Here is a 115051-nt window from a genome sequence, read left to right as displayed (position 1 = left end):
GTCGTCCGAAACCAGGAAGCCGAGCGCGTTGCCGAGATCCGCCGGGACGGACCGGCGCTTGATGGTCTGCATGGCCGTCACGCGGGCCAAGACCTCGTCGGCGGACGGGCCGCTCGTCCTGACGCGGCCCAGGAAACCCTCCGTCGCCACCAGGCCGGGCGCGATCGCGTTCACGGTGATGCCGCAGCCACCGAGCTCGTTGGCGAGCGCCCGGGTCAGCGCGTGTACGGTGCCCTTGCTGGTCAGGTACGCCAGGTCGCGGTTCTGCGTCAGGGTGATGCCCGAGCCGGTGTTGACGATGCGCCCCCACCCGGCGGCCCGCATCCCCGGCGCGAACGCCTGGGCGAAGAGCAGGGCGGCCTCGACGTTGACCGCCTGCACCTTGCGCCACAGCTCGATCGTCACGTGGTCGAGGTCGGTGAAGGGGAAGACACCGGCGTTGTTGACGAGGATGTCGCAGCGCCCGTACCGGTCGAGGACCGTCCCGGCCACGGCGTCGACCTGCGAGGGCTCGCTGATGTCGCACACCAGCCCCAGCTTGTCGCCCCCACCCGTCAGCTCCGCCACGGCGTCCGCCGGATCGTCGATGTCGACAGCGACGACATGGGCGCCGTCCGCGGCGAGCCGCCGGCAGTACGCGTACCCGATGCCCCGGGCCGCCCCGGTCACCACCGCCGTCTTTCCGTCAAGCCCCACGGCTGAACTCCAGGCCGATCTGGGTGGCGATCGCGAAGTAGTCCTCCAGGTGCCACGTTTGTACGATGCGGCCGTCGACCACCCGGTGGAAGTCGGCCGTCCGGAACTCGACCTCCCGGCCGGTGCCCTCGACGCCGAGGAGTTCCCCGGTCTGCCTCGCGCGGCTGACCGCCCGCACCGCGACCATGTCCCCGTCCGCGACGACGTCCTCGATCTCGATGGTCAGGTCGCTGAAGACACCGCGCAGGTGAGCGATGCTCGCCTTCCATCCCACCGGTCCGCTCCCGGTGCGCAACGGCGGGACGGCGTTCCAATCGGCAGCGAGTGCCTCGTCGACCAGCGCGGTGTCACCGGTGGCGAGGGCCTCGTAGAAGAGCCGGACAGCGATCTCATTGTCGGTTGGCATGGATCTCACGCTAGGGACGCGCACCCCCGATGATCAAAGACCTGTTCCGCACCACGTCATACGATCCAGGCATGACGGATCTCGACCTACGGCTGGTGCGCTACTTCGCCGCCGTCGCGTCACACCTGCATTACGGCCGAGCCGCGGCCGAGTTGCGCGTCGCGCAGCCGTCCCTGAGCCGGCAGATCAGCCAGCTCGAGGCTCAGGTGGGGGCGCGGCTGTTCGACCGTACGCGACAGGGCACGCGGCTCACGGAAGCCGGGGAGGCCTTCCTCCCCCACGCACACGCCTTGTTGCGCATCTCCGGGCAGGCCACGGCCGCCGCCCGGGCCGCCGCGCAGCCCACCCGGATCACCGTCGGCTACACCGCGGGCCTGATCGTCACCCCGGCGGTGCGGAACGTGCGGCACCGACACCCCGACGCCGACGTGCGCACGCTGCACCTGGAGTGGCACGAGCCGCGCGAGGCGCTCCTCGACCGGCGGGTCGACGCGGTGATCACCCGCCTGCCGCTGAGAACCGACGGCCTGCACGTGACGATCCTGCACGACGAGCCGAAGATGCTGCTCATGCCGGTCGGACACCGGCTGGCGGGGCAGGAGTCGGTGACGCTCGCCGACATCGAGGCGGAGCCGATCCCCCGCTTCCCGGACCGGGAGTGGGACGCGTACTGGCGCATCGACCCGCGGCCGGGAGGCCGCCCCGCCCCCGACGGACCCCCGGTCGAGACCATCGAGGACAAGCTCGAATGCATCGCCGCGGGGCAGGCCGTGGCCATCATCCCTGCCGCACTGCACACAGGCGGCCTGCGGCCCGACCTCACCGCCGTCCCGCTGCACGGCGTGGAGCCTGGCCAGGTCGTCGTGGCGACCCGGGCCGCGGACCGCAGCCGAGTGGTGGCGGCGTTCCGCACGGCGGCCCGTGACTGCCTCACCGGCTCTGGCAGACGCTGTTGATCACACGGCTGTTGGAGATCACCTGCCCCAGAAGCCGGGCAAGCCGGGTCGGGAACGGATTGCGGGCTGAACGACTTCGGCTCCGCTGAGAGGGGTGCGCGTGCAGGTGCGCCGGAGCCGACACCGTGCGCTGTGGTGTCATACACGATCCGCAGGGGGGCGATGAGGCCGGCCTCGGCGAGTTCCGCTGCGAGGTACGCCGACACCGGCTGTCAAGCAGTCACGGCCGTCGCCTCTGGGAGTCGACGTGTGCGGGGCGCCGGTGGTGCCGGTGGTGGCGCCGACTGGATGGCGGCGAGGGCGATGGCCAGGGCGGCGCGGGCGTCGTGGCCAGTGGCGTACGGGGTCCGGCCGGTCGGCCGCGTCGATCGACTCCCTTGCCGTGCGCAGGAGTTCGGCGACGCCGTCCGGATCCGTCAGGTGTCCGCCGGCACCGTTTAGCGGGGCGGCACGGCCGGTAGCGAACGAGGCCGGCCGGGCGTCTGCTGGTGAGGCGGGCCTGGCTCATTCCCCCGGGTCGGAGACGAGTTCGGTCAGGCGCTGCAGGAGTGTGACCAACTGGACGCGCTCGGCGGGGGTGAACGCCTCGTAGGCCAGGGTCTGGCGCTCCCGTAGCCGGGAGCGGAGCAGGGCGAGCCGCTCGGCTCCGTCGGCAGTGAGGCTGATCAGGACCCGCCGCTCGTCCTCGGGGGAGCGGCGGCGCACCACGATGCCCTTCGTCTCCAGTTGCTGCAGCATGCGCGTGGCGGTGGGGACGCTGACGTCCGCGCTGCTCGCCAGCCGGCCGACCGGGATGTCCGTCTCCGTGGCCAACGGTTCCAGGAGCGCGACCTGGGCCAGGGAGAGTCCGCCGAAGCGCTCGGCACCCGCCGACCGTGCCCGCCGCATGGCGACGAAGAGCGCGTCTGCCGCCTGCGCGATCTCCTCCGCCTCCACATCCCCCTCAGTCGTCATCCGCCCGCCATTGCCGCCGTTGCCCATGGGTGATAGCTTAACAGGACAATGATTAGCGTGCTAAATATTAGGAGGTAAGCGAACATGCCCTCTCCCCGTCGCATCGACGTCCACCAGCACCTCCTTCCGCCGGCCTACCGGGCCGTGATGGACCGGCACGGCGTCACGGCGGGCGGCTGGCCCATCCCCGCATGGGACGCCCGGAACGCGATCGCGATGATGGACCGGAGGTCGATCGCGACAGGCATCCTCTCGATCAGCTCGCCGGGCACCCACTTCGGCGACGACACCGAGGCCCGCGCGGTCGCCCGCGAGGCCAACGAGTACGCCGCCGAGCTGGCGAAGGACCGGCCCGACCGCTTCGGGTTCTTCGCCGCCCTCCCGCTGCCGGACGTCGACGGCGCGCTCGCCGAGGCCGCCTACGCGCTGGACGAACTGCACGCCGACGGGGTGGTGTTGTTGTCCAACGTCCGGGGTCGCTACCTCGGAGACAAGGAGTACGAGCCGTTGTGGGCCGAGCTCGACGCCCGTGGCACGGTGGTCTTCGTCCACCCCGACGCACCGCCGCTGCCCATGCTGGAGGGCATGCCCGCCCCGCTCCTGGACTTCCCCTTCGACACCACCCGCACCGCCGTGCACATGACGCTCAACGGCGTGATGAGCCGGCACACCCGGATGAAGGTCATCCTCTCCCACGCGGGCGGCTTCCTGCCGTACGCGGCCTGGCGGTTCACCGCCGGCACCCGGTTCAACCCCGGCACCACGCCGCTGGGCATTCTGACGGACCTCCAGCGGTTCTACTTCGACACAGCGCTGTCCTCCACGCCGTCCGCCCTGCCCTCACTCCTCGCCTTCGCCGCCCCCGGGCACATCCTCTACGGCAGCGACTTCCCGTTCGCCCCGGAGGAAACCGGCGTCCTCCTCGACTCCATGCTGGACGGTTACGACGGCTTCGAGCCCGGTCAGCTCGACACGATCAACCGCGGCAGCGCAGAGGCCCTCTTCCGCCGTCTCGCAGGCGCCTGATCAGGCAAGAGCTGACTCCGGCCTCCATCCGCGATCGGTGAGGGCACGGCCGTACGGTCATGCCCAGGCGCTTCTCTCTGACGAGGACGTCGTCGCCGTAAGGTAGGGCCGGGACCGGGGACCCGTCTGGCCGACGGCGGCGATGGCGTCGGCTGGACCGGGCGGGCACCGACCAGTCGAGGCCGGGCATGAGGACTCACACCCGCTCGGTTCGGGCCACGGCCTCGACGGTCCTGGCCGCGTCGCCGATAAGGAAGTGACACTCGGTCAGCCCGACGGGGCCGGGGACGTGACTGCGGCCCGCCTCCGGGCCATGCCGGTCCACGGCCTGCCGGACGGAGCGTGCGGCTGCCTCGGCGTGTTCCTCTTCACCCGACTTCCCCAGCCACACCCTGCTGTTCGGCATGACCGTGCTGCTCGCCTGGCTGATCTCCGGATCGGGCTGGCGTTCGGCTTGCGCCGCCCACGCCCCCGCCGGCGTCGTCTGCACGCTGCTGTGGCGGCGCGCCGCGGCCATGACGGCCCGCACGCCAGCCAACGCGCCTCGGCGCTGGTCCCGGTGGGCTCCGTGCCGTACCGGCGCGTTCTGTTGACCGGCACGGTCCTCGGCGGCATCGACAGCGCCTTCGCGGCGCAGTGGGCGCTGTCCCCCAGCCGGGCGTGGCCGCCCGCGTATCTCAGGACCCAACTGGGCATGTCGGCTACGTCGGCCGCGACGGCCGTCAGCGTCATCCCGGCTTCGGGGCCGGTGCTGCTGCTGGCCGTCTCCCCGTGCGCCGATGCGCTGAAGTCCCATGGGGCGAACCGGACGTTGCGCCAGCGGGACAGCGCGAATCGTTGCCGCCGCCGGCATCCTGCCCGGCCTTCTCGCGCGTTCCTGACCGGCCGCCTGGTCGATGCCGCCCGCAGTCCGGCCGCCGGCATGCCACGGCGTTCCTGGTCCCCGGTGTTCTCGCTCTGACAGCCAACCGGGCCGAGCACGCCGCAGTCCCGGGATTCGCTACTCATTTGGTAGCCCGGCGATGATAATTCGGTGAGGGTGCTTGTTGTCTACTCGCATGGGGGGATGGCGTGACCGCGCCTGCGGTGGAGAAGATCGAGATCGTGCGGGCAACCCGGGAGCATGTTCCAAGGATCCTCGAACTGGCGCAGTCCCGGAGCCTGGAGGGCACTGATCCGGCTGTCGCGAGCCGGGAAGGGTTCTTGGTGTCGGGATACACCGAGGAGGTGTACCTGGCGCGGTTGACCAGCGCCGAGCACTTCTACGTGGCGGTGAAGGGGACAGATGTCCTGGGATTCGTGTTGGCGTACAGCGACGAGCGGATCGAACCCGACGAGTGGCTGAACCACTGGATCAAGGCCAGGCTCGGCAGCTTTCTCGTGATCAAACAGGTATGCGTGGCCCGTGACGCTGCACGGCAGGGCGTTGCGACGCAGCTGTACGAACATGTGCTGCAGCAGTGGACGTCCAGCCCCGTGATCGCGGCGGTAGTGAGCGAGCCGCCGAACGAATCGTCGACGCGGTTTCATAGAAAGAAGGGATTCGAGGAACTCACGCGGCTGAGGCCACCGGACGGTCGACTGCGAGTCGTGTGGGTGTGGCGGAAGCCGCGCGAGGCGATGCTCCAGTTGCAGTACGGGATCGCTGTGGATCTGTACAAACATGAGGACAACCTCAACTGGAACAAGCTCAACAACTTCTTCTATGTAACGGCGGGCCTCGCGGCCACGCTGGCGTTCACGCTCGGCAAGGAAGGCGCGAAGTCGGAGGGGATGGCCCTGGGGATAGCGGTGATCATCGCGGTGATCGGCTTTGCGACGGCGCTGGCGTTCACGGTCATGCTGCGGTTCGGACGGCGGTACTTACAGGCTCGGAAGAGTGCGGTCGTGGACCTGGAGGAGTACATGGCCTGGGGCGGCGGACACCGGATCGTAGGACGGCAGGCGGCCGAGTCGGGGGCTGGATGGCTGCAGTCCTCACCGACAGGGCTCGTGATGGTGCTCCTTCCGGCTGTCGTCTCCCTGTGCTGGCTGGCGATGCTGGCCGTGCTGCTCGTCAACCACTGATTCCGGGCCCAGGAGGCGGACACCGGCGCCGCTGTCGCACAGGCACGGTCAGCGGCGTCGTCGTCGGCACGCGTCTGGGAAGCCGCCAACGGCCGTGGCGGCGCGGTGACTTGACTGCGATGGCCGCATGAATCTTCTGGTCTTCGGCGGTACGGCGTGGGTGGCGCGCGGGGCCGCCCGCCAGGGGGCTCGCCGGTGGCCATCACGTGGCCTGCCGGGCCCGTGGCGAGAGCGGTGACGTCGCCGCCGGGCCGAGCTGGTGCGTGCGACGAGGCCGGCGACCGGTACGGGACGCGGTGCTGGAGTTCTCCTGGCGGCCGGGCGCGGCACTGAGCCTGCGTTTCCTCGGTGAACGCCTATGCGGCCACGGACGTGCCGGGCGCCGACGATTCCGCTCCGCCGGCCGAGTCGACCGCCGCCGACGAGGTGGACGGGAGCAGTACGGGCCGGCGAAGGTGGCCTGCGAACAGGCGTCGGCGGCCGTCCTGCGGGGACCGGCTGCTGATCGTCCGACCGGGGCCGATCGGCGGCCCGGCCGACACGTCCGGCCGCTCCGCCTCCTGGGTCGCCCGGGCGGCGCGGGCGACCGAAGAGCCCTTGCCGGTGCCGGACACCCCTGACCTAAGTCAGTAGAGGGCTCGTGGCCTGCTCTGTTACGGTCCTGGGGCCGGCCGCGGGACTCCGGTGCGACTTCCGGAACCTGCCTCTGAAGCAATGATTCGCAGCTCGCGCCCCCATTCCCCGGCCGGCATCCGCACTCTGGGGGAAAGACTTCGATGGATTCGTACGGGGACCTCATCGCAGCCGACGATGTGCTGCTCTTCGTCAACGCGGCGATCACCTCCACCGGCCAGCGTGAATTCCACAGCGACTCAGGCGAGCAGCGGCTGTCCTTGGATTTTCTCCATGCATACATGCTGGGGAACTACCGTGACCTGTACGCCGGCGTCCTTGCACTCGACATCAACGACTACAACGCAGTCCTGATCATCCGACGGCTGCTGCAGACCAGCGGTGAGGCCACTGCCGAGCAGCGCCGCAGCGAGGGCCGTCTGATCGCGTCCCGTCTTGCGACGCTGCCGCCGCACCGCGTGTACGGGCTCTTCGATGCCCTGTGCCGGGCCAGGGTGAACAACCGCCGCAGCCGCGCGATCATGCGTGACTGGCTGTCCGCCCGGCCGCACCTGGCGTTCGATGCCGTGAAGTACCGCGGCAGCCTCAAGCGAGCCCTTCGCCACGCACACCTCGTCCCCGCCCAGGAAGAGCTCGGGCCGTTCTTGTTCGCACCGCTGGCCCGTCCGCGCTATGTGACACCCCTCTTGGAGACATGGCGCCGCGCGCACTACGAGCAAGCCGCCCTGTATGAGCTGCCCTTTACGGTCGCCGAGGGCTTCGCCGCCAAGTTCGGCATTGCCCGGGATGTCTTCCTGGAGCGCATCGCTCCTCGGATGACCCGCCTGGAGACCTTGCGGCTGCAGGAGTCCGCGCGCAGACGGGGGACCGCAGGGGTGCAAGCGGACCTGACGGACATGCCGCTGACCCGATTGGCGACCTATGTGCTTTCGCTGCCGGTCGAGGACCGTCGGCGCCGTCGTGCCGAGTTGACCCACGCCCTGGAATCGGTCGCCGACCGGGCGGCCGGCTTGCACCGGGGGAGCTGGGGCAAGGTCACCGCCGTCCTGGACGACAGCTTTTCCGCCTTTGGGTCGGTTCACAAGCGTCGTCGACCGCTGGCCGTAGCCCTGGCCTGCCATTACCTGCTCGGGGCCCTTGCCGGCGACTACACCGGGCTGTGGACGTCCGGGCGGGCTGACGCGCTGCTGACCTATCCGTACGGGCCGACGCCGGTGGGGCGGCGGATCCTCGACGCGCTGGACACCGCCCCGGCCAGGCTGGTGATCGTCTCCGACGGATGGGACAACGCGCCTGCTGGCCTGGCCGCCGAGGTGCTGCGCATCTGGCGGACCCGGCTCGACCCCGAGCGTTGCACCAGCATTGTGCATCTCAACCCCGTCTACGACGCGGCCGCGTTCGACGTACGTCGGCTGTCCGCGACGGTGCCCACCGCGGGTATCCGCGACGCCGAGGACCTTCCCGCACTGGTGGAACTCGCCCAGTTCGCGGAAGGCCGGACCGGCCTGACCGAACTGACCACTTACATGGACACCCGCGCGGCCCGGATGACGAGCGGACACCACCAGGAGCGGGCGCGATGAGCACACTGGACCTGACAGGCCTGGCCACACGCCCCTCCCAGGTCTGGAATGCCGTCCGACTGGTGCCGCTCGTGCGTGACGAACCTGTCGACGACCTCCGCCTGCACTCGCAGCTCTACGGTGATGTGGCCGGGATGGTCGAGGTCGGCCCGCGCCACGCCTATGTCTCCTACATCCCGCACGGATTCGTCGCCACCTGGACTGGTGACGGCACGCCGGCAGCCGCGTACGGCACGCAGCTTTCCGCCGACGGCACCTCGGCTCCCGCCGCCACGATGGGCTTGCGCTTCCACCGCAGGACGGCCCGCCGCCAGGCCAAGGACCGGCTGCGGTTCCTCCCCATGCACCTGGCGCTGCAAGGCTACCTGGCACTGCACTTCGGCGGTCCCTCCGTCGCCTGGGAGCAGTGGTCGCAGCGGGCGATCCGCCAAGGACTCTCCCCGCGCGTCGAGGAGGCCTATCTGGGTGCCGAAGTACGCGGACTCGCCGACGCACTGCGCATCTTCGAGATCCACCCCAACCAATGTGGCGTGATGGTCCACGTCGCCGACGCGCTCGCTGCCGCGTTCGTGGTCCCGCATCCCGACGACTACCGTGCACTCCACCCCACGCTCCTGCAGGACCTGTACGGCGAACTGATCCACCACCACGCCACGCTGATGCCACCGGTGCCGGACTTCCGGGCCCGCATACCTGACGCGCAGATCCGCTCTCTGGCCCACCTGCGCACGGCAGTTGCCGAACAGGAACACGCCTGGGCGCGTTTCCATGACACGACCATGGTGACCGGCCTGCTGGAACACGCGTACACCGGGCGGTCGGTGTACCGGATGGGCCGCTTCACGCTCTCCCGCTTTCTGCCGTCGTTCCGCCCCAAGCAGGAGAACCACATCGGTGAGGCGATCACCGACGACAGGGGCAGAATCGCCTACCTCAAGACGTTTCGCCTGTCGGAGAACCAGGTTCGTCGCGGCCACCTTCTCAGCAGGCTTGCCGCCAACGACTGGCACCTGGGGGACACCGCGGCCGATCTCGGCATCGGTGAGGCTCAGCTGGGGCTGCGGCTGGAGTCCGCCGGCTTCGGGTACCTGCTCCGCCAGGACGTCTTGGACGGATACCGCAGACAAGGACGAACCCGAACCGGATGAGTACGGCACGATGGGCTGTTGTGCCGCCGTACGGGTTTACCACGTCCCTGGCCGGCACCGAGGACAGCTCCGGCCGGTACTTCCTCCTGTCGTCGTGGACACCGAGCCGGACATCCCCTCCCCGGCGTGGAGGCCGAGGCCGGTCTCGACCTCGGCCTGTCCCGCAAGGCCAAGGGATCGAAGAACCGGGCCAAGGCCCGTAAGGTCCTCTTCGAAGGACGCCGAATCGTCGTTGCCGCACGGGCGGAGACGCCCAACGCCGGTGGAGTGCCGGTAAGACGGGCACGCGTGCCTGCACAGCGCGGTGAAGCGCCCGGATCGCGTGCAGGCCGAACAGCCCGTATCCGGACCGAGCAGCAGGGTGACGACCAGACGGGTGATGAGGGCCATGTCGTACTCGCTTCTGGCCCCCCGCCTGACGCCGCCACCCGTCACCACGCCGTCCGAGGTCACGCTCCTCGAGTGCGCCCACCGGCCGGGGCAACGCGAACTCGTTGAGCAAGGTGCGCGGGGGCGTACGGCCGACGATTGGGGCAACGGGACGGCGGCCGGGAGAACTCGCGCTCAATTCATGGCGGTAGGCAGTTGTTAGGGCAGCAACGCCACTCCGAAACGTCGGTGCAGGGCCGCCATGTCCTGCCGGTCTTCGTCGTCGAGGGGGTACCGCGTTTTCGGCCATACGGGGCGCGGAGTTCGGGACCGAGAGACCTGGTCGCCGCAGGAAGAGCGCGGTGGCTACGTCGCCGGTAGGCGCCCCGGACCACCTCGGCGGGCCGCCGACAGACGGCTGTGGCAGGTGACTTGGCCGGAGATCGACAGGTACCGTGACCACATCAAGAGCCTGCCGGGGACGGTGACCGCGGCCGAGTTGGTCAAGGACGGCAAGGGCCGCCACCTCGCGTTGTCCGAGGCCGGCGCGGGGACCATGTGGCGGGCGCACGCCGTGCATCCGATCGCCGCGCTGCAGAGCGGGTGGTCGCTGTGGACCCGCGACCTGGAGGCGGAGACCGCCCCCACCTGCCGCGACCTCGGCATCGGCCGCGGCCATCCTCCGAGCCCACAACCGACTGCGAGGAGAGGCAGGGGCATCCGCCGGGGCCGGGCCGCATACGCGCTGGACCGGCACGCCGCCGACCGGACGCGCCCGCCGAAGGGGAGGGTGGCGGCCGCTGTGCGAGCTGCGCGACGGCTGGCGCAACTCGGCGATCCGGGCGTTCGGCGCCTGCACCCTGTACCGGTTGGCGGCCGCGGCGGTGTGGGCGAGGGCGCGGTCGGTGGTCGACACTCTGGCCGCCGTCGCCGCCCGCCGTTCACCCCGCCTGAGGGCGAGTTATTTCGCAAGGAGGCGAGGAGGGCGGCGTTGACCGGCGTTGACCTCTTCCGCGTGAGTCCACAGCAGACCATGCGGGGCGCTCTCGATCTCGATGCAGTCGGCGGACGGCAGCGCCTCGTGAAAGGGCCGCGCGGTCCCCTCGACGGGAAGGATCCGGTCGCCCGTGCCGTGCAGATCAGCGCCGGTACGTCGATGGCCGGGATGTCGGCCCGGAAGTCGGTGTACCAGGTCGACGGCGCCGCCGCGGCGGCGAAGAAGCCGCCACCCGCGGCGACGTTCCAACTGTTGCGCACGGCCTCCTCGCTGATCCTGGTGCCGAGGTTCTCGTCCAGGTTGTAGAAGTCCTTGTAGAAGTCCGTGTAGTACGCGTAGCGGTCCGCCTTGACGGCCGCGACGACGCCGTCGAAGAACTCCTTCGGGGCGACCCCGTCGGGGTTGTCGTCGGTCTTGAGCAGGCAGGGCTCCAGCGAGGCCAGGAAAGCGACCTTGGAAACCCGGACGGTGCCGTAGGCGGACACGTAGCGGGCGACCTCGCCGGTGCCCATCGAGAAGCCGACCAGGACGGCGTCCCGCAGGTCGAGGGTCTCCATGACCGTGTTCAGGTCGGTCGCGAAGGTGTCGTAGTCGTAGCCGGTCGGGGGAGGGCCTTGGCGTGCGCGGCGCGGATGTCAGCAACGCTGCGCGCGTTTCTTCAGTAGGCGTGCCGGTCAGGCTTCGTCTCCCAGGCTGCGTACGCGCTCGCGCCCAGCTCCGGGTGCATCTGCTCGATGTGGATCCGGCGCCGGTCCAGCGGCTTCTGGAAGTCCTCGTACTGGAAGGCGTCATCGAAGCCGATCTTCCGCGTGGCTTCCAGGTCACAGCTGAAGTAGACGTTGTCGATGCGCGACCAGTAGATGGCGCTCATGCACATGGGGCACGGTGCGCCACTGATGTATATCGAACAGCCCTGGAGCATCCGGGCCCGCTCCGGGACCGGGTCGGGGGAATCGTCGGCGCGCGGCACGTATTCCAGGATGCCCTCGTTCTGGTGCTCTTCCGAGATGGTGGGCGCCGCCGGGTTGAGGAGTTGGGACGCCTTGCGGATGGTCTCTATCTCGGCATGAGCGGTCGGATCGCCGGTCAGCAGGACACGGTTCTGGCCACGGGCGATGATTTCGCCATCCCGGGTGAGCACGGCGCCGAACGGGCCGCCCCAGCCGTGCTCCACCGATTCCGTGGCCAGCCGTACTGCTTCAGCCAAGAATTCCTTGTGGCCCATAACGACCTCCACTTGGCACGGCTTAGGCATTCCACCCCGGTTACAAAGGGTTTGGTGGCTTCATTGTTTTTTGTTAATTTGTCTGATATGCCCATTCGTGGCTATGCTACTCGGTATGGGTGCCAGCGCAAACCGCGGCCGTGGTGCAGCCGGAGCAACCGTGGTGACCTCGCAGAAGGTCGTCCCCGGTCGCGAGGAGGACTACGAACGCTGGCAGGAACAGGTGAACCGGGCCGTGCGGAACTTCGACGGCTTCGAGGGAACGGAGCTGTACCCGCCCGACCCCGCCGAGGACAACCATTGGGTCGTGGTGTTCCGCTTCTCGGACGTCGACCGGTTGAGCGCCTGGCTCGGGTCCGCTACGCGCCGAGAGCTCCTCGACGACGGCCGCACCTTGTTCGAGGGGGAGCCCTCACAGGAGGTTCTGCGCGGAGGGCAACCGGCTCGGGAAGCCGTGACAGCCGTCGTCTCCCATGCGGTGCGACCGGGTTGCGAGCAGGGCTTCGAGCGCTGGCAGGAGAAGGTCCTGAGGGCACAGCAGAAGTGCCAGGGCTTCATGGGTTCCGAACTCTTCGCCCCCGTCGAGGGCATCCAGGACCGCTGGGTCGTCGTGTTCCGGTTCGACACCCGCGAACACCTGGACCAGTGGCTCACGTCGGATGTCCGCAGGAGACTGCTGGAAGAGGGGCGCGACTACTTCGCGGACTACGACGTGCGCAAGATCGCGTCGGCCTTCAGCGGATGGTTCCCCTTCGGCGAAGGGGAGCAGGCGGGTGTCCCGCCCAACTGGAAACAGGCCATGTCGGTTCTTCTCGCGCTCTACCCCACCGTCATGGTGCTCAACCTCACCGTAGGACGCCTCCTCACGCATGCCGGCGTTGCGGGATTCCTCGGTCTCTTCATCTCAAACGTGCTGAGTGTCGCGATCCTGACCTGGCTCCTGATGCCGCTGGTCGTCAACCGCACCCTGGCCTTCTGGCTGGCACCCGACCGACCGCGTTCGCGCCGCACCGACCTGGCGGGCGGGGCCGTGGTGGCGGTGTGCTACGTGGCGCTCCTCGTGATTTTCGGTCTCACAGTCTGAGGGTGTCACACGCCGTCAACCGCCAAAGTGCCTCAGTGGCTTGGTGACGCACCGGCATCGGAGGCGACCGGGATCGATCCAGTCGTCGTACGCAATCCCTGCATGCCACGAGTCGTTGCTCTGCGGGCTGCGCGGTAGGCTGTAAAGGTCCAAGCCGCCCTGACTCATCACTGAACAGCGACGTCCTTTCAGCGTCGTCTACGACGGCAGTCTCCGCGGCTCCTCTGCCCGAGGGTGTGCGGCGGAGTGCGGATGCCGGGGCAAGGAGTGCTGGATGAGCCGCTCCACGCCGATGCGCGGTCTCGGAGGACTATCGGTACGGCGGAACGACGCCGGTTACGAAGACGTCCGCAAGGCCGTCGTGTGGAACACGCTCACACCGGCGCGCTTCCCCGACGTCATCGTTCGCGCGGCGTCGGCCCATGACGTCGTAGAAGCAGTACGCCTGGCGCGGTCCCAGCGCCTCCAGGTCGCCATACGGTCGGGGGGACACAGCTGGTGCGGGTCGGCCCTGCGCGACGGGGGCATGCTCATCGACCTGTCCGGGCTCCGCAGCTGTGCTGTCGACCCGGCCTCCGCGACGGCAACGGTGCAGCCCGGCGTCACGGGCGTGCAGCTCACCTCGGAACTCGGCCGTCACGGGCTGGCTTTCCCCGCGGGCCACTGCGGGTCCGTTGCCGTCGGCGGATACCTTCTCAGCGGAGGGCTCGGCTGGAATCCCGGTGTCCGCGGCCCTGCGTGCGCCAGTGTCGAGCAGATAGAGGCCGTGACCGCGGACGGGGAACCGATCACCTGCAGCGAGAGCGAGCACAGCGATCTGTTCTGGGCGGCCAGGGGAGCGGGTCCCGGCTTCTTCGCCGCGGTCACTGCCTTCCGCCTCAGACTGCACCCTCACCCTGGCGCGATCACGAGCACCAGGTGGATCTTCCCCCTCGCGGACGTCACCGAGGTGACGCACTGGGCCACCGAGCTGGCCGTGGAACTCTCCCCGAGCGTCGAGTTGAGCTCCTCCCTCCAGACAGCGGGTTCCGGTGCCGAGCCGGGCCCCAAGGTGGTGACCGTCGCGGGTACCGCCTTCGCCGCGTCGCGGCAGGAAGCCGGCGAGTTGCTCCTGCCGCTGCGCCACTGTCCCCTGCGCCGAAGCGCCCTCTCCCGCCAACTGGACGAGCCGACGACGTTCGAGGCGCTGTACGCCTCCTCCGCTGCCATGTGGCCTCCGCAACTCCGCTATGCGGCTGACACGCTGTGGTCGGACGCCGGCTTCCCGACGCTGCTCAGCGAGCTGGCGGAGCTCATCGAATCGGCTCCTTCGAACAGATCGCTGGTCCTCGCCCCGTTCTCGCCGGCAGGCCGGCCGCCGCCGGACATGGCCTTCTCGGTGCTCGGAGAGAGCTATGTCGTCCCCTACGCCGTCTGGGACGACCCCCGCCAGGACGCCGCCAACATCGGCTGGCTGCGGGAAGCGATGCACAGGGTGGAACCTTTCGGGACGGGGCACTACATCGCCGAGACGGACCTCACCGCGGCATCGTCCCGTGCCCGTCGTTCCTTCACCGAGGACGACTGGCAGCGACTGCGCGAGCTGAGGACGCGGTACGACCCGGACGGCGTCTTCTGCTCATACCTGTCACCGCAGGAGGCCGGGCTGTAGCGCCACTCCTCCGTGCGGCTCGGGTGGGCGTCGACGTCGAAGTCGTCGAGCGCAACCCGGCCGAGACGGGATCCATGCCCCGGCGCAAGCGGTGGATTGTGGATCAGACGAACGGGATCTTGACGCTCCACCGCAGGCCGAGTCTCGGGGGTACTGGGCGAGAAGGGACCGGATGTCGAAGATGCTGAACCGGAACCTCCACGCCCACCTGGCGCGGCGCATGACCGGCGGGGGGCTGACGTTGGGGGTGCTGTCGGCGCGGCTGGAGGGGAGCGAGGGATTGTCAATCCCCTCGTAGCGCGGAGACGATCTATGCGGCCAGTCCCTCGACGAGGGCGGCTCGGTAGGCACGTTCGTAGTCGATCGGGTTCTTGAACCCGCACACGCTATGTAGCCGCCTGGCGTTGCAGAAGTCGGTGATCCAGGTGGCGATCTTGATGCGGGCCTCGGTGCGGGTGCGGAAGGTGTGCCGGTGGACGTACTCGACCCTTCAGCACGCTGTTGAACGCCTCGCTCACGGCATTGTCGAAACATGACCCAACCCGGCCCATGGACTGGATCACGCCGAGTTTGCGGCACGCCCGCTTGAACCGCCGCGAGTAGTACTCGCTGCCCCTGTCCGTGTGCCTGATCACGCCGCGCACGTCGCCGCCGCGGGTGGCCGCCGCCATGTTCAGGGACGCGACGACCAGGTCGGCGTCGTGCCGCTCGGCCATCGCGTAGCCGAGCAGGTGGCGGGAGAACAGGTCGATGATCGTCGCCAAGACGAACGCAGCGCGGCTCCCGTTGTGGACGGATGACCTTGACCAGTCACCGTCGGACTTCCGAACGGAGCCTCGATGTGCCGTGCGTCTGCCGCCGGCTGCCTCGTCAAGTTGCCTGCGCTGTCGGGGTGTTCGGGGAGGTCAACTGGCGGAGCGGCTGGTCAGGCTGCCGGACTCGCGCCATCGCCGGGGCCGACGGCATCCGTACGTGGCGGTTCTGCTGATCGTCGCGTCCGCTGTCATGGCGGGTGCTCGCTCGTACGCGGCTATCGGGCAGGGTAGCCCCGATGCCCGGGCCACCACCTTGCACCGTCTCGTCGTCGATGCGGGCGCCCAGCCGGTGCGGGACACCGCACCTTGCGACGACGCCTTCTGGCCCGCTCTACGCCTCGCCTGCGCCGGGCATGGAACGTCGTCCGTGGCGAGGTCGAGCGGGTGGTCCGGGCGCGGATCGGACATCACCTGAGGCGACGCGGGTAGATGAGCTGGGAACGCGACGAGAGCGAGCTTGAGAGGACGGTTCGATGAGCACTGCGGACAAGGCCGACAACGCGACCAACAAGATCAAGGGCAAGGCGAAGGAAGCGGTCGGCCGCGCGGTCGGCAACGAACGCCTGCAGGCAGAAGGCACGGCCGATCAGGTCGAAGGAGACGTCAAGCAGGCAGGGGAGAAGGCCAAGGACGCGGCGAAGGACATCTTCAGGGACTGACCCGCATCCTCACGAAGGCGGGCCCGGGCTCCTCGCGCTGCGGCCCGCCTTCCGCGCGGCCCCGGTCCGACAGCCGAAGCAGTGCGGCAGCGGGTCGACGCCGCTGCTGTGAATGGTGCCCGTCAGTCCAAGGGGGAGCACACGGCCATGGATCAAGCTGTCGCTCGTAAGCGTGTGTGGTGGGCGGCGCTGTGCCGCACACCGGTGGCTGTGTGGAACGACGACGTCACAGACTGGGCCGCAGCTCTGACCTACTACGCGGTCCTCGCCCTGTTCCCCGTCCTGCTGGTGATCCTCTCGGTTCTGGGACTGACCATGCCCACGACCACTCCTGAGGTGATCGACCGGGTGACGGGGGTCGTCCCGGTCACCTCTCGTGGGCTGCTACGCAGCGCTCTTCAGCAGATGGCCGGCCAGTCATCCGCAGCATGGATGCTGCTCTTCTTCGGCGCCGTAGGGGCGCTGTGGTCGGGCTGCAGCTACCTGAGCGTCTTCCGCAGGGCCCTGCATGCGATGCACCACACCAGCGCACACCGGCCGGTTTGGCGCACCGTCCCACGCATCGTCATCACCGCGATCGTACTGATCAGCCTGCTTCTCACCACCACCCTCACGCTGTTGCTGAGCGGCAGCCTGGCCAGACGCCTGGGCCGGGCACTCGACCTCGGCACCATGCCCCAGACCGCGTGGGACACGCTGCGCTGGCCCGTTCTGGCCGCGGGGGCGGTCGCGCTGGTCCTGGTGCTCTACCGCTCGGGCCCCGCTCCTTCGCGACCGGTGCGGAAAATGGCACCGGGCGGCGGTCTGGCGATCGTGCTTCTGCTGACTGTCTCCCTCGGCTTCACCGCCTACGCCTCGCACGTGAGCACCTATTACCGGCTGTACGGCTCGCTGGCGGGCGTGGTGGTCTTCCTCATCTGGCTGTGGTTGTCCAACTTGGCCCTCTTGATCGGCGCTCAGTTCAACGTCGAACTGACGAGGCCGGCGCCGCATCGCGCGTCGGCGACCGCCGCTCCCGTGTCTCCGCCGGCGCCGCCTCCCAGCTGATCCTCTCCATGACGGCGGCCGTCGGTGTCCGTACGCGCGTAGCGTGCCGGGCCGTCCGCCGGCGCGCTGCGACGACGACGCCTTGCGCGGTCGGAGTCGGCGGACCGGGTCACCCCTGGGGCTGGCCCTGCCGGGGTGCGCGTACGACAGCGACGAAGAACTCCTCGATCCGGCGTACGGCGGCGATGAGCAGGTAGGGGTCGACGGGCTTGGTGACATAGGCGTTGGCGTGCAGCTTGTAGCTCGTAGCTGCAACTGCGCGAACATCGGCGTGTGCGGGTCGAGGCTCTGCAGCTTGGCCATTGCCGGCACTTCCTCTCGCTGTCGGTGAGTGAGTGTCGCTGGCGCCCGGGTCCTGGGGATACCAGCGGAGTTCGAGGGTGTTGGTGTCCGGGTCCTGGATGGAGATGGAGGTGGGGGTGCCGCAGTTCGGGCACACGGCCGGGGGCTGGTGCCGACAACCGGGCGGGTGAGCCTGCGGGCTCAGGTGAGGGCGGCGACCAGTGAGGCGAAGGCGGCGATGAGGATGGCGACGCGGACGTAATGGAGGCGCTCCCAGCGGTTCAGCTGCTGCTTCCAGTCGGCGGGCCGGTTGTCAGGGGTCCACGTCTTGTTCCGGTTGTTGATCGGGACGAGCAACAGAACCGACATGGCCACGCTGAGGATCAGCAGCGCGCCGGCGGTGACGAGAAGGCCGGCGCCGTGGTGGTGCCATCCGGCTGTGGCCCAGATCGCGACGAGGACGAGCGAGCCGATGTACCGGACCGGCATGACGGCGCCGAGCATCCGGCCCCCGTGGGCGTGGCCGAGCTGGCCGGCGTCGCCGCGGAGTGCGTGGAGGATCCGGTTCATGATGAAGGCGACGGAGAATTCCACCTCACCATCACGCCGACGATCACACCGGTGACGACCTCGAGTGCGTTGAGCATGATGCCTCCTCCTGTGATCTAGCGTCGCTAGATGATAAGGCAACGCTAGTACTGCTGCCGCTCCCTTGTCTAGCGATGCTAGGATCGCATCATGTCGGTACAGGAACGCAAGGCACGCGAACGGGCGGAGCGCGAACGCCTCATCGTGGCGACGGCCCGCGAACTCGCCGAGCAGCAGGGCTGGGACGCGGTCACCACCCGCCGGCTCGCCGAGCGCATCGAATACAGCCAGCCCGTCCTCTACAGCCACTTCCGCGGCAAACGCGAGATCATCGGCGCCGTCGCCCTCGAAGGCGCCGCCGAGATGGCCGTCGCGGTACGCGCCGCGACCGCCGAGGCTGACGGCCCGCGCGCCCGGGTGTACGCCCTCGCCCGCGCCTACCTCGACTTCGCCGCGCGCAACCCGGCGGTCTACGACGCCCTCTTCCAACTCGACGGCGGTCTGGCGTACGCGCAGGAGGACACGCCGGAGCCGCTGAAGGATGCCTTCGCCGCGCTGCTGGAGAGCCTCGGCGAGGTCGCCGGGGACGGCATCGAACCGGGGCTGTTCACCGAGGTGTTCTGGGCGTCCCTGCACGGGATCGCGACCCTGACCCGGGCGGGACGACTGCCGCCGGAGTACACCGAGCAGAGAGTGGAACTGCTGGTGGACCGCCTCGCCGCGCTCTGACACACCGCCCCGGCGGACACACAGCCGGGGCCCTCCGACCCTGTCGCTGTCTGCCCAAGGCATCGCTTCCGGTCACGCGCGTCGGCACGACGCAGCCCCAGGTCGGGCTCCGTCAGGCCCGTCTTGATCTTGGTGTGGTCCTGCTGGGCAGGTGCTGTCGGCAGGTGGTGCAGATGCCGGTCCAGCAGCTCAGGGGATCCTGGAGGGCGTCGAGGATCTGGTTCGTCGTCGTCGGGCCGTCGGCCGGACCTCGGGCAGGACGCCGTCCCACCGGCCGTGCCCGGAGATCGCGGCCGCCTGGGCCAGTCGACGCGGGCGCACCCCGGCCGGCCGGACTTGCACCGTGAGGAGCCACGGGAACCTTCCCGTCAGGTCACATCGCGGAAGGCTTTTCGTCCGGCGTCCGCGCCCGGTTCCGCCACCGTCATCGGTGGCTGGTAGCGGGGAACCGGACGGCGGCTGTACCCGGACCAGGCGAGGGCGGTTGGCTGCCTCATGCGGCTGGACGGTCAGATCGCCGCGGATGCGGACCACGTACGCGGGTCCCCGCTCGGCGGGAGCGGCATGGAAGTCCGCGTTCTGGCCGTAGCCCGCATCGGCCACCACTGCCGGCGGCACCAGTTCCCATCCGGCCAGTTCGTCCAGGCCAGGCGCCACTTCTCCCGGTGCGCGACGTCTTCCGGTACGCCGGTCAGCCGACGCCGGGCGGTGTCCTCGGCCCATTCCCGCCGCAGGAACAGCCGCCGGTTCGGCGGGCAGGAGGCCGCACTCGGAGACCGCCTGCACGTTGATGGCGACCTGGCAGTTGGCCTGCGCCCAGCGCACCGCAGTACTGAGGGGCAACCCCGATTGCCTGCGGGAGGAGTTGAGTGATTCCGAGGTCGTCCGCGTCTGCATCCAGTCCAGGCGCAGCGTCTGAAGGGGCGCAGCCCACAGCGGCCGACCGCATGGGCCCCTTGCGCCCGCCGCCCGCCGGTCCGCTGACGTTCGCCGTGGCATACGGCCAAGGCCCTCCACGGTGTGGATGACCCGAATACGAGATCCGGATCGCTCGAGGTATGGCAGCGCGGGCCGCACTTTGCCCCTCACCGGCGAGCGCTGCGTCCACCGCATCATCACCGACCTCGGCGTCCTCGATGTCACCCCGCACGGCCTCGCGCTCGTCGAGACGGCCGCCGGTGTCACCGTCGAGGACATCGCCGCCCGCACCGAGGCACCGCTGCACATCGACGCCTCGCGGGCCGCTTGCTGAAGTCGGTCACTTCCGCCGGCCGGCGCGGTCGGCGGTGAGGCGGGCCTCGAGGCCGTCGAGGACGGACCGAAGGCCGAACTCGAAGGTACTGTCGGGGGCTGCGGTGTACTCCTTGGCGGCCGTTGTGTCGAGGCGCTCGCGTAGGTGGGGGAATTGCATGGCGGTCTCGGTGGCGCGTGCCATGGCGTCGGCCATCAACTGCTCGGCGTCTGCGCCGCTCTTGCTCAGCCGGCGGTTCAGCGAGACCTGTGCGGCGGGGCCGAGTGCGTTGCCGAGCACGAAGGTGAACACGGTGGCGGCCGCTCGGTCCGCGTCGTCGGCGGTGAAGCCCGCCTTTTCGTAGATGGCGAGGCTGAGGTCGTTGTGCCGGGCCTGGCCGGGGCCGTGCAGGAGGTGGCTGCCGATTGCCTGGACGAGCCACGGGTGACGGGTGAGCATCGCGTGCATGCTGCCGGCATGAGCGGTGGCGGCCGTGCGCCAGTCGGTGGCGTCGAGGTCGGGAAGCTCGACCTCCTGCCAGATCGCGTCGCTGGCGAGTCGGACCAGTTCGTCCTTGGTCTTGATGTGCCAGTAGACGGCCGTGGCGGCCGAGCCGAGCCGGGCCGCCAGGCTCCGCATGTTGAGGCCGTCCAGTCCCTCGTCATCGAGCAGCTCGACGGCCGCTCGGACGATCCGGTCTGCGGTCAGTGTGTCTCGCGGCATGGCCACCATCCTACTTGAACTTAGTTCTGGTCAGGCATTGCACTTTGTTCAAGCGCTGGCCTACGCTACGTCTCGTACTTAGTTCAAGTGCCCGAAGGGGGAGCAATGCTGCAGGACAGGCTCACGGAGTTCGTCAGGTCGCAGGCCACGGAACTCGGCGTTCCCGGTGTCGCCGTCGGGGTGCTCCTCGACGGCCAGGAGAGCTACGCCTCGCACGGCGTGACGAGCCTCGGCAACCCGCTGCCGGTCGACGAGGAGACACTGTTCCCGCTGGCCTCGGTGTCCAAGACCTTCACGGCGACCGCGCTGATGCGCCTGGTCGCCGAGGGGAAGGTGGACCTGGACGCGCCGGTGCGGCGCTATGTGCCCGAGCTGAGGCTCGCCGACGAGCAGGCCGCGGCGCGGATCACCGTCCTGAACCTGCTCAACCACACCGCGGGCCTGGACTGGAACCTGATGGACGACGGCGAGGGCGACCGCTCCCTGGCCGGACTCGTGGCGAAGCTGCCCCAGCTGCCGCTGATCGCACCGCCCGGGGCCCGCGCCTCGTACAGCCAGGCCGGTTACAACCTGGCCGGGCGGATCATCGAGAAGGTCACCGGCCTGCCCTTCGAGCAGGCCATGGCCTCGCTCGTCCTGGAGCCGGTGGGCCTCGCAGACACCGTGTACGGCCTGTCCGAGGTGATGGTCCGCAAGTTCGCCGTGGGCTACAACCGCGGCGACGACGGCGAACTGCGTCCCGCCCGCCCCTGGGCAGCGTTCAAGGAGGGCGCACGCGGCGACAACCCCGGCGGCGGCCTCGCCTCCACGGTGAGCGATCTGCTGCGCTGGGCACGCTTCCAACTCGGCGACGGCCAGGGCGTGCTGCCCGCCGCGGAGCTGCACCGCATGCGGGAGCGCACGGTCGGGCTGCGCGCCAGCACGCTCGGCGACGGCTTCGGCATCTGCTGGTTCCTGCACGACCTGGACGGCCTGCAGGCCATCGGCCACGGGGGCTCGGGCAACGGCCAGTTCGCCGAGCTGCTCATCGTGCCCGAGCGCAACTTCGCGGTGGTCTGCCTGGCCAACGCCGGCCCGGACGGCTACCCGTTCAACCAGTCCGTCGTGCGATGGGCGCTCGAGCACTACCTCGGCATCATCGAGAAGACGGCGGATCCGCTCCCCTACGACGAGGCAAAGGCCCAACAGGTCGTCGGGCGCTACGAGATCGACGCCATGAACCTCGACATCGCCACCGACGGCACCCGCCTCGCCCTGGCGGTCGGCATCAAGCCGGAGATCCGCGAGGCATCGGACGAGGAAATGCCTCCCGACTACCCGGCCGCGGACATCGGCTTCCTTCCCGGCGACGGCGACGAGTACGTCATCACCGAAGGCGGCCTCCAAGGCCAGCGCGGCTACTTCTCCCGCGGCGCCGACGGCACGGTCACGGGTGTCGACCTCGCCGGCCGCCTCTTCAACCGGGTCACCGAGGCCTTCTGATCCAACACCGGCACAGGGCCGGCCCGGCGGACCCCGCCACCGTTGCGGTGTCGATCCGCCGGGCGATCCCCGCCGCGGAGGCGCTGTTCCCACGGCCGAGGCGTATGGCCGCGCCAACAGCTCGCGATCGGCCGGCCGGCCCACGGAGGTCTTCGGTGGCCGGGGTCAGCGGTATGCGGCGAGGAAGGCCGGACGCCCGCGTCGTGGGCGAGGTCGGGCCGGTCCAGCGAGGCTCGGTGCCGTAGCTCGTCACTGGTACCGCGGGCGCCACTCGAAGAGCAGGATGGTCGAGCAGGAGGCTGCGGTGGGTCCGCCACGGGGGTCACCCCTTCCGCGGCGAGTCACGCGTCCGGCTGCCTGGAGATTCGGGAGCCGATAGCCGGACGGTCAGCAGGTCCGGTCAGGCCGACCAGGCGGACGCGGCCCATGGCGCCTTGTCGTCCCGGAGACGGACCTGCCGTTCCTCATGTGCTCCATCAGTGCCGGTGGGACGACGCCACTCGGAAAAGGCGGGGCCGGAGGAGCGGCTCAACAACCGCGGCTTCATGAACCGCATCCTCGGCCGCGTCATGAGGTCGATCACCAAGCCGTGGCAGATGTACCCGGTGGGTGTGCTCTTCGGCCTCGGTTTCGACACCGCGACCGAGGTCGCGTTCCTCGTACTGGCCGGCTCCGGCGCCGCCTCCGGCCTGCCCCGGTACGCGATCCTCTGCCTGCCCATCCTCTTCGCGGCCGGCATGTCGCTGCTGGACACGCTCGACGGCTCGTTCATGAACTTCGCCTACGGCTGGGCGTTCTCCACGCCGGTCCGCAAGGTCTACTACAACCTCACCATCACCGGCCTGTCCGTCGCCGTCGCGCTCATCGTCGGCACGGTCGAACTGCTCGGCCTGATCGCCGACAAGGCCGGTATGCACGGGCCGTTCTGGGACTGGATCTCCGGCCTGGACCTGAACATCATCGGCTACGTCATCGTCGGCCTGTTCTTCGCCACCTCGGCGATCGCCCTGCTGGTGTGGAAGGTCGGCCGCATCGAGGAGAAGTGGACGGCGGGCCTGGCCCAGCCGGCACCGGCACAACAGACCGCCGAATAGCACCACTTGGGGCGCCGCTCCACGGGGGAGCGGCGCCGCCCGCGTACTCACGCCTCCGGGTGGCGGCGAGGCGTCCAGACGATCTCCTCGCCGCCCCCGCGCCGTACGACCTGGGTCTGCGACGAGCCCACCAGCAGGATCGTGCGCATGCCCACCCCGCCCGGATCCAGCTGGGCCAACCGCACGATCCGCACGCGCTCACCGGCGCCGCACACATCCCGCGCCACCACCACCGGTGTGTCCGGCGCCCGGTGCTCCAGCAGCAGCTCACGCGCCTTGCCCACCTGCCAGGTACGGCTGCGTGAGCCGGGGTTGTACAGGGCCAGCACCAGATCCGCCGAGGCGGCCGCCCGCAGTCGCTCGGCGCTGACGTCCCAGGGCTTGAGCCGGTCGGAAAGGGAGAGGGTCGCCTAGTCGTGGCCGAGGGGAGCGCCGGCCCGTGCCGCGGCGGCATTGGCGGCGGTCACACCGGGCAGCACGCGCACCGGCACGTCCTTGTACTCGTCCTGCGAGGCGACCTCCAGCACGGCCGTGGCCATCGCGAAGATCCCCGGATCGCCCACCGACACCACGACCACCCGCCGCCCCCGCCGAGCGAGCTGCAGCGCGGACTCGGCGCGCTCGGCCTCGACCCGGTTGTCCGAGCCGTGGCGGCGCTGGCCCGGCCGTACGGGTACGCGGTCCAGGTCGACGCGGCCCGAGCGTCATGGGGTAGCCCACCGAGATGTCCGTCGCTACGGCTCTGGCCCCTCGTCGCGGGGTGCGGCTTCCCGATCGTGCCCAGTGGTCGAGCTTCTCCGGCGCATGGCCCGGCCGATCCGGGCATGGATGCCCCTCACCCCTTGCTGACCCCGGCAGTGATACCGGCGACGATGTGCCGTTGCAGGACGAGGAAGACGACGAGCAGCGGGACGGTGCCCAGGACGACCGTGGGCAGGAGCTGGGAGGTGCTGTAGGCGTGGGTGCCGATCGTGGAGTACACGTCCAGTGTCATCGTCTGCTTGCTGTCGGAGGTCAGCAGGACCAGGGGAATGACCAGGTCGTTCCAGATGGCCAGGGTGAGGGTGATGACGAGGGTGGCGGTCGCCGGGCGTAGGACGGGCAGGATGACATGCCAGTACGTGCGCAGCGGGCCGGCCCCGTCGATGGCGGCGGCCTCCTCCAGCTCGACCGGTACGGATCTCAGGAAGCTGGTGAAGAAGAGCACGGCGAAGGGGAGACTGATCGCGGCCTCCGCGAGGATCACCGAGGCGTAGGAGTCCAGCAGTTTCAGGTCCCGCATGAACATGTACAGCGGAGTGATCATGACGAAGACGGGGACCGTGAGGCCGGCCACGAAGAGCTGGTAGACCGTCCTGGTCCAGCGGCGGGAGATGCGGGACATCGGCCAGGCGGCCAGTGACCCGGTCAGGATGACCAGGACGGCGGCGCCGCCGGTGATCAGGACGGTGTTGTAGAGGCTGCGCCCGTAGTTCATGGCCTGCACCGCGGTCACGTAGTTGTGCAGGCTCCAGTGGTCGGGCCAGGACAGCGGGTGGGCGGCGACGTCGGCGTCGGACTGCAGCGAGACCTTCACCATGAGCAGGATCGGGGCGACGACGACCAGGGTGACCAGGAGCAGGCCGACGTGTGAGACGGCACCGCGCAGCCTGCGCCGGCGCAGGGGGGCGGTGTCCGCGGGGGCGGGGCTGACGGCTCTCGTGGTGCTGGGGGCGGTGAGGGTCATGCGGCGACCTCCCGGCGGCGCAGGACGGTCGTGAGGAGCACGCCGACGATGACGGTGATGACGAGCAGGAGGACGGCCACCGCGGTGCCGTAGGCGAAGCGGAAGTCCTTGAAGCTGTCCTCGAAGATGACGTAGCTCAGGGTCTGGGTCGAGTTGGCGGGGCCGCCGTCGGTCATGATGAAGGGCAGGTCGAACACGCGCAGAGAACCGATCGTCGACAGAGTCATGTTCACGGTGAGGGACGGGGCGAGCAACGGCCAGTCGATGCGGCGGAACCTGGTCCACCCGCGGGCACCGTCCAGGGATGCCGCCTCCATCAGATCGGCCGGGATGGAAAGGTAGTTGGAGAGGTAGATGGTGGCGGTGTACCCGAGGTACATCCACATGTAGGACACGGCGATCGCCATCAGGGCGGTGTGGGTGTCGCCCAGCCAGGAGGTCTCCAGCCCGTGCAGGCCGAGGGCGTTCATGACGGCGTCGAGCGGGCCGCCGACGGGTGAGTAGAGGAACGACCACAGGTACGAGACGGCGACCAGGGCCATCATCGCGGGCATGAGCAACCCGGTGCGGGCGATGGTGCGGACGGCGGGTGAGTTGTAGAGCCAGTAGGCGATGCCCAGCCCGAGCGCGTTCTGTACGACGACCACCACGACCGTGTAGACGAGGGTGTTCTTGAGCGCGGCGAGCACCTGCGGGTCCTGGAGGGCCGCGCGGTAGTTGTCCAGGCCGACGAACGAACCGCCGATGACGCCGTGGGCGTCGGTGAGGCTCAGCAGAACGGACCTGACGGTGGGGTAGATCACGAAGAGGGCGTACAGGGCGGTGGCCGGAAGCATGAGCAGCGCGGCGGAGCGGGTGGTGAGTCTCACGGCGACCTCATCGGGGGCGCGGACCGCAGGGCCTGCCGCATGGCAGACCCCGCACTGGTTCCGGGACGGCTGGGGTGCTACTTCTTCGAGGGGGTCTTCGGGATGTCCTTGTCGAGCTGCCTCAGCAGCGCGCCGGTGTCCATGGACGGATCGTTGAAGAGCGCGTTGAGCTGGGCGGTGAACTTGTCCTCGGCGTTCGGGTAGTTGGGCACCTCGACCTGGGAGGGGCTGGTGTCGCCGGCGGCGAAGGCGGCGGCTACCGGGGCGGACTGGGTGACCTTGGGGCTCGGCACGTCGGTCAGCGTCGTGAAGCAGCTCTCGGCCTTCAGGTAGGCGCTGTCCTGCTGCGGCTGCGCCATGAAGTCGACGTAGCTCTCGGCCGCATCCTTGTGCGAGGAGGCGCCGTTGACCGACCACCCGGAGCCGATGAAGGTGAACGTCTTGGGCTTGCTGCCCGCCGGGCCGCCGGGGAAGGGGTTGAGCGCGAAGTCGAACCTGGCGTTTTGCTGGTAGTGGCTCAGGTCCCAGGCGCCGTCGACGTAGAAGGCCCACTTGCCCGCGGTGAACTGCGAGACCCCCTGGCTGAACGGGTCCAGGCCGTTCATGGTCTTGCCGTCGACGAGTCCGCTGGTCAGCAGCTGCTTGAGGTGGTCGATCACCGGGCTCCACGCGGCCGCCCAGGTGGAGGTGCCCTTGTCGTAGCCGCTGCCCCAGGACGGGTCGACGAGGTTGGCGGCCAGGGCGAGGGAGACTTGTTCGGCGTCCCAGCCCTTGAGGTCGGGGATCTCCAGTCCGCCGATGTCCTTCGCCTTCAGCGTGCCCAGGTCGCTGATCAGTTCGGGCCAGGTCCGCGGCACCCGTGCGATGCCTGCCTTCTTCAGCAGGTCCAGGTTGGCGTACAGGCCGATCGGGATGTTCTGCTGGACGAAGTCGTACGTCTTGCCGTCGACCTGCGTGTACGCGGTGAGGCTGGGGAGCATCCGCTTGACCCAGGGCTGGTCGCTGAGGTCGGCGAGGAAGCCCTGCTGCTGCCAGGTGATCATGCGGCTCTTGTTGACCATGAGGACGTCCGCGGCGGTTCCCGCGGCGAGCCGGGTGTTGTTGTAGGCGTCGTACTCGGTGTTGGCGACGTACTTGTAGTCGACCTTGACAGTGGGGTGAGCCTTCTCGAAGGCCGCGTTGATGGCCGGGATGTCGGCGATCTCGTTGCCGCCGCCCTCGAACCCGACCACGGTGAGTATGGTCTTCCCGTCCGCCGTGGTGCCGGAGGAGGAGGAAGAACAGGAGGCCAGGGCGAGGGCGAAGGCCGAGGCGGCCGCCGCTGTGGCCAGCCGGCGAAGACGGGTTCTCAATGCGGGCTCCTTGGACGGTGGGTGGGGCGGGCGGGGGAGTGGTTTCGGCGCAGGGGCCCGCGTGCGCTCTGGCCCGTCAGGGCTGGTCGAGTTCGTAGGCGGCGGTCCGGGTCTGGATCTTCCGGATGCGTGCGACGTCGAGCTTCTCGGTCCGGTCGAACCGGTAGATGCCGTTCTGTTCCTGGAAGACGTCGGTGAGCTGGGTGTAGCAGTAACCGAACATCAGGGGGTTGTCGATCAGGGTGCCGACCAGGCCGGCGAAGCGCTCGTACCAGGCCTCCTGGCTGCGAGGCGTGGTGCCGTAGCCCCAGGAGCCGGTGTCGGGGGGCCCTGATCGGTCGGTGGGCCAGTGGATGCCGCCGAACTCACTGCAGAAGTAGGGCTGTCCGGCGTACGGCAGGGACCAGGCGCTGCCGTCCGGTGCCGCGTTCACGAACGGTTCGCCGTCGGCGAGGCCTGCCATGTCCCGGGCGAAGCGCTCGGGGTCCTGCTCGTAGTTGTGGGAGTCGTAGACGTCGGTCTCGGGCACGCGGTGGGAGTACCCCGAGCTGTCGATCACCGGCCGGGTCCGGTCGGCGGCCTTGGTGGCGAGGAACATGCCCCGGGTGACGTCGTCGAGTACGGTGATGCGGTCGGTGATCTTCTGGAAGGTCTCGTTGAGGGGGCACCAGCCGATGATCGAGGGGTGCGAGTAGTCCCGCTGGAGTACTTCGAGCCACTGGGTGATGAACGAGGCGGTGGGCGCCTGGCGTTCGGGCCGTGCTCCGGTCCTGGCACCCCAGTCGCCGAACTCACCCCACACGAGGTAGCCGAGACGGTCGGCGTGGTGCAGGAACCGCTCCTCGAAGACCTTCTGGTGCAGGCGTGCGCCGTTGAAGCCGGCGGCCATCGACAGTTCGATGTCGCGCACGAGGGACTCGTCGTCCGGCGCCGTCATCAGGCCGTCGGGGTACCAGCCCTGGTCAAGGACGAGACGCTGGAAGAGGCGCCGTCCGTTGAGCAGGACGGCGTTGCCGTCGATCGCCACGGACCGCAGGCCCGCGTAGCTCGCGACCGAGTCGACCAGTTCGCCCTTGGCGGTGCGGATGTCGACGGTGAGTGCGTACAGGTGCGGGTCGCCCGGCTGCCAGAGCCGGCGCCGTTCGGCGGGGATGTCCAGGACGAGGTGTGCCGTGCGGTCCGCATCGAGCGGAGCCGTGGCCTCGGTGATCGTTCCGTCGTCGTCGGCGAGTACGGCGCGGCAGCGGTGGCCGGGGGCGTTGGCGGAGACCGGGAGGTCGAGCAGGAACCGGCCGCCCGCCGTGTCCGGGGTGATGCGCGGCCGCAGCAGGTGGACCCGGGGGACGGGCTCCAGCCAGACGGTCTGCCAGATGCCCGTGGTCCGCGGGTAGAACGCCTCGTAGGTGTCGTACCGGGTGGACTGCTTGCCGCGCGCCTGGACGCCGGCTCGGCTGTCCCGCGCCCGCACCACGAGGTCCGGCGTGGTGCCCGGGGCGGCGAACTCGGTGATGTCGAGGGTGAAGCCGCTGAAGCCGCCCCGGTGGCGGCCCACCTCGTGACCGTCGATCCACACCGTCGCGTCGTGGTCGACGGCCTGGAAGTGCAGCAGGATTCGCTGCCCGGCCCACTCGTGCGGAATCGGAAGCGGCCGGCGGTACCAGACGGCCTCCAGGAAGTCCTGGCAGCCGATGCCCGACAGCGGGGCCTCGGGCGCGAAGGGGACGGTGATGGCGGAGGAGAGTTCCCGCCGCAGCAGGCCGCGCTCAAGACCGGTGTCGCCCTGGTCGATCTCGAACTGCCAGGTGCCGTTCAGGCAAAGCCAGTCCCGGCGCACGAACTGCGGTCGGGGGTGTTCCGGACGAGGCGGGGCCGCGGGGGCGGCCGCGGCGGGACCCGCGTCGTCCCGGGGACCGGGACCGTGTCGCGCCGGGAAGCCAGTGCTTTGCATCGATGCAAAATCGTTCACGCCCCGGAGTATGAGACGACTCTTTGCAACGATGCAATCCGCCGTTCGTAACGAAACGGCATCGGGGTCACACGGGACGGCCGACTTCCCCGCCGACTGTGCTCTCCCTGACCACGAGGCCATGGGAAGCCGTGATCTCCACCGGCGCGTCGTGCGCGCCGGACTCGATCCTGGCCAGGATCCGCTCCACCGCGGCCCGCGCCAACTGGTGCTTGTCGGGGGCGATGGTGGTCAGGGTGGGGGTGCTGTAGCGGCCGTCCTCGATGTCGTCGAAACCCGCCAGCGCCAGGTCCTCAGGGATGCGCAGGCCCCGGGACAGGGCCACGCGCATGGCACCCAGGGCCAGCAGATCGCTGAAGCAGAACACCGCGTCCGGCGGATCGGGATGGTCCAGGAGCTGCGCCATCGCCGCGGCTCCGTGCCGGCGTTCGTAGTGCGGCGTGGGCACCATCAGTGACTCGTCCACGGTGAGGCCGGCCTGCGCGAACGCCTGCCGGTAACCGCGGGTGCGCAGGACGGCGGTGCCGTCCGTGGGGTCCCGGTGGACGCCGATGGCGGCGATTCGGCGGCGCCCCAGACCGATCAGATGGGCCGTCATCTCGCGGGCGGCGGTGACGTTGTCGATGGCGACGTGGTCGGCGCTGGAGTCGAAGATCTTCTCACCGAGCAGGAGGATGGGCGACGAGCCGTGCCGGGATTCGAGGTCGGCGGCCGTCAGGGCGAGCGGGCTGGCGATCACGCCGTCGAAACTGACGGCGCGCGAGGCCTCCATGATCAGTTCCCGCTCCCGCTCGACGTCGCCGTCGGTCTGGTCGATGAGGACCGCGTATCCGCGGGCGCGCGCCTCGCCGATGATCAGGCGCACGAGCTCGGCGAAGTAGGGCACGTCGAGTGCCGGTACCACCAGCGCGATGATGCGGGTGCGCCCCTGTTTCAGGTTGCGGGCCATCAGGTTGGGGCGGTATCCGAGCTCGTCGATCGCCGCCTGGACCCGCACCTTGGTGGCGTCGGTCACCCGGGCGTAGCCGTTGACCACATTGGACACCGTGCGGATCGAGACGCCGGCACGCTCGGCGACGTCTCGGAGCGTGGGGGCCGTCATGACGTGTTGACCTCTCTGGCCGGGCGGTGCGCGGTGGGGATGCCGCGACACGGATACCGCCGTGCCAGCACCGCGGTGTCCCCACTGCGGTTCACGACACGGACGGTGCCGTGCGCGGTGCATACAGTCTAGGCGATTGCATCGATGCAAAAACCTGCTGCCGAAGCGTTGCGAAGGGCTGCTTCCCGGCCCCATACTCCCCGACTGCGGGCATTGCCATCGTTGCAAACGGTGCCCGTCGCGCCCGCCGTCCCCGCACGGACGGGCCGCGTCCATCCGTCGCCGCACAAGGGAGCCGCCATGGCCACGGCGCCACCGCACGACCGTCGCAGACGGCGTGCGCGCCTCCTGCTCAGCCTGCTCGCCTCGGTCCTCCTCTGCCTGTTCGCCCTGCCGACCAGCGCCTTCGCCAACACCCCGGGCACCGTCCTGTACAGCCCCGCCTCCAGCACGGAGGGCATGGCCTACACCCGCATGATCCGCCTGCAGTACAGCGGACCGGCCGACGGAACACTGCTCGCGAGCTTCGAGCACTGGAGCACGGACGGCAGCTCCAGCTCGTACGTGATCCGCCGCAGTACCGACGACGGTGCCTCGTGGTCGACCCTGTCGACGGTTCCCGGCGACACCTTCTCCTACCAGCCCTTTCTCTTCGAGTATCCGCGGACCCTCGGTGCCTACCCGGCCGGAACCCTGCTGTTGGTGGGCGCCACACTGCCCGCCGACCGGTCCGGAGTGACGTTCCGCGAATGGCGCAGCACCGACCACGGCGCCACGTGGACCTATGCGGGGGCCCCGCAGACCGCGCACGGTGCCGACGGCAGCGGAATCTGGGAACCCTTCATCGCCCTGGACTCCGCGGGCAAGATGCTCATGTACTTCTCCGACGAGCGCCAGCACACCACCTACAGCCAGTTCCTCGGGCACATCGTGTCCACCGACGGCGGCGACAGCTGGAGCGCCCATCCCGACGGCAGCACGCGTGTGGCTCCCGGTGAGGTCAAGGACGTCGCCAGCACCGCACAGGCCGACCGGCCCGGCATGATCACCGTGGCCCGGATACCGTCCACCGGAACCTATGTGGCCAGTTACGAGGTGTGCGGTCCACAGAACTGCCTGGTGCACACCAAGACGTCCTCCGACGGCGTCACCTGGGGCAGCGGCCCCTCCGACCTGGGCAGCGTCCCGAAGACGGACGACGGCCGGGAACTCTACGGCACCCCCGTCATCGCCTGGAGCCCGGCCGGCGGATCCAGCGGCGAGCTCATGCTCACCGGCCACACCGAGTCACGTCTGGCGGGCGGGGCCCCCGAGAACCAGCAGGTGGTCCTCCTCAACACCGCCAGCGGCAGCGGCTCCTGGTCCTGGACGCCCTCTCCCGTCGCGGTGCCCACCAGTGGAGCCCCGGCCGGTTGCGGCACCAACTACAGCCCCGACCTGCTCCCCTCGGCCGACGGTGCGAGCGTGCGCTACAGCGCGGCCGGCGCCGCCGGTCCGTACAACTGCGAGGAACTCACCGGCTCGGGCAACGCCGGTGTTCTCCCCTACACCGCCGACTTCTCCGCCAACGACGGTGGCTGGGTGCAGTACGGCGGCACCTGGTCGGCTTCCGGCGGCACCTACACCGAGTCCGCCGCGGGCACCGGTGGCAACAAGGCCGTCACCGGCTCCACCGGCTGGACCGACTACACCCTCCAGGGCGACGTCCGCCTCGGCGGCACCAGCGGCAACGGCAACGCCGGCTTCCTCGTCCGGGCCACCGACCCGACCACCGGAACCGACAACGTCGACGGCTACTACGTGGGCGTCACCGGCTCCAACCTCGTGATCGGACGCGAGAACTACGGCTGGACCCAGCTGGCCGGCACTCCCATCCCCGGCGGTCTGCCCGCCGGCACCTGGTACCACCTGACCGTCCAGGTCACCGGCTGCGTCATCTCCGTCCAAGGCGCGCCGTCCGGCTCCTGGAGCAACCCCGCCTACCTCAGCCTGAACGACTGCGCCTTCTCCCACGGATCGGTCGGAGTCCGCGACTACGACACCACCGCGTCCTGGCGCGGCATCACCGTCCGCCCGGCGGGAGCCGTCACGGGCCCCGGCACCACCGGCAAGTGCCTCGACGTCGACACCAACACGAACACCAACCAGAACGCGGCCCAACTCTGGGCCTGCAACCAGGTCCCCGGCCAGCAGTGGACGACCGCCGCCGACGGCACCCTGCGCGCCTTCGGAAAGTGCCTCGACATCGACAAGAACGCCACGGCGAACTTCAGCAAGGTCCAGCTCTACGACTGCAACGGCGTGGGCGGCCAGCAGTGGGTCCCGCGAGCCGACGGCAGCCTGTACAACCCCCAGTCGGGACGTTGTCTGGACGACCCCCAGGGCAACACGGCGAGCGGAACCCAACTGCAGATCTACGACTGCAACGGGCTGTCCACCCAGGTGTGGCACCTGCCCTGACGGTGAGGGCGCGACCGGGTTCCGCGGTTCAGGTCGTCACGGTGAAGGGCCGGTCGTAGACCTCCAGGTTGCGTATGACGCCCATGCCCCGGAAGGCAACCCGGTGACCGTGACACGCACGTACCGTGCCCGGGCCCGGAACGTGGCCACCTGGACCTGACTGGTGCTGGTCGTGGCCGTCTTGTCGACCAGCGTGCTCCACCTGCGGTTGTCGGCGGAACCCTCGATCGTGTAACGGTGGTCGGTCCCGTCCAGTTCCCAGGCGATGCGGGTGCCGGTCAGGGAGCGCGGCGAACCGAGGTCGACGTTGAGCCAGTGGCCGGTGCCGCCGTCGTTCGCGCACCACCGGGTCGAGGTGGAACCGTCGACGGCTCTGGCGGCGGTGTTGTCCTTCGAGGTCTCCTCGCTGTCGGCCGTCGCCGTCCGGCCGACGGCGATGTCGGCCGGTTGCGGGGACCGGTCCAGGGTGACGCCGACGACGCTGTCCTCGGGATGGGTGATGCGGTCGATGCCGGTGATCGTCACCCGGCCGTCTTCGCCGGTCACGTGCGGCAGGCGGGCACCGGTGCGCACATCGAAGGCCCGCACGATCCTGGCGTCACCGAGCGACGGGGTGGTGAACGAGGTTCCGCTGTAGCCGGGCAGCAGGTGCGCGTAGAAGGTGTCGTCCTTGCAGGTGAAGCCGTACTGGCCGTCTTCCGGGTCCCACGGGCCGCCGCGGGTCCCGTAGGCCGACCGGCCGCAGGACGCCATGAAGGTGCCGATCCGCCGCAACAGGCCGTCCTGGGCGTCGGACACCGTGCCGTGCCGGTCCGGTCCGACGTTGACCATGGCGGTCATGTTCCGCACCCAGCAGTTGACCAATGGCCGCCATGGATGTGAGTACCGATCTGCGTGACGTGGATTCCGGCAACGTACTTCCTCCTGTTCGGTCGCGCTCCCGATACATTGGATGAATTGAGGGACGCCAGTGTCGTGTCTGTTGAGAGGTGTGACACAAGTTCATGTGAATCCGGGGTGTTTAGGCGAGGAAGTGATTCGATGACGGGCCAACACATAGGATGTATAGCGTGCATAGATCACACGTGACGGAAGGGGTCCGAACGGCGACGGCGAGGGTGAGCCGGTCCCCGGAGACGGCGTGGTCCCGTCCCGCGGCGAGCGCGGCCAGGCAGTACTCGACGAGGGAAATCCTTGACGGGGGCGGTGAGTTCACGTACCGGTACGGCACGCCGTCGTCCACGCGCCCCCTGCGGATGAAGGCGCCGGACTTGCGCCGCGCCCCACGGCTAGTACTCCTGCGTCTCGTCGTTCCACCGGTGGCCGGCGCGCTTCGTCACGTCCTGGATGTCCTGGACGAACAACTGGAACAGCAACTGGGTGGCCTCGGTGTCCGAGCCGAGGCTGAGACTGAAGTCCCCGATGTCCTCCAGCTTCATGCCGACGTACCCGGTGAGGGCCCCCTCGTTGCCGGAACCCGTGGGGAAGTGGCGGTTCTGCGCCCCGAAGATCTTCCGGAGGGCCGCGGGCGCTCCCGTATCGCCGGACAGCGCCATGTGATCGGGGTTGAACAGCAGTTCGTGCGCGCCCTTCTTGAGCGTGAACTCCAGTACGCGGGTCGCCGGGCCGCCGACGACCCTGCCGTTGGCGGCCCTCGGCGCCGTCTCGAAATGCTGCTTGTGGTTGCGCGCGTAGTAGTCGTACGCCTGGTCCCAGTCGCCGAGGTGCTTCTTGACCGGCATGGCGCCGACGGCGGAGTCCGGTTCCCTCTTGGCCGCGTGGTACTTCTCCGTGATCCGCGGATCGCCCTGGTTCTCGCCCAGCCAGGTCTCGGTGCCCTCACGTTTGCCGGCAGCCCGCCACGCGAGGATCGCGTCGGCCTCCTCGTTGCTCATGGTGCGGAACATCCGCAGTTCCTTCTGCCCGGCCCTCGCGCCCTGCGCCGCCAGTTCCGTGAGGAGCTGGTTGGCCACGTCCCTGAGGATCACGGTGAGGTTCCGGCCGCCTCCCGGCGGGTTGGCGTTCACCGCGGGGCGGTCCGCGGCCTCCTGCTCCCAGTAACGGTTGGTCCACATGTCCTGGACGTTCTCGGGAGTCTGGACCCGCTGTACGGTCCCCTCGTGGACGCTGCACTGCGCCGACACCGCTTCCGTACCGGCCGCCGCCGAGGTCGCGCCCCGGCCGGACAACGCGCGGTGTGCGTTCGCCTCGGCCTCGCGCTCGAAGCGGTCGGCGGGATCGGAGATCCGCAGTCCGTCACCGTGGTCGGCGCCGGCCACGGGGCCCTGGCGCTGCTGGATGACGTGGGTGAGTTCATGGGCGAGGGTGTGCCGGTCGCCCCCGCCGTCGCCGATGACGACATGGTTGCCGGAAGTGTAGGCGCGGGCCCCGATCTCGGCGGCCGAACGCCGGGCGGCGGCGTCGTCGTGGACCCGGACGTCGGAGAAGTCCGCGCCCAGACGGGACTCCATGTCCGTACGGGTGGCCTCGTCCAGCGGCCGCCCGGCGGAACGCAGCACGCCGGGCACGGTGGAACGCTGCACCGGGGCCTGCGCGCCGGGGTGCCCCGCGCGGCGGAGCATCTGCACGGCGGCGGCGTTGCCCGCGCGGCTCTGCACGGCGAGCGGCGCCATGGGCGCGAGCGGGCCCGCGACGGGCGCGGCCGACGCCACGTCCGCCCGGCGCGCCGGAGGGCGGGCCTTCGCCTCGTCGGACGACGTGCCGGTCTCTCGCGTACGCATGCGGGGCGGGCCTCTCTGAGGGCGGATCGGGTGTCCGTTCCTGGATACCGCGCCCGGGGCGCCGCGGTGAAGGGCGATTCGGGCACAGTCACCTGGCCGTACGGGCAACCCAGCCGGCCCGCTGCGGTGGTCCGGCCGAATGAGGGCGGGTATGGCCCAGAGTTGGTGAGCGATCTCCTTGTCCCTCCTCAGATCGTCCAGTTCGGAATCCGACAGGGGTGTGGGCTGTCCAGCATGCGGTGGAGTGCGGCCCCGTGCCTCGTACTCCTCCCTCGCAGCGTGGCACCGGAGGCCGTCAGGTTCCGGGGCGGGCGTCAGGCCGGACTTGCCGTGGACCCCGCGCGGGTGGTTGTCTCGCTCGCGGACCGTCACCGACGCGGCGGCCGTGGGAGATGTCGTCCAGGTGGAGCGAGAGCACCTCGCCCGCCCGCGCCCCCCGTCCAGCGTCAGCAGGAATACCGCCAGTACCCGTAACCGCCTCAGACTGCCGACGAGCCGCTCCAGGCCCGCCTCGTCCACCGGACGCGGCAGCCGCCGCGGCTGCTGGACCGTCGCCGTGCCGCGCGACGGTGCCGGCCCCAGGAATGCCGGCAGCCGCAAGCCGTCCGGACCGGAACCGGGTCCGGCCGACCACGAAGGGCCTGTGTGACCGGGTCATGCCCCCTCTCGCTCCTGCCGGACGGGCTCGTCGCGTACCACCACGGCGTAGGAACCGAGACCGATGAGACGGTCTCCGGCGATGTCGCCAAGCGCCGTGTACAGCGTCCGTACGGCTCCGGTCGTTTCGTCGAAGGCGATGTCCTTGACAGTGCCGTGCGCTGTCCCGTGTTCCGTCAGGACGGAGCGGCCGAGGGCCTCTTGATGAGCGGGGTGCGCGCTCCGGCCGGGGCCGGCGACGGCACGGGAACGAACGATCACGGCGTCCCGTCCCATCCCCTCGATCACGTCCCAGACGATGACGCGGGCGTGTTCGGAGGCACCGGACAGCCGCAGGCAAGCGACGTTGCCGGTGCGCGCGTCGATGGTCACGCTCTCCACCCGCCCCAGGGACTCGGCTTCTTCGACGCTGATCACGGGAAGGCCTTTGACCTGGGACAAGAGCATCATGCCTGGCCCCCTTCCACGCTGGCGGTCGGATCGCCGTGCGGCTGCGCCCCGTGCGCGCGGAAAGCCTCGACCTGGGCAGCGAAGCTGGGCAGGTCGTCGGCGATGAAGCGGCGGGCGTGCGCCGGAACGACCAGGGCCCGGCCGGAGACGGCCAGTGTCTCTCCGCGCGGGATGAACACCTTCCGTTTCCGGTGGTCCAGATTCTCGTTGCCGGCGATCTCGAAGCCGATGACTCGTCCGCTCGTGCCGGCCTCCATCACGACGTCCAGAACCGTGCCCACCTCGGTCCCGTGGTCCGTGAGAACGGGAGCGCCGATGACCTGGCCTCGTTCGGCTTCCCCGGCGCCCACGACCACGTCTGGCTCCTCCAGGACGGCCTCACTGGGAATCATCACGGCGGACGGTCCGATGGCGTGCACCCCGGAGAACGGCAGGCTCTTCTTGAGCGGGCCGGCCAGCAGGCCACGCCCGCTCAAGGTGAAGCCGCTGATCCGGCCTGCCCGCGCGTCGAAGACGGTGTCCCGGATCTGGGCGACGGCGTCGCCGCTCAGCGTCACGACTACCCGCTTGCTCAGTTCCGACGCGAGAACGAGAGTGATCATCGCGGTCCCTCCCGGCGGGAATGGCGGGCCGAGCGCACCGCGATCACCGTTCCCCTGCGGCGTTTGGCCTGGACTGTCAGCGTGGCCGCTGTGAGCAGACCCGCCACCGCGATCAGGAGGACCACCAAGCCCCACCACTGCATCACCGACCTCCTCGGTACCGTCTTCGCCGGGCCGCCCCCGGTCCGGCGTGTCCCTGCGCTATCCGGTTGCCCGCGGTACGGGCACGGCACGCCATCGGTGCGACGGGTGGCGGGAGCCGACGGGACCGGGTCACTCCCGGAGGCCTCGCGGCTTCGAGGGCGGGGTGCCAGGCCCGGAAGGCGACCCCATCTGCTCTCGGGTGAGATCGGCGAGCAGGACGCGCTGACGAGCGCCTGCCCGCCCTGCACTGGTGGCGTGCCGACAACCCGCGTGCGTCAGGCGATCGTAGGCCACCGGCTCGGCCGGGGAGCGCGCCCGGGACGGGCCACGCCCGGAGAACGGTCGGTGACCAACTTCTCCACCAGCAGAGGGGGCCTCCCGCCGGGCTGACGTCGCCTGCCCCGCCCTGCCCGTGCCGTGAGCCGTGACGGGGAAGTGCGTCAGGAGGTCAGATCCAGTCCTTGCGCTTGAAGACCCAGTAGAGCAGCACGGACGCGACGACTATGACACCGGTGGAAGTGAGGAAGCCCGCATGGGTGTTGACACCCGGATAGGGAACGTTCTGGCCGTAGAAACCGGTGACGGCCGTGGGCACGGCCACGATCGACGCCCAGCTGGTGACCTTCTTCATGATCAGGTTCATGCGGTTGCCCTGCACCGTCAAGTTGGTCTCCATGATGGACGTGACCATGTCCCGCAGGGATTCGGTCCACTCGGTGGCTCTGAGGACGTGGTCGTACACGTCCTGGTAGTAGGGGAGCAGGGGCTCGGCGACGATGTGCAGGTCGCGGCGGAGAAGGCTGTTGACGACCTCCCGCATCGGCAGCACCACACGACGCAGCTTGGTGAGGCTCTTGCGCAGCGCGTAGGAGGACCGCTGGACGGAGTCCATCTGGTCACGCCCCTCTTCGAAGAGCAGGTCCTCCACCGCTTCGATCCGGTCGTCGAGGTCCTGCACGGCCGCGAAATGCCCGTCGACTATGTGGTCCAGCAGTCCGTGCAGCAGGAATCCCACGCCGTACTTGGCGAGGTCCCCGTTGTCGTCCCACCGTTCGACGACCTTCTCGATGTCGAACCGCCGGTCGGGGCGGATGGTGATCAGCGCTGTGGGTGTGATGAACACCGACAGCTCACTCGCGGTCAACTGGCCGTCGGCGTCCGTGTCGAGGGCGTAGGCGCTGAGGAAGGCATGGGTGCGGTAGCGGTCGAGCTTCGGTCGCTGGTGCTCGTGACGCGCGTCCTCCACGGCGAGTTCATGCAGGCCGAACTCCTCGCTGATCATCGCGAAGTCGGCGGAGCCTGGATCGCACAGGTCGAGCCAAACCGTCACGTCCGGGTCGTTCACGTATTCCGAGATGTCAGCGGTCGGAAAGTCCTCCAGGACGAGGGAGCCGTTGCGGTAGAGCCGGGTGCGTGTCATGGCGACGCACCATAGGCCGCCCTGGTAAGAAGCCTCTCTCCGCTCTTGCCGGGGCGGCCGCCAGGTGACGAGCGGCGTCACCGGCGGAGCGCGGCAGGAGGAGCGCATACGGGTGATCCGGCGGGAGCGGACGGCTCGTGAAAGGAAGTAACCGCTCCCCTTTCGGTTGTGCCGCTCCCGGTGGCGGTGGGCTGGCGGACACTTCCTACACGCTGTGTGGCATGGCTGGCACGCATCTTCAGCACCGGATCGGGCATCGGCGCCCGCACCGACCCTGTCAGGGCCTGGGGCAGGTGGTCGCCGCGCGGGCAGGGTGGCCGCGGGTCGGCGGGCGGTGGCACCAGGTATGGCAGCTGTTCACCGGCCCATTGGACCTACCTGGCGTGGGTCTGGCGCAGGCAGGCCGTCATTCCCTGGGCGGCGCCCCGCTGTCCGGCACCCTGCCCCGCCCTGCTGCCCTCCGCACGTCGCGTCGTGCGCCTGCGGGCACCCGCGGGAACGGCTCCACACCTGGCCTACGACGGGGAGACCGCCCCGCCCTGTCTGCGGCGGCTCGGCAACGCACCGAGCGGGATGAAGGCCAAGGCCGAAACCACTGCTCGCAAGGCGGCGAGGCGCCGCTGGGCGGTAGCCGGTACGCGTCCACCACAGGGCGAACGCCACGCGGACCACAGCGCGGCCGTCACCCGGCGATGCCGGAGCATCGGCAGTGACAGACCGGCGGCCCCCTCATCGCGCATGACGCCGCCGATCCGCTCGATCAACGGCACGGGGTCGGCAGGGAACCGCGCTAACCGCCGCCGCCTCGCGCGATCGTCCCGGAGCCGGTCGGCCGTCCCTCGGTCCGACGCAGCTGGTCACCTGTTTCCCCGGCGCCCGAGGGCGGTGCATTCCGGCGGGAGCGTGGGCAGGCCGGTCCATGCCTCGGCACCGGGTGAGTGTCAGGCGGTTCAGCCCTGCTTGGGTGCCGTGGGGGGCACCAGACGCAGGGTGAAGGAGTGGCCGGCGGGGTCGGCGTAGCCGCGTTCCTCGTACGGACCCGTCGGGTCTTTCGTCTCGATCGGCCGGCCGCCGAGTCCCACCACACGCCGCTCGGCTTCGTCCATGTCCGCGACGAGGAAGACCAGATGGGCCTGGAGGGAGTTCTCCGGGCGAGGCCAGCTGGGCGAGGTGGCGTTCACATCACGGCGGAAGGCGAGCCGGAGGCCGTCAGCCCCCCGGATCTCCACGAGGTTGGCTGTGGCGTCCGTCTGCTCGCCCTCCAGGAACTCCTTGTAGAACAAGGCGAGTTTCTCGGGCTCGGCGCAGTCGAGGACGACGATGCCCGCTGTCACCAGTGTCATGCTTCCTCCCGGGGATGTCCTGGTTCTGCGGATATCCCCGGCCGTCGGATTCAGTCGGCGGCCGGGAGGAGCGAGGCCTCTGCGCGACGGGAGTCCGCCAGCCCGAGGAGACCGCGTGCGGGGCCGGTGGACCCAGGCGCGCTTATGCCCTTCATCTCATGGAAGTAACTCGTGTTTTCTGTGTCTGCCTGAAAGAAGCAGGGGCATCCGGTGGTCAGGAGGTTGATAACGATGGTTCCCCTGCTTCTGGTTCTTCTGCTGGCCCTGATCCTCTTCGGCGCGGGCTTCGCGCTCAAGGCGCTGTGGTGGATCGCGGTGATCGTGCTGGCCGTGTGGCTGCTGGGCTTCGTCGTGCGGTCCGTGGACGGTGCAGGCCGCCGGGGGCGCTGGTATCGCTGGTAGGCGGCCGGCGGCTCGTTCGGCGTACGGCAACGTGCGAGTGTGGGTCCGGTCGGGTACGGCCGGGCCCACACTCGCGTGTCGAAGCCGCGCGGCCGGGTCCCGACAGCTCGGGCTTGTCGGCGGATCGTCGCGTACGCGAGTTGTGCACGGCCCGCGGAATGAGCAGTGCAACCCTGCTCCTCCTCACCCTGCGGGGTTGCTGCACCGACCGTGTGCATGGGGAGGAAGCCGGCGGAGGCTTGTCCGCCACCGGCCCCTCTGCCGCGTCCGATGCACCGGGGCCACGTATCACCGATCAGCCGGTGTGCCCCACTGTCCGGCCCTCGACGAGGCAACCTCACCCTCGGTGTCCGCTCTGTCCGTTCTGCACGCCTCGTACCTCTGCGACGCCTCGTATACGGGCCGCAGGCGCTCCCTCCCGCAAGGATCCGGCCGCAAGGCCGGCCTGAAGGCACGACTGGCGGGAAGGAGGAAGGCGGATAAATGCACCACTCGGGGTCTGAGGAGGGAAGGCCGTGCACCCTTACATGGAGGATGCGCATCCGTCGGCGGACAGCCCGCGCACCGCTGAGCACGCGCGCCGGATCACGCGGGCCTTTCTGTCCGTGGTGCAACCCCGAAGTCCCGTCGAGGCGGAAGCGGTGCTCATCACGGTGTCGGAGCTGGTCACGAACGCCATCCGGCACGCCGGCGGAGTCACTGGGTTCGGGCTGCGGGTGGACGCGGGCACCGTGACCGTCTCGGTGCACGACGCCAGCCCCACCCCGCCCCGTCAGCGTGATACGCCGCTGTGGGAGCCGGGCGGGTTCGGATGGCCGATGGTCCTGGAGCTGGCCGAAGAGGTCAGGGTCGAACCGGACGCAACCGGTAAAACGGTCCAGGCGGTGCTCTCGCTGGCACGTTGACAGGCGCGCGCCGCCCCCTCGGCGTACGCTCCGCCGCGGCAGCCTCCTCGATTCGCGGAGGCGGCCGGTGCGGGCGCATGCTCAGCGATGACCTGGGCAAGAGGGAGCATACGGGTGCGGGCCGCCCGTCATCCGTACCGGGGAGGCGTGTGGTCATGCGTATCTGGCAGGAAACCACCGAGGTAGGCCCGCGACCGGGGCGGATGTCGCCGTTGGGGGCCACCTTCGACGGTACCGGAACCAACTTCGCCGTGTTCTCCGAAGCGGCGGAGCGCGTGGAGCTGTGCCTCTTCGAGGGGGACGGCACCGAGGAACGCGTCGCGCTGAAAGAGGTGGACGGCTTCGTCCACCACATCTACCTGCCGGACGTCGGCCCGGGCCGGCGTTACGGGTTCCGGGTGCACGGACCGTACCGGCCGGGGCGTGGTGAGCGGTGCAACCCGAGCAAGCTGCTGCTCGATCCGTACGCCAGGGCGATCGAGGGCGAGGTCGAGTGGAACGAGGCGCTGTTCCCTTATCACTTCGACGTACCCGGCCGACGCAACGACCTGGACTCCGCTCCGTACGTGCCGAAGTCGGTGGTGGTGAATCCCTTCTTCGACTGGGGAAGCGACCACCCGCCGCGGACTCCCTATCACGAGACGGTGATCTACGAGGCCCACGTGAAGGGCATGACGAGGACCCACCCTGCGATACCGGCGACGATCCGCGGCACCTACGCCGCGCTGGCGCACCCGGCCATGGTCGACTACTTCGTCAAACTGGGTGTCACGGCGGTGGAGCTGATGCCCGTCCATCAGTTCGTCCACGATCACAGGTTGGTGGAGAGGGGACTGTCGAACTACTGGGGGTACAACACCATCGGCTTCTTCGCACCGCACAACGCCTACTGCTCCTCCGGACAGCGGGGCGAGCAGGTGCAGGAGTTCCGCTCGATGGTCAAGACCCTGCACGAGGCAGATATCGAGGTCATCCTCGACGTGGTGTACAACCACACCGCCGAGGGCAACCACCTGGGGCCGGTGCTGTCGCTGCGGGGCTTGGACAACGCGGCGTACTACCGCTTGTCCCAGGAGGACCCCCGCTTCTACTGGGACACCACCGGCACCGGCAACAGCCTGCGGATGAACCACCCGCACACGCTCCAGCTGATCATGGACTCGTTGCGGTACTGGGTGACCGAGATGCACGTCGACGGCTTCCGCTTCGACCTGGCCGCCACCCTGGCCCGCCAGTTCCACGAGGTCGACCGGCTGTCGTCGTTCTTCGACCTCGTCCAGCAGGACCCGGTCATCTCCCAGGTGAAACTCATCGCGGAGCCGTGGGACGTCGGCGACGGCGGCTACCAGGTGGGCAACTTCCCGCCGCTGTGGACCGAGTGGAACGGCAAGTACCGCGACACGGTTCGTGACTTCTGGCGCGGTGAGGGTGGCACCCTGGGTGAGTTCGCCTCCCGCCTGACCGGTTCCTCCGACCTCTACCAGAACGACGGCCGACGACCCTACGCATCAGTCAACTTCGTCACCGCGCACGACGGCTTCACCCTGCGCGACCTGGTCTCGTACAACGGCAAGCACAACGAGGCCAACGGCGAGGACAACCGCGACGGAGAGCACCACAACCGCTCCTGGAACTGCGGCGCCGAGGGCCCCACCGACGATCGCCACATCCTCGCCCTGCGCGCCCGCCAACAGCGCAACCTCCTCGCCACCCTGCTGCTCTCCCAGGGCGTGCCCATGCTGTTGCACGGCGACGAACTCGGCCGCACCCAGCACGGCAACAACAACGCCTACTGCCAGGACAACGAACTGACGTGGATCGACTGGGCGAACATCGCCGACGGAAGCGAACTGCTCGAGTTCACCCGCAAGTTGATCGCCCTGCGCCGTGACCATCCGGTCTTCCGCCGGCGACGGTTCTTCAAGGGGCGGCGCGATTCCCACGACGGTGGCACGGCCGCGAAGGACATCGCCTGGTTCATCCCCGCCGGGCGCGAGATGACGGACACCGACTGGGACACCGGCTTCGCCAGGTCCCTGATGGTCCACCTCAACGGCAGCGCTATTACCGAACCGGACCTTCGGGGCCTGAGCGTGAGGGACGACTCGTTCCTCCTCCTCTTCAACGCTGACAGCGAAGCTCTCACCTTCACCGTTCCCCACGGCCTCGGCCGGTGGTGGGCGGTGGAGGTGGACACGGCCATCCCCTACACCGAGTACCGACCGCTGATCAAGGGCGGCAGCGAGGTCGAGACCGAAGCCCGCTCCATGCTGGTCCTGCGCAGCCACCGAGACGCGTAACCTCCCGCCGCGCGCCCACCGCGCCCACCGCGCCCACCGCGCCCACCGCGCCCACCGCGCCCACCGCCGACCACTGCCGGCGCCGGCGACGGACGGCCGCCCGGGATCCGTTCCGGAGCCGGCTCCGGCCGCGTTCAGCAGTGCGGTGGACCATGTCGCACGGTGCCGTCGCGCTGGTACAAGCCGTACAGCAGTCGCACGGCGTCGCCGAGGCTTGTGCGGCGGGGAAGGCCGCGCAGGGCCCGCCGGTCCCAGCCGGGGCCGAGCGGAAGGACGGCGGAGCGTCGGCGCGCGCCCGCGGCTCCCCACTCCACGGTCCCGACACGTCGGGCGAGCGGCGCGGCCGCCGTGGCCCCGGTCTGCGACCAGAGCACCACGGCGACCGGGCCGGTACGCCGCACACAGGCCAGCAGAGCCTCCGCCGGCACGGCCGCACCGAGCATCCGGGTCGGTACGCCGCGCTCCTGCAAGGCGGCGTGGAGAGCTTCGAGGGCCAGGCAGTGCTGTTCGCCGGGCACGCACGCCAGCACGACCGGAGGAGCCCCGGCAAGAGGCGCGCGGCGCGGCAGCAACAACGGCGCACTGCGCAGGGCAGTGGAGATGTGCCAGGACAGCAGGTGCTCCACCTCCACGTAGCGGTCGGCCGAAGACTCCCACTTGCGGCCCGCCGCGCGCAGGGCCGGCACCATCACCTCCTCCCAGGCCGCGATCAGACCGTGCTCCCTGATGACCTCCAGCAGCCGGGACTCCAGCTCAGGCGCGTCCAGCCGCACCGCGGCGCGAGCCAGCCCCTGGCACTCCTGTCGTACGTCGCCCAGCGGCAGCCCACCGCCGGCACCGCCCCGCCGAGGCTCGGGGCCCGTCGTGGGCGGTACTACGGCCGGGTTCGGTCGCCGAGCCTTGGGGGCGACCGCGCGCCCATCGGTCGTACGGGCCACCCGGGCAGCCTCGGCCGGGGGCACGCCCGCCGCCGTCAGGCGGCACACCCGCTCGACCAGCGCGATGTCGGTGGGGCTCCACCGGCGGTGACGGCCCTGCGGGCGCTCGGCCGGCCCCAGACCGTACCGGCGGTCCCAGGACCGGAGCGTCGTCGGGGACACCCCCAGCCGACGGGCGACAGCTCCCGTGGTCAGGCCCGGAGCGGCCACCGTCATGTGTGCGCCCATGGCATCCACAGCCCTCCGTCCACTGAGGTCGCAGCCTGCCGCGCGGCACTGCCCCGCTGCCCGTCAGGTCCCTCGCCCCTTCAGCCTATCGATGCGGAAACGATGCGAGTTGTCCTCACGGCGCGGAAATCACAGGCTGGACCTGGAAGCACGGGCCGGAGCAAGGCCCGCCTCGCAGTGCACGAAGTTTCGGCAGGTGCTCACCGCCGCGTGGCGAGGGGCCCGCCCCGCCGAACTGTCGGCCACGGTCGCCGGACTGCCCCCGCTCCGGGAGACCGCTCCCGGAGCGGCTCCGGAGTCGGTGGTCTGCGAGGACTGATCCAGGGGCAGATCGTCCGGCTGACCGGCTGACCAGCTGGCCGCTCGGCACGGTCACGAGTCAGCCCCGGCACGGCCTGAACCAGCTGCGGCGCAGCCGGCACAAGGAGCTGTCGGCAGCATGAGGCGCAGTGCGCACAACCGGACGGACGAGCCCGGACCCCTGCCGCCACGGCGGCGGATGACCAGCGCACGGAAGAGGAGAGCGGCATGAGCGACGACGACACCACACCGGTCCCACGGCCCCCGCACGAACCGCTGACGTGCCTGGTGACCGGCGCGACCGGATACATCGGGGGCCGGCTCGTGCCGGAGCTGCTCGACAGGGGCCACCGCGTGCGCTGCCTGGTCCGCACACCGCGCAAACTGCGCGATCACCCATGGGCCGACCGGGTCGAGATCGTCCGGGGAGATGTGACCGACGCCGAGTCGGTGGGACGGGCGATGACCGGAGTGGACGTGGCCTACTACCTGGTCCACGCCCTCGCCTCGGGGCGCGGCTTCGAGCGCGCCGACCGCGAGGCGGCCCGCGCCTTCGGGGAACAGGCCCGCCGGGCCGGCGTCGGCCGCATCGTCTACCTGGGCGGCCTGACACCCCCGGCGGTGCCTGAGCGTGACCTCTCCCCGCACCTGCGTTCCCGCGCCGAGGTCGGCCGCATCCTGCTCGCCTCGGGCGTACCGACGGCCGTGCTGCGCGCCGCCGTCATCATCGGGTCCGGCTCCACCGGCTTCGAGATGCTGCGCTACCTCACCGAGCGGCTGCCCGTGATGGTCACTCCGCGCTGGGTGCGCACCCGGATCCAGCCGATCGCCGTACGGGACGTGCTGCGGCTGCTCACCGGATGCGCACACCTGCCCCGCGAAGTGAACCGGACCTTCGACATCGGCGGCCCGGACGTCCTGACGTACCGCGAGATGATGCGCCGCTACGCCGCCGTGGCCGGGCTGCCCCGGCGGCTGATCCTGCCCGTTCCCGTCCTCACCCCGGGCGTGTCCAGCCACTGGGTGGGCCTGGTGACGCCGGTCCCGGCCTCGATCGCGCGCCCCCTGACGGAGTCGCTGCGGCACGAGGTGGTGTGCCGCGAGAACGACCTCGAACGGTACCTGCCCGGTGTGCCCGGCCACCGCGTCGGCTTCGACCGCGCCGTCGCCCTCGCCCTGCAACGGGTCCGCGACGCCCAGGTCGCCACCCGCTGGTCGTCGGCCGCCGTCCCGGGTACCCCCAGCGACCCCCTGCCGACCGATCCGGACTGGGCGGGCGGCAGCCTCTACACCGATGTCCGCGAACGCGACGCCGACGCCACTCCCGAGGCGCTCTGGCAGGTCATCGAGGGCATCGGCGGGCAGAACGGCTGGTATTCCTTCCCGCCGGCCTGGGCGGTGCGCGGCTGCCTCGACCGCCTCGTCGGCGGCGTGGGTCTGCGCCGCGGCCGCCGCGACGCCCGCCGCCTGCGGGTCGGCGACTCGCTGGACTTCTGGCGCGTGGAAGAGATCGAACACGGGCACCTGGTGCGGCTGCGCGCCGAGATGCGACTGCCCGGCCTGGCCTGGCTGGAGATGTCCGTGGACGATGCCCGTGGCGGGCCCGTCCGGTACCGGCAGCGGGCGCTGTTCCACCCCCGCGGGCTGCTCGGCCAGCTGTACTGGTGGAGCGTGTCGCCGTTCCACGCGGTCCTCTTCGGTGGCATGGCCCGAAACATCGTCCGCGCCGCCGAGCGCGACGCACGTCCGTCGCAGCGGCTGGGGGCGCCCCCAGCCACGGCGGGTGCCCAGGCCGAAGACACCCGCGTCCGTGCCGGTTCCCCACTCGGAAGCAGCTGACCGTCCATGCACGTATCGGTCGTCCTGTTCACCGCCGATCTGCGCCTGCACGACCATCCGCCCCTGCGTGCGGCCCTGGAGGGGGCCGACGCCGTCGTCCCGCTGTTCGTGAGGGACAGCGCCGTCGAGGCGGCCGGGTTCGTCGCGCCCAACCGCCGCGCCTTTCTCGACGACTGCCTGGCGGACCTGGACGCCTCGCTGCGCCACAGGGGCGGCCGGCTCGTGCTGCGGAGCGGAGACCTGGTCGAGGAGGTGTGCCGGGTGGTCACCGAAGCGAACGCCGACTCCGTGCACATGTCGGCCGAGTGCAGCGGCTTCGCCGCCCGCCGGGAGGAGCGGCTGCGCTGCGCCCTGGAACGGCTCGGCCGGCGGCCGTTCGTCCACGACGCGACCACCGTCGCCGTGCCTCCCGGCGTGGTCACCCCCGCCTCCTCCGACCACTTCGCCGTCTTCAACCCGTACTACCGGCAGTGGGCGCGGGTGCCGCTGCGGCCGGTCGCCGGTGCCCCCCGCCACGTGCCCGTTCCCGACACGATCGACGGCGAGAAGGTCCCCGGCCCCGGCGAGACCATCGGCGAGTCCCCGGCCCTGCCGCGCGGCGGGGAGAGCCGGGCCCGCGCCCAGGTGACCGCCTACTGGCGCCACGGCCTCGCCGACTACGCCCGCACCCGCGACGACCTGGCCGGCGACACCACCTCGCGCCTCTCCGCCCACCTGCACTTCGGCACCCTGTCGCCGGTGGAACTGGTGCACCGGGCCCGCCGCAGCCAGGGCGCAGGTGCCGAGGCGTTCGTACGGCAGCTCGCCTGGCGCGATTTCCACCGCCAGGTGCTCGCCGCGCGGCCGCACACCGCGCACGCCGACTACCGCACCAAACGCGACCGCTGGCGCACCGAGCGGACCGCCGGTGCCGACATAGATGCCTGGCGCGAGGGCCGCACCGGCTACCCGGTCATCGACGCGGCGATGCGGCAACTGCGTCAGGAGGGCTGGATGCACAACCGGGCCCGGCTCCTGACCGCCAGCTTCCTGACCAAGACGCTCTACGTCGACTGGCGCATCGGCGCCGCCCATTTCCTGCGCTGGCTGGTCGACGGTGACGTGGCCGACAACCAGCTCAACTGGCAGTGGATGGCCGGCACCGGGGCCGACACCCGGCCCAACCGGGTGCTCAACCCGGTCACGCAGGGCAAGAAGTACGACCCGGAGGGCACCTATGTGCGCCGCTGGATCCCTGAACTCGCCGGGATCGGGGGCCCGTTGGTGCACGAGCCGTGGAAGCTGCCCGGACCGGACCGCGCGGCCCTCGACTATCCCGAGCGTGTCATCGACCTTGCCGACGGCCGGGACCGCTTCCGCCGGGCCCGTGGCCAACCGCCGTGACCGACGAACTCCTGTGGGCTGCCACGACTCTCGATGAACGGCGGTCCGCCCTCGCCGCATCGGCCGCCGATGACCGGCTCGACACAGCCCCGACGCCCGATCCGCCGGCTGCCCGACCTGCCTGAGTCCGCGTCACTGGCGCCTTCGGCCCTGCTGGTGGACACCGACCGCCACGCCGCTGCGCTGTCCCTATCCCTCGGCGAGGACCGCGGCCCGCCGGACTCCCGGGCTCAGTGAGGCGATCAGGGCGACCAGGAGTGTCAGGCCGGAGAGGGCCAGGACGGCGCCGCGCGGGCCGGTGAGGTCCAGCAGGCCACCCGCGATCAGCGAGCCGAAGGGAATGGCGCCCCAGCTGACCAGCAGGACGATGCTCTTGATCCGGCCCAGCATGTGGTCCGGGATGACCTTGTACTGGTAGCCGACGACCACCACGTTCCACACCGGGCCGACGAAGGCCATCGCCGCCACCAGCGGGCCGAGCGTCAGGGGCGACGGCATGACGGCGATCGGCACCAGTAGCAGCACCCACAGCCAGGTCGCCCCGATCGCCACCGTACGCGGCGAGAGCCGGCGCTGGATCCACGGCGCGGCGAACGCCCCGGCGAGGCCGCCGAAGCCGAAGAAGCCGAGCACGGCACCGGTGAGCCCCGACGAGGCCCCCAGATGCCGGGCGAGCACGATCAGCACCAGCGTCAGCGCCTGGAACATGACGTTGGTGAGCGCCACGCACACCACGGTGACCCGGATGAACGGCTGCCCCACCAGCCAGCGCACCCCGGCCGCCACCTCCCGCCACAGCGACCCGGCCGGCTCGGTGCGCCGTACCCGCAGATCGGCGCGGATGGCGGAGAGCGTCAGGAAGGAGACGACGTAGGAGAGGGCGTCGGCGAGAAAGGGCAACGCGTGCGCGACGCCGTACAGCAGGCCGCCGAGCGGCGGGCCGGCGAGTCCGGCGCCCCGGGACTTCGCCTCCTGCTGGGCGAGTGCCGGCGTCAGCTGCTCGGGACGCACGAGCGCCGGAAGCACGGACTTCTCGGCGACGCTGAAGAAGACGTAACAGGTGCCGCCGACGAAACCCGCCACCAGCAGCTGCGCGTACGTCAGCCGACCCAGCCACAGGGCCACCGGCACACTGCCGAGCGCGACCACGCGCACGCCCTCGCACCACAGCATCACCCGTCTGCGGTCGAGCCGGTCGAGGAGCGCCCCCGCGGGCAGGTAGAACAGGAGGTAGGGGAGGGTGGAGACGAAACCCGCGATCCCCGCGCGGCCGGCCGAGCCCGTCATGGCCAGCACGATCAGCGGGACGGCGACGGACGACATCCGGGTGCCGAGCGTGGACAGCACCTGACCGGACCACAGCAGCACGAAGTCCCGGTTGCGCCACAGCGACGGCACCTTCACCGGGTCCGCACGCCGGGCCGGTTCCGCATCCGCCTGCCTCACGTGCCCTCACTTCCCCCGCGCGTCCTGGCCTGTTCCCACCCGATCACGGGCGGCCGCTTCGGCGCACCACCGTTTCCCGGCCATCCGCCGCGCCCGCCGGCCACCGGAACGGCGGATGGCCGGATCCAGCCCCCGCCGCCCCGCTCGAGGCGTCGCAATGGCCGAAAGAATTCCCTCCCGGCGATCGGGTCCGCGGAATCTTTGCAGGTGATTGACCAGTCTTTAACGGTCGGCCGGTGTGCCCTGTACGCGGTGTCGGCCGAATCCATTCGTTGACTGCGGAAAATGAACTCCCGTACCATCGACGACCGTTGATCAAAGTGGCCTGATAGGGCCCGTCGATCCGATCTGTGTGCACCCCCCGAAGGATTCATGGCGGACACCCCGCCGCGCATCCGCGCATCCCCTGGAGGCGGAGACTTGAGTCAGGCACATACGGAAACCGGACAGCACCTCACCGCGGAACTGGAAGAGCGCATACGTGACCTCGCCCGGTCCACCGCGGCCAGCGACGCACTCGACAACGCCTTCTACCCCACCTGGATGAGCCGGGCGCTCACCGCGGACCAGGTGGAACTCTTCGCCCGCAATTTCTACGAGCGCGTGAGCGACACCCCGAACCGGATCGCCCTCGCCTTCCTGCACATGCGTGACGTCCGCGCACGGGCCGAGACCGTGGAGAACCTGGCCGACGAGATGGGCATGGGCGACGCCCGCAAGGCCCACTCGGTGCTGCTCCGGCGGTTCTTCGAGACCCTGCTGTCCAGGCTGCGCGGCGTGGACGTCGACTTCGACTCGCTCACCGCCCCCGTCCTGCCGACCACCCGCACCCTGATCGAGGAGAGCCACCGGCTGTTCAGCAGCAGCCGTCCCGCCGAGGTCTGCGGCGCCCTCCTCGCCCAGGAGTGGCACGCCTACTCGCAGCTCGTCTTCATCTACGAGGGCGTCCGCAACTACATGCCGCTGTTCGAACTGGAAGAATTCCACGAGAACTGCGAGTACTTCTACCTGCACATCGGCGCCACGGAAAAGCAACACAAGATCCACTCCCTTTCCACCGCCGCCAAGATGTGCCGGGACCTGGACGACTACGCCCATCTGGAGAAGGGGTTCCGCGGCTACCTCGACCTGCTGTCCGCGAACTGGGCGGAAATACACAAGGAAATCAATGCCCGCTGATCCGGAACAACCTTCCGGGGCGGCCGAATCCACCACGTTGCTCGACCAGAACCACATCGCCGAGATCATCCGCCGCATCGGCAGGGACGCCGTCATGGACCGCGTCATCGACCGCCTGCAGGCGGCCTTCGCCGGCGAGCACGCCGGAGCGGACACCACACCCGCCCGCGCGGGCTTCGTCCGCAGCGGCGAGCACACCGGCGTGCTGGAGTGGATGCCGCACCGGCAGCCCGGCCGGGCCGTCACCCTGAAACTCGTCGCCTACACCCCCGACAACCCCAGCACCCGCGGCCTGCCCACCATCCTCAGCACCATCGCCCGCTTCGACGACGTCACCGGTCGGCTCACCGTGCTCTGCGACGGCGTCCTCCTCACGGCCGTGCGCACCGGCGCCGCCTCAGCGGTCGCCACCCGCCTCCTGGCCCGCCCCGACAGCACCGTCCTCGGCGTCATCGGCGCGGGAGCCCAGGCGGTCACCCAGGTGCACGCCCTCAGCCGGGTCCTGCCCCTGCGCGAGGTCCTGGTGCACGACATCGACCCGGACCGGGCCCGGAGTCTGGGCCGCCGGGTGGCCTTCACCGGCCTGCCGGTACGCGCCAGCGACCCCTGGACCATCGCCGCCCAGTCCCATGTCCTGTGCACGGCGACCACCGTGGCCCCCGGCGCGCCACCGGTGCTGCCCACCGTGCCCGACGCACCGGACGCGCACGTCAACGCCATCGGCGCCGACCTGCCCGGCAAGACCGAACTGCCCCTGGAACTGCTGCACCGCGCCGCCCTGGTCTGCCCCGACCACCCGGAACAGGCCCGCAGGGAAGGCGAGTGCCAGCGCCTCGACGCCTCCCGTGTCGGACCGGCCCTCGGCCGGCTGTGCGCCGAGCCCGGCCGCGCCGCGGCCTTCCGGACCGGCCTCACCGTCTTCGACTCCACCGGCACCGCGTTGGAGGACCACGTCGCCCTGGACGTGTTCGCCGAACTCGCCCGCGCGGAGGGCATCGGCACCCCGACCCGGATCGAGTACCTGCCGGCCGACTGCGTCGACCCCTACGCGCCCCCCGTCCCGGACGCCCCCCAGCCCCGGCCGTCCGGTTCGAGCCCGCCGTCACAGGGCCCGCCCGCGGCCGCACCCGCACATGAAGGAGCGAGCCATGCCAGGCCCGGACACGACGGAACCAGACGTGCCGGGGCCCGCACGTGAACGAGCGAGCCGTGCCGAACCCGGACGCTGCCGAGCGAGCCGTGCCGGGTTCGCACATGAAGGAGCGAGCCATGCCAGGCGACATCCCCGGAGACGACGTCCGAGCCCAGCTCACCGCACTGCGCCGGGAACACCCGGACCTGTACGCCTGCGTCGACCGTGAGCGCGCCCTGGCCTGGGGCGCCGAGTTCCGCGCCGCGGCCCCCGCCCGGGACCACTTCGGCGCCGACGCCGCCGGCGGCCGCGGCGACGCCTATGTCCGGGCCCAGGCCAGCGACATGTCCGCCCGCGCCGTCGGTATCAGCCGCCTCATGGACCTGGCCGTACGGAACGCCGCGGACCCCGGCCCCAGCCGCGACCTGCTGCTGATCGACCTCCTCGGCGGTGACGGCCTCGTCCGGCGGGTCTGCGCACGCCTCGGCCTCGACCGGCTCGCCGTGCTCACCTGCGACGCCTCCCCGTTCATGGTGGAGGCCGCACTCGCCGCCGGCCTCCCGGCACTGCTCCAGCGGGCCGAACAGCCGCTGATGCGCCGTGACTCCGTCGACGTGGTGCTGCTCGCCTACGGCTCCCACCACATCCCGGTCGAGCAGCGGGTGACAGTGGCCGCCGAGGCGTACCGCATGCTGCGCCCCGGCGGTGTCTTCCTGCTCCACGACTTCCTGGTCGGGTCGCCGATGGAGACCTGGTTCGCCGACGTGGTCGATCCCTATTCCGTCACCGGGCACAAGTTCCCGCACTTCACCGCCACCGAGATCGAGGGACTGCTCGCCAAGGCGGGCTTCGCCGAGCAGCGGCTGGTGGAGCTGGACGACCCGTACACCGTCACCGGGCCGACGCGCGAGGAGGCCGAACTCAGGCTCGGCGGTTACCTGCTGGACATGTACGGCCTCGAGCGCGCCCGCCGCAGGATGGGGGCCGACGCGGCGGCCCGCTGGGCCCTGGAACGGGGCAAGGACGTGTTCCTCGGAGACGACACCGCGGCCCGGCACACCATGACCGGCCAGGACACCGCCGCCGGCGGGGGCTGGCGCTCCGTGCTGCCCCGGCGCGCCGTGGTCGGCCTGGGCCTGAAACTCAGCTGAGCGGGCGGGCCGGCGCCCGCCCCGCAGGAGGGGTCAGCATGCTGAAAGGTTTCCGTTCCGTCCCCGAACTCTTCCACGCACAGGCGGCCGCTACGCCCGACGCCATCGCCGTCATCGTCGACACGGGGGACGGGGAGGCCGGCGCGGGCACCGGGCACGCGGACCGTGCCGGTGCCTCGTTCACCTACCGACAACTCGCCACGGCGGCCGACCGGATCGCCCGGTTGCTGCGTGAGCGCGGCGCCGGAACCGAGCAGGCCGTGGCCATCGCCCTGCCCCGCTCGGCCTGGACGGTCGTCGCCTCCCTCGCCGCTTTGAAGACCGGCGCCGCCTACCTCCCCCTCGACCTCGACCTGCCCACGGCCCGTCTGCACACGATGCTCAACGACGCCGGGCCCGTCCTGCTCGTCACCGACAGCCCGACCCTGGCCCGCCTGCGCCCAGCCGGCACCGCCGCATCCCAGACCGCCCCTTCACCCGTGCTGACCGACCCGCTGCTGGTCGACGACCCGGCCGTCCACGACGCCCTGACAGCGCCCCCGGCCGAGCCACCGTCCCTCGCAGACCCGTTTGCCCCTGCCGGCCCACCGGCCGTTGCGGATCCGGTCACCTCTGCGCACCCGCCGGTCCCTGTGGCCCCGCCGGCCCCCTCCAGGCGGCCCCATCCCCACGAGTCCTTCTACCTCCTCTACACCTCCGGCTCGACCGGAGCGCCCAAGGGCGTGGTGCTGCGGCACGAGTCGGTCACCCACCGGCTGCGCTGGATGCAGGGCGAGTACCGGCTCAGGGCGGGCGACCGCGTCCTGCACAAGACGTCCCCCGGCTTCGACGTCTCCGTCTGGGAGATGTTCTGGCCGCTGGTCACCGGTGCCACCGTCGTCGTGGCACGTCCCGGCGGCCAGCAGGACCCCGCCTACCTCGCCTCCGTCATCCGCCGCCACCGCGTCACGACCACCCACTTCGTGCCCTCCATGCTGGAGGTCCTCCTCCTCGAACCCGAACTCGCGCGCTGCACGCATCTGCGCCATGTCATCTGCAGCGGCGAAGCGTTCACACCCCGCCTGGCCGAGCAGTTCTTCGCCGTCCTCGGCCGTACCGTCCACAATCTCTACGGCCCCACCGAGACCACCGCCTGCACCAACCGCCGCCTGGACACCGGCCGCCTCGGCACCACCGTGCCCATCGGCCGCGCCCTCGGTGACATGCGGGTCTGGGTCCTGGACGCCGCCCTGCGGCCGGTACCCCCTGGCACCGCGGGCGAGCTGTACGTGGCCGGCCCCGGCCTGGCACGTGGCTACCTCGGCCGGCCCGGACTGACCGCCGGACGTTTCGTGGCCTGCCCCTTCAGGGGGGAGGGTGAGCGGATGTACCGGACCGGCGATCTCGTGCGCTGGAACGCGGACGGCGAACTGGAGTTCATCGGTCGCGCAGACGCCCAGGTGAAGATCCGCGGCCACCGCGTCGAACCGGGTGAGGTGGAGGCGCGGCTGGTGGCGCATCCGTCGGTGGCGCAGGCGGCGGTGGTGGCGTCGGCGCGTGGGGATCTGGTGGCGTACGTCGTCGCAGCGGAGGAGGTCACCTGTGATCCGGGGGAGTTGCGGGCGTTCGTGGCGCAGTCGCTACCGGACTACATGGTGCCGTCGGCCGTCGTCCCACTGGAGCGGCTGCCGCTGACGGTGAACGGCAAGCTGGACCGGCGTGCCCTGCCGGAACCGGTGCGCGCGCCGCTGCCCGGCGGGCGTCCGCCCCGCACTCCGCGCGAGGAGGTCCTGTGCCGGCTGTTCGCCGAGGTGCTGGACCAGGAACGGGTCAGCATCGATGACGACTTCTTCGCGCTGGGTGGGCACTCGTTGCTCGCGACCCGGCTGGTCAGTCGGCTGCGTACGGTTCTCGGGGTGGGTATCGGGGTTCGTGACGTGTTCGAGGCGTCCACCCCGGCTGTGCTGGCCGGGCGGCTCACGGTGGGGGCTGTGTCTGTGCGGCCGGAGTTGGTGCGGTGGGAGCGTCCGGAGCGGGTTCCGTTGTCGTTCGCGCAGCGCCGGTTGTGGTTCCTGAACCGGTTGGAGGGGCCGGATCCGAGTTACAACGTGTCTTTTGCGCTGCGGCTGAGGGGTGTGGTGGAGCGGGGGGCTCTGGAGCGGGCGTTGGGTGATGTGGTGGCCCGGCACGAGGCGTTGCGGACGGTGGTGTACGAGGTGGAGGGGGTGCCGTACCAGCGGGTGCTGCCCGTCGGTGAGGCCCGGCCGGTGTGGGAGGTGCGGTCTGTGGGGGCGGGGGAGTTGGGGGAGGTGTTGCGTGCGGGGGCGGTGCACGCTTTCGATCTGACGGCGGAGCTGCCGTTGCGTGGGGCGTTGTTCGTGGTGGGTGACGGTGAGCACGTGTTGCAGTTGACGTTGCATCATATTACGTGTGACGGCTGGTCGTTGCGGCCGTTGGCGGAGGATCTGTCGGTGGCGTACGCGGCTCGGTGTGCGGGGCGTGCTCCCGGGTGGGAGCCGCTGCCGGTGCAGTACGCGGACTACACGCTGTGGCAGTACGAGGGCCTGGCGGAGGGCGACGCCTACTGGACGGCCGTACTGCGCGGTCTTCCCGACGAACTCCCCCTGCCCACCGACCACAAGCGCTCCGCCTCGCCCGCCCACCACGGCGAACGCCTGCACCGGGCCGTCGACTCCGGCCTGCACCGGGGGGTCGTGGAGCTGGCGCGGGCGTCGGGGGTGAGTGTGTTCATGGTGCTGCACGCGGCGTTGGCGGCGTTGCTGACGCGGTTGGGTGCGGGGTCGGACATCGTGGTGGGCACGCCGGTTGCGGGGCGGTCCGATGACCGGCTGGAGGCGTTGGTGGGGTTCTTCGTGAACACGCTGGTGCTGCGGACGGACACGGGTGGGGATCCGTCGTTCCGGGAGTTGCTGGGGCGGGTGCGGGAGACGGACCTGGCGGCGTACTCGCATCAGGAGACACCGTTCGAACGGCTGGTGGAGGTGCTCAACCCGCCCCGCCACCCGAACCGCAACCCCCTCTTCCAGACCATGCTCGCCCTCCAGACGGGCGCGACACCCACTCCACGCCTCGGGGGCCTCGACGTGACCCCCGAGCCGGTCGCGACCAAGGCCGCCCGGTTCGACCTGTTCTTCGACCTCACCGAGGAACGTGACGCGCAGGGCGCCCCCGCCGGACTCGCCTGCGTCCTCGAATACGACGCCGCGCTGTTCGCACAGACCACCGCGGAGAAGCTCTGGTGGCGGCTGGAGACGCTGCTTCGCGAGGTGGTCGCCGATGCCGATCGCGGGATCGGTGAAATCGACCTCCTCACTCCGGAGGAACACCGGCTGCTGCTGCCGCCCGCCACACCCGTCGCCGCGCCGTCCGCCACCGTCCCGGCGGCCTTCCGCGCCCAGGCGCGCCGCACCCCGGACGCCGTCGCCGTGTCCGGCCCCGACGCCGAACTCACCTATCGCGCCCTGGACGAGGCCTCCGACCGGCTCGCCGTCCGACTCGCCCGGGAGGGCGTGCGCGCCGGTGCCACGGTCGCCGTCCTGCACCGCCGCTCGACCCGGGCGGTCGTCTCCGTCCTCGCCGTCCTGAAGGCCGGCGCCGCCTACGTCCCCCTCGACCCGGCCGCCCCGCCGCCCCGCAGGGACCGCACCCTGGCCGACGCCGGCGTGGACCTTGTCCTCACCGACGTGCCCGGCTCGGCCCCGGACTGGCCCGGCCACGTCCGCACGCTCACGGTCCTGGACCCGGCCCCCGCCGTGCCGGTCGGCCCGGCCCCGGACCGCGCCACCCCCCGGCCGGACGACCTCGCCTACGTCATGCACACCTCGGGCTCCACCGGAGTCCCGAAGGGCATCATGACCACCCACGCCGACATCGTCGCGCTCACCCTCGAGCCGGTCTGGCGGACGGGCGGTTACGAGCGCGTCCTGTGGCACTCGCCCCTGGCCTTCGACGCCTCCACGTTCGAACTCTGGGTGCCCCTGCTCACCGGCGGCACCGTCGTCGTGGCGCCGCCCGGAGACGTCGACGGCCCGGTGCTCCGCGACCTCGTCACCCGGCACCGCGTCACCGCGCTCTGGCTCACCGCGGGCCTGTTCCATGTGCTCGCCGAGGAACAGCCCGGCTGCTTCCATGGCGTCCGCAGGCTGTGGGCCGGCGGCGACGCGGTGTCGCCGGACGCCGTACGCCGGGTCCTGCGCGCCGAGCCGGGCCTGGAGATCACCAACGGCTACGGCCCCACCGAGACGACCACCTTCGCCACCCGCCACACCGTGCCGGCCGACGGCACCCTCGGCGACCGCGTCCCCATCGGCCGGCCCCTGCACGGCATGCGGGCGTTCGTGCTGGACGAGCGGCTGCGGTTGGTGCCGCCCGGCACGGTCGGGGAGTTGTATGTGGCCGGTGCCGGGCTGGCACGTGGCTACCTCGGCCGGCCCGGACTGACCGCCGGACGCTTCGTGGCCTGCCCCTTCGGGGGGGGAGGGTGAGCGGATGTACCGGACCGGGGACTTGGTGCGCTGGAACGTGGATGGAGTGCTGGAGTTCGTCGGTCGCGCGGATGCTCAGGTGAAGGTGCGTGGTTTCCGGGTGGAGCCGGGTGAGGTGGAGGCGCGGCTGGTGGCGCATCCGTCGGTGGCGCAGGCGGCGGTGGTGGCGTCGGCGCGCGGGGATCTGGTGGCGTACGTCGTCGCAGCGGAGGAGGTCACCTGTGATCCGGGGGAGTTGCGGGCGTTCGTGGCGGGGGTTCTGCCGGAGTACATGGTGCCGTCGGCCGTGGTCTCGTTGGAGCGGTTGCCGTTGACGGTGAACGGGAAGCTGGACCGGCGGGCGCTGCCGGAACCGGAGCGGACCGGTACCGGGGGCGGCCGGGCGCCGCGCGGCCCCGAGGAGGCTGTCGTCTGCGAGCTGTTCGGGGAGGTGCTGGGGGCCGAGGGCGTCGGTCCCGATGACGACTTCTTCGCGCTGGGTGGGCACTCGTTGCTCGCGACCCGGCTGGTCAGTCGGCTGCGTACGGTTCTCGGGGTGGGTATCGGGGTTCGTGACGTGTTCGAGGCGTCCACCCCGGCTGTGCTGGCCGGGCGGCTCACGGTGGGGGCTGTGTCTGTGCGGCCGGAGTTGGTGCGGTGGGAGCGTCCGGAGCGGGTTCCGTTGTCGTTCGCGCAGCGCCGGTTGTGGTTCCTGAACCGGTTGGAGGGGCCGGATCCGAGTTACAACGTGTCTTTTGCGCTGCGTCTGAGGGGTGTGGTGGAGCGGGGGGCTCTGGAGCGGGCGTTGGGTGATGTGGTGGCCCGGCACGAGGCGTTGCGGACGGTGGTGTACGAGGTGGAGGGGGTGCCGTACCAGCGGGTGCTGCCCGTCGGTGAGGCCCGGCCGGTGTGGGAGGTGCGGTCTGTGGGGGCGGGGGAGTTGGGGGAGGTGTTGCGTGCGGGGGCGGTGCACGCTTTCGATCTGACGGCGGAGCTGCCGTTGCGTGGGGCGTTGTTCGTGGTGGGTGACGGTGAGCACGTGTTGCAGTTGACGTTGCATCATATTGCGTGTGACGGCTGGTCGTTGCGGCCGTTGGCGGAGGATCTGTCGGTGGCGTACGCGGCTCGGTGTGCGGGGCGTGCTCCCGGGTGGGAGCCGCTGCCGGTGCAGTACGCGGACTACACGCTGTGGCAGTACGAGGGCCTGGCCGAGGACGACGCCTACTGGACGGCTGTACTGGCCGGTCTTCCCGACGAACTCCCCCTCCCGGTGGACCGCCCCCGCAGCATCACCGGTCAGCGCGGCGGTGCCCTCGTGTCCACCCGGATACCGGTGGAGGTGCACCGGGGGGTCGTGGAGCTGGCGCGGGCGTCGGGGGTGAGTGTGTTCATGGTGCTGCACGCGGCGTTGGCGGCGTTGCTGACGCGGTTGGGTGCGGGGTCGGACATCGTGGTGGGCACGCCGGTTGCGGGGCGGTCCGATGACCGGCTGGAGGCGTTGGTGGGGTTCTTCGTGAACACGCTGGTGCTGCGGACGGACACGGGTGGGGATCCGTCGTTCCGGGAGTTGCTGGGGCGGGTGCGGGAGACGGACCTGGCGGCGTACTCGCATCAGGAGACACCGTTCGAACGGCTGGTGGAGGTGCTCAACCCGCCCCGCCACCCGAACCGCAACCCCCTCTTCCAGACCATGCTCGCCCTCCAGACGGGCGCGACACCCACCCCCGACCTCGCACACCTGGACGTCGGCCTGGAGCCCGTCGACACCGGCGTCGCCAAGTTCGACCTGTTCTTCGACCTCACCGAGGAACGCGACGCGCAGGGCGCCCCCGCCGGACTCGGGGTGCGCATCCGCTACGCGACGGCCCTCTTCGAGCGCACCACGGCCGAGCGCATCGGCACGTACCTGATCCGGCTGCTCGCTGCGGCGGCGACCCGCCCCGACCTCCCCATCGGCGCCCACGACCTCATCGCCCCCGTCGAGCGGGAGCAACTGGTCGCCTGGGGGCAGGGCCCCGCCATCACGCCCCGGCACCGCACGGTGGCCGAGGTGTTCGAGGCCCAGGCGGCCCGCACCCCGGACCGCACGGCCCTCGTCCACGACGCACAGCGGCTCACCTACGCGCAGCTCGACGCGCGGGCCAACCGCCTCGCCCATCTGCTCACCGCGCGGGGCGCCGGGCCGGGCAGACGCGTCGCGCTCTGCCTGCCGGCGTCGGGCGACATGGTCGTGGCACTGCTCGCCGTCCTGAAGAGCGGAGCCGCCTACCTCCCCGTGGACCCCGGATACCCGTCGGACCGGTTGCGCCGCATCCTCGCCGACGCGGCCCCGGCGCTCCTCGTCACCACCCGGGCCGACGCCCCGCCGGCGGACGCCCCGGCGCCCCGGCGGATCCTCCTGGACGACCCCGCGGTCCGTGGCGCGCTCGACCGCTCCCCGCAGACGGCTCCCGACGACCGGGCGCGCCTGTGGCCGCTCGACGGCGCGGACACCGCGTACATCCTCTACACCTCCGGCTCGACCGGCGAACCGCGCGGTGTGGAAGTGCCGCACAGCGCCGTGGTCAACTACTGCGCCGGGCTGCGGGCCGCGCTGCCGGCGCCCCGGCTGTGGGCGGACGGCTCCGAAGCCGCGCTGGTCTCCCCGTTCGTCTTCGACGGATCCCTTAAGCAACTGGCCCTGATGCTGCGCGGTGTTCCCCTGCACGTCCTGCCGGACGACGTCCGGCGCGACGCCGAGGCGCTCACCTCGTACGTCCGGGAGCAGCAGGTCACCACCGTCAACTGCACCCCCTCCTATCTGCGCGCCCTCACCGAGGCCGGGATGTTCGAGTCCGCACAGCGGCCCGCCGTCCTGCTGGTCGGCGGTGAGGCGATCAGCGAGGACAGCTGGCGGGCTCTCGCCGCCACCGACGGCGTCACCTTCTACAACCACTACGGCCCGACCGAGTGCACCATCAACACCCTGATCGCCGAGGCCACGGGCAGTACCCCGGTGATCGGCAGGCCCATGGCGAACGTCCGCGTCCACGTGCTGGACGAGCGTCTGCGGTTGGTGCCGCCCGGCACGGTCGGGGAGTTGTATGTGGCCGGTGCCGGGCTGGCGCGGGGGTATCTGGGCCGGCCGGGGTTGACCGCGGGGCGTTTCGTGGCCTGTCCCTTCGGGCGGGAGGGCGAGCGGATGTACCGGACCGGCGATCTCGTGCGCTGGAACGTGGATGGCGTGCTGGAGTTCGTCGGTCGCGCGGATGCTCAGGTGAAGGTGCGTGGTTTCCGGGTGGAGCCGGGTGAGGTGGAGGCGCGCCTGGTGGCGCATCCGTCGGTGGCGCAGGCGGCGGTGGTGGCGTCGGCGCGCGGGGATCTGGTGGGGTACGTGGTTCCGATGGGTGGAGTGGCCTGTGATCCGGGGGAGTTGCGCGCGTTCGTGGCGCAGTCGCTACCGGACTACATGGTGCCGTCGGCCGTGGTCTCGTTGGAGCGGTTGCCGTTGACGGTGAACGGGAAGCTGGACCGGCGGGCGCTGCCGGAACCGGAGCGGACCGGTACCGGGGGCGGCCGGGCGCCGCGCAGCCCCGAGGAGGCTGTCGTCTGCGAGCTGTTCGGGGAGGTGCTGGGGGCCGAGGGCGTCGGTCCCGACGACGACTTCTTCGCGCTGGGTGGGCACTCGCTGCTCGCTACCCGGCTGGTCAGCCGGGTGCGCACGGTCCTCGAGGTCGAACTGCGGATCCGGGACCTCTTCGAGGCACCCACCCCCGCCCAGTTGCTGGGCCGCGTCGGGACCGCTGACCGGGCCCGGCCCGCGCTGACCCCGCGGTCCCGCCCCGCCCGGCTCCCGCTGTCGTTCGCCCAGCGCCGGCTGTGGTTCCTGAACCGGCTCGACGGCCCCGATCCGAGCTACAACATCCCCTTCGCGCTGCACCTGACCGGCCCGCTGGACCAGGACGCCCTGGAGCGGGCGCTGGGTGATGTGGTGGCCCGGCACGAGACGCTGCGGACGGTCGTGTACGAGGTGGACGGAGAGCCGTACCAGCGGGTGCTGCCCGCCGCCGAGGCCCGGCCCGCCCTGGCCGTCGTACCCGTGCACCGCGGCACGCTCGCCGAGGCCGTGCGCACGGCCGCCCGCCGGACCTTCGACCTGACAAACGGGCTGCCCGTACACGGCGAACTGCTCGAAGTCCGCGAGGACGAGCACGTCCTCGTGCTGACCGTGCACCACATCGCCTGCGACGGCTGGTCCAACGGCCCCCTCGCCCGCGACCTCGCCGCCGCGTACGCCGCCCGGTGCGCGGGCCGCGCCCCGCAGTGGCAGCCGCTGCCGGTGCAGTACGCGGACTACACGCTCTGGCAGTACGACGGTCTTCCCGACGACGCCTACTGGACGACCGTACTGGCCGGACTGCCCGAAGAACTGGCCCTGCCCACCGACCGGCCCCGCCCCACCGAGGCCACCCGGGCGGGAGAACTGCTGCACGGCCGGATACCGGTGGAGGTGCACCGGGGGGTCGTGGAGCTGGCGCGGGCGTCGGGGGTGAGTGTGTTCATGGTGCTGCACGCGGCGTTGGCGGCGTTGCTGACGCGGTTGGGTGCGGGGTCGGACATCGTGGTGGGCACGCCGGTTGCGGGGCGGATCGATGACCGGCTGGAGGCGTTGGTGGGGTTCTTCGTGAACACGCTGGTGCTGCGGACGGACACGGGTGGGGATCCGTCGTTCCGGGAGTTGCTGGGGCGGGTGCGGGAGACGGACCTGGCGGCGTACTCGCATCAGGAGACACCGTTCGAACGGCTGGTGGAGGTGCTCAACCCGCCCCGCCACCCGAACCGCAACCCCCTCTTCCAGACCATGCTCGCCCTGCAGAACACCCCTCGCGACGACTTCGGGTTCCCCGGCCTGACCGTGCGGCAGGAGACCGTCGGCACCGGCACCTCGCGGTTCGACCTCACCTTCCTGCTGACCGAGGAGAACCGGCCGGACGGCACCCCCGACGGTCTGCGCGCCACCGTCGAGTTCAGCACCGAGCTGTTCGACCGCGAAAGCGTCGCCGCCCTCCTCGACCGTCTCGTCCGGTTCCTGGGCGCCGCCCTGCGCAACCCCGACCGGCCCATCAGCGCAGCAGACCTCCTCTCGCCCGCCGAACGGCACACCCTGCTCGCCGCGGACACCCCCGCCGTGCCCGTACAGCGCAGCGTGCCCGAACTCTTCGAGGCACAGGTCCGCCGTACCCCCGGCGCCCCCGCGTGCAGCCACGCCGAAGGCGTCCTCACCTACCGCGAACTCGACGCCCGCGCCAACCGGCTGGCGCGCCACCTCGCCGCGCTCGGCGCCGGACCCGATCGGCTCGTCGCGGTCGCCCTGCCCCGCGGCCTCGACCTGCCCGTCGCCCTGCTCGCGATCCTCAAGGCGGGCGCCGTCTACCTGCCGCTCGACCTCGCTCACCCGGACCCCCGGATCCGGGCCGTCCTCGCCGACGCCGACCCCGACGTCGTCCTCACCCGCACCGACGCCCTGCCCCGGCTCGCCCACCGCGGCACCACCGTCGCCCTCGACGATCCCTCGACCCTGCGGACGCTCTCCGCGCTCCCCGACGCTCCGCCCGGCCGCCGCCCCGACCCGGCGACCCTCGCCTACGTCATCTACACCTCCGGCTCCACCGGCACCCCCAAGGGCGTCGCCATGCCCCACCGCGGGCTGGCCAACCTCCTCGCCTGGCACCGCGGCCGCTTCCCCGGCGGCCCGGGCACCCGCGTCGGCCAGTTCACCGCCCTCGGCTTCGACTTCTCGGTGCAGGAGATCCTGGCCACCCTCGTCACCGGCAAGACCCTCGTCCTGCCCGACGAGGAGACCCGCCGGGACGGGGAACGTGCCACCCGCTGGCTCGCGGACGAACACGTCAACGAGCTGTACGCCCCCACCTCCGTCATCGACGCCCTGCTGGATTCCGCCGCTGCCCGCGGCCGCGAACTGCCCGACCTGACCGACCTCCTCCAGGGCGGCGAGGCCCTGACCGCCACCCCCCGCCTGAAGGACTTCTGCACCCCCCGCCCGGGCCGGCCCGCGCGGCGCGTCCACAACGTGTACGGCCCCGCCGAGACCCACGCCGTCACCACCCACACACTCGACGGCGACCCCGCCGACTGGCCGCACACCGTCCCCATCGGCGACCCGGTCAGCAACCTCCGGCTCTTCGTGCTGGACGCCTCGCTCAACCCCGTACCGCCGGGCGTGACCGGCGAGCTGTACGCCACCGGCGACGGGGTCGCGCGCGGCTATCTGCGGCGGCCCGCGCTGACCGCGGCCCGTTTCGTGGCCTGCCCGTACGGGCCGCCCGGCACGATCATGTACCGCACCGGTGACCTCGTCCGCCGCACCCGGCACGGACAGCTGGAATACCTGGGGCGCGCCGACGACCAGGTGAAGATCCGCGGCTTCCGGGTCGAGCCCGGCGAGATCGAGGCGCGCCTCGCCGCCCACCCCGCCGTGGCCCGGGCCGTCGTCGTCGCCCGCCCCGCCGCCACCGGCGGACGGGAACTCGTCGGCTACGTGGTGCCCCGGCCAGGCAGCGACGCCGAACCGGCGGCCCTGCGCACCCATGTCGCGGACGCCCTGCCCGACCACATGGTCCCCGCGCACCTCGTCCAGCTGGACGCGCTGCCGCTCACCGCCAACGGCAAACTCGACAAGCGCGCGCTGCCGGCCCCGGCGGCCGGAGCCGCCCCCGGCCCGGGCCGGGCACCCGCCAACCCGCACGAGGAACTGCTCTGCACGCTCTTCGCGGAGGTCCTCGGCCGGCCCCGGGTCGGCGCCGACGACGACTTCTTCGCCCTCGGCGGCCACTCCCTGCTGCTGATCCGCCTCATCACCCGGATCCGCGCCCTGCTCGGCGCCGAACTCCCGCTCAGCGCCGTCTTCCGCGACCCCACTCCGGCCCGGCTGGGCCGCCGGCTCGGCAGCGGCGACGGCCAGGACTGGCTCGACCCGTTGCTGCCGCTGCGCCCCACGGGCAGCGGGCCGGCCCTGTTCTGCCTGCACCCCGGCGGCGGCCTCGGCTGGTGCTACGCCGCTCTCATGCGGCATCTGCCCGACCACCCCGTCTACGCCCTCCAGGCCCGCGGGCTCGCCCGGTCGCAGCCCCTGCCGGACAGCGTCGACACCATGGCCGCCGACTACCTCGGCCAGATCCGCAAGATCCAGCCCACCGGCCCCTACCACCTGGTGGGCTGGTCGCTGGGCGGCATGGTCGCCCACAACATCGCCGCCCGACTCGAGCGGGCCGGGCAACAGATCGCGCTGCTCGCCCTGCTGGATGCCCGGCCCGCCCCGCCCGGCGCACCGGCAACTCCCGCCTGGGACCCCACCGACGAAAGGGAACTCCTGATCAGGGCCCTCGACTCGTTCGACCCGGACGTGCTGCGCGCCGCCGAGGCGCCCACCGACCGGGCCGCCCTGCGCGCCCTCCTGCACCGCGAGGGCAGCGCCCTCGCCGCCCTGGACGAACCCACCCTCGACGCCCTGGTCGACGTGTACGCGCACAGCGTCGCCATCCTCGGCCGCTACCGCCCGCCCCACTACGGCGGCGACGCCCTGCTGTTCAGCGCCGACCTCGACGCCCACCGCCACCCGATCGACGAGGCCTGGCGCCCCTACATCGCCGGCACCCGGACCGCCCACTCCGTGCCCTGCCACCACACTCACATGCTGCGGCCCGAACCTGCCGCCCGGATCGCCCGCGTCCTCGCCGAGGCCCTGCACGGCCCCGCCCGGCCCGGACACTGACCAGGAGGAACCCCACCACCATGGACACCACCAACCCCTTCGACGACCCCGACGGCCGCTTCCTGGTGCTGGTCAACGCCGAGAACCAGCACTCCCTGTGGCCGGCCCCGATCGCCGTACCGCCCGGCTGGCGGGTCGCCCACCCCGAGGACAGCCGGGACGCCTGCCTCGCCTACGTCGAGGAACACTGGACAGACATGCGCCCGGCCAGCCTGGTCCGCGCCCAGGACGGTGGCGGGGCCTGACCCGGCCGGGACGGCGGGATCCGGGACGCTCATGCCGGATCTCCGCCTGCTCGGCCACACTTCCACCTGCTTGCCGAGCCGTCGGCCCGCGCGATCCGGTTCCGGACGTCCCAGTGGGGCGCCGCCGCCCAGATCTGCGCGGCTGCGGGCTGATCGGGGGTGCGGGTGGCACTGCTCTTGCTCCCCAGGGCTGCCCTGCCGCCGGCCCACGCCTGCGCGCCCGGCCGGCTACAGCCCGACCAGCACATCATGGGCTGCCTGGCCCGCGGCGGGATCCGCGCGGGCGCATCGCGGCGCGGACACCGAGAACTCGTGGGCGGGGCCGGACCGGTCGATCGACACCACCGCTCCCCGGCGGTCCACGACCGGGCGTTCGGTGTCGGTGTCAGGGTGTTCGGGACGCGGCGGTGTCGCGGAGGAGCCCGGCGAAGCTCAGGGCGGCGGGGGTGAGCGAGTGGTCGGCCATGCGAACCAGGAGGATGCGCCGGATGGGGGCCGGGGGCTGGAGCGGCAGGACGCTGACGCCGGGTCGGACGCCCTCCAGGGCCAGGGTGGGCGCGAGGGCGACGCCGATGCCCGCGGCGACCATGGCCTGGGCTTCCTGGTAGTCGTGGGCCTCGTAGGCGATGTGGGGCTCGAAGCCGACGGCGCGGCAGCCGCGGACGAGGGCTTCGGCCACCGGGTGATGTTCGGCGCGGGTGATCCAGGGGTCCCGTGCGAAGTCGGCGAGTGAGGCGGCGTCGCGGCCGGCGAGTGGATGGTGGTCGCTGACGAGAAGGGCCGGCGGGTCATCGAGGAGGGGGGTGACGACGATGTCCTCCCGGTCGATTCGGCTCCAGTCGTAGTCCCACATCAGCGACATTTCGATCTCCCGGTTCTCCAGCATGGTCCAGAGTCCGGCGATGCGGGCGCTGCGGACGGTCAGCCGCACGTCGGGGTGGGCGTCCCGGAAGGCGATCACGGCCTGCGGGAGGAGCGAGGCGCCGACCGTGGGGAAGGTGCCGATGCGCAGTGTGCCCGCGCGCAGACCGGCGTAGTCGGCGAGTTCGTTTTCCGCGGCCTGCAGTTCGCGTTCGATCCGTTGCCCTCGTTCGGCCAGCGCCCGTCCGGCCTCGGTGAGGGTGACCCCCCGGGCGTGGCGTTCCAGCAGAGGCTGCCCCGCTTCCGCTTCCAGGCGGCCGATCTGCTGCGATACCGCTGACGGTGTGTAGTTGAGGGCGCGGGCGGTCGCTGTCACCGAGCCGCGCCGGGCGACCTCCGTGAACAGCAGGATGCGCCGGACGTCGAGCACGCCACCACCTCTAGCGTTCACTTCACCTTAATAGCCATGCAGATTTCCGAGATTGTACTTCACACTGACGTAACCCACCGTGGAGGACACCACGCACGGCGAGACCGTCGGTGGACTTCCCCTTCCATGGCTGTGAGGAGTCAGTTGTGCTGCGTCTGCAGGGCGAGATGATCCGCGGAGGAACCAGCAAGTGCTGGATCTTCGACCACCGCGACGTGGCCGCCACGGGCGTGGACGTCGATGCCCTCCTGCTCGCCGCCTTCAACGCCGCCGACCCCCGCCAGATCGACGGCGTGGGCGGCGCCTCCTCCACCACCTCCAAGGCCGCCGTCGTACAGGCGTCGACCCGACCCGATGTGGATGTCGAGTACGCCTTCGCGCAAGTCGGCATCGGCGACGAGCGCGTGGAGTGGGCCAGCAACTGCGGCAACTGCGCCACCGCCGTGGCCCTGTACGCCGTCCACCACGATCTCGTGCCGATCGCGTCGGACACCACCACCGTCCGCATGCTCAACGTCAACACCGGGGCCCGCCTCACCGGCACGATTCCCACCCCCGCGGGCCTCGCCCCGGAGGAGGGCACCGCCGTGGTGCCGGGCACCTCGGCGCCGGGCGTGCCGGTCCTGCTCGGGTTCCAGGACCCTGCGGGCTCGACCACCGGCCGCACTCTGCCGACCGGCCGGGCACTGGACGAGCTGACCGGACCGGACGGCCCCGTCGAGGCGTCCCTGGTGGACGCCGGCGCGCCGGCCGCGCTGTTCGAGGCCAAAGCGTTCGGCCTCGACGGCACGGAATCCCTCACCGCGTTCGCCACCGCGGTGCCCGCGCTGACACTGCTGCGCCGCCAGGCAGCGCTGGCCATGGGACTGGTCCGCGAGGGCGATCCGGTCAGCCACGCGGTGCCGAAAGCGGGAATCGTCGCCCGCCCCGCCCTCTATCGCACCACCCACGGCACACTCGTCAACCAGGACGAGTACGACCTGGCCGTGCGCATGGTCTCCATGCACGCCCCGCACCCGGCGATCGGCCTGACCTCCGCCGTGGCCCTGGCCACGGCCGCCGCCACCCCCGGCACCCTCGCCCACCGCGTGGCCCGGCAGACCGCCGACGGCACGTTGCGCCTGGGCACCCCCGCCGGCGTGGTCACCACCCGAGCCGTCCCCGCACCGGACGGCGCGTCCCCCACGGTGCTGCTGCACCGCGCCGCCCGGCGTATCGCCCGAGCCGAACTCCTCGTTCCCGTCCTGGAAGGACGCCCCGCATGAGCCGCAACGCCGCTGCCCCGGGTACCGTCACCGCACCACCGGGCCGCATCCGCCGGATGCTGTCCCACCTGTACGTCCAGTGCCTGATCGCCGTCCTCCTCGGCGCCGCCGTGGGCGGGCTGTGGCCCTCCGTCGGCGGTGACCTCAAGCCGCTCGGCGACGGCTTCATCGCGCTGGTGAAGATGTTCATCGCGCCGATCATCTTCTGCACGGTCGCCCACGGCATCGCCTCCATGGGCAACGCCCGCGCGGTCGGCCGCGTGAGCCTGAAGGCCCTGGTCTACTTCGAGGTGCTGACCACCGTGGCCATGGTGATCGGCCTGGTCGTCGTCAACGTCGTCAAGCCGGGCAGCGGTCTGCACATCGACCTCTCCACCCTGTCCACCGAGGGCCTGCCGCCGGAGACGACCACGGCCCACCAGGGCTTCGCCGCCTTCCTCCTCACCATCATCCCGGCCACCCTGGTCGGCGCCCTGACCGGCAACGAGATCCTGCCGGTGCTCCTTGTGTCGGTACTGTTCGGCTTCGGCCTGCACGCGAGCGGAGAAGCGGGCCTGAGCATCGCCCGGGGCGTCGAGAAGTTCTCCACGGTCCTGTTCACGCTCATCCGCTGGATCATGCGGCTGGCCCCCGTCGGCGCGTTCGGCTCCATGGCCTTCACCATCGGCCACTACGGCCTGGGCACCCTGCGCCACCTGGCCCTGCTGGTCGGCTCGTTCTGGCTGACCGCCCTCGTCTTCGTCCTGGTCGTCCTCGGCACCGTGATGCGTCTGAACGGACTGCGGCTGCTGCCCTTCCTGCGCTACATCAAGGAAGAGCTGCTGATCGTCCTGGGCACCTCCTCCACCGAGCCCGTCCTGCCGCGCATGATGGCCAAACTCCAGCACGCCGGCGCCTCGAAACCGGTCGTCGGCATCACACTGCCCGCCGGGTACTCCTTCAACCTCGACGGCACCGCCATCTACCTGACCATGGGCTCGGTCTTCCTCGCCCAGGCCCTCGGCATCGACCTCAGCCTCACCCGGCAACTGGCCATGCTCGCCGTCATGCTGCTCACCTCCAAGGGCGCCGCGGGCGTCACCGGCTCCGGCTTCATCGCCCTGGCCGCCACGCTCAGCGCTGTCCCCCATGTCCCGGTCGCCGCCCTCGCGCTGATCTTCGGCGTCGACCGGTTCATGTCCGAAGCCCGCGCCCTGACCAGCCTGGTCGGCAACGGCGTCGCCACCCTGGCCGTCGCCCGCTGGGAGGGCGAGCTCGACGAGGACCGCGCCAAGGCCGTCCTGGGCGGCGAGATTCCCTACGCCCCAGCCCCCGCTCCTTCCACGGTGCCGGCCGAGCCCGACGCGCAGGAGACGCCCGCGCCAACCCGCGCCCCCGTTCCCGCCACGAGCTGACGTCGCATGGGCGGGCCGGGCCGGAGCTGACGCTGCGGCCCGGCCCGCCCATGTCTCAACAGGACGTGGGCGATTCGAGCACCGGGCCACCCTGGAGGACTTCGACTTCAGCGCCTCCCCGACACCGGGTTCCGTCCCGCGGGCCGTGATCCGCTCGCGCATCCTGCGACGGACCGGGTCCGCCAGGAGATGCTGCCCGAGCCGGTCGCGCGGGCCCGGACCAGGGGCGAACGGCCAGGGAGAAGGTGCACGCCTTCGGCTGCCACAGCGGTCGCCCGCCTCGTCCGCGAAGCACAGCGGGGCGTCCCGGTCCCTCACCGTCATCCCGCCGTGGTCCCGTTCCATGCGTGACGGACGCCCCGACGGCTCGCGGGACCCAAGGCCCGCATCCCGTCGTCCCGCCAGCGGGCATACCGTGCACAGGCGGACTCCCGTGAGATCCGCAACCGCCACGCGACCGGCGGCGGCGACACCCTTGCGTGAGCAACTCCGCAGCCTCGAAGGGCACTTGCTCCCGCCGGGCCCGCTGCTTCGCGGTCGGGCCACCTCCCTCGTGATACCGCGTTCCTGGTGGCGGTCCCTGGCCGCCGTTGGCGACCTCGCTCACGACAACAAGGTCAGTGGTGGTCCAGGTCGCCTTCTCTGGCAGGCTGGGATCATGAACGACGCAGCTCGGGACCGGTCCAGCGCCTTCGGACGGGTGCTGGTGGTGGACGACGACACGGAGGTGCGGGCCGCCCTGGAGGACGGCCTGGCGCTGGAGGGCTTCACCGTCCGGAGCGCGGCGGACGGCCATGGCGCGCTCACCGCGGTGGCGGACTGGGAGCCGGACGCGCTGGTGCTGGACGTGATGATGCCCGTGGTGGACGGACTGGCCGTGTGCCGGCAACTGCGCGCGCTCGGCGACCGCACGCCCATCCTGGTGCTGACCGCGCTCGACGCGGTCAGCGACCGGGTGGACGGCCTGGACGCGGGCGCGGACGACTACCTGGTCAAGCCGTTCGCGCTGGACGAGTTGGTGGCCCGGCTGCGCGCCCTGCTGCGCCGCGCCGGCCCCGGCGGGACACCGCGGCCGGTCGGGCTGCGCTTCGCCGACCTGGAACTGGATCCCGAGAGCCGCTCCGCGATGCGCGCAGGCCGGCGGCTGGAGTTCACCCGCACCGAGTGGGCCCTGCTGGACCTCCTGCTGCGCCACCCCGGACAGGTCCTGGAGCGGGAGACGATCATGCGCTGGGTGTGGGGCCGCGACCTCGGTCCCGAGTCCAACTCCCTTGCCGTGTACGTCGGTTATCTGCGTCGCAAACTGGAGGCCGACGGCGGCTCGCGTCTCGTCCACACAGTGCACGGCGTCGGCTACGTACTGGACGAGCGATGACCTGGCGCCGCCGTCCGCGCGGTCCCCGGCGCCACCACCGTCGGCCGCTGCGCCGTCGGCTGGCGCTCACCGCCTCCGCGGCCGTGGCGGGTGTGGCGCTGGCCGTGTGCGCGGGCGCGTACACCGTCACCGTCTCCACCCTGAAGCGGCAGCTCGATCTCCAGCTCACCCAGGCGGCGACGCTGGCGATCCACCAGCACCAGCAGGACGGGCCCGGTGTGCAGGCGGGTGAGTGCCGTTACCTGGCGGCGCCGGCGTGCGCCCAGCTCGTGCCGCGCTCGGTTGCCGACGACCCGAAGGAGAGCTACCTGCTGCCCGTCACCGCCGCGGTGCGCCAGGTCGCGAGAGGCGAACGGGCGCCGTACTACAGCACCGCCACCGTGGCCGGCCACCCGGTGCGGGTGTTGACCACACCCGCACCCGACGGCCTGGCCGTGCAGGTGGCGCTCCGCTCCGACGGGGTGCGGCGGGCCCAGCGGCACGTCGCCGTGCTGCTGGCGTTGATCGGCAGCGCGGGGGTTCCGGTGGCCGCGCTGCTCGGCTACTGGGTGTCCCGGTCCGGGCTGGCTCCGGTGTCCCGGCTGACCTCGACGGCGGAGCGGATCACCGCCACGCGCGATGCCGGGCACCGCATCGAGCTGCCGCCCGGGCCACGCGGCCGGGAGGACGAGATCACCCGGCTCGCGGTCAGCTTCAACACCATGCTCGACGCTCTGGAGGAGTCCCTCGCGGCCCAGCGCCGGCTGGTCGCCGACGCCTCGCACGAGCTGCGTACCCCACTGACCTCGCTGCGTGCCAACGCGGAGATCCTGCTCAGAGGGGACGATCTCACCCCGAAGCAGCGGGAACGCGCGACCGGCGCCCTTTCCCGCCAGCTGCGCGAAGTGACCAATCTCGTCAATGACCTGATCGACCTGGCCCGCGACGAGGAACCGCAACAGGCACTGGAACTCGTACGGCCGACGGCACTGCTGGAGCACGCCGTCGCCGCCGCCCGCGACCACTGGCCGCACATCGACTTCGTCCTGGAGACCGATCCCTCGGCCGCCGGCATCCTGGTCGCGGCGGTCCCCAGCCGGCTGACCAGGCTGTTCTCCAACCTCCTGGACAACGCGGCGAAGTTCTCCCCGGCCGACGGCCGCGTCGAGGCGGCCGCGCTCCGCTCACCGGTGGACGACCGACTGGAGGTCACGGTCCGCGATCACGGATCCGGCATCGCCGCCGTCGACCTGCCCCATGTCTTCGACCGCTTCTACCGCTCCCGTACCGCCCGTGCCCTCCCGGGCTCCGGGCTGGGCCTGGCCATGGCCCGCCAGATCGCCGGCACCCACGGTGGGGAACTGACGGCCCATCAAGCTCCGGGCGGCGGCGCCCTGTTCCGGCTGCGCATGCCGACCGTGCCGCGGCCCCCGGCCACTGGCTGACCCTGCCCGCGCTCCCCGAACACGCGGCCGTCGAGCCGACCGGGGCCTGTGCCGGTGCAGGTCCCGATCCGGCCGCCGCCGTAGGCGCGCGCATCCCCCTGGTCAGTCCGGTACGGGCGCGGAGGGCCGCCTGGATGGGCGAGGTGACCCGCGCCTCGCGCGCGGATCCGCTCAAATCAGCGGCCGGTCGGGCCAGTTGGCGTCACAGGCCGGCCGGGCACAACCGCTGGGCCCCGCCGCCCTGGACCACCGCGTCGGCACAGCCGGCCGGCAGACCACCGTGGGAGCGGTGCGAGAAGTTGGCAGTGACCGTCAAAACGCCGTCACCGAACGTCGTGCGCTGCACCAGTCCGTCGGGCGTCAGCCGCCGGAAGTCGGTCATGGGCTGGGTCGCCGCGGCCTTGTGCAGGGGCTCGAAGTACTTCTGCAGCTGGGCGATCCGCTCGCCGTGCTCGTCCAGTTCCGCCTTGTCGAGGACGACGTTCAGCGGGACGTTGTACAGCATGGCCAGCAGGGCGCGGGTGCGGCTCTGGGCGGGCAGCTTCGACCAGGACAGCTCCCAGCGCTCGGTGCTGATCACCGAATCGTGCAGCACGGTCTGGTACAGCGGCACCCGGTACCTGGGGTCGTACATCGCCTTGGCGACGTCGGCCGGCAACTGGACGGGTTTGAAGAAGATCCCGGGTGCGCCGGCCGGCGCGTAACCGCCCCAGGCGGCGTGGTCCCGCTCCAGCGCCCACAGCTGGTCGGGAGCCGGGGTGCCCGAGCCGTGGCCGAAGGCGAGCACACCGTTCGCCCAGGAGCCGGCGCTCTCCGAACCGAGCACCAGGTCGCGGTCGCCGGACAGCCAGGCCATCCGCCGCAGCCGGTTCGCCCGGTCCTGTGCCTGCGTCATCGGGTGCGCGGGGGAGTGGTCGGTGAACAACTCGCCGGCGGCGTCCACGTCGAGGAAGTAACTGTCGGCGCCGTTCGCGGTCATCTCGCGGGTGCGGTCGGCCTGATAGTGCCGGGTCGGCTCGGCGCGCCGCAACGCCTCGGAGCTGACGTAGCAGCCGCGTCCACCGAAACCGGTGACGATCCTGTCGTCGGCTCCCCGTACGCAGGCGTCCTGCCACACGGGCGCGGGCCACTTGGACACCGGGCTGTCGGCCGAGGCGGGGTTCTGGGCGTTGGCCCAGGAGTCGTACGGTCCGACGAGGTAGCCGGACCGCTCGGCCAGGCTCACGGCCGAGCGGTCCATGGGGGAGCCGTCGGCGTCGTAGCCGAGCCACATCCTGTCGATGCCCAGCTGCCGAAGGCGCTGTACGCCCTGCGCGGTGCGGGCCTGGCCCCAGGTGTACGCGTGGAAGGCGCCCACCAGCTTGCCGACCTCGGGGTTGCGGGCGATCTTCTGGCGCAGGGTGGTGATGCCGCCGTGGGCCTGCAGCCAGGCCCGGTAGTCGCGGGCGGCGGCCACCGGCGAGCCGTCGGTGAGCGCGAAGGTCAATATGTAGTCGAGGGTGTCCTGCGACGGGGAGAACGCGTGCTCGGTCTCGGTGTGCAGCCGGCCGCCGGCGGAGACGAACTTCAGCGTGGTGCCGATGTCCGAGGCGGCGATGTAGCTCGCACCGTGTCCGCCGCGCATGCTGGTGCCCCAGAACGGCATGGTCAGCCCGTCGGACATGCCGACCTGCGAGCCCACGATCCCGGCCCCCGCGGAGTTCCACCAGTGGTCGGCGACCGGCACCGACAGGCCCTCGCCACGCGGGATCTGCAGTTCGCTCGTGTCCTGGTCGGTGGCGGTCACCGGCCAGGTCAGCGTGCCCTTCCCGGTGGAGTGCACGGTCACCACCAGCCGTCCCTCGCGGGCCGCCGCAGTGACCATGAGTGCCTTCGCCGGGTACACCCAGGTGGCCCTGTCCCCGTTCACGGTCACCGTCCCCGCGGGCCCGAGGGCGTCGGCCGCCCGGGCGGACAGCTGCCAGACGTGTCCGTCGTCCGCCTCGCCGCGCACGGCCAGCGAAGTGGTGTCCACCACGGCGCGCCCACCGGCGACGGGTACGGTGACCTGGTTTCCGTGCGCCACGACCCGCCGGCCGTCCCGGCCGCCCGTGCCGAACGCGGTGGCCGTGCCGACCACCCCGATCACCGTGAGGGCGGCACTCAGCACGACGATCTTCTTCTTGGTCCTCTTGATCTTCCTCGTCTTCATGGGGCGCCACTGTCACGAGGCGGTCTAAGAAGTTCTTAAGAGCTCTTCGTGCAGCGCCAGTGGTTCGAGGTGCCCGGCCCCCCTGCCCAGCAGCCGTGGGTCCATCGGCTCCAAGACCTGCGTGTCCAAAGGCAGAGATCCATGACCACCACCTGGACCCACGCTCAGGCCGGAGGGGGAGCAGCTCGCAGGGCGGAGAGCCGGACGGCGGCGTCCGCGGCGGAGGGCGAGCCGAGGCGGCGGTAGAGGGCGACGGCGTCCTCGAGGCCGGCCAGGGCGGCGGCGCGGTCGCCGAGAGCGAGGGCTCAGCGGGCGGCGCCTTCCAGGGCACGCGCCTCGTCCAGCGGGCTGCGGGTGTCGCGGGCGAGCGCCAGGGCTTGCTGGTGGAGTGTCAGCGCCGTGCGTGGGTCCGCCGTCCGCTCGGTCAGGGCTCCGAGATCGAGCAGGGCGCTGGTCTCGCCGAGACGACTGCCGATCTCCTGGTAGAGCGCCAGCGCCTGCTGGCAGAGCGCGAGGGCGTCGCGGCTGTCACCCAGTGCGTCGCGGGCCCGGCCCAGGCCGAGCAGTGAGTCGGCATCCCCATGGCGGCTGCCCGCTTCCCGGCAGGCGTCCAGGGAGCGCTGGTGCAGCTCGGCCGCGGCGCGGTGGTCGCCGACGGCGTACCGGATCCGGCCCAGCCCGCGCAGGGTGTTCGCCACGCCCTGCACGCTGTTGAGGTCCTCGTAGATCGTCAGCGCCTCCTGGTAGTACGCACCCGCGCTGTTCCGCTCGCCCATCTCCTCCAGGATGTAGGCCAGATCGTGCAGGGCTGCTGCTTCGCTGCGACGGTCTCCCATGGCCCGGTAGAGGGCGAGCACCTGCGAGGTCAGCTCGACCGCGGAGGGGGAGTCGCCCGAGGAGTGGCGGGCCCGGCCCAGGTCGCACAGGTTGTCGACACAGGACCTGGCGCGGATACGGTTCACGCCGCAGCCTGCGCCGCTCGTCGAACTCAAGCTCGCGCTGATGATGCTCAGGCGCCCGGATTCGGAGCAGGGGTTCGGGTGGTGGCGGCGCGGGTTACGGCAGCGCCTGCCCGGCACCACCCGCCCGCTGTGGGATCTGATCTCCGCATACAACGGCTCGGCGTTCCTGGACCCGCTGACCACGGACCTGCCGACGGGCCTGGACGCGGTCCGGGCCGCCCCCACCGCCCTGGTGCGCGCCGCGGGTGTCGAACAAGCCTGGGCCGGGCGGAAGGGCCCCCTACCCCGTTGGCTGAGGGATCTGGTCGACGGCGACGTCACCTCCCGAGAGCGGCTGTGCCTGGGCCTGCACGACGCCTTCGGCGCTGTGTTCGGCGAGACCTGGCCCCGAGTGACGGCCGGCCACAAGGCCGAGTTCGCTCGCTACGCTCTCGACGCGGCCGAGCGCGGGGTTGTCGGCGCGCTGACGGCACTGTGCCCGGGGTCGCGGCTGGTCGGCGGCTGCTGGGAGGTGGACGCGCCCTATTCACGGCACGTGGCGGCAGCCGGCCGTGGCCTGGTTCTGCTGCCGACCTTCCACTGGACCGGCGCGACCATGGTCGGCGACAAGGGGGAACGACCGCTGATGGTGGTGTACCCGGCAGGCCGGGGCATACCGGTCCTGCCCGCCGCCATGGGCGAGGACGCGCTCGCTCCGGTCCTGGGCAGCACCCGAGCGCACACACTGCGTCTGCTGGCCGATCCGCGGAGCACCAGCGAGCTGGCCGCCGCCCTGGCCGTCAGCCCAGGCGCGGCCTCCACCCACGCGGCCGCCCTCCGCGAGGCGGGACTGATCAACACGGTGCGCAACGGCCGCGCGGTCCGGCACGAGCTCACGGCACTGGGCAGGCTCCTGACCGAAGTCGCGGGCCAGGGCGAGGCCTTGGCGGGGAAAGGGGCGCGAAGTCCAACGCCGGGTATCGCTGATGGCGGCGCGGGTGACGGGCCCTGACTGGTGGCGCCGCTGACCACGCCCGAGATGGAGGCGCTGCGCTCGCTGCACATCACGTTGCAGGATCCGCGCCGCGAGTAGGGCGCTCGCATTCACCCACCGCTTCTTCCCGCTGGAGGAGAACGCGCAGGTGCACACCCACGGCCGGTCCCTTGACCACCAGCCGGACGCGCGAGCGGGACGGTACCGCGTGTGGGTGGGGCTTCGTAGGATGCGCAAGTCACCGCCCAAGCGCGGTAATTGGGGATGCACTTCCGCCGCGATCGCGTTTTCCGGATGACCGTAGGATCGGCTCGACCGAGGAGGAATTTTGCGTCAGACGATCATTGCCGCGCTCACGACGGCCGTCCTGGCTGTCGCCGTCGCCCCCGCAGCGGCCGCCGGACCCCCCGCTCGTCCGTCCCTGGAACCGCTGACCCGGCTGTCCGCCGAGCGGGTCCTCATCGCCGACCAAGTGGCCGCCGCCAAGTACCGCACAGGGCAGCCCATCGACGATCCCGCCCGCGAGCAGCAGGTACTCGACGGCGTGGCCGCCCAGGCCCGGGCACTCGGCACCGACCCGGATGAGGTGGTGGCTGTCTTCCGGGACCAGATCGAGGCGAGCAAGATCGTCCAGCGGGGGCTCTTCCGCATGTGGGACGCGGATCCGTCGAAGGCGCCGACCGGCAGCCCCGATCTGTCAGTGATCCGCGTGGAGATCAACCGCGTCAGCGGCCAGCTCGTGCAGGCCATCGCGGACACCGAGGCGCTCCGCACCAGCCCCCGGTGCGGAGGCCGGCTGGGGGTCGCGTACCTCGGCACCGACCGTACGATGCGGCTGGACTTGCTCCACTCGATCGCGCTCGGGCGCTCCCTGCCGCACGTTTGCGAGGCAAAACAACCGGTAAGGACCCGCAGCCGGTGATTCGGCCACCTGGAGGCGGCGCCGGATGAACGGCGGCGGCCAGAGGGCTGAGCGGCAGAGGTCGCGTGGTTCCTCCCGGTGCTCGGTGACGGGCGCGAGCCGATGGGGCTCGGGCCCGTCACCGGCGCGCTGGTCACCGAATCCACCGGGGAGTTCCCGGCAGGCCGGCCCGATCCCGTTGAACCTGTGGATCATGTCCCGGACGGTGTCCTCGTCGGCCAGCACCAGATTCCCACCGCGAGGCGGAACGAGGCCGGGCCGTCCCGCCTGGCTGGGCCTGCCTACAGGGCCGGGTCCGTCCGGTCAGGCCTTCAGTGCGGCACGAATGAGAGCGCGCAGGTCATCGTCGGTGACGGCCGCCATGTCCGTGGACCGCAGCCGGATGGTGGCCCTTCCGCTGATGAGCGTGGGATGGCGGGAGCTGAAGCCACCATCACGGTCTGTTCCCCATCCGTAGATCGAGACGCCGTGCTGCCAGACCCCGATGTGCAGTCTGCGCGTTTCGACCCGGTAGGTGGGCATTCCGTACGACAGTGCCACGCTCGCCTGCGGGAATTCTTCCAGGACCAGCCCACTGACCCGGTCGAAGAGCGCGCGGTGATCGGGCGCGATGGCGTCGGTGTACTCCTGCACACGGTCCATGCGACCCATTGTGGTCCTCCCGCGGGCCCCCGCTGCGGCTCGACCGGCCGCGGCCGGCCGACAGGCCGCTGATCAGGGCAGATGGAGAACTGGGACGAGAGTATCTAGGGTCAGCACGTGGCTTCCATCATGGTGTGCGAGGACGACGCTGCGGTCCGCGGCGTCCTCAAGCGTGCCCTGGAGCACGACGGCCACACCGTCGGCGTCGCCGCCACGGCCGACAGCCTGCTGCGGCAGCTCGCACCGGCGCCCCATCTGGTCGTCCTGGATCTCGGGCTCCCGGACGCCGACGGCCGCGACGTCTGCCTGGCCCTGCGGGCTCGCGGCGTCGACGCGCCGGTGTTGATGCTCACCGCCCTGGACGGCCTGCATCACAAGGTGGGCGGCTTCGAGGCCGGCGCCGACGACTACATGACCAAACCCTTCGACGTCCCGGAACTGCTGGTCCGCGTCCGGGCGCTGCTGCGCCGGGCCACCGTGGCGCCCGCACCACGCGAGGTCGTCCTCGATCCGGCGAAGCACGTGGTGACCTACGATGCGGTGAGCATGAGCCTGACCCCGACCGAGTTCCGCCTGCTGGGCCGCCTGATCGCCTCGCAGGGCGACGCGGTGCGCCGCCACGCCCTCATCGCCGCCGGCTGGCCACACGGAGCGCAGGTCAGCGACAACACCCTCGACTCCTTCGTGCGCCGGCTGCGGAGCAAGCTCGCTCCGCTGGGGGTGGCCGAGCGTCTGGCGACCGTCCGCGGCGTGGGCTACCGATGGCAGTGACGGGATTCCGCAGGCGGGTCGTCGCGCTCACCGTGCTGATCGCCACCGCCGTGGTCGCGGTACTGGTCGTGGTCTCGCACGTGCTGCTGAGCCGGGTCACGGACGCCGACGCGCACGACCTGGCGCGTACCCGCGCCGAGGCTGTCGCGGCGAACGTCACAGCCGTGGGCGGCCGTGTCGTACTGACGGAGAACAGCAGCGAGGCGCTGGACGAGGTCGCCTGGGTGTATGCCGACGGCCGCCTGATCGACGGGAACGTACCGGCAAGCGTGGTCGAGCGCGTCGAGGCGCTGGCAGACTCACGGCGATCGCAGACCGCCACCGTCGGCAACTACCTCCTGTACGCGCGAAAGGTTCCGATCGACGGCCACCACGTCATGGTGATCGTCCGGGTGGACCTCACGCCCTACGAGACATCCGAGCGGCACAGCCTGACCTTGTCGCTGATCCTGGGCGGCCTCACGATCCTCCTCGCCGGCGGTGTCGCGCACCTCGTGGTGCGCCGCGCGCTGCGGGTCGTACACGAGATGGCCGCCCTCGCCGACGACTGGAGCCATCACCAACCCGGGCGCCGCTTCGACCTCGGAGTCCCCCACGACGAGTTCGGGGAGCTGGGGCGCACTTTGGACCACCTCCTGGAGCGCGTCGACAACGCGCTGGCGGACGAGCGCCGGCTCACCGATGAGATCGCCCACGAGCTGCGGACACCGCTGACGGTCCTGCGGGGCGAGGCGCAGCTGGCGCAGCTGTCCGGCGAGCCGGTGGCGCCGGAGGCGGTGCTGAGCGAGGTCGTGCGCCTCGATGCGGCGGTCACGACGATCCTGGCCGCCGCTCGCGCACGGAGAGACGCTGGGACCCGGTGCGATCTGCGCTCCGCCGCCCGGCAGGCGATCGCCGGCCGCGCGGTCGAGGTCGCCCTTCCCGCGAAGGTCGAGGTCGCCGTCGCGGCCGACGTCGCCGTGTCGCTGCTGTCGCCCCTGCTGGAGAACGGCCTGCGGCATGCGCGGTCGCGTGTGTGGATCACCGCGCGCGTCCAGGGTGAGGCAGTCGTGGTCGATGTCCTGGACGACGGCCCGGGGTTCGATCCCGCGGAGGTCGACCGGGTCTTCGAAGCGGGTGTGACCGGCGGCGGCGGGTACGGGCTGGGGCTGCCGGTGGTCCGGCGCATCGCCGCCTCGGCCGGTGTGGAGGTCCGTGCTATCGCGGACGGCCGCGGTCACGTCGAGGTGACGCTCCCGGCCGCCCGTGTGGCCGCGTAGTCAGGTTACGTGCAGGTTCCCCGCGTAAACCTCACTGCATGACAACGACAACGGAAGTACGCTCGCGCAGCGGGCGGCTCATGCTCAACAAAGTCCCCGAGGTCACCATCTGGTTCTGGGTGATCAAGGTCCTGTGCACGACCGTCGGTGAGAGCTTCGCCGACTGGATCAACACCCAGCTGGGCGTCGGCCTGGTGAACACGGCCTGGATCTTCACCGCGGTCTTCGTGGTAGTCCTGGCCGTCCAGCTGCGGCTCAAGCGGTACGTCCCGTTCCCCTACTGGCTCACCGTGGTCGTTGTCAGCGTCACGGGCACCTTGTACACCGACATCCTGACCGACCAGCTGAACGTGCCGCTGTGGATCAGTTCCGCGGTCTTCTCGGTGCTGCTCGTTGTGGTCTTCGGCGTGTGGTGGCTGCGTGAGCGCACGCTGTCGATCCACTCGGTCACCACGCTCCCGCGGGAGTCGTTCTACTGGCTGACCGTCCTGGTCACCTTCGCGCTCGGCACCGCGACCGGCGACTGGACCCTGGAGCTGACCGGCTGGAGCCCGGGCGTCTCGGTATTGCTGCCGCTCGGCCTCATCGCGGCGATCACGGCGCTGTGGAGGTTCGGCGCGAACCCGGTGCTGTCCTTCTGGCTCGCCTACATCCTGACCCGCCCGCTGGGCGCGAACATCGGCGACTGGCTCGCCTCCCCCAAGGTCGCCCAGAACCCGGGCGACCCCACCGGTCTCGCGCTGGGCACGTTCACCACCAGCCTGATCTTCCTCGGCCTGATCCTGGCGACGGTGGTCTACCTGACGGTGTCGCGCTCGGATGTGACCGAGACCCACCAGGCGACCCACGCCGCACCGGTCACCAGCGACCCGCGCAAGGAGCGCGTCGCGCTCGCCGGCTTCGGACTGCTGGCCGTCGCCACCGCGGGCCTGCTGGTCTGGGCCCACGGTCAGCCGCACGTCGGCCCGGCGCCGGAGACCGACACCACCTCGGCCGTCCAGATGGCTCCCGGCCAGGCGGTGAAGAAGTTCCCGCCCGCGAAGGTCGCCGCCCTGCGGACCCTCGCCGCCACCTCGCTCAAGGACGCACGTTCGGGGAACGCGACCGGCGCCCACGCGGCCGCCCAGTCGCTGCGTGACCTGTGGGATGCCGACCAGGCCTCGCTGCAGCCTCTGGACAACACCGGCTGGACCTCCATCGACGCCCAGATGGACAAGGTGCTCAAGACCTTCGGTATCGATCACTCGAACCCCCCGATGTCGCCGGCACAGCAGGAGAGCGAACTGAACGCCCTCTTGGCGGACTTGGGCTGACAGAGCGCACAGCGCCCAGCCGGCGCAGCGGCCGGGGCCGCTTGGGGCCGCCCGGGCATGTCCGCGGACTCACGTGGGGCGGCCGAAACCGGCCTCAAAGGTTTCGACCGCCCCCGCTGCGCCCCAGGCCGGCCGGTCGCGGCGGCGGTTGATACGTCAGGAACAGACGCCGGTGACCACTCGGACCCGGGCCCTGCACGCCTACCCGCGCCGGCGCGAGACCCAGGCCCGCCACCCCGACGTCTCGCCGCCCAACGACGCGAACGCGGCCGCGTCCGCAGCGAGAAACGCATCCGCTGGGGCGGACGCTCTCTTCCCGCGGCAGCCTGACCGAACAGGTCAACCTGTTGCGGCACCGGTATGGGCGCGGTTCGAGAGACCGACTGCCGGTGAGGAGGACGGCGGGGTGCCGTCCGGCCGTGCCGGAGCCGGAACCGGTAGGTGTCCGCCACACCGATGAAGACGACAGGCGACGGCTCGGTGGTGGCATGGCGGTGGGCCCCATGGTGTTGCCGTCCGCTCTCACGCTCGCCGCGATCATGCCCGATCTGAGAGGGAACGGGATCGGTGCGAGACTGGGCACGGAAGGGGTGATCCACGTGGCGGACCCACCGCACGCCTCCGCCCGTCGTGACACCGCTGTCGACGAGCACCGGCTGGAACAGCTGATCATCGAGGCGCAGGCGGCCCTCCCCGTCGAACTTCCCGCCCTGGCGAATCACTGCGCCTCCGCGCTCGGCCTGGAGGCTGCCCTGATCTACCTCGTCGATCTGCAACAACGGGTGCTCATCCCGCTCGATGAAGCCTTGGAGCCGCTGCCGGTGGAGGGCTCGGCGGCCGGCTGGGCGTACCGCACGCTCACCCCACGGGCGGCCGGCACCGACGACGGCTTCATCGTCTGGATGCCACTGGTCGACGGTGCCGAGCGGCTGGGCGTGCTGGCGGTGGAGACCGCCTCGCTCGACGGGGTGCGGATGCGTCGCAGCCGGATGCTGGCCCATCTGTTCGCCATGCTGATCACCTCCAAGCGCGCCTACAGCGACTGGCTCGCCGCCCGCACCCGCACCGCACCCATGCGGTTACCCGCCGAGATGCTGCGCGCCTTCCTGCCACCGCGCACCATCGGCAGCGTCAGGTGCGTCTCGACCGCGGTCCTGGAACCGGCGTACGAGATCGCCGGCGACGCCTTCGACCACTCGGTGGTCAAGAACGTGCTGCACACCATGATCCTCGACGGCATGGGCCACGACCTGACCGCGGGCCTGACCACGTCGGTCGCCATGGCCGCGGCACGCAACGCCCGCCGCGAGGGGCACGACCTGGCCGAGGTCGTCGGCACCGTCGACCGGGCACTCGCCGAGTGGCTGCCCGACCAGTTCTGCACCGGTGTGCTGTGCCGGCTCGACGCGAAGACCGGGGTGCTGCGCTGGGTCAATTGCGGGCATCCTCCACCACTGCTGATCCGTGCCGGACGCGTGCTCGTCGGGGCGCTGGACAGCCCTCCGCAGCCGCCGATCGGCCTGGTCGGCCCCCTCGCCCCGGCGGCCCGGCAGGTCCACGAGACCACCCTGGAACCGGGGGACTGCGTCCTGCTCTACACCGACGGTGTCGTGGAGGCCCGGGACGCAGCCGGCGCGGAGTTCGGACTCGACCGGTTCACCGACTTCATCATCCGCTCCCACGCGGCCAGGCAACGCCCGGCCGAGGTACTGCGCCTGCTCATCCACGCCATCCTCGACTACCAGCGCAACCAACTGCGGGACGACGCGACCATCCTGCTCTTCGAATGGCGCCCGCGGTACGAGTGACGAGCTATGACACCGAGCCTCACTGGACGGGCACGACATGGCTCGCGCGGCCGAACCAGCCGTCTGCCCGTATCTCCGTGGACCAGCAAGACGGCCTTCTTTCTTCCGGTCGGCGGCCTGCTCCTTCTCCTCGCGCAAAACTGACGGATATTTGGGAGCCCACAGGTGGGCTGCCGATGAGAGCGGAAAAGACTGACGCGGGCCACTTTCTGGCCGGCGCTCGGTTGGAAAACGTGAACGGTCGCCTCTGCGGACGCCAGCAGCTCGTGCCGGGCGGGCTGGGCGCACGATCACGGGGTAGACCGCTGCAGGCCCCCGCGCCATCCGGTTGAGCGGGTGACGCCGTCCATCAGCAGGTCAAGCAGCCGCTCAGCCTGCTCCCGCTGGTGGCTGGCCCCGGCTACGAGGGTGACGCCCGCCAGAGCCGAAAGGATGTCGCGGGAGGGTACGTCCTGCCGGATCACCCCCTGGGTGACGCCGGCGAGGCGGAACTTCTCGACCGCATCGGTCAGCTGCTCGCGCGTCTGTGAGCCGAGATGTTCGTCGTTCTGCAGGAGGGACTTGAGCGTGTCTGCCATGCCGTGCTTGGCGGCGAGGTAGTCCAGCACCTCCGACATCCAGGACCGCAGGGCCCGGTCGGCGGGCAGCTCACGAAGAAGTGCCGAAGTCCGAGCGGCGAGACGGGAGGTCTCGTAGCGGTAGGTGGCGTCGACGAGCTGCTCACGGGTCGGGAAGCGCCGGTACAGGGTGCCGATCCCGACGCCCGCGTCCTTCGCGATCTGTTTCAGGGTTGCGGCGGCGCCGTCCCGGGCGAAGGCCGCGGCGGCCGCGGCGAGCAGTTTGTCCTCGTTGGCTCTCGCGTCGGCCCGGGTCGGCCGGATGGACGGATCGGTCATGCGTGTTCCTCTCTGCTTGCTATGCGGAGTCGGCTCCGCTTATCGTTCGGCGGGTAGCGGAGCCGGCTCCGTTAATCGGGACGGTAACAGGTGGCTGCCGGCCCTCCCGTCGCACTGCCGCGTCCAGAGAAGGGCCGTCCACGCCATGCAGTACCGCACGCTGGGGAGTACCGGGGTCCAGGTCAGCTCACTGTGCCTGGGCTCGATGATGTTCGGGAAATGGGGGAACCCCGATCCACGACGATTCGATCGCCATCATCCGCACGGCGCTCGATGCGGGCGTCAACATCATCGACACGGCCGACGTGTATTCGGGCGGTGAGTCCGAGGCCATCGTAGGGAAGGCAATCGCCGGACGGCGCGACGAGGTGGTCCTGGCAACCAAGGTGTCGAGCCCGATGGGCCCCGGCCTCAACGAACGTGGCGCCTCACGGCGCTGGATCGTCCGGGCCTGCGAGGAGAGTCTGCGCCGCCTGGACACCGAATACATCGACCTCTACCAGGTGCACCGGCCCGATCCCGCCACCGACGTCGACGAGACCCTCAGCGCACTGTCCGACCTGGTCCGCACAGGCAAAATCCGCTACGCGGGGTCTTCGACATTCTCCCCCTCGGCCATCGTGCAGGCGCAGTGGACCGCCGAGCGGCGGCAACGTGAACGATTCGTCTGCGAACAGCCTCCGTACTCCCTGCTGGCCCGGGGCGTAGAGGCCGATGTGCTGCCCACCTGCGAGACCTACCGGATGGGGGTACTCGCCTGGAGCCCGCTGGCCGGGGGCTGGCTGTCCGGCCGCTGGCATCGGGACGCGGCCGACCCGTCCAGCCACCGCACTCGGACGATGCCCTTCCGTACCACGCTCTCCCACTACGACCTGGATGTCCCGGGCAACCAGGCCAAACTCGACGCCGCCACCGAACTCGCCCGGATCGCCGACGAAGCCGGCCTGACCCTGATCCAGCTGGCACTCGCGTTCGTCACCACCCACCCCGCAGTCACCGCAGCGGTCATCGGTCCCCGCACCGCCGAACACCTGCGCAGCCAGCTGAACTCAGCGGACATCGTCCTGGAGCCCGCAGTGCTCGACCGCGTCGACGGCGTCGTGGCGCCCGGAGTTGACCTCAATCCCGACGACACTGGCTACGGTGCGGCCGTCCTTGCCGATTCCAAGCGCCGACGCCGCGCCGTCTCCTGGTGAACCGCGGCGGTTCCAGTCGGTCTTCAGGGCGGGGATGTCACTGAGCCGACGAATAATGACGTCCCAAGCTGGGGCAAGCGTCGAGCGTCAGGCCCGTGCCGGTGGGGCAACCGTCGAGCACCTGTGGCCGGTGGTGCAGCATCTTCAACTTGCGTTTCGCGGCTGGGCTGAGGTCGGGTGCGGGGGTGGGCAGCTGGAACACAGTGAGCCACTCGGTGTTGGCGTCGATGAAGTGCTTCATACCCGCGGTGAGGTGGAGGCGTATGTTGTCCCAGGCCGGAACGATCGGCCCGCCGAGCGGGATGCGGGCTCGGACGATCACCTCGCGGAAGTCCCGCCACCAGCCAAAGCCCTTCGCTCGTCCTCACGACCGTGGTACTCGCAGATCGCACTGATCAGCCGGGACCGCTCCCCGGGCTCGTAGCAGGTCATGCCCGCCATCGACACCCGCCCGGAGCCCTGCCCCCTCACCCTCACGACCGGGGTCCGACCGATCCGGCCCCAGGTCCTGGAACGCGGCGGAGCCATCGACTGCCCGGCCTCTCCGCGAAGACGAGCCATGCGCTCGCCGGGCCGGCCGCTGTCAGCTCCAGCCGTGCCGCCTCAGCAGCCGCCAGGTACCTTCGACCGTGGGAGAGACGTGGAACAGCCAACCGATCACGGTCTTGATCCGTGTGAGCGTCCACCGCTGGTCCGCCCACCCGTGGGCCGGCGGGCCGCGCTCCCAACTCCCGCTCCGGGCTGGCGATCTGGGCACGTTCAGTACCTTGCAGCGCCACGTCGCGTCGCGGCGATCTGAAGCGCACGGACCTCGGCCGAAGGGCCTCTTGAGCCTAACCGGGGTGTGGCATACGGCGTTTTGGTGATGGGCGGGGTCATGCGGTTGGCTGACGGGGGGTGCCGGCACCACAGCCGTCGCCTTCTTGCCAAGTCCGCTACCTCCGCTACGGCTGCCGCCGGCAAGCCCATCGACACCAGCACGGCCCTCGTCAGGGTCTCCGGCCAGGTGCCCTCGGCGAGCAGTCTGGCACGGTGACGGCAGAACACGGCCCGAACCCTCCTCGGCCGGCCGAATCAGTACGTCGAAGGTCACGTTCACCGACTGGCGGATCAAGGCGGTCGGCCGCACGGGCTCGGGCAGCGCATGGCCGAACACTGACATGGCATGTGCTGACGGTCACCAAGCGCCCGGGCCCCTTTCAGCAGCCGGCCGGTCGCAGGCGGACGGGGAGACGGGTGTGGCCGTTGCTGATCAGGGAGGGCAGCAGGGGCAGGTCGGCGGCGGGGACAGCGAGTTGGAGATCGGGGAACCGGCCGAAGAGCATGCGCAGGGCGGTGGCCACCTCAAGGCGCGCGAGGGGTGCGCCGAGGCAGAAGTGGACGCCGTAGCCGAACGCGAGGTGGTCCCCGCAGGGCCGGGTGGCGTCGAAGCGGTCCGGCTCGCTGTGCCAGCCTGGGTGGCGGTTGGCGGCCGCGTAGGACGCGAGGATGGCGTCGCCCTTGGCGATCTTCTGCCCGTCGGGCAGGGCGATGTCGGTGAGGGCGTAGCGCAGCGGCAGGTGCTTGACGGCCGGTTCGTGGCGCAGGGCCTCCTCGACCACCGCGTACCAGCCGATGCGGCCGGTGCGGATGTGAGCGAGTTGGGTGGGGTCGGTGAGCAGAGCGGTGACGGCTTGGTCGATGACGTTGACCGTGGTCTCGTAGCCGGCGCTGATCAAGAGCAGCAGCGTGTCGCGCAGCTCCGTGTCCGACAGTGCCTGGCCGTCGCCCTCCTCGTCGCGGGCCGCGATCAGCAGCGACGTCATGTCGTCCCCGGGCTGGGCGCGCTTGGCCGCGATCAGTTCGTCCAGCAGCCCGTAGAGAGCCGTGGCGTTCGAAGCCGCCTCGTCGGCGGAGAGGTTGGTGGCGAACACACCGTCGACCAAGGCCCGGAAGCCGTGCCGGTGGTCCTCGGGGACACCCATGAGCCGGCCGATGACCGCGATGGGCAGCGGGTAGGCGAAAAGCTCGCGCAGGTCGACCGCCTCGGTACCCGGAAGGCGGTCGAGGCCGTCGAGGAGGTGGGCGACCAGGTCTTCGACGACGGGTTCGAGAGCGGCGATGTGACGGGCGGAGAAGGCGGGGCCGATCATGCGGCGCAGGCGGCGGTGGTTGGCGCCGTGGGCCGTGAACATGTTCTCGACGTTGATCCACAGAGCGAGCGGCCAGGTGGCGACGGTGTCGGCGAAGCCCGGCCAGTGGGCGCGGCCGTCCTTGGAGACGTCCGGACTCGTCAGGAGCTGCTTGAGCAGGTCGGGGTCGCTGACGGACCAGGCGGTCACCCCGAGGATGTCGACGAGGGTCGCGGGGCCGCGTGCGTAGAGGGCCTTGTGCTCGGCGTGCGGGTCGCAGCCGGTGGGATCCAGGACGAGGATCTTCTCGGACATGTGCGTGCTCCTTCGGCGTCAGTGGGCGGTGGGGAAGGCCTCGGGCAGAGTGGCGGGCGAGCGGTGAAACGGGCCGGGGCGCCAGACGAGTTCGTCCGGCACCCAGGAGAGGTCGAGTTCGGGCAGTGACCCGTAGCTCGCCAAGGGCGGGCGCGGTGGAGGACTCCGTCCGGGGCGTCGCGGACCGAGGTGTCTCCGGCGTGCGTGTCCCGGAGAAGCTCCGGCTGGTGACCGGCCGCAGGAGCGTGTTGGCGATCAGGTTCGTCAGCGGCTCGATGCCCGCGCCGTGGAGGGTGATCAGCACGGCTCCGCGGCCGCAACCCGGCGATGTGCCGTCCGTGGCCGTCTCGGCCCACGCGCGCAGAGCGTGCTGGCCGAGGTTCGCGAGGGCGGTCCTGCCAGCGGCGCTGCAGCCGTCGTGTGGGATGCCGACCGATGGCAGGGCGTGGGGCCGCCACTCCGTCATCGGCAGCACCGGGCAGATATCGGGATTCGCCTGCTGCCAAGCCCGCGGGTCGGCCGGGAAAGGCACCGGGTCGTCCGGGAGCCGGTGGGCGAGCTCGTTGTCGGCGACCAGGGTAGCCAGGGCGGCCGGGGTGAGTTCCACCGTGACGAGCGCGCCGACGGTGTCGCACACGTGCTGGTAGGCGGTCTGAGGGCCGCGCCACCGGCCGGCCAAGCGTCCACGTCGTGAGGGGCCTTGGCGCCCACAAGGGGTATGGCGCGGCTGCGTCCGCCAGGCAGAGGCCGAGGCCGAGGCAGACCGCGGCGAGCGCGACGACCGACTGGCCACCGCTGACGACGTACTCCGCCCACAGAAACCAGCCGAAATCGCGCCGTCGGCTCCCGGCGAACATCTCATGCCGCTGATCAAGGAGATGCACGAAAGACGCCCACGTGGCCCGCTGCACCGGCGAGCGGCTGATGGCCCAGCTGGCCCGGAAAATATGTCATTCGAGGGCAGCGGCGACGAACCATGGTCCCGGAGCCGTTGGCGCCGCGGCCACGGGACCTGGTCGCCCGTGATGGGGTCGCCGCCATCACGGGACCGACGACTGGCCCGTGCTCGGGACGGGAGCGAGGCTGGATGGGGCGAGCCATCTGCTGCTATTTCAGGGGAGTTATCGGTTGGCATTCAGACCCGCGGTTACGAGATCCTCTGTCCAGTGGCGCGGAGTGATAGGGAATACGCGATGGTCCGCGCGTTGTTCGATCATAATTCCCGCACAAGACATCATGCTCCGCGTGATGTAGCTGCACAGAAACACCAGGATCACCACCATCACGGGCCACCTGAGTGTCTCCATCTATGCGAGCGCGATCTTGACGGGTGTCCACACCCACATAATGCGCAACCGTGTAGATCGATACGCATGGGCCATTGAACGAAAGCGGTCGCACGTCTCTCGTAAAGCGGTTCGGCCGCAGAGAATCCGGTGTTGACGGGGCACAACAGGCCCGCTGTGCAGGCCGACACCGGAGGGACCGGTTCACAGTCCATCGAGACGCTTGTGTGTCGGCTACTGGCCGTGCCCGCCCGCGCTGACCTGACCCCCAGTAGTTCTGCACGGCGATCCGCCGCAGTTCCTCAGTCCACGGGTCGGCCCGGTAGCCGGATCCATGCCGGCCGAGGGCCTCCAGCGTCGAGGGGAGCGCACAGTCGATTCGCGCTGTCGGGCGCAAGTACCGGGTCGAGTTCCGCACGGTGCGCAAGGCGTTGCCCCGGTGTGTCCGGAGCCTCGGAACTAACTCCCGCGGCCAAGGACCAGGCAGATGCGGGTGACCAAGAAGCGCCGCCGCGAACATGTGGGCCATGCCAGGATGACCCACATGTCTTCCGATCCCCCGGTATCTGCCGAGCACGGTGGAAAGGCTGTGGCCGACGACTACGACAGCTTCGCCGAGGCGTACGCGGCCGAGAGTGAGTCGGACCTCCATAACGGCTACTACGCGCGGCCCGCGATCCTTGACCTGGCCGGGCACGTGGCCCGGCACAGGATCCTTGACGTCGGATGCGGCGCCGGCCCCGTGATCGAGGCGCTGCGCGATCGCGGCGCCCTCGTGACCGGCGTCGACCCCAGTACGAAGATGCTGGAGTTGGCCCGGCAGCGGCTCGGTGAGGACGCGGCCCTGCATCGGGCCGGCCTGGGCGGCGCTCCTCTGCCCTTTTCTGACGGCGCGTTCGACGATGCCATCGCATGCCTGGTCCTGCACTACCTGGAAGACTGGAAGGCGCCGCTCGCCGAACTGCGGCGTGTGCTGGCGCCCGGCGGCCGACTCATCGTGGCCGTCAACCACCCCTTCGTCTACAGGCCGCAGCATCCCCATGCCGACTACTTCGCGACCAGCAAATGGTCCGAGGAGTACACTTTCAACGGCCAGAACGCGGCGCTTACGTACTGGCACCGGCCGCTGCACGCGATGACCGGCGCCTTCACCGAAGCCGGATTCCGGATAGCCGTCATCAGCGAACCGCCCCCCGCACCCGGCGCCCGCGAGCGTTTCCCCGAAGTCTTCGAAGAGATCTTCGGGAACCTGCCCTCGGCGACCGCATTCCTCTGCTTTCTGTTCTTCGTCCTGGAGGCCGCTTGAGGCTGGAAACCAGCCCTGGGAAGTGGTCAGGTCCCGCTCCAGGAGCTCTTCGCCGATCAGCGCCGGCGTGGCGCCTGCCGCCGCCGCGTGGACGACGCGGGTCGCCTGCTCCACCGGAACCCGAAGGCGCCCGGCGTCGGGTGCAGGCCCTGGGCGCAGATCCCGGCCCGTGGCGCCGTGCCACCGCGCGGTATCCGGCCCCGCTCTCCCCCTCCCCTCCGCGGTGCGGTGCCGATGAAGAACCGACTGGACCGCCATGGGGACTACCCCGTTCGGCCAGTCCCGCGTCCCGGGTCTGACGTTCAGCGAGCGTTCGTGGTGTGAGTAGTGGTGTCTGACCTGAGACTGTGTGGTTCCACCCCCAACCGTCATCGAACACGCCCCCCGGCCGGCCGCCGCGACGGCTCGGCGGGTCGCAAGCGGACAGCGGCGGCGCTTGGTGACGGCTGAGGATCCCGCTGATGGTGCGGGCGGGGACACCGGTGTGCTCGGACAGGGCCTCCGGCCCGCGCGCAGGGTGTCCTGCCTTGAGCAACTACCGACGGCTGCGTGTCCCCAACGTGACGGCCGAGTACAACCGGAGCAGGCAGGCCCGAAATCGCCTGCCGCCGCTCTTGCGGTCCATCGGCGGCCCCTGGAACATGAAATCGCCAGCGCGGGGGCTTCGGCAGACTGCTCCGTCGCGTGTGCATCCGCCGACGGGAAGGCAACGTCTCCATGAAGCTCGATCGTTTGATACGCGCCGTCGCAGCCGTAGCACTCGCCGTGGGCGGCCTCGCCGCGACATCGGCGTCACCCGCGCAGGCTGCCTCGTGCGTCAACCCGGTGGCGCTCCGCTCTCCCGTGTCCTTGAACCGGGGCACGAACAACGGGGGCAGTCAGATCGGCGTGCTCTACCTGGGCTACTACTCGTCTTGCCGTAAGGTCTACGCGGAGTTCCACGTCACGAACCTCGCCACCAGTGACGTGGTCACCCTCGTCACCATCAAGATGCACGATCTGTTCTCTGGCCGGGATTACGGCTACACCCAGATCAGTCAGGACTCGATCTACAGCAGGGGCGGCTGGGCCGACACTCCCGCCATGTCGATCGACACATCCGGCTTCTATCACGACGCGATCGAGCCGGTGGCGACGATCGACTACTGGAGTTCCGGCTCGTGCGGGATGGTCGGGTGGTCCCACGAGTTCGACAACGGCCAGGCGGGGAACTGGGACACCGGCCGCTTCGGTGATGCCTGCTGAGCGGCGACACGACGTGCCGGCAGTCACGGCATGGTCGGAGCCGACCGATCCGCTGGGTTTTGCGGCCACTTCAAGGGGAGGACCGCAGGAGCTTTCCGTCGCTCGATTGCATCCGGACGCCAAAACGGTCCAGCATCCCGTCGTAGTCGGACCTTCACGCGGACCGGCGGGCGTCGTCTCGCCCTCGCAGCGGCGAAGGCGAGGGACGTGGCGGAAGCCGGCGCGGTCGAGGCCTGCGGAGAACGAGCTGCCCTCGGCCCGGAGCTGAATGCGCCGGGTCCTGTGACCGTCCAGGAGGGGGTCGTCGTGTTCTACAGCTCTGCCCGGCCGGACCGTCCCGCCGATCGCATCTGGCAGGACATCCTGCGGGAGTTCGGCCGACCGGTGGCTGTTCTCGCGCGGCCGGAGCCCGGATGGCGCCGCCGGGTGGGCCAAAGATCGGTCGACGGTCTCCTCCAGCGGATCGACCTCGGATATTGCGAGGAGCGCACCGTGCTGGTGCAGGTCACCAGCCAGCGGCGTCTGCCCGAGCACGTCCGCGTGTTCTCGACCCTGGAGCCCGATGCGCTCCTTCGTGAGTTCCTCCTCAACTCCTCGCCTGACGGGCCGATCCGGCTGCCGAGCAAACCGAGTGCCCGAACAGGCCGGCTGGTCGTGGGCGGATCGGCGGTCGAGGCTCAGCGGCTCGTATGCGGCGACTACATCGCTACGCTCGCCGCGGTGGGGGAGGAGACGGTTGCGGTCATCAGCGCCGCCGCCCTGCACGAGCAGGCCATCCACCTGACGCTCGACACCACAGTCAGTCCCGGTTGAGGCCGGGGCACTTCGCCGTACGCAGGGGCGCGGGTGTCAGTTCAGCGCGAGTGACTGCGCGGCGGTGATCCAGCCAGTCGCGATCGCGTACCGCGCCGCGGCGAGCGTGACCTTGCCCGAGCGGACTGCGGTGTGCAACTTCGTCTCGACCGGGTCCTTCTCATGCGGTTCGGAGCGGATGCGCTGGGTCCTTCAGACCATTGAGGCCCGTCACACGACTGGCGCCGCTTCAGCGGGCTTCGTGGCGGTCCGGCGGGTGCAGCGTGACTCCGTACCCTCTTCGGCACGGCGATGCCTGTCGAAGGACTGTCAGCGCCTGGTACCTCCCGGCCGCCACGCTTGTCATAACCGAGATGGTCGGCGACCTCGCCCTTCCGCCGCCTGGCCAGTCGGCGACAGGTCATCCCGGCCATCGGCCGGATCACCGCCGAGGGGCGTGACGACGGACCGGACGGCGTCGCCCGGGCAACGGACCGGCGCTCCACCCGCTCTTCCGGGCCTGGCCGCTACGCGGCGGAGGAGCCCGGGCCCTGCTTGTGGTCCTCTTCACGCTGCTCGTAATCATCCAGCAGCAGTCGTGTTGTGAGGTTGATGTGCCGGCTGAGTGCCTCCACGACGCCCGCCACGTCCCGGGCCATGGCGCGATCGCGGATCGTCCTGTGCTCTGCGGTGACATCACGGTGGCTGTTCTCGGCCGGCGTACGGGCCCAGCAGCGGTAGACCTTCGCGGCATCGCGCAACTGGAATGCCATGTCCCGCAGTGGTCGGGTGGGACGCCCCTCCAGCAGGACGCGGTGGAAGCGGGCGTGGGCGGTCGGCCGGCGTTCGTCGATGGTGCCGTCGTCGCCGAAGACCGGAGTGCGGGCGCGATGGTGGTGCGCCGCGAGCAGATCGGACTCCCACTCGATGGTGCCGGCGGTGACGGACTCTCGGGCCACGTGGGCTTCGATGAGTACGCGGGCCTCGGTCAGCTCCTGCAAACGCTGGAGGAGACGGTGACCACTCGGAAGCCTCGCTGCGGCGCGAACGTCGCCAGTCCCCGGCCAACCATCCGGGCCAGCGCCTCCCGCAGGACTTCGCTGCTGGCGCCGTAGCTGTCCTTCAGCGCTGCCACGCGCCCGGCCCCCTGCGGGGAAATTCGTGGGCATCGCCCTCCACAAGATTCGGCCGCGACCAGGTAGCGGATCGCGTTCAGCATCTGGCGGTGGCAATGGCCTGCGGCTGCCTGCCTCTGCTCCTGAAGCCCGGCCGACTCCGGCACCAAGGGCCGGACCCCCGTTTCGTGGCGTCCCTGATGTGCCCCGGCTTACGTGGAATCGAGTCGCTCCGCCGCCTGGTCACCACTCGGGCGAGGCTGATGACGCCTCGTCGGAGTCTTCGGTCAATGCGCCTGTGACAGAACGAAGACGTCGCGGTGGACCGCCTGTAACTCGGTGCGGGATACAAATACTTCCGACCGCATGCACCGCGCTAGTCCTGGGGGAACACCGTGAAGTACACCCGCGTCACTGCTCTCGCCGCCATCGGCGTCGCCGCCACCCTCTCGCTCACCGCCTGTGGCAGCGACGGCTCCGGGAAGGACTCGTCCTCCACGAGTTCCTCGTCCGCGTCTCCTTCGTCCTCGGAGGGGGGCTCGAAGTCGGACGGCGGCTCGGGCTCCGACGGCTCGGGGGCCAGCAGCGCGACGGCGGGCTCCGGCAGCGCGAAGACGGGCTCCGGCAAGGACACCGAGGGCGGCGCCGGCGGCGGGAACGGCACGAAGGAGTCCGGCGGCAAGGTCACGTTCTGCAAGACGGCGGACCTGGCCATCGACGCCCGGGACGCCGCGCCCGACAAGACCTCCGGCAGGATCGACATCACCATGGTCAACCGGGGTTCGACCACTTGCTCGGCGACGGGCTTCGCGGGCGTCGACATCAAGGACGCCGACCACACTTCGAGCCCCATCGAGCGCGGCCACGCCCAGCCGCGTATCACGATCCTGAAGCCCGGCGACGCCGCTGTCTTCGACCTCGCCTACGAGATCGACAACACCGGCAAGAGCCTCACGTCCCCGACCAACATCCTGGTGACACCGCCGAACGAGACCCACACCGTGAGCCTGAAGTGGCCGGCGGGTGCGGGGAAGATCAAGGGCGCCTACACCGACGTCGCGGTCTACCCCACACACACGACCAAGTAGGGGCGGTGCGCGGCCTGCGCGCTGATGGCCAACCGCCCTGCCCAACTGGGACCTTGGCCATCCCTCAAGGGGCAAGATGTATTGACTCACAGCATTGTTGGCGCGGGCGGAGGGCCCCGTGACCTTGCAGCACTGTGTGGCGTCGGGGCGCTCGCGTGACGCCACGCGAGCGCGGCCGCGTGGTGCTCGGCACCAGCATCCTGCCGACTCGTGGCCGGCCGGTCCGCGCTGACGGCGGCCGCGATCACGGCCCTGTAAAGGAACTGGCCCCCTTCGGTCAGTTGTGCGAGGGTGTCGAGCCCGCGCCTCAGCCTGCGCCCTCTTTCTGCAACGAGTTCCAGCGGCTGTTCCGCACCGTGACCGCACCGCCCACCCGCGACCTCCACAGTCCACTGCGCTGGTCCACTCGGCCCCGACGTCATCAAGCCCCCGCTCAACGCAGCCACTACCGGCGCCCAGCCGCCCTTCAACCATGAAGATCCACATCTGCGGCTGGATTGTGGGGGAGGATGCCGGCACGGAGGCCGGTTCGGGATGGGCGGGCGTAACGATGTGCGGCCCGTCGTAGGGGCCCGTGCCTGTCAACGACCATTCGTCTGTTCCGGTGCCACGTCCCCGCCTCCACCCGTGTCCAGGAATAGCCGCGGGGCCGCCCCGCGTTGTCGCGAATATGACGACGAATGCACCGAGCCCCGAGGTACTGCGATACACCGCCTTCTCCAGCACCCCCGCCGGCGGAAACCCCGCCGGCGTCATTCTGGACGCCACCGCCCTGGACGACAGCGACATGCTGGCCATCGCCGCCGGCCTCGGATATTCGGAGTCCGCGTTCCTGACCCCGCCCCCGCAGGGCCTCGGCGGCCAGGAGGGACGGGCGTACAGCATCCGCTACTTCAGCCCCAAGGCCGAGGTACCGTTCTGCGGACACGCGACCGTCGCGGCAGCCGTCGCGCTCGCCGAGCGGACAGGCCCCGGGGAACTGCTGTTCGCGACGCGCGCCGGCGCCGTGCCGGTGGAGGTGACCGAGGAGGGCGGCATCGTCCGGGCCACACTCACCAGCGTCGAGCCGCACATCGAGAAGATCGCCGACGCCGACCTCGCGGAGGCGCTCGCAGCGCTCGGCTGGCCGGCCGCCGATCTCGACCCGGCCTTCCCGCCCCACGTCGCGTTCGCCGGTGCCCGCCATCTCGTTCTCGCAGCGGCGACCCGCGGGCGCCTCGCAGATCTCGCGTACGACTTCGCGCGCCTCGAAGCCCTGATGCACCGCTTGGACCTGACGACGGTCCAGTTGGTGTGGCGGGAGTCGGCCACCGTCTTCCATGCCCGCAACCCGTTCCCCGTCGGCGGCGTCGTCGAGGACCCGGCAACCGGCGCCGCGGCCGCGGCGTTCGGCGCCTACGCCCGTGAGTTCGGCCTGGTCCCCCACGACGCCGTCCTCACCCTGCACCAGGGCGAGGACCTGGGCCGCCCTGGCGAACTCACGGTGACGCTCCGCTCCGGTGACCCGCGCGTCCGTGTCGGGGGCACGGGAGCCCGCATCAGCTGACGTGCCAGCCAACCCGTGTCGTGGAACTCGTCGAAGGCCGCCTGGTCGACGGCGGTTATACCTCCCTCATCCACCTGGCACAGCCGAGCGCGAGCCAGGTCCCCGTCAGCGGGCCGCTGCCGTGCAACCCCACCCGCCAGCACCGCGGGAACGAAGGCTGCGACTTGCAAATTGCGTAGTCCTCACGGAGGAAACCACGTTGCGGGCGCTCTCGCGGGAGCCGATGCACCGAGGGCGGTCCGGACACGGCTGACACCGGCCCTTGGTGGACCGCGCCGCTAGGGCATGTCCCTTTGACGAGTGATCAGTTGATCGGATGTGTCTGTCTGTCCGGTTAGTGATCACTGATGCGATGACGGACCGGATCGAGCCGCTGAGGCCGGGCGATCCGGTCCGTGGACGGCGATGGCCGACCACCGCCGCACGCTGGAGGCCATCGCGTCGAAGGACCGCACCTGCTCGCCATGGCGTGGCCTGCCGGCCGAGCTCGGCTCGTGCCAAACTGCTGACAAACGGCCAATCAGGTGGGCGGTGGACGGCGCCTGGGAACGGATCCTCGCCGCAGTCCTGGCAGCGGCCGATGAAAGCGACGACATCGGCTGGACCGTGTCGGTGGACTCCACCGTCTGCCGGGCACATCGACCATGCCGCTGGAGCGAGGAAAAGGAGGCTTCGGACCGCACCGAGCCAGGCGATCACGGGCTGGGATGCTTCCGCGGCGGCCTGAGCACGAAAGTCCATCTCGCCCTCGACAGCTATGCACGACCCCTGGCCCTCCGTGTCACCGCAGGCCAGGCAAGCGACGCACCGGTCTGCGAGGCCGTCATGGCTGGCATCCGCGTTTCGCGGAGCGGACGTGGCAGACCGAGGACCCGCCCGGAGGCCGTCCCGGCGGATCGCGCGTATGCGTTCAGTGCGATCCGTGGGCAGCGACGCCGGCGACGGATCCGTGCCGTCATCCCGCAGCCGTCCGATGAGGTTGGTCACCGTCTGCGGCGAGGTCGCACCGGCGGTCACCCGCCGGCCTTCGATGCCGAGGCGTACAAGCAGCGCAACGCGGTCGAACGATGCGTCAATCGGCTCAAGCAGTGGCGTGGTCCGGCCCTGCGGACGGCCAAGCTCGCCATCGCTTACCAGGCCGCACTCCACCTCGCTGCCATGCTCATCAGGCCCGCAGGTGACGCAGCCCGGCAGCTGAACTGATCACGGTGAACCCACCCGATGGCCTTTGCTTTTGCGCGAAGATCACCCCCTGGACGACCTCGTGAAGTTCCTTGGGGACCGCAACATGGAGGACCACCACGCCTATGCCGAGGTGGCCCACCGCTTCGGTGCCGACGCCCTCCTCGACAGCCACCTGCCGATGCTCGACCTGGTCGACATGCTGGCCAGGGACTACCAGGAAATGGACCCGGTGGATTCACGTCACGGAGGGCTCGCGTACGCGTGTCCGGGCTGCCCAAGACCGTGGTCATCTCGGCCGCCGAGGTCCGCAAGGCGATCGAGGAACAGGTCGGCATACGGTGGCGGACGCGGACCGGTGCTCCCTGGAGGGATGTGCCGGATCGATACGGTCGCTGAAACCGGGTCTATGACCTCTTCCACCGCTGGCAGCGTGATGGCAGCTGGGCCAGGATCGTCACGCAGCTCCAGGCCGAGGCAGACGCGAAGGGCCTGATCACCTTGGGAGGTGAGCGCCGACTCCACCGTCTGCCGGGCCCACCAGCATGCCGGTGGGGCGGCGAAAAGGGGGACCTGCAAGAGGAGCCGCCCTGCGGCATTGCCGTCGAGCCAGCCGACCACAGTCTTGGCCGCTCCCGGGTGGGCTGACCACCAAGGTCATCTTGCCGTCGAGCAGGGGCAGAAGCCGCTGTCCATTGTGATCACGGCCGGTCAGCGGCGTGACTCGCCACAGTTCGAACCGGTCCTGGAAGCGATCCGGGTGCCCAGACTCGGTCGGGGCCGGCCCCGCAGGCGCCCGGACCGGGTGCGGGCCGACAAAGCGTACGAGTCCCGCCATAATCGGGCCTACGTGCGACGACGCGGGATCAAGGCGACCATCCTGGTTCCTGCGGACAGGGTCCGCAACCGTCAGAAACTCGGCTCCCGAGGCGGAGGGCCGCCGACGCTCGACAAGACCGACTACAAGCAGCGGCATGCGGTCGAATGCAGGACCAACCGGCTCAAACAGAATCGGGCCGTGGCCACGAGATAGGACAGGCTCGCCGTCCGCTACGAGGCGACCGTGCTGGTCGCAGTCCTCAACGAGTGGCTGTGACCAGCACCTTCACAACACGCAGGCCCTAGACGACGGCCGAGAGGACGGTCAGCGTTCCCGTGGCCGTATCGATCGTCGCCTGGGTACCAAGGGGGATCGTCGGGGGGTGGTTGCCGTGTCCGGCGGGGAGCCCGCCCAGGACTGGAACACCGAGTGCGGACAGCCGGTCGCGCAGGACATCGTGGACGCCCCATCCGCCCAGCGTGGGATCGTCGGCATCGCGTTCGAAGCCGAGGAACTGGCCGAGGGCGACGCCACGCACACCGTCGAGCGCCCGGGAGCGGATGAGCTGGGTCAGTGCTCGGTCGACCTCGCCCAGCCCGGTTCCTCTCTGGTGTTCGAGGAAGAGGATCGCCCCGTGCAGGCTGGGCAGGCCGGCTCCGGTCTCCGTGCGGATCGCGCTGAGGTTGCCGCCCATCAGGATGCCCGTCGCCGTGCCGTCCACGGTGACTTCCGCGGTGGCCTCGGTCGGGTCGCGGTGGAGGGTGACAGGGTCGGTGGTCATCAGTGCGCGGCGCAGGGACTCGGCGGAGGCGGGCCCGGTGTATGTGTCGTCGCGTTTGGCGAAGGGGCCGTGGAGTGTGGCCAGGCGGCATCGTGACCACAGGGCGAGGTGGATGTGGGTGATGTCGCTGAAGCCGACGACCGGCTTCGGGTCGCGTCTGAGGGCGTCGGTGTCGAGGTCGTCGACGATGCGGTAGGTGCCTTTGCCACCCAGAGCGGCGATCACGGCGCGGACGCCCGGATCGCGGAACGCCGCGTTCAGGTCGGAGACGCGGTCCTCGTCGCGGCCGGCCATGTAGCCCCACTGATCGAAGATGTGTTCGCCTAACTCGACCTGAAGGCCCCAGGAGGTGAGCAGGTCAACGCCCCGGGAGACTTCTTCCCGACTCGGCGGACAGGCAGGAGCGACGATCCGCACGCGATCTCCGGGCCGTAAGCGCGGCGCCCTCAACGACAGCGGATTCTGGTAGTCATCCATCCGATGATTCTGCGCCTGATCACCCGCGGCCGAGATCTGCTGTTCGCAACAGACCCTGGCCCCGGTCCAAGTCCTGGCTTACTCCCGGCAGCCGACCTCGACCATCAAAGGCGCGACAGAGTCACGCTAAGCGACTGCCGTCCTCTGCGCGGTGCGATGGGTGATGAACCCGTGGTCGGCCGCGTCCTCACCGGTCTCGATCTCGTACGGGGCGCGTGGCGGTCACGCGCCCACCCTTCGATGACGTCCGACGAGCGAGGTGATGTCGTCGCCGTGCGGGTCGGCGTGGCTCTCGTGGTCGCTGACGTGGAACGGCGCGTCCTTCGCGGTGACGGTGAAGCCGAGGATCACTGTGGCCGGCCGGCCCTCCAACCGGTGTCGAGTCGGTCGCCGTCGCGGGAGGCGAGCCAGGCCTGGGTGCAGGGGCCGAGGCGGAGCAGCGTGACGCCGGTGTTGTCGCTGCGGCGGGCTTCGACGGGGACACAGTAGGGGGCGGGACTACGGCACCGGGCACGGCGTCGGGGTCCTGGCGATGGTCACAGATGCTCTCCATGGCCCGTCGGGACGTGTGACGAACCCGAGCCGGGGGGTGGGGGTAAGCCCCCTGGAAACACGGATGTTGACCGGATGGGAGGGCCGACGAGAATCAGCGAGGCTCTGGCCATGACGAAGAGCATTCGCAACGCCTCACTTCTCGCTGCCACCGCCGTCGTCCTCGGCCTGATCGCGCCGGTCACGGCCTCAGCCAGTGCCGGTGGCCCGCTGCACTGGGCCAGGTGTGAGGGCACTGGCCTCGATCCCCGGCAGGAGTGCGCGACCCTCGCAGTGCCGATGGACTACGCCGACCCGAACGGCCCGAAGATCGACCTGGCCCTCTCCCGCATCCGCAGCGAGAAGCCGTCGGCGCGCCGGGGCGCCTTGCTGCTCATCCCCGGCGGGCCGGGCGGCGACAGCCTCGACGACCCGTCCGGGAAGGGGCAGAAGCTTCCTCAGGCCGTGCGGGACCAGTACGACCTGATCGGGCTCGCGCCGCGTGGCAACGCGCCCTCCACCGCAGTCAATTGCGGGGTCGACCACGGCGACCTCGCCCTGACGGCGCTGCGGCCCTGGCCCGACGCCGACGGATCGGTCACGGGGAACATGGCCACTGCCCGGCGCATGGCGGACGCGTGCGCCCGCAACGGCGGCGCGTTGATGCGGCACATCAGCACGGTCGACAACGCCCGTGACATCGACCGTATCCGGGCCGCGCTGGGGGAGCGCCGCCTGTCGGCGTGGGGCGTCTCGTACGGGACATACGTCGGCGCGGTCTACGCCCAGCTGTTCCCGCAGCGCACAGACCGCGTCGTCCTCGACAGCAACGGCAACCCTGACCCGGTCAGGGCAGAGCGCGCCTGGCTCGCCGCGTTCGAGGTGGGCGTCGAGGACAATTTCCCCGTGTTCGCCAAGTGGGCCTCCGCGCCCGGCAATCCGTACCGGCTGGCCGGCACGGCCGCCGAGGTGCGCCCGCTCTTCCTCCGCCTCGCCGCTCGCCTGGACCGCGCCCCGATCCCCTGGCCCGGCGCCAATCCGGCGGAGTTGAACGGCAACGTACTGCGCCAGACCATGCTGAACAGCTTCTACGACCCCGACGACTACGCCGGTCTGGCCCAGCTGATCCTGGCCGCTCGCAAGGGCACGGTTCCGCCCGCACCGCAGTCGCCCCCGGACACCGTGCTGCAGAACATCACCGGCGTGGCCGCCGCCACCATCTGCAACGACGTCGCCTGGCCTCGGTCAACCAACTTCTATCAGAAGGCCGTTGACGAGAGTCGCGCCAAGTACCCCCTGACCGCGGGTATGCCGCGCAACGCAATGGTATGTGCCGCCTGGCCGTGGCGGCCGGAACAGGCGCCGGTGCGGATCACCGACCGCGGACCGGTCGGCCGGATCATGCTTGTCCAGGACGAGCGCGATGTGGCGACCCCGCTGAGCGGCGCCCTCAAGCTCCGTACCGCCCTGGGCCGCCGTGCCGTCATGGTCACCGTCAACTCCACCGGTCACGAGGCATACCTGGCCAACGGAAACGCCTGCGGAGACGAGACGGTCTCGCGGTTCCTGGCCACCGGCCGGCGGCCAGGGGCGGACGTCTACTGCGAGTGAGCGCACCCTGGCCGCAGCGCCGGGCCAGGGCGTGAAATGCATCCTTCGCTTGCAGTGCAAGCTTGAACGGGCGGTTGCCGGGGCGGTCGATGATGGTCCTGGTGACGTACTGGCCACGCAGGTCGGTCAGTACGCGGGCCGGAGTGCTCTCGCCGACAGCCGCTCGTGCAACCGCCGTTCCCGACGCAACTGCCTGGACCGACACACCGACGAACAGAACTCCGCCCCGGGCCGGGCTCCTGGCCTCAGCCGTTCGCCGCAGGACCGGCAGATGCCCTCCCCGGCCCGCCTGGCGTCGCTCGCGAGGGAGGAACTGGTCGAGGCCCTGGCAGTCTCTGCAGCGGAGTCCGCTGTGGTGACACGGCCGAGGCGGAGGAGGAAGCGGCGCCGTTGCTCGCGCCGATGCCGGGCTCGGCGGTGCCGCTCTGGCGGCGGAAAGGGCTGCCGGTGACCGTCAGCGGGTTCTGGGCGTGCGCGAACAGCAGCGATCCACAGGTAACAGGCCGCTTCGAGCCAAGTGGTGGCGTGGAGCTGCGCCTTGGGACGACGCCGGCGAAGGTCGAGGGGCCGCGGTCGAAAGCCTGGCGCCTGGCGGAGCGCGGGTTGCTCTGTTGGAGGCGTCGGGGCCATGCAGGGCCGGCCGGCGGTCCCCGGCCGGCGGTCCGTGGCCGTGCCAGACGCCGACCCTCCGACCTGGTTGATCGCGGACGCGTCCGTCGCGGTGACGGCGGTCAGGGACGCGGTCAGCGCCAAGGTCGTCGTCGCGGCCTGAGCCGCCCGCTTGGCGATGTGGTTCATGGAGATTCTCCACCTTCCGGAAGTCGGCAAAATCGGTCGACTGCTTGTACGAACCGGCGGTGGACCAGGTTGCATCGCTGGCAGAGATTTCCGTGACTACGGGTACAGCTTCTCGCCCTTCGCCAGCATCGCTACGTACTTCTCGATCCGGCGCGCTCGGGTCTCGGCCTTCTTGGCGTCCTGGATCCGGTAGAGGATCGCGTAGCGGTTCTGCCGGTCCAGCGTCTCGAAGAACGCCGCCGCAGCCGGGTCGGCGGTCAGGGCCGCCGCGAGGTCGTCCGGTACCGTGGCGGTCTTCGCGCCGTCGTAGGCCGCCTCCCAGCGGCCGTCTGCCTTGGCGCGGTCGACCTCGGCCTGCCCCGGCGGATGCATCCGGCCCTGCTCGATCAGGGCGGCCACCTTGTCCCGGTTGACCTTGGACCACTTGCTGCTCGGCCTGCGCGGGGTGAACCGCTGGAGCCACCACTGGTCGTCGAACGTGGCCTTCTGGCCGTCGATCCAGCCGTAGCAGAGTGCCACGTCGAGCGCCTGGGCGTAGTCCAGCGCGACGATTCCGGGCCCCTTCTTGCGAAGCTTGAGCCAGATGCCGGGCGAGACGGCGTGGTTCTCGCCGAGCCACGCCTCGAATGCCTCGGCGGATTCGAATGCGACGATCTCCAATTCCTGAGTCACCCCAGCAGCGAACCACACCCGGGCGATTGTCATGACGCATTCGGCACGGTGCCGGAGGGAAGATGCCCGTGGACCTACATGATCATCTCTGTTCTCTCCGCAGAACGATCAGGCAGTGGAACACGCTGCCGGGCGAGGGGACAATCGGGCAGACTCCCCTGACGGCCTGGATCGCCAAGGAGCACCTGCGCAGCTTCCTCGCTCTGGCCCGCACCCGCGCCGACCGCCACCGCGTCAGCCACGCCCGGTGGAAAAGCTTCACCTGGTGCGCGGATTCCGACATCCCCGGAGTCCGCCGGCTCGCCATCACCGTCGACCGCTGGTGGCCCGAGATCGCGGCGTTCATCGACACCGGGCGCAACAACGCCAAGAGCGAGGGGATCAGCCGTGTGATCAAGCTCGTCGCCCGCGCCGCGTCTTGTCGGCGTCCGCGACGCCGACAACCAGCGGCTACGGACACGCTGCGTCACCACCCGCCGAGCCCGCGGACACCTTCCGCGCCGCTCAACTCTGAAGCCCCCTTTTAGGGCGACTTTGGCAGCGCAACGTGAAGGTCCGTCGGCTTGCTGCCGGTTCACCAGATCCGCCGATGTGGCTGTCGATGCCCTCGGGCTGCCGGTGTTGTTCCTCAGCCGGACTGCCGACTGGTTGAGCTGATTGGCGGTGCAGCTGCGCGAGCTGCGGTCGGCGGCGAGGGAGGAGGTTGCGGGTGTATGCCGGTGTCGCGGAGCGGTCGGGTGCCTACGGCGTCGTTCGACGGTCCGGCGAACCGCTGGCGCTGTGCCTGACGCCGCAGCAGATGGAGTCGGTGACCTACGCGTTCTACCGGCGGGCGCTGTGCGGGTCGGTGGCGGACGGCAACCGGTTCGCCCATGAGTACAGCGTCGTCGCGCGCGGACTGGTCGACGGGCGGCCTGCCGTTGCGGCACCGAAGGGCAGAGCGGGTGCTGGCGGCATGACCCGCCGGTTGCTCACCGGGACGAACGAGTGTCCTGGTCGGGGAGCGTCGAAGTGGCGTCGTTGCTGGGGTTTGCGGGTGTGGTGAAGAGGCCTGACCTGCGGAGAAGGTGCCTCGTTGAGCCTTTTGCTGCGTTACCGGTAGTTCGCATCGCTTCGAGCCCTTCGGTGTCTATCTCCGGGGTCGGCACATGCTCTCCTGCACGGGTCAAAACGCGCGGAAGTCCTCGAAGGAAGGCTCGAACGGCGGGTCCGGCAAGCGATAAGCCTTACACCGGGCCCCTTGCTCGCCCTGCGGCCCGAGGCCGATCGTCTCGCCGGGAAAGGCGTCGGGGATTACCTTCCACCCCGTGTTCCGCTCGAAGTACTGCACGGCCGCGTGTACAGACGGCCACCAGTCGTCGTCGATGACAACCAGACCTCCAGGCCGGACGATCTTGCGCAAGAAGTAGAGATCAACGAAGACCTCATGAAACCGATGACTGCCGTCCACGAAAGCCGCGTCGGCGACGAAGCCTTCACTGAGAAGCTGCGGGAGCGCGGTCGACGACGGGATGAGCATGAGCGTGGCGATCGAGTCCAGCCCCGCGGAGCGTAGTAGATCCCAACCGGCGTTGGAATACTCGCGCTCTTGGAACGGGTCGATGATGACGTGCCGGGGAAGCGGAGGATCGACGGTTGCCAGAGCCTCACCGATGGCGAGTGCGGAGCTGCCGTACGCGAGACCGATCTCGACAACCTTCTCGGCACCCTCAGAGACCATCAGGTCACGCAGTTGATCGCAATGGCGTTCGGGCACCGTGACGGTCTCGAAGTCTCTCTCGTGGTCTCGCGTTCGCGGTGGCCCTTCCTGCGCGAGGCGGCGGCGTACCTCGCGAACCCGCCTCGCACGTTCATCAATGTTCGTCATGCTGGCATTCCTTGCATGTAAGACAGCACCTCACCTCACAATAGGCAGCAGGTGAGTCTCGTGGAGCAGCACTCGCCCAACCGGCCGCGCCGGGAACAGCAGGCCCGACCGGGAGGGTTGCATCCATCGAGGGACCGGCGCCGCACGGGCAGGGAACACGTCGGACCACAAGGTCGTCCGCCCCACCAGGACCCAGGCCACAAGATCGCGGTACGCCCGCCGGACACTCGGACCAAGACGATTTCTGCAGGAGGACTGTTTCATGACTGACCGGCCCTTGACGCTCATGGCAGTACACGCCCACCCCGATGACGAGGCCACCGGAACCGGAGGCGTCCTCGCGCGGTACGCGGCGGAAGGCATCCGCACGGTTCTCGTGACGTGTACCGACGGCGGTTGCGGTGACGGACCGGGAGGTGTCAAGCCGGGCGATCCCGGGCACGATCCGGCGGCGGTCGCCTTGATGCGCCGTCAAGAACTCGAAGCGAGCTGTGCCGTCCTCAAGGTCAGCGATCTGGAGACGCTGGACTATGCCGACTCCGGGATGACGGGCTGGCCGAGCAACGACGTCCCCGGATGCTTCTGGCAGACCCCCGTGCAGGAAGCCGCTGCCCGACTCGCCGAACTCATGCGGCACTACCGACCCGATGTGGTCGTCACCTACGACGAGAACGGCTTCTACGGTCACCCCGATCACATCCAGGCCCACCGCATCACCATGGCGGCGCTTGAGATGACTGCGCTGGCACCGAAGGTGTACTGGACCACGATGCCCCGCTCGATGATGCAGCGGTTCGGCGAGATCATGCGCGAGTTTCATGGGGACATGCGGGAGCCGGATCCTGCCGAAGCCGCAGCGATGGCCGAGATCGGCCTCCCCGACGATGAGATCACCACGTGGGTGGACACAACCGGGTTCAGCGGTCAGAAGTTCGACGCGTTGGCCGCGCACGCCAGTCAGGGCGAGAACATCTTCTTCCTCAAGATGGGCAAGGAGAGGTTCGGCGAGTTGATGGGTGTGGAGACCTTCGTTCGTGTCCAGGACGCCACCGGCGCGGCCATACCCGAGAACGATCTCTTCGCCGGACTGCGCTGATCCGCCCGCCCGGCCGGCCGGGAAAGGGGCCGGCGGAGGCCCGTGAGGCGAGGGTATGACGGGCGGCGTGCCCGTGCCTCAGGGGTGCTTCGCCGTGCCCGCCGCAGGCTGCTCCGTCCCGCAGTACCGACACTTGCTAGCCGCGGTGGGAATGTCCTCGGAGAGGCAGGCGGGGCACGTCTTCACCGCACCGGGCTCCTTGAAAGCGGCCACACCGCGCCGGGCCTGGAACTTCTTGTACGGCACGACGATCAGGAAGTAGACGACGGCCATGAAGATGATGAAATAGATGACCGCCGAGATGAACGACCCGATGTCGAGGAACGTCGCCTTGTTCCCGGTACGCCCGAGCTGCCAACCGAGCCCGAAGTTCCGGCCCCCTTGCGCCCGCGCGATGATCGGGTTGATCACATTGTCCGTGAACGACTTGATGAGGGTGCTGAACGCCAGTGCGACGATCAGCCCGACCGCCACGACGACGATGTCGCCCCGCATCAGGAAGTTCTTGAATCCCCTGAACATCGTGCCTCTCCGCGTCGGCCGCGATTCAACTGACTGACAATCAGAACGTTAACCGCCCTGTGCGGTGAGGCAGGGCATGACGCGCGGGAATCACGGCATCCAGTCCGACAACGCACCACTGGGCGGCCGGTACTTCATACGTGCTGGTAAGACTGGCAGTGACGGCGATGGCACACTCGGGGGCCTGACTTTCCGACTGGCTGACCCTCTGGTTGTCCTTCTGAGGAATCGTCGGCCTATTGGGCGGCGCCGCGCGGCGCTCGGCCGGTCGGGTGTCCGTGACTTCGGAGTCATCACGGTCAGTCGGTCTGATCGGCGCGTGCCCGGCAGCACCACCGCCCTGCCGGTCGATGGGAGGGTGGCCGGGCCGTGCTGTGCCGTCGGGCTCAGGCGAGGTCGGTGGCGGGCCCGGTCGCGTAGCGGCTCATCGCGTCGATGCCGGACTGTGGCGTCAGCGGCCGGCCACCGACGAGTACTTCTACTGATCAAACGGCTCACCCGGCACCTGTCCGTCCTGGACATCATCTGGATCGGATAGCCGCCCGCGCGGAACGCCCTGAGCTCGGCATTGCAGCAACACTGTTGGCAAATCTGGTCGGTTGGGTGGGACATTGTCGGTGGTACGGATGGCCTGTCACCTGTGCACAGGTGACCTTTTCGCGCAGGACCGCGAGCCCGAGGGCCGTCGGGACGGCCGGGCAGAGAGAGGCCAGGACGACGGCGATGGCCAGCATCCGTATTCGGGTGGCCCAGAGATAGAGGAAGAGGCCGAGAGCGGCTTCTGCTCTGATCAGGACGGCCCAGCCCCATGACCTGGCGGTCGCCTGAACTCGGAGGTGTGTCGCCAGGCGGTCGGCGGCAGAAGCAGCACTGCGGCGAGGCGGCCGACAGCCACCGGCCAGAGGCCAATCGCCGGATCCACCTGGGCAAGGCCGACATATTGCACGGCCACTCCCAGGCTAGCGACCAGGCCGTCAGGCAGGACCGGAGTGGACTGTGTCCCTTCACGGCTCCATGTACGACTGTTCGACCGCGCCACCCGCGGCGTCGCTCTGACACCCGCCGGCGCCGCCCTGCTCGAACACGGCCGGCACGCGCTGAACGCCATGACCGTCGCCGTGCAGAGCGCACAACGGGCCGCCGGCGACGAACCCACTCAGGTTCGTAATCCACTCGTTCTCTCGTCCCTGGCGGCCAATCCCCACCGAGGAGTCTCCCTGACGGCAGGTATAACTCCTGATGCGCAAATGGGCGCATCAGGACGGGCAGATGCCCCTTTCGGGCTTTACGCGCTGTCGTCGGCGCCGGGCCGGCAGGGCTTCGAGGGTCGGCGGAATTCAGGACGGCGCTCGGGCTTCGGCGTGCGTTCGTAAGCGATCGGCCGGGAGCGGGGTGCTTCGCGAACTGACGGCGAATCCCCGCACGGCGCGGTGGCCGCTGGCGGCCGGCGTGGCGCAGATGGCTGACGCTCATGGTGATCGGCGCTCTGCTCGGTCTCGGGCAGGGCGCTCTGGCCCCGAACGTGAGCGCCGCAGACATATCCACACAGGACCAAGTGCGGGCCGCGGTGTCTGGTGAGCCCGCCGGCAACCTCTTCTGGACCGGGCGGATCGGCTCCTGCCAGAGCGAGGACGACAGCGTCAAGAAGCTGGTCGAGAAGTATGCGCGGCAGCGTCACCAGAAGACTCTGGACATGCGCCTCGCGGACGCGGGCCTGAAGAGGCTGCCGTTCGACACTCCGGACAACAAGGCCAAGGAGATCTGGAGGTTCGCCTCGGCCGAATTCGCGCGGCAGACCTCGGACCAGGCGTGAGTGGTCAAGGGCAAGTGCGTACGTGACGGCAACACCTGGGAAAACCGCGAGCTGCCCGATCTGGAGAAGAGCGGCAAGGTCAAGTGCATCCGGCAGATCGATGCGAATCAGCCGCGTCGTCACCGTCCGCGTGGACGAGAGGGCGCGTACGGCAACGCTGGTGAAGTCCGTGAACCAGCCGGACCGCCTCAGCGCGTCCTCCCGGGGCAACGCGCAGCCGGTCCGGCGGCGAGGGGCGTTCGTCGGATGGGGGTCGCTTCCCTACGTCTCCGAATTCGACGCCTCGGGGAAGGTCGTGTTCAAGCGTCGGTTCCCCACGGGCGTGAACAGCTATCGCGCGTACCGCTTCCCCTGGACGTAGGCCGGCTCTGAGCAGGCGGGGACGGCCTCCCGCCCACGGTGCGACATCCTGCGAGTTCTCCCGAGCCCGGGATAGGTACCCGAGGCGCGTCGGCTCCGCTCAGGGCTGATCTCCCTCACCGGCCCGCGCTCGGAACAGCCTCTTGGCGCACGCGCGCTCGGTAGCGCTGCGGCGACTCCCCGACAACGCGTTTGAACGCCGTGCTGAACGCGCTCTCCGAGCCGTAGCCCAGCTCGGCGGCGAGCGCCGCGACGCGGGCGTCGCCGTTCCGCAGCGCGCGCTGGGCCAGCAGCATGCGCCACCGGCCCAGGTAGGTGAGCGGCGGTACACCGGCGGCCTCGCGGAACCGCTCCGCGAATGTGCTCCGGGACATCGCGGCGGCGCGCGCCAACTCCTCCAGCCCCCACGCGTGTTCGGGGCGGCCGTGAAGCAGGTCGACGGCGGGGCGCAGGCGCTCGTCGACGAGCAGGCGCAACCAGCCGGAGGGCAGGAGGGTCTGGTCGACGTAGCAGCGCAGCACCTCCAGCAGGAGCAGTTGGCCGTACTGCCGGATCGCGAAGGCCGAGCCGAGCCGGTCGCCGGTCGCCTCGTCGAAGAGCCGCAGCAGGGCGGCGAGCAGCCGGTCCCCGTCTCCGGCGGCGGAGGACCGGATGTGGGCCACCGCCGGAAGCGACTCCAGCAGGAGCGTCCGCCCGGCCTCGTTCACACGGACGCACCCGCCGATCACGACGTCGTCGACGGCAGGGTCCGAGCCCGCGAAGCGGGCGGTGGAGAAGTCCGACTCCGGCTGAACCTCGTGGCGCGGTGCCGCGCCGGCCTCGAAGGCCACCCACGAGCGCCCGGTGAGGATTGCCACGTCACCCGCCACGAGGTCGATCGGTTCGACGACGCCGTCGGTGGTGAGCCGGGCGCGCCCGCTCACCATCGCGAAGAACTTGACCGGATCGGCCAGCGGGCCGCGGCCCCACCAACCGCCGCGGGCCGCGATACCGCCGGTCAGCACGCTGCGCACCTCGACCAGGTCGAGTGCCTCGGAGAGTCGGTCGGGATCCATGTTCGTACTCTCGCGCAAGAAATCTGGATGCACAAGTATTCATAGTCCGGCAAAGGGCAGACAGGCTGGTGTCAGCGACACAGCAGGAAGACCTGAAGGAGACATCATGCGCTACCGCAGCCTCGGCCGGACCGGGATCAAGGTCAGCCCCTACGCCCTCGGCGCGATGATGTTCGGCGCCCTCGGCAACCCCGACCACGACGACTGCGTCCGCATCATCCACCGGGCGCTCGACGCCGGCATCAATCTCGTCGATACCGCCGACATGTACGCGCACGGCGAGTCGGAGGAGATCGTCGGCCGGGCGCTGAAGGGACGGCGGGCCGACGTCGTGCTCGCGACCAAGGCCCGGAACCCGATGAGCGACGAGCCGAACCACCAGGGCGCCTCCCGGCGCTGGCTGGTGCGCGCGCTGGAGGACTCGCTGCGCCGCCTCGACACCGACTACGTGGACATCTACCAGATCCACCGCCCGGACCCCGACACGGACATCGAGGAGACCCTGGCGGCCCTCACCGATCTGCAGCGGGCCGGCAAGATCCGCACCTTCGGCATGTCTGCCCTGCCGGCCTCCGACATCGTCCGGGCCCACTGGGTCGCCGAGCGGCGCGGGCTGGCCCGGCCCCGCACCGAGCAGCCGGTCTACTCGATCCTGAACCGGGGCATCGAGCGCGAGGTGCTCCCGGTGGCGCAGGAGTTCGGCATGGGCACCCTGATCTGGTCGCCCCTCGGCGGCGGCCTGCTGACGGGGCGGTACCGCAAGGGCCAGGAGGCCGCGACGCACCGGTCGAGGTACGGCTTCCGGCACCTCAGGGACGACCGCCGGCTCGACGTGGTCGAGCAGCTCATCCCGCTGGCCGAGGAGGCGGGCCTGCCGCTCACGCACCTCGCGATGGGCTTCGTGCTCGCCCACCCGGGCGTCACGTCCGCCCTCCTCGGACCGCGGACCATGGAACACCTGGACGACCTGCTCGCGGGCGTCGACGTGACCCTCACCGACGACGTGCTGGACCGGATCGACGCGATCGTGCCGCCCGGCACCGACACCGGCACGCTCGACATGGCCTACCAGCCGCCAGCCCTCCAGCGCCCCGAACTGCGCCGCCGACCGGCCGTCGAGGGCGCGGCGGCATGACGTCGGCTCCGGCCGGAGCCTTGCCTGTGCCTGTGCCTGTGCCTGTGCCTGTGTCGCCCCCGGCTGGTGTGAGGCACAGCGAATGAGTCACTACCCCCGGGGGGCGGGAGGCCGGCCCCGCCTGCTCAGTCCTGACGACGAGGGCTTCGTCGTCCAGTACTGCCACCACTCGACCGACCAAACTCGGCCAGCCCTTCACCGCTGCTCCAGCCGAAAGGGCGCCGCCTACCCCCGAAAAGTCCACGGCCGCCTGATCCGTATCGGCCGCGAGGCGTTACGGTGCCTGCTAGCCCGCCGGGGTGTCACCTTCCGGCGTACCAAGACCTGGAAAGGAATCTCCCGACCTCGACCGCGACGCCAAGCTCGGCCGGATCGGACAGGTCCTGGCCCGCTTCCCGGACCGGGTATTCGCGTTCGACGAGTTCGGCCCGCCGGCATCCGACCCGCCACCGGCTCCGGATGGGCACCGCCGTGCCTCCTCCTGGACGAGGACATGGGGCTGGAAGCGGGGCCGATGCGTGCCTGTGAGCGGCGGCTGGCCGGCCTGTTGGATGATCGCCGACCGCTGGGGCGCGCCCCGGCTCGGTGTCTTGTTCCGGCCGTGGGCGCCCACGGGAGCGGGTGGGTGTGGTCGAGGAGGCGCTGAAGACGGTGCTTGGGGCCGTGCCGGAGTCGTTCGATTGCGGAGTGCGTCAGGGCGCAGTTCGGCTGAGCGTGTCGATGGCCTCGCGTGGCCATTTTCGCTCCGCTGTCGCGGTGGCCCGGGCGTCGCGCAGCATGCCCGTAGGAGGTCCCCGGCTTCCTCCGCGCGGACCGGCTCGCCCTCTCTGCAGAGGAAGCTCGACGGCGTCTGCAGGGGGTCCAGGCGGCGGCGCAGCGCGTGGTGGTCATCGGATCACGTCATGGTCTGCCGGGGGCAGGCCAGGGCGTTGCGCAGATAGGCGGGCAGCGCCTGGCAGATGGCCGGATCCGTTTTCCAGCCAGGCTCGGGGAATTGGTCGGTGGTGATGTCGGACTGGTTGCCGTTGTCGGCGCGGACGACGACGCGGAAGGTTTCGCCCCGTGTAGACCGGTCGGCGAGGTAGGCGGCGAGGAGGGCCCGACCCAGTTCACAGGGATCTGCGCTGGTGGTCGCACGGCCGAAGTCCTTGCAGATCCACACGCCGCTGAACGGTTCGTGCATGAGGATCTCCCACCGCACGCTGCAGGACATGTCTTTGCGGGGCACAACCGCGATCATCCCCCGTATGACGGCCTTACGTACCGCTACCTGCGAGTACTGGCTCAAAAGCGCGACTGCGGCGTGCTGGGGGAGGGGGCACGCTCCTTCGGCCGTCCCGGACCGGTCCCCGGCCGCCCGGTCCCCAGCGGACGAGCACAGTGCCGGCGCGGGATCGACGCCGGCCCCGTGTCCCGTCCTCGGTTCGGCAGGCCAGGCCCTCTCTTTCGGATCTTGCAGGGCGCGCGAAGCCGGGTATCCCGGCCGGACGCGTCGGCCTTGACCAGAGCCGGACCGTGGTCGCGGTTCCCACGGCTACCGGTCGGCGACCTTAGGGTGTGAGTAAGACGCCGGCTACGCCGCCCGCTGGGTGCTGCACCGCCTCCCGGTGCTGATCCTCGCCGGTGCCGAGGACCACGTCGTGGCCCAGCACCTGTGGGACGAGGACGACCGGTTCGCCGGGCCCGCCGTCCTGCGCCGCACCATCGCCGGGGCCGACCACTTCCCCTGGGTGGAGAACCCGGCCGACGTCCGGGCCGCCTTCGCCGAGTTCACTGGACGGCTGTCGGTGGTGGACGGGCCCCGAACCTAGTGCTGTGACCGCATTAGGTTCGCCGGGTTGGTGGTCGTCGCGGTTGGATGGGCGGTGATGTCCATTCGACCGGTGGAGGCTCGGTGGCTGAACCTGTACGTGTGCGCAGACTGACCGATCAGGAAGGGCAGAAGCTGCAGCAGATCGTGCGCCGGGGCAGTACCAGCGCGGTGCGCTACCGGCGAGCGATGATGCTGCTTGCCTTGGCCGGCGGGAACCGCGTGCCGGTGATCGCCCAGCTGGTCCAGGCCGACGAGGACACCGTCCGGGATGTGATCCACCGGTTCAACGAGATCGGCCTGGCCTGCCTGGACCCTCGGTGGGCGGGAGGCCGTCCCCGCCAACTCGGCGATGACGAAGAGGACTTCGTCATCCGGACGGCCACGACCCGCCCGGTCAAGCTCGGCCAGCCCTTCACCCGCTGGTCGATCCGCAAACTCGCCGCGTATCTGCCGAAGTGCACGGCCGTGTGATCCGCATCGGCCGTGAGGCGTTACGGTGCCTGCTCGCCCGCCGCGGCGTCACCTTCCAGCGCACCAAGACGTGGAAGGAGTCCCCCGATCCCGACCGCGAGGCGAAACTGGACCGGATCGAGGAGGTCCTGGATCGTTTCCCGGACCGGGTCTTCGCCTTCGACGAGTTCGGCCCGCTCGGCATCCGGCCCACCGCGGGCTCGGGCTGGGCCGCCCAGAAGCGCCCCGACCGGCTGCCCGCCACGTATCACCGCACCCACGGCGTGCGCTACTTCCATGGCTGCTACTCGGTCGGCGACGACACCCTCTGGGGCGTCAACCGCCGCAAGAAAGGTGCGACCAATTCGTTGGCCGCTCTGAAATCGATCCGTGCCGCCCGGCCGGATGGCGCCCCGATCTACGTGATCCTGGACAAGCTGTGCTTCTCCCCAACCTACGCCTCCTGGGCCAACCCGATCGAGGCCCACTTCGGACCGCTGCGCCAGTTCACCGTCGCCAACTCGAACCACCCCAACCACACCGTCCAGGCCCGGGCCCTACACGCCTACCTCCGGTGGCGCAATGCCAACGCCCGCCACCCCGACATACTCGCCGCCCAGCGCAAGGAACGTGCCCGCATCCGCAGTGAGAAGGGCATCCGCTGGGGCGGACGCCCCCTCTGCTCGGCGGCTTGATCAACCCGGCGGCCTCCCCCGCTACGGCATCAGGTGAGTCGCGGGGTGACTTCGGCTGCGATCCACTCCATCGCCTTTTCGACATGCTCCGCCGCGACAGGCAGCCACAGGGTGCAAGCGGTGAGCCCTGCCTCGGCGAGCCGCCTGAGATCGACGGCGACGCTCGCTGCGGTGGGCGCAGCACCGCCGAGTGGTCGTCCCGGTGGCGGAACCACCGCGGAGACACGGGGCGGAGTAAGGAACGCGGCCGAAGCCAGCATCAGTTGGTCTGCATTCCCTGTGTCGCCGGCGAGGTCATGCAGGCGGCGCCGGACATCGCTGACCTCCGCGGCATCGGCGCCGGTGCCATACCAGCCGTCGCCGAACCGCAGCACACGGCGCAGGGCGGCGTCGCTGTGGCCGCCGATCCACACGGGCGGACCACCGACGGTGACCGGAGGCACTCCCAAGCGCGCCTCCTGCGGTGTCGTGAACGGTCCGTCGAAGTCTGCGGGACGTCGGGTCCACAGAGCCTTGGCGGCGGCGAGGTGGTCGTCGGTGCGTGCACCGCGTTCACGGGCGGGTACGCCTACGGCGGTGAACTCGTCGGGGTTCCAGCCGGTGCCGACGCCCAAGCGGTTCAGCCTCCGACGCTGGGTCTTCCCGGAAGACTGCTCGACAGGGCTGACGCCGCATAGAGCGGCGAACGACGCCTCGCTGGCCAACCGCTGGGGGTTGTCGCCAGCGGCGATCAGCAAGGCAGCGGCGCTGTCGGGCCCGACGCCGTCGACGTCCAAAGGCTGCGGAGCCCTCACCGGTGGCGGACATCGCACTCGCCGACCTGCCGGTGCTCTTTCGCTGCGCTCGTGCAGGGCCTGTTGGGTTTCTGGACGGCCGGGGCCCGCGGTGGGGCTGGTCTTTTGTCCGGCGTGCGGGTTTCCGCATTGCG

Annotated in this window: 88 protein-coding genes and 16 pseudogenes (1 of these 104 cut by a window edge); 58 read left to right on the top strand and 46 right to left on the bottom strand. The window is 70.5% G+C overall.

The features are described from left to right. Both ACZ60X_RS35085 and ACZ60X_RS35080 read right to left on the bottom strand, forming a co-directional pair. A protein-coding gene (locus ACZ60X_RS35085) for an SDR family NAD(P)-dependent oxidoreductase (RefSeq protein ID WP_469607373.1) crosses the window boundary here: on the bottom strand, positions 1 to 696 show its 5' portion. It extends 63 nt beyond the left edge of the window; the window shows 696 of its 759 coding nt (coding positions 1–696); it begins with the start codon at positions 694 to 696; its stop codon lies off the left edge, out of view. Continuing rightward, positions 686 to 1102, bottom strand: a complete 417-nt coding sequence (locus tag ACZ60X_RS35080; protein WP_469607370.1) for an ester cyclase — start codon at positions 1100 to 1102, stop codon at positions 686 to 688. The genes ACZ60X_RS35085 and ACZ60X_RS35080 overlap by 11 nt, the downstream gene beginning before the upstream one ends. Before the next feature lie 71 nt (positions 1103 to 1173). Between ACZ60X_RS35080 and ACZ60X_RS35075 the strand changes: the two genes are divergently transcribed. Next, on the top strand, positions 1174 to 2058 hold the full coding sequence (locus ACZ60X_RS35075; RefSeq protein ID WP_469607367.1) for a LysR family transcriptional regulator: 885 nt from the start codon (positions 1174 to 1176) through the stop codon (positions 2056 to 2058). 504 nt (positions 2059 to 2562) lie between these two features. Here ACZ60X_RS35075 and ACZ60X_RS35070 read toward each other — a convergent pair. Next, positions 2563 to 3012 (bottom strand): MarR family winged helix-turn-helix transcriptional regulator, encoded by a 450-nt coding sequence (locus tag ACZ60X_RS35070; protein WP_469607364.1) that lies wholly within the window; start codon positions 3010 to 3012, stop codon positions 2563 to 2565. Between the two features lie 84 nt (positions 3013 to 3096). On the opposite strand from ACZ60X_RS35070, the gene ACZ60X_RS35065 reads away from it, so the two are divergent. Then, a complete protein-coding gene (locus ACZ60X_RS35065) occupies positions 3097 to 4038 on the top strand; it encodes an amidohydrolase family protein (RefSeq protein WP_469607361.1) in 942 nt (313 codons plus the stop codon). A gap of 196 nt (positions 4039 to 4234) precedes the next feature. Here ACZ60X_RS35065 and ACZ60X_RS35060 read toward each other — a convergent pair whose 3' ends face one another. After that, positions 4235 to 4528 carry a hypothetical protein gene (locus ACZ60X_RS35060; RefSeq protein ID WP_469607359.1) on the bottom strand — a complete coding sequence of 98 codons (294 nt, stop codon included), beginning with the start codon at positions 4526 to 4528 and terminating at the stop codon, positions 4235 to 4237. Positions 4529 to 4534: 6 nt separating this feature from the next. Here ACZ60X_RS35060 and ACZ60X_RS35055 point away from each other — a divergent pair, with 6 nt between their 5' ends. The 5 genes and pseudogenes from ACZ60X_RS35055 to ACZ60X_RS35035 form a co-directional block, all read left to right on the top strand. Further along, entirely contained in the window at positions 4535 to 4999 is a 465-nt protein-coding gene (locus ACZ60X_RS35055) for a hypothetical protein (RefSeq protein WP_469607356.1), read from the top strand. A 125-nt stretch (positions 5000 to 5124) separates the two neighbouring features. Further along, complete coding sequence (locus ACZ60X_RS35050; protein ID WP_469607354.1) at positions 5125 to 6105, top strand: GNAT family N-acetyltransferase; 981 nt, start codon at positions 5125 to 5127, stop codon at positions 6103 to 6105. A 776-nt stretch (positions 6106 to 6881) separates the two neighbouring features. Then, the gene (locus tag ACZ60X_RS35045) at positions 6882 to 8321 is read left to right on the top strand and encodes a hypothetical protein (RefSeq protein WP_469607351.1); all 1440 of its coding nucleotides are present in this window, start codon (positions 6882 to 6884) and stop codon (positions 8319 to 8321) included. Next, a complete protein-coding gene (locus ACZ60X_RS35040) occupies positions 8318 to 9469 on the top strand; it encodes an ARPP-2 domain-containing protein (RefSeq protein ID WP_469607349.1) in 1152 nt (383 codons plus the stop codon). Before ACZ60X_RS35045 ends, ACZ60X_RS35040 begins: the two co-directional genes overlap by 4 nt. A gap of 631 nt (positions 9470 to 10100) precedes the next feature. After that, positions 10101 to 10496 (top strand): annotated as a pseudogene (locus tag ACZ60X_RS35035) (aldo/keto reductase); the annotation flags it as partial. Positions 10497 to 10799: 303 nt separating this feature from the next. On the opposite strand, the pseudogene ACZ60X_RS35030 reads toward ACZ60X_RS35035, so the two are convergent. Both ACZ60X_RS35030 and ACZ60X_RS35025 read right to left on the bottom strand, forming a co-directional pair. Next, a pseudogene (locus tag ACZ60X_RS35030) lies at positions 10800 to 11443 on the bottom strand (alpha/beta fold hydrolase); the annotation flags it as partial. 50 nt (positions 11444 to 11493) lie between these two features. Next, positions 11494 to 12060, bottom strand: a complete 567-nt coding sequence (locus tag ACZ60X_RS35025; RefSeq protein WP_469607346.1) for a nucleoside deaminase — start codon at positions 12058 to 12060, stop codon at positions 11494 to 11496. A gap of 115 nt (positions 12061 to 12175) precedes the next feature. Between ACZ60X_RS35025 and ACZ60X_RS35020 the strand changes: the two genes are divergently transcribed. Next, positions 12176 to 13144: an antibiotic biosynthesis monooxygenase gene (locus ACZ60X_RS35020; RefSeq protein WP_469607343.1), complete on the top strand. Its 969-nt coding sequence runs from the start codon at positions 12176 to 12178 to the stop codon at positions 13142 to 13144. Between the two features lie 274 nt (positions 13145 to 13418). Further along, positions 13419 to 14795, top strand: a complete 1377-nt coding sequence (locus ACZ60X_RS35015; RefSeq protein WP_469607341.1) for an FAD-binding oxidoreductase — start codon at positions 13419 to 13421, stop codon at positions 14793 to 14795. 386 nt (positions 14796 to 15181) lie between these two features. On the opposite strand, the gene ACZ60X_RS35010 is transcribed toward ACZ60X_RS35015, so the two are convergent. Continuing rightward, positions 15182 to 15559: a transposase gene (locus ACZ60X_RS35010; protein ID WP_469607339.1), complete on the bottom strand. Its 378-nt coding sequence runs from the start codon at positions 15557 to 15559 to the stop codon at positions 15182 to 15184. Here ACZ60X_RS35010 and ACZ60X_RS35005 point away from each other — a divergent pair. From ACZ60X_RS35005 to ACZ60X_RS34995, 3 genes are all read left to right on the top strand, one after another. After that, positions 15546 to 16025, top strand: a complete 480-nt coding sequence (locus ACZ60X_RS35005) for a transposase family protein (protein WP_469607337.1) — start codon at positions 15546 to 15548, stop codon at positions 16023 to 16025. The two genes, ACZ60X_RS35010 and ACZ60X_RS35005, sit on opposite strands and share 14 nt — an antisense overlap. A gap of 58 nt (positions 16026 to 16083) precedes the next feature. Beyond that, positions 16084 to 16269, top strand: a complete 186-nt coding sequence (locus tag ACZ60X_RS35000; RefSeq protein WP_469607333.1) for a CsbD family protein — start codon at positions 16084 to 16086, stop codon at positions 16267 to 16269. Positions 16270 to 16416: 147 nt separating this feature from the next. Then, entirely contained in the window at positions 16417 to 17316 is a 900-nt protein-coding gene (locus ACZ60X_RS34995) for a YihY/virulence factor BrkB family protein (protein WP_469607331.1), read from the top strand. A gap of 109 nt (positions 17317 to 17425) precedes the next feature. Here ACZ60X_RS34995 and ACZ60X_RS34990 read toward each other — a convergent pair. Next, a pseudogene (locus ACZ60X_RS34990) lies at positions 17426 to 17560 on the bottom strand (response regulator); the annotation flags it as partial. A gap of 239 nt (positions 17561 to 17799) precedes the next feature. Beyond that, positions 17800 to 18245, bottom strand: a pseudogene (locus ACZ60X_RS34985) (anthrone oxygenase family protein). Between the two features lie 91 nt (positions 18246 to 18336). Between ACZ60X_RS34985 and ACZ60X_RS34980 the strand changes: the two are divergent. Then, on the top strand, positions 18337 to 18915 hold the full coding sequence (locus ACZ60X_RS34980) for a TetR/AcrR family transcriptional regulator (RefSeq protein WP_469607329.1): 579 nt from the start codon (positions 18337 to 18339) through the stop codon (positions 18913 to 18915). 189 nt (positions 18916 to 19104) lie between these two features. On the opposite strand, the gene ACZ60X_RS34975 is transcribed toward ACZ60X_RS34980, so the two are convergent. Together ACZ60X_RS34975 and ACZ60X_RS34970 are read right to left on the bottom strand one after the other, a co-directional pair. Further along, positions 19105 to 19701, bottom strand: a complete 597-nt coding sequence (locus ACZ60X_RS34975) for a transposase (RefSeq protein ID WP_469607486.1) — start codon at positions 19699 to 19701, stop codon at positions 19105 to 19107. After that, a pseudogene (locus ACZ60X_RS34970) lies at positions 19617 to 19922 on the bottom strand (hypothetical protein); the annotation flags it as partial. The pseudogene ACZ60X_RS34970 and the gene ACZ60X_RS34975, both read right to left, overlap by 85 nt. A 68-nt stretch (positions 19923 to 19990) precedes the next feature. Between ACZ60X_RS34970 and ACZ60X_RS34965 the strand changes: the two are divergent. Beyond that, positions 19991 to 20167: pseudogene (locus tag ACZ60X_RS34965) on the top strand (succinyl-CoA--3-ketoacid-CoA transferase); the annotation flags it as partial. A gap of 6 nt (positions 20168 to 20173) precedes the next feature. Here the strand turns inward: ACZ60X_RS34965 and ACZ60X_RS34960 are convergent. Beyond that, on the bottom strand, positions 20174 to 20869 hold the full coding sequence (locus ACZ60X_RS34960; protein ID WP_469607326.1) for a TetR/AcrR family transcriptional regulator: 696 nt from the start codon (positions 20867 to 20869) through the stop codon (positions 20174 to 20176). A gap of 105 nt (positions 20870 to 20974) precedes the next feature. Here ACZ60X_RS34960 and ACZ60X_RS34955 point away from each other — a divergent pair, with 105 nt between their 5' ends. Both ACZ60X_RS34955 and ACZ60X_RS34950 read left to right on the top strand, forming a co-directional pair. Beyond that, on the top strand, positions 20975 to 22351 hold the full coding sequence (locus ACZ60X_RS34955) for a serine hydrolase domain-containing protein (RefSeq protein WP_469607322.1): 1377 nt from the start codon (positions 20975 to 20977) through the stop codon (positions 22349 to 22351). 503 nt (positions 22352 to 22854) lie between these two features. After that, positions 22855 to 23445: pseudogene (locus ACZ60X_RS34950) on the top strand (HoxN/HupN/NixA family nickel/cobalt transporter); the annotation flags it as partial. Positions 23446 to 23492: 47 nt separating this feature from the next. Here ACZ60X_RS34950 and ACZ60X_RS34945 read toward each other — a convergent pair. From ACZ60X_RS34945 to ACZ60X_RS34920, 6 genes and pseudogenes are all read right to left on the bottom strand, one after another. After that, positions 23493 to 24131: pseudogene (locus ACZ60X_RS34945) on the bottom strand (SAM-dependent methyltransferase); the annotation flags it as partial. A 149-nt stretch (positions 24132 to 24280) separates the two neighbouring features. Then, complete coding sequence (locus tag ACZ60X_RS34940) at positions 24281 to 25171, bottom strand: carbohydrate ABC transporter permease (protein WP_469607319.1); 891 nt, start codon at positions 25169 to 25171, stop codon at positions 24281 to 24283. After that, positions 25168 to 26040 carry a carbohydrate ABC transporter permease gene (locus tag ACZ60X_RS34935; protein ID WP_469607317.1) on the bottom strand — a complete coding sequence of 291 codons (873 nt, stop codon included), beginning with the start codon at positions 26038 to 26040 and terminating at the stop codon, positions 25168 to 25170. The genes ACZ60X_RS34940 and ACZ60X_RS34935 overlap by 4 nt, the downstream gene beginning before the upstream one ends. 77 nt (positions 26041 to 26117) lie before the next feature. Then, positions 26118 to 27392: an ABC transporter substrate-binding protein gene (locus ACZ60X_RS34930; protein ID WP_469607315.1), complete on the bottom strand. Its 1275-nt coding sequence runs from the start codon at positions 27390 to 27392 to the stop codon at positions 26118 to 26120. A 76-nt stretch (positions 27393 to 27468) separates the two neighbouring features. Continuing rightward, positions 27469 to 29226: a glycoside hydrolase family 2 protein gene (locus tag ACZ60X_RS34925; protein WP_469607312.1), complete on the bottom strand. Its 1758-nt coding sequence runs from the start codon at positions 29224 to 29226 to the stop codon at positions 27469 to 27471. Positions 29227 to 29425: 199 nt separating this feature from the next. Then, a complete protein-coding gene (locus tag ACZ60X_RS34920) occupies positions 29426 to 30460 on the bottom strand; it encodes a LacI family DNA-binding transcriptional regulator (RefSeq protein ID WP_469607310.1) in 1035 nt (344 codons plus the stop codon). Positions 30461 to 30760: 300 nt separating this feature from the next. Here ACZ60X_RS34920 and ACZ60X_RS34915 point away from each other — a divergent pair, with 300 nt between their 5' ends. Further along, positions 30761 to 32920 (top strand): ricin-type beta-trefoil lectin domain protein, encoded by a 2160-nt coding sequence (locus ACZ60X_RS34915; RefSeq protein WP_469607307.1) that lies wholly within the window; start codon positions 30761 to 30763, stop codon positions 32918 to 32920. 36 nt (positions 32921 to 32956) lie between these two features. On the opposite strand, the gene ACZ60X_RS34910 is transcribed toward ACZ60X_RS34915, so the two are convergent. The 6 genes from ACZ60X_RS34910 to ACZ60X_RS34885 form a co-directional block, all read right to left on the bottom strand. Continuing rightward, positions 32957 to 33760 (bottom strand): discoidin domain-containing protein, encoded by an 804-nt coding sequence (locus tag ACZ60X_RS34910; RefSeq protein WP_469607304.1) that lies wholly within the window; start codon positions 33758 to 33760, stop codon positions 32957 to 32959. 449 nt (positions 33761 to 34209) lie between these two features. Further along, positions 34210 to 35661 carry an eCIS core domain-containing protein gene (locus ACZ60X_RS34905; protein ID WP_469607301.1) on the bottom strand — a complete coding sequence of 484 codons (1452 nt, stop codon included), beginning with the start codon at positions 35659 to 35661 and terminating at the stop codon, positions 34210 to 34212. A 654-nt stretch (positions 35662 to 36315) separates the two neighbouring features. Next, positions 36316 to 36768, bottom strand: coding sequence for a PRC-barrel domain-containing protein (locus ACZ60X_RS34900; protein ID WP_469607298.1), 453 nt, complete (start codon positions 36766 to 36768; stop codon positions 36316 to 36318). Beyond that, positions 36765 to 37370 (bottom strand): PRC-barrel domain-containing protein, encoded by a 606-nt coding sequence (locus ACZ60X_RS34895; RefSeq protein ID WP_469607295.1) that lies wholly within the window; start codon positions 37368 to 37370, stop codon positions 36765 to 36767. The genes ACZ60X_RS34900 and ACZ60X_RS34895 overlap by 4 nt, the downstream gene beginning before the upstream one ends. Positions 37371 to 37962: 592 nt before the next feature. Further along, positions 37963 to 38934: a magnesium transporter CorA family protein gene (locus tag ACZ60X_RS34890; protein ID WP_469607293.1), complete on the bottom strand. Its 972-nt coding sequence runs from the start codon at positions 38932 to 38934 to the stop codon at positions 37963 to 37965. Positions 38935 to 39884: 950 nt separating this feature from the next. Then, the gene (locus ACZ60X_RS34885) at positions 39885 to 40277 is read right to left on the bottom strand and encodes a VOC family protein (RefSeq protein ID WP_469607290.1); all 393 of its coding nucleotides are present in this window, start codon (positions 40275 to 40277) and stop codon (positions 39885 to 39887) included. 231 nt (positions 40278 to 40508) lie between these two features. Between ACZ60X_RS34885 and ACZ60X_RS34880 the strand changes: the two genes are divergently transcribed. From ACZ60X_RS34880 to glgX, 3 genes are all read left to right on the top strand, one after another. Further along, positions 40509 to 40679, top strand: a complete 171-nt coding sequence (locus tag ACZ60X_RS34880; RefSeq protein ID WP_469607288.1) for a hydrophobic protein — start codon at positions 40509 to 40511, stop codon at positions 40677 to 40679. 515 nt (positions 40680 to 41194) lie between these two features. After that, on the top strand, positions 41195 to 41584 hold the full coding sequence (locus ACZ60X_RS34875; RefSeq protein ID WP_469607285.1) for an ATP-binding protein: 390 nt from the start codon (positions 41195 to 41197) through the stop codon (positions 41582 to 41584). 155 nt (positions 41585 to 41739) lie between these two features. Further along, a complete protein-coding gene (gene glgX / locus ACZ60X_RS34870; RefSeq protein ID WP_469607282.1) occupies positions 41740 to 43884 on the top strand; it encodes a glycogen debranching protein GlgX in 2145 nt (714 codons plus the stop codon). 134 nt (positions 43885 to 44018) lie between these two features. On the opposite strand, the gene ACZ60X_RS34865 is transcribed toward glgX, so the two are convergent. Continuing rightward, complete coding sequence (locus tag ACZ60X_RS34865; protein WP_469607280.1) at positions 44019 to 45050, bottom strand: MerR family transcriptional regulator; 1032 nt, start codon at positions 45048 to 45050, stop codon at positions 44019 to 44021. Positions 45051 to 45578: 528 nt separating this feature from the next. On the opposite strand from ACZ60X_RS34865, the gene ACZ60X_RS34860 reads away from it, so the two are divergent. Further along, positions 45579 to 47189, top strand: a complete 1611-nt coding sequence (locus ACZ60X_RS34860) for an SDR family oxidoreductase (RefSeq protein ID WP_469607277.1) — start codon at positions 45579 to 45581, stop codon at positions 47187 to 47189. 6 nt (positions 47190 to 47195) lie between these two features. Beyond that, on the top strand, positions 47196 to 48572 hold the full coding sequence (locus tag ACZ60X_RS34855) for a cryptochrome/photolyase family protein (protein ID WP_469607275.1): 1377 nt from the start codon (positions 47196 to 47198) through the stop codon (positions 48570 to 48572). Between the two features lie 189 nt (positions 48573 to 48761). Here the strand turns inward: ACZ60X_RS34855 and ACZ60X_RS34850 are convergent, their stop codons facing one another. Next, positions 48762 to 50018, bottom strand: a complete 1257-nt coding sequence (locus ACZ60X_RS34850; protein WP_469607272.1) for an MFS transporter — start codon at positions 50016 to 50018, stop codon at positions 48762 to 48764. A gap of 420 nt (positions 50019 to 50438) precedes the next feature. Here ACZ60X_RS34850 and ACZ60X_RS34845 point away from each other — a divergent pair, with 420 nt between their 5' ends. The 6 genes from ACZ60X_RS34845 (at position 50439) to ACZ60X_RS34820 (ending at position 65959) form a co-directional block, all read left to right on the top strand. After that, positions 50439 to 51197: an iron-containing redox enzyme family protein gene (locus tag ACZ60X_RS34845; protein ID WP_469607270.1), complete on the top strand. Its 759-nt coding sequence runs from the start codon at positions 50439 to 50441 to the stop codon at positions 51195 to 51197. Continuing rightward, positions 51187 to 52395, top strand: coding sequence for an ornithine cyclodeaminase family protein (locus tag ACZ60X_RS34840; protein WP_469607267.1), 1209 nt, complete (start codon positions 51187 to 51189; stop codon positions 52393 to 52395). Before ACZ60X_RS34845 ends, ACZ60X_RS34840 begins: the two co-directional genes overlap by 11 nt. Positions 52396 to 52466: 71 nt before the next feature. After that, complete coding sequence (locus tag ACZ60X_RS34835; protein WP_469607265.1) at positions 52467 to 53480, top strand: methyltransferase domain-containing protein; 1014 nt, start codon at positions 52467 to 52469, stop codon at positions 53478 to 53480. 38 nt (positions 53481 to 53518) lie between these two features. Further along, entirely contained in the window at positions 53519 to 57964 is a 4446-nt protein-coding gene (locus tag ACZ60X_RS34830; RefSeq protein ID WP_469607262.1) for an amino acid adenylation domain-containing protein, read from the top strand. 4 nt (positions 57965 to 57968) lie between these two features. Beyond that, on the top strand, positions 57969 to 65714 hold the full coding sequence (locus tag ACZ60X_RS34825; protein ID WP_469607259.1) for an amino acid adenylation domain-containing protein: 7746 nt from the start codon (positions 57969 to 57971) through the stop codon (positions 65712 to 65714). A gap of 20 nt (positions 65715 to 65734) precedes the next feature. After that, a complete protein-coding gene (locus tag ACZ60X_RS34820) occupies positions 65735 to 65959 on the top strand; it encodes an MbtH family protein (RefSeq protein WP_469607256.1) in 225 nt (74 codons plus the stop codon). A 385-nt stretch (positions 65960 to 66344) separates the two neighbouring features. Here the strand turns inward: ACZ60X_RS34820 and ACZ60X_RS34815 are convergent, their stop codons facing one another. Beyond that, entirely contained in the window at positions 66345 to 67250 is a 906-nt protein-coding gene (locus tag ACZ60X_RS34815) for a LysR family transcriptional regulator (RefSeq protein WP_469607253.1), read from the bottom strand. 146 nt (positions 67251 to 67396) lie between these two features. On the opposite strand from ACZ60X_RS34815, the gene ACZ60X_RS34810 reads away from it, so the two are divergent. The 4 genes from ACZ60X_RS34810 to ACZ60X_RS34795 all read left to right on the top strand — a co-directional run bounded on the left by ACZ60X_RS34810 (position 67397) and on the right by ACZ60X_RS34795 (position 72708). Next, positions 67397 to 68515, top strand: coding sequence for a PrpF domain-containing protein (locus ACZ60X_RS34810; protein WP_469607250.1), 1119 nt, complete (start codon positions 67397 to 67399; stop codon positions 68513 to 68515). Then, positions 68512 to 69909, top strand: coding sequence for a C4-dicarboxylate transporter DctA (gene dctA / locus ACZ60X_RS34805; RefSeq protein ID WP_469607248.1), 1398 nt, complete (start codon positions 68512 to 68514; stop codon positions 69907 to 69909). The genes ACZ60X_RS34810 and dctA overlap by 4 nt, the downstream gene beginning before the upstream one ends. 658 nt (positions 69910 to 70567) lie before the next feature. After that, a complete protein-coding gene (locus tag ACZ60X_RS34800; protein WP_469607246.1) occupies positions 70568 to 71284 on the top strand; it encodes a response regulator transcription factor in 717 nt (238 codons plus the stop codon). Next, positions 71281 to 72708 carry a sensor histidine kinase gene (locus ACZ60X_RS34795; protein ID WP_469607243.1) on the top strand — a complete coding sequence of 476 codons (1428 nt, stop codon included), beginning with the start codon at positions 71281 to 71283 and terminating at the stop codon, positions 72706 to 72708. Before ACZ60X_RS34800 ends, ACZ60X_RS34795 begins: the two co-directional genes overlap by 4 nt. A gap of 202 nt (positions 72709 to 72910) precedes the next feature. On the opposite strand, the gene ACZ60X_RS34790 is transcribed toward ACZ60X_RS34795, so the two are convergent. Then, positions 72911 to 74899: a glycoside hydrolase gene (locus ACZ60X_RS34790; protein WP_469607240.1), complete on the bottom strand. Its 1989-nt coding sequence runs from the start codon at positions 74897 to 74899 to the stop codon at positions 72911 to 72913. A gap of 305 nt (positions 74900 to 75204) precedes the next feature. After that, positions 75205 to 75861, bottom strand: coding sequence for a tetratricopeptide repeat protein (locus ACZ60X_RS34785; protein WP_469607237.1), 657 nt, complete (start codon positions 75859 to 75861; stop codon positions 75205 to 75207). Between ACZ60X_RS34785 and ACZ60X_RS34780 the strand changes: the two genes are divergently transcribed. After that, on the top strand, positions 75827 to 76852 hold the full coding sequence (locus tag ACZ60X_RS34780) for an ArsR family transcriptional regulator (RefSeq protein ID WP_469607234.1): 1026 nt from the start codon (positions 75827 to 75829) through the stop codon (positions 76850 to 76852). The two genes, ACZ60X_RS34785 and ACZ60X_RS34780, sit on opposite strands and share 35 nt — an antisense overlap. A gap of 310 nt (positions 76853 to 77162) precedes the next feature. Further along, positions 77163 to 77756 carry a chorismate mutase gene (locus tag ACZ60X_RS34775; protein ID WP_469607231.1) on the top strand — a complete coding sequence of 198 codons (594 nt, stop codon included), beginning with the start codon at positions 77163 to 77165 and terminating at the stop codon, positions 77754 to 77756. A gap of 303 nt (positions 77757 to 78059) precedes the next feature. Here the strand turns inward: ACZ60X_RS34775 and ACZ60X_RS34770 are convergent, their stop codons facing one another. Beyond that, on the bottom strand, positions 78060 to 78398 hold the full coding sequence (locus ACZ60X_RS34770; protein WP_469607229.1) for a DUF1801 domain-containing protein: 339 nt from the start codon (positions 78396 to 78398) through the stop codon (positions 78060 to 78062). Positions 78399 to 78515: 117 nt separating this feature from the next. Here ACZ60X_RS34770 and ACZ60X_RS34765 point away from each other — a divergent pair, with 117 nt between their 5' ends. From ACZ60X_RS34765 to ACZ60X_RS34745, 5 genes and pseudogenes are all read left to right on the top strand, one after another. Further along, positions 78516 to 79169, top strand: coding sequence for a response regulator transcription factor (locus ACZ60X_RS34765; RefSeq protein ID WP_469607227.1), 654 nt, complete (start codon positions 78516 to 78518; stop codon positions 79167 to 79169). Then, on the top strand, positions 79160 to 80428 hold the full coding sequence (locus ACZ60X_RS34760; RefSeq protein ID WP_469607225.1) for a sensor histidine kinase: 1269 nt from the start codon (positions 79160 to 79162) through the stop codon (positions 80426 to 80428). Before ACZ60X_RS34765 ends, ACZ60X_RS34760 begins: the two co-directional genes overlap by 10 nt. Positions 80429 to 80466: 38 nt before the next feature. Further along, positions 80467 to 81741: a COG4705 family protein gene (locus ACZ60X_RS34755; RefSeq protein WP_469607222.1), complete on the top strand. Its 1275-nt coding sequence runs from the start codon at positions 80467 to 80469 to the stop codon at positions 81739 to 81741. 175 nt (positions 81742 to 81916) lie between these two features. After that, positions 81917 to 82071, top strand: a pseudogene (locus ACZ60X_RS34750) (IS630 family transposase); the annotation flags it as partial. A 209-nt stretch (positions 82072 to 82280) separates the two neighbouring features. Continuing rightward, positions 82281 to 83549 (top strand): PP2C family protein-serine/threonine phosphatase, encoded by a 1269-nt coding sequence (locus ACZ60X_RS34745; RefSeq protein WP_469607483.1) that lies wholly within the window; start codon positions 82281 to 82283, stop codon positions 83547 to 83549. 290 nt (positions 83550 to 83839) lie between these two features. Here the strand turns inward: ACZ60X_RS34745 and ACZ60X_RS34740 are convergent, their stop codons facing one another. Then, positions 83840 to 84445 carry a TetR/AcrR family transcriptional regulator gene (locus ACZ60X_RS34740; RefSeq protein ID WP_469607220.1) on the bottom strand — a complete coding sequence of 202 codons (606 nt, stop codon included), beginning with the start codon at positions 84443 to 84445 and terminating at the stop codon, positions 83840 to 83842. Positions 84446 to 84590: 145 nt separating this feature from the next. Between ACZ60X_RS34740 and ACZ60X_RS34735 the strand changes: the two are divergent. Then, a pseudogene (locus ACZ60X_RS34735) lies at positions 84591 to 85641 on the top strand (aldo/keto reductase). A gap of 37 nt (positions 85642 to 85678) precedes the next feature. Here the strand turns inward: ACZ60X_RS34735 and ACZ60X_RS34730 are convergent. From ACZ60X_RS34730 to ACZ60X_RS34720, 3 genes and pseudogenes are all read right to left on the bottom strand, one after another. Continuing rightward, positions 85679 to 86393, bottom strand: a pseudogene (locus ACZ60X_RS34730) (winged helix-turn-helix domain-containing protein); the annotation flags it as partial. 447 nt (positions 86394 to 86840) lie between these two features. Then, on the bottom strand, positions 86841 to 88067 hold the full coding sequence (locus ACZ60X_RS34725; protein WP_469607218.1) for a cytochrome P450 family protein: 1227 nt from the start codon (positions 88065 to 88067) through the stop codon (positions 86841 to 86843). Between the two features lie 18 nt (positions 88068 to 88085). After that, the gene (locus tag ACZ60X_RS34720; RefSeq protein ID WP_469607216.1) at positions 88086 to 88211 is read right to left on the bottom strand and encodes a hypothetical protein; all 126 of its coding nucleotides are present in this window, start codon (positions 88209 to 88211) and stop codon (positions 88086 to 88088) included. Positions 88212 to 89888: 1677 nt separating this feature from the next. On the opposite strand from ACZ60X_RS34720, the gene ACZ60X_RS34715 reads away from it, so the two are divergent. From ACZ60X_RS34715 to ACZ60X_RS34705, 3 genes are all read left to right on the top strand, one after another. After that, positions 89889 to 90659: a class I SAM-dependent methyltransferase gene (locus tag ACZ60X_RS34715; RefSeq protein WP_469607480.1), complete on the top strand. Its 771-nt coding sequence runs from the start codon at positions 89889 to 89891 to the stop codon at positions 90657 to 90659. 717 nt (positions 90660 to 91376) lie between these two features. Continuing rightward, the gene (locus tag ACZ60X_RS34710) at positions 91377 to 91904 is read left to right on the top strand and encodes a hypothetical protein (protein ID WP_469607214.1); all 528 of its coding nucleotides are present in this window, start codon (positions 91377 to 91379) and stop codon (positions 91902 to 91904) included. A 207-nt stretch (positions 91905 to 92111) separates the two neighbouring features. After that, the gene (locus ACZ60X_RS34705) at positions 92112 to 92717 is read left to right on the top strand and encodes a hypothetical protein (protein ID WP_469607211.1); all 606 of its coding nucleotides are present in this window, start codon (positions 92112 to 92114) and stop codon (positions 92715 to 92717) included. A gap of 506 nt (positions 92718 to 93223) precedes the next feature. Here the strand turns inward: ACZ60X_RS34705 and ACZ60X_RS34700 are convergent. After that, positions 93224 to 93697, bottom strand: coding sequence for an FCD domain-containing protein (locus tag ACZ60X_RS34700; protein ID WP_469607209.1), 474 nt, complete (start codon positions 93695 to 93697; stop codon positions 93224 to 93226). A 509-nt stretch (positions 93698 to 94206) separates the two neighbouring features. On the opposite strand from ACZ60X_RS34700, the gene ACZ60X_RS34695 reads away from it, so the two are divergent. The 3 genes from ACZ60X_RS34695 (at position 94207) to ACZ60X_RS34685 (ending at position 97648) form a co-directional block, all read left to right on the top strand. Continuing rightward, complete coding sequence (locus ACZ60X_RS34695) at positions 94207 to 94899, top strand: DUF4232 domain-containing protein (RefSeq protein ID WP_469607206.1); 693 nt, start codon at positions 94207 to 94209, stop codon at positions 94897 to 94899. A gap of 670 nt (positions 94900 to 95569) precedes the next feature. Then, complete coding sequence (locus ACZ60X_RS34690; protein WP_469607204.1) at positions 95570 to 96445, top strand: PhzF family phenazine biosynthesis isomerase; 876 nt, start codon at positions 95570 to 95572, stop codon at positions 96443 to 96445. A gap of 322 nt (positions 96446 to 96767) precedes the next feature. Beyond that, positions 96768 to 97648, top strand: a protein-coding gene (locus ACZ60X_RS34685; RefSeq protein WP_469607477.1) for an IS5 family transposase whose coding sequence is annotated in 2 segments (ribosomal slippage) — positions 96768 to 96855 and positions 96855 to 97648 — 882 coding nt in all. Because the reading frame shifts where the segments join, the coding sequence is not laid out codon by codon here. Here the strand turns inward: ACZ60X_RS34685 and ACZ60X_RS34680 are convergent. After that, a complete protein-coding gene (locus tag ACZ60X_RS34680; protein ID WP_469607503.1) occupies positions 97611 to 97802 on the bottom strand; it encodes a hypothetical protein in 192 nt (63 codons plus the stop codon). The two genes, ACZ60X_RS34685 and ACZ60X_RS34680, sit on opposite strands and share 38 nt — an antisense overlap. A gap of 65 nt (positions 97803 to 97867) precedes the next feature. On the opposite strand from ACZ60X_RS34680, the pseudogene ACZ60X_RS34675 reads away from it, so the two are divergent. Further along, positions 97868 to 98004 (top strand): annotated as a pseudogene (locus ACZ60X_RS34675) (rod shape-determining protein); the annotation flags it as partial. 131 nt (positions 98005 to 98135) lie between these two features. Continuing rightward, positions 98136 to 98660 (top strand): transposase, encoded by a 525-nt coding sequence (locus ACZ60X_RS34670; protein WP_469607201.1) that lies wholly within the window; start codon positions 98136 to 98138, stop codon positions 98658 to 98660. 88 nt (positions 98661 to 98748) lie between these two features. Here ACZ60X_RS34670 and ACZ60X_RS34665 read toward each other — a convergent pair whose 3' ends face one another. After that, entirely contained in the window at positions 98749 to 99705 is a 957-nt protein-coding gene (locus ACZ60X_RS34665; protein ID WP_469607197.1) for a S66 peptidase family protein, read from the bottom strand. A 222-nt stretch (positions 99706 to 99927) separates the two neighbouring features. After that, a complete protein-coding gene (locus ACZ60X_RS34660) occupies positions 99928 to 100077 on the bottom strand; it encodes a hypothetical protein (protein ID WP_469607194.1) in 150 nt (49 codons plus the stop codon). Positions 100078 to 100368: 291 nt separating this feature from the next. On the opposite strand from ACZ60X_RS34660, the gene ACZ60X_RS34655 reads away from it, so the two are divergent. Next, positions 100369 to 101847: an alpha/beta hydrolase gene (locus tag ACZ60X_RS34655; RefSeq protein ID WP_469607192.1), complete on the top strand. Its 1479-nt coding sequence runs from the start codon at positions 100369 to 100371 to the stop codon at positions 101845 to 101847. Positions 101848 to 102741: 894 nt separating this feature from the next. Here ACZ60X_RS34655 and ACZ60X_RS34650 read toward each other — a convergent pair. Beyond that, on the bottom strand, positions 102742 to 103350 hold the full coding sequence (locus ACZ60X_RS34650; protein WP_469607190.1) for a YdeI/OmpD-associated family protein: 609 nt from the start codon (positions 103348 to 103350) through the stop codon (positions 102742 to 102744). Positions 103351 to 103385: 35 nt separating this feature from the next. On the opposite strand from ACZ60X_RS34650, the gene ACZ60X_RS34645 reads away from it, so the two are divergent. Both ACZ60X_RS34645 and ACZ60X_RS34640 read left to right on the top strand, forming a co-directional pair. Beyond that, the gene (locus tag ACZ60X_RS34645; RefSeq protein WP_469607187.1) at positions 103386 to 103844 is read left to right on the top strand and encodes a transposase; all 459 of its coding nucleotides are present in this window, start codon (positions 103386 to 103388) and stop codon (positions 103842 to 103844) included. A gap of 182 nt (positions 103845 to 104026) precedes the next feature. Beyond that, positions 104027 to 104362, top strand: a complete 336-nt coding sequence (locus ACZ60X_RS34640; protein WP_469607185.1) for a hypothetical protein — start codon at positions 104027 to 104029, stop codon at positions 104360 to 104362. A 120-nt stretch (positions 104363 to 104482) separates the two neighbouring features. On the opposite strand, the gene ACZ60X_RS34635 is transcribed toward ACZ60X_RS34640, so the two are convergent. Next, positions 104483 to 105184, bottom strand: coding sequence for a class I SAM-dependent methyltransferase (locus ACZ60X_RS34635; RefSeq protein ID WP_469607183.1), 702 nt, complete (start codon positions 105182 to 105184; stop codon positions 104483 to 104485). A 262-nt stretch (positions 105185 to 105446) separates the two neighbouring features. On the opposite strand from ACZ60X_RS34635, the gene ACZ60X_RS34630 reads away from it, so the two are divergent. After that, positions 105447 to 106280: a PIG-L family deacetylase gene (locus tag ACZ60X_RS34630; RefSeq protein ID WP_469607180.1), complete on the top strand. Its 834-nt coding sequence runs from the start codon at positions 105447 to 105449 to the stop codon at positions 106278 to 106280. A gap of 78 nt (positions 106281 to 106358) precedes the next feature. Here the strand turns inward: ACZ60X_RS34630 and ACZ60X_RS34625 are convergent, their stop codons facing one another. Then, positions 106359 to 106802: a large conductance mechanosensitive channel protein MscL gene (locus ACZ60X_RS34625; protein WP_469607177.1), complete on the bottom strand. Its 444-nt coding sequence runs from the start codon at positions 106800 to 106802 to the stop codon at positions 106359 to 106361. A gap of 386 nt (positions 106803 to 107188) precedes the next feature. Continuing rightward, positions 107189 to 107281, bottom strand: a pseudogene (locus tag ACZ60X_RS34620) (cupin domain-containing protein); the annotation flags it as partial. Positions 107282 to 108273: 992 nt separating this feature from the next. On the opposite strand from ACZ60X_RS34620, the gene ACZ60X_RS34615 reads away from it, so the two are divergent. Together ACZ60X_RS34615 and ACZ60X_RS34610 are read left to right on the top strand one after the other, a co-directional pair. Next, the gene (locus ACZ60X_RS34615; RefSeq protein WP_469607174.1) at positions 108274 to 108615 is read left to right on the top strand and encodes a hypothetical protein; all 342 of its coding nucleotides are present in this window, start codon (positions 108274 to 108276) and stop codon (positions 108613 to 108615) included. A gap of 100 nt (positions 108616 to 108715) precedes the next feature. Beyond that, the gene (locus ACZ60X_RS34610; protein ID WP_469607172.1) at positions 108716 to 108976 is read left to right on the top strand and encodes an arylsulfotransferase family protein; all 261 of its coding nucleotides are present in this window, start codon (positions 108716 to 108718) and stop codon (positions 108974 to 108976) included. Positions 108977 to 109091: 115 nt separating this feature from the next. Here ACZ60X_RS34610 and ACZ60X_RS34605 read toward each other — a convergent pair whose 3' ends face one another. Further along, positions 109092 to 110030 (bottom strand): helix-turn-helix transcriptional regulator, encoded by a 939-nt coding sequence (locus tag ACZ60X_RS34605; RefSeq protein WP_469607167.1) that lies wholly within the window; start codon positions 110028 to 110030, stop codon positions 109092 to 109094. A gap of 106 nt (positions 110031 to 110136) precedes the next feature. Here ACZ60X_RS34605 and ACZ60X_RS34600 point away from each other — a divergent pair, with 106 nt between their 5' ends. Together ACZ60X_RS34600 and ACZ60X_RS34595 are read left to right on the top strand one after the other, a co-directional pair. Then, a complete protein-coding gene (locus ACZ60X_RS34600; RefSeq protein WP_469607165.1) occupies positions 110137 to 111165 on the top strand; it encodes an aldo/keto reductase in 1029 nt (342 codons plus the stop codon). Between the two features lie 94 nt (positions 111166 to 111259). Then, a pseudogene (locus ACZ60X_RS34595) lies at positions 111260 to 111631 on the top strand (IS630 family transposase); the annotation flags it as partial. A gap of 429 nt (positions 111632 to 112060) precedes the next feature. On the opposite strand, the gene ACZ60X_RS34590 reads toward ACZ60X_RS34595, so the two are convergent. Further along, positions 112061 to 112348: a hypothetical protein gene (locus tag ACZ60X_RS34590; protein WP_469607163.1), complete on the bottom strand. Its 288-nt coding sequence runs from the start codon at positions 112346 to 112348 to the stop codon at positions 112061 to 112063. 406 nt (positions 112349 to 112754) lie between these two features. On the opposite strand from ACZ60X_RS34590, the gene ACZ60X_RS34585 reads away from it, so the two are divergent. Together ACZ60X_RS34585 and ACZ60X_RS34580 are read left to right on the top strand one after the other, a co-directional pair. Further along, positions 112755 to 112976: an alpha/beta fold hydrolase gene (locus ACZ60X_RS34585; protein WP_469607161.1), complete on the top strand. Its 222-nt coding sequence runs from the start codon at positions 112755 to 112757 to the stop codon at positions 112974 to 112976. Between the two features lie 83 nt (positions 112977 to 113059). Then, positions 113060 to 114123 (top strand): annotated as a pseudogene (locus ACZ60X_RS34580) (helix-turn-helix domain-containing protein). A gap of 29 nt (positions 114124 to 114152) precedes the next feature. Here ACZ60X_RS34580 and ACZ60X_RS34575 read toward each other — a convergent pair. Then, entirely contained in the window at positions 114153 to 114737 is a 585-nt protein-coding gene (locus ACZ60X_RS34575; RefSeq protein WP_469607474.1) for an LLM class flavin-dependent oxidoreductase, read from the bottom strand. Next, positions 114732 to 114896 (bottom strand): annotated as a pseudogene (locus tag ACZ60X_RS34570) (transposase); the annotation flags it as partial. The gene ACZ60X_RS34575 and the pseudogene ACZ60X_RS34570, both read right to left, overlap by 6 nt. Between the last annotated feature and the right edge of the window lie 155 nt (positions 114897 to 115051).

It is taken from the genome of Streptomyces sp. NPDC104106 (genome assembly GCF_055584345.1).
This window is presented reverse-complemented; position numbering and strand designations above follow the sequence as displayed.

What these genes read in the sequence shown, in the direction of transcription:
- ACZ60X_RS35080 (WP_469607370.1), bottom strand. Translation starts at nt 1,102, where the DNA reads ATGCCAACCGACAATGAGATCGCTGTCCGGCTCTTCTACGAGGCCCTC.
- ACZ60X_RS35075 (WP_469607367.1), top strand. Translation starts at nt 1,174, where the DNA reads ATGACGGATCTCGACCTACGGCTGGTGCGCTACTTCGCCGCCGTCGCG.
- ACZ60X_RS35070 (WP_469607364.1), bottom strand. Translation starts at nt 3,012, where the DNA reads ATGACGACTGAGGGGGATGTGGAGGCGGAGGAGATCGCGCAGGCGGCA.
- ACZ60X_RS35065 (WP_469607361.1), top strand. Translation starts at nt 3,097, where the DNA reads ATGCCCTCTCCCCGTCGCATCGACGTCCACCAGCACCTCCTTCCGCCG.
- ACZ60X_RS35045 (WP_469607351.1), top strand. Translation starts at nt 6,882, where the DNA reads ATGGATTCGTACGGGGACCTCATCGCAGCCGACGATGTGCTGCTCTTC.
- ACZ60X_RS35040 (WP_469607349.1), top strand. Translation starts at nt 8,318, where the DNA reads ATGAGCACACTGGACCTGACAGGCCTGGCCACACGCCCCTCCCAGGTC.
- ACZ60X_RS35025 (WP_469607346.1), bottom strand. Translation starts at nt 12,060, where the DNA reads ATGGGCCACAAGGAATTCTTGGCTGAAGCAGTACGGCTGGCCACGGAA.
- ACZ60X_RS35020 (WP_469607343.1), top strand. Translation starts at nt 12,176, where the DNA reads ATGGGTGCCAGCGCAAACCGCGGCCGTGGTGCAGCCGGAGCAACCGTG.
- ACZ60X_RS35015 (WP_469607341.1), top strand. Translation starts at nt 13,419, where the DNA reads ATGAGCCGCTCCACGCCGATGCGCGGTCTCGGAGGACTATCGGTACGG.
- ACZ60X_RS35005 (WP_469607337.1), top strand. Translation starts at nt 15,546, where the DNA reads ATGATCGTCGCCAAGACGAACGCAGCGCGGCTCCCGTTGTGGACGGAT.
- ACZ60X_RS35000 (WP_469607333.1), top strand. Translation starts at nt 16,084, where the DNA reads ATGAGCACTGCGGACAAGGCCGACAACGCGACCAACAAGATCAAGGGC.
- ACZ60X_RS34995 (WP_469607331.1), top strand. Translation starts at nt 16,417, where the DNA reads ATGGATCAAGCTGTCGCTCGTAAGCGTGTGTGGTGGGCGGCGCTGTGC.
- ACZ60X_RS34980 (WP_469607329.1), top strand. Translation starts at nt 18,337, where the DNA reads ATGTCGGTACAGGAACGCAAGGCACGCGAACGGGCGGAGCGCGAACGC.
- ACZ60X_RS34960 (WP_469607326.1), bottom strand. Translation starts at nt 20,869, where the DNA reads ATGCCGCGAGACACACTGACCGCAGACCGGATCGTCCGAGCGGCCGTC.
- ACZ60X_RS34955 (WP_469607322.1), top strand. Translation starts at nt 20,975, where the DNA reads ATGCTGCAGGACAGGCTCACGGAGTTCGTCAGGTCGCAGGCCACGGAA.
- ACZ60X_RS34940 (WP_469607319.1), bottom strand. Translation starts at nt 25,171, where the DNA reads ATGACCCTCACCGCCCCCAGCACCACGAGAGCCGTCAGCCCCGCCCCC.
- ACZ60X_RS34920 (WP_469607310.1), bottom strand. Translation starts at nt 30,460, where the DNA reads ATGACGGCCCCCACGCTCCGAGACGTCGCCGAGCGTGCCGGCGTCTCG.
- ACZ60X_RS34915 (WP_469607307.1), top strand. Translation starts at nt 30,761, where the DNA reads ATGGCCACGGCGCCACCGCACGACCGTCGCAGACGGCGTGCGCGCCTC.
- ACZ60X_RS34910 (WP_469607304.1), bottom strand. Translation starts at nt 33,760, where the DNA reads ATGACCGCCATGGTCAACGTCGGACCGGACCGGCACGGCACGGTGTCC.
- ACZ60X_RS34905 (WP_469607301.1), bottom strand. Translation starts at nt 35,661, where the DNA reads ATGCGTACGCGAGAGACCGGCACGTCGTCCGACGAGGCGAAGGCCCGC.
- ACZ60X_RS34900 (WP_469607298.1), bottom strand. Translation starts at nt 36,768, where the DNA reads ATGATGCTCTTGTCCCAGGTCAAAGGCCTTCCCGTGATCAGCGTCGAA.
- ACZ60X_RS34895 (WP_469607295.1), bottom strand. Translation starts at nt 37,370, where the DNA reads ATGATCACTCTCGTTCTCGCGTCGGAACTGAGCAAGCGGGTAGTCGTG.
- ACZ60X_RS34890 (WP_469607293.1), bottom strand. Translation starts at nt 38,934, where the DNA reads ATGACACGCACCCGGCTCTACCGCAACGGCTCCCTCGTCCTGGAGGAC.
- ACZ60X_RS34885 (WP_469607290.1), bottom strand. Translation starts at nt 40,277, where the DNA reads ATGACACTGGTGACAGCGGGCATCGTCGTCCTCGACTGCGCCGAGCCC.
- ACZ60X_RS34880 (WP_469607288.1), top strand. Translation starts at nt 40,509, where the DNA reads ATGGTTCCCCTGCTTCTGGTTCTTCTGCTGGCCCTGATCCTCTTCGGC.
- glgX (WP_469607282.1), top strand. Translation starts at nt 41,740, where the DNA reads ATGCGTATCTGGCAGGAAACCACCGAGGTAGGCCCGCGACCGGGGCGG.
- ACZ60X_RS34865 (WP_469607280.1), bottom strand. Translation starts at nt 45,050, where the DNA reads ATGGGCGCACACATGACGGTGGCCGCTCCGGGCCTGACCACGGGAGCT.
- ACZ60X_RS34860 (WP_469607277.1), top strand. Translation starts at nt 45,579, where the DNA reads ATGAGCGACGACGACACCACACCGGTCCCACGGCCCCCGCACGAACCG.
- ACZ60X_RS34855 (WP_469607275.1), top strand. Translation starts at nt 47,196, where the DNA reads ATGCACGTATCGGTCGTCCTGTTCACCGCCGATCTGCGCCTGCACGAC.
- ACZ60X_RS34840 (WP_469607267.1), top strand. Translation starts at nt 51,187, where the DNA reads ATGCCCGCTGATCCGGAACAACCTTCCGGGGCGGCCGAATCCACCACG.
- ACZ60X_RS34835 (WP_469607265.1), top strand. Translation starts at nt 52,467, where the DNA reads ATGCCAGGCGACATCCCCGGAGACGACGTCCGAGCCCAGCTCACCGCA.
- ACZ60X_RS34830 (WP_469607262.1), top strand. Translation starts at nt 53,519, where the DNA reads ATGCTGAAAGGTTTCCGTTCCGTCCCCGAACTCTTCCACGCACAGGCG.
- ACZ60X_RS34825 (WP_469607259.1), top strand. Translation starts at nt 57,969, where the DNA reads ATGTACCGGACCGGGGACTTGGTGCGCTGGAACGTGGATGGAGTGCTG.
- ACZ60X_RS34820 (WP_469607256.1), top strand. Translation starts at nt 65,735, where the DNA reads ATGGACACCACCAACCCCTTCGACGACCCCGACGGCCGCTTCCTGGTG.
- dctA (WP_469607248.1), top strand. Translation starts at nt 68,512, where the DNA reads ATGAGCCGCAACGCCGCTGCCCCGGGTACCGTCACCGCACCACCGGGC.
- ACZ60X_RS34800 (WP_469607246.1), top strand. Translation starts at nt 70,568, where the DNA reads ATGAACGACGCAGCTCGGGACCGGTCCAGCGCCTTCGGACGGGTGCTG.
- ACZ60X_RS34795 (WP_469607243.1), top strand. Translation starts at nt 71,281, where the DNA reads ATGACCTGGCGCCGCCGTCCGCGCGGTCCCCGGCGCCACCACCGTCGG.
- ACZ60X_RS34790 (WP_469607240.1), bottom strand. Translation starts at nt 74,899, where the DNA reads ATGAAGACGAGGAAGATCAAGAGGACCAAGAAGAAGATCGTCGTGCTG.
- ACZ60X_RS34770 (WP_469607229.1), bottom strand. Translation starts at nt 78,398, where the DNA reads ATGGACCGTGTGCAGGAGTACACCGACGCCATCGCGCCCGATCACCGC.
- ACZ60X_RS34760 (WP_469607225.1), top strand. Translation starts at nt 79,160, where the DNA reads ATGGCAGTGACGGGATTCCGCAGGCGGGTCGTCGCGCTCACCGTGCTG.
- ACZ60X_RS34755 (WP_469607222.1), top strand. Translation starts at nt 80,467, where the DNA reads ATGACAACGACAACGGAAGTACGCTCGCGCAGCGGGCGGCTCATGCTC.
- ACZ60X_RS34745 (WP_469607483.1), top strand. Translation starts at nt 82,281, where the DNA reads ATGCCCGATCTGAGAGGGAACGGGATCGGTGCGAGACTGGGCACGGAA.
- ACZ60X_RS34740 (WP_469607220.1), bottom strand. Translation starts at nt 84,445, where the DNA reads ATGACCGATCCGTCCATCCGGCCGACCCGGGCCGACGCGAGAGCCAAC.
- ACZ60X_RS34725 (WP_469607218.1), bottom strand. Translation starts at nt 88,067, where the DNA reads ATGTCCGAGAAGATCCTCGTCCTGGATCCCACCGGCTGCGACCCGCAC.
- ACZ60X_RS34715 (WP_469607480.1), top strand. Translation starts at nt 89,889, where the DNA reads ATGACCCACATGTCTTCCGATCCCCCGGTATCTGCCGAGCACGGTGGA.
- ACZ60X_RS34710 (WP_469607214.1), top strand. Translation starts at nt 91,377, where the DNA reads ATGAAGCTCGATCGTTTGATACGCGCCGTCGCAGCCGTAGCACTCGCC.
- ACZ60X_RS34690 (WP_469607204.1), top strand. Translation starts at nt 95,570, where the DNA reads ATGACGACGAATGCACCGAGCCCCGAGGTACTGCGATACACCGCCTTC.
- ACZ60X_RS34665 (WP_469607197.1), bottom strand. Translation starts at nt 99,705, where the DNA reads ATGGATGACTACCAGAATCCGCTGTCGTTGAGGGCGCCGCGCTTACGG.
- ACZ60X_RS34655 (WP_469607192.1), top strand. Translation starts at nt 100,369, where the DNA reads ATGACGAAGAGCATTCGCAACGCCTCACTTCTCGCTGCCACCGCCGTC.
- ACZ60X_RS34650 (WP_469607190.1), bottom strand. Translation starts at nt 103,350, where the DNA reads ATGACAATCGCCCGGGTGTGGTTCGCTGCTGGGGTGACTCAGGAATTG.
- ACZ60X_RS34635 (WP_469607183.1), bottom strand. Translation starts at nt 105,184, where the DNA reads ATGACGAACATTGATGAACGTGCGAGGCGGGTTCGCGAGGTACGCCGC.
- ACZ60X_RS34630 (WP_469607180.1), top strand. Translation starts at nt 105,447, where the DNA reads ATGACTGACCGGCCCTTGACGCTCATGGCAGTACACGCCCACCCCGAT.
- ACZ60X_RS34625 (WP_469607177.1), bottom strand. Translation starts at nt 106,802, where the DNA reads ATGTTCAGGGGATTCAAGAACTTCCTGATGCGGGGCGACATCGTCGTC.
- ACZ60X_RS34615 (WP_469607174.1), top strand. Translation starts at nt 108,274, where the DNA reads ATGGTGATCGGCGCTCTGCTCGGTCTCGGGCAGGGCGCTCTGGCCCCG.
- ACZ60X_RS34610 (WP_469607172.1), top strand. Translation starts at nt 108,716, where the DNA reads ATGCGAATCAGCCGCGTCGTCACCGTCCGCGTGGACGAGAGGGCGCGT.
- ACZ60X_RS34605 (WP_469607167.1), bottom strand. Translation starts at nt 110,030, where the DNA reads ATGGATCCCGACCGACTCTCCGAGGCACTCGACCTGGTCGAGGTGCGC.
- ACZ60X_RS34600 (WP_469607165.1), top strand. Translation starts at nt 110,137, where the DNA reads ATGCGCTACCGCAGCCTCGGCCGGACCGGGATCAAGGTCAGCCCCTAC.
- ACZ60X_RS34590 (WP_469607163.1), bottom strand. Translation starts at nt 112,348, where the DNA reads ATGCACGAACCGTTCAGCGGCGTGTGGATCTGCAAGGACTTCGGCCGT.